The organism is Brachybacterium sp. GPGPB12, assembly GCF_038396325.1.
In the GTDB taxonomy this organism is placed as follows: domain Bacteria; phylum Actinomycetota; class Actinomycetes; order Actinomycetales; family Dermabacteraceae; genus Brachybacterium; species Brachybacterium conglomeratum.
Map to the genome: position 1 here is coordinate 3,875,141 of NZ_CP149573.1, position 95,457 is coordinate 3,970,597.

General features: G+C 69.1%; 86 protein-coding genes, 2 tRNA genes and 26 pseudogenes (1 of these 114 running past the window's edge). 64 read left to right on the forward strand and 50 right to left on the reverse strand.

Going from position 1 to position 95,457, the window contains the following annotated elements; all coding sequences use genetic code 11:
- The 3 genes from WKH84_RS22560 to WKH84_RS22570 form a co-directional block, all read left to right on the forward strand.
- A protein-coding gene (locus WKH84_RS22560) for an alpha/beta fold hydrolase (RefSeq protein WP_341855180.1) crosses the window boundary here: on the forward strand, positions 1-393 show its 3' portion. 609 nt of this gene lie to the left of the window's left edge; 393 of the gene's 1,002 nt are visible here — the last part of the coding sequence; its start codon lies beyond the left edge, outside the window; its stop codon occupies positions 391-393.
- Positions 285-809 (forward strand): LysR family transcriptional regulator, encoded by a 525-nt coding sequence (locus tag WKH84_RS22565; RefSeq protein ID WP_341857015.1) that lies wholly within the window; start codon positions 285-287, stop codon positions 807-809. Before WKH84_RS22560 ends, WKH84_RS22565 begins: the two co-directional genes overlap by 109 nt.
- A 118-nt stretch (positions 810-927) precedes the next feature.
- The gene (locus WKH84_RS22570; protein ID WP_341855181.1) at positions 928-1,401 is read left to right on the forward strand and encodes an S-ribosylhomocysteine lyase; all 474 of its coding nucleotides are present in this window, start codon (positions 928-930) and stop codon (positions 1,399-1,401) included.
- A 248-nt stretch (positions 1,402-1,649) separates the two neighbouring features.
- Here the strand turns inward: WKH84_RS22570 and WKH84_RS22575 are convergent.
- The 8 genes and pseudogenes from WKH84_RS22575 to WKH84_RS22610 form a co-directional block, all read right to left on the reverse strand.
- Positions 1,650-2,030: pseudogene (locus tag WKH84_RS22575) on the reverse strand (4-alpha-glucanotransferase); the annotation flags it as partial.
- Positions 1,925-2,623 carry a 4-alpha-glucanotransferase gene (locus tag WKH84_RS22580; protein ID WP_341857016.1) on the reverse strand — a complete coding sequence of 233 codons (699 nt, stop codon included), beginning with the start codon at positions 2,621-2,623 and terminating at the stop codon, positions 1,925-1,927. The pseudogene WKH84_RS22575 and the gene WKH84_RS22580, both read right to left, overlap by 106 nt.
- Positions 2,624-2,784: 161 nt before the next feature.
- Positions 2,785-3,033: pseudogene (locus WKH84_RS22585) on the reverse strand (4-alpha-glucanotransferase); the annotation flags it as partial.
- On the reverse strand, positions 2,976-3,620 hold the full coding sequence (locus tag WKH84_RS22590; RefSeq protein WP_341855182.1) for a hypothetical protein: 645 nt from the start codon (positions 3,618-3,620) through the stop codon (positions 2,976-2,978). The pseudogene WKH84_RS22585 and the gene WKH84_RS22590, both read right to left, overlap by 58 nt.
- Before the next feature lie 83 nt (positions 3,621-3,703).
- Positions 3,704-4,042, reverse strand: a complete 339-nt coding sequence (locus WKH84_RS22595) for a hypothetical protein (RefSeq protein WP_341855183.1) — start codon at positions 4,040-4,042, stop codon at positions 3,704-3,706.
- Between the two features lie 38 nt (positions 4,043-4,080).
- Positions 4,081-4,551 (reverse strand): hypothetical protein, encoded by a 471-nt coding sequence (locus WKH84_RS22600; protein WP_341855184.1) that lies wholly within the window; start codon positions 4,549-4,551, stop codon positions 4,081-4,083.
- Positions 4,548-5,051, reverse strand: coding sequence for a glycosyltransferase family 39 protein (locus WKH84_RS22605; RefSeq protein WP_341855185.1), 504 nt, complete (start codon positions 5,049-5,051; stop codon positions 4,548-4,550). Before WKH84_RS22605 ends, WKH84_RS22600 begins: the two co-directional genes overlap by 4 nt.
- A complete protein-coding gene (locus WKH84_RS22610) occupies positions 4,993-5,325 on the reverse strand; it encodes a hypothetical protein (protein WP_341855186.1) in 333 nt (110 codons plus the stop codon). The genes WKH84_RS22605 and WKH84_RS22610 overlap by 59 nt, the downstream gene beginning before the upstream one ends.
- A 96-nt stretch (positions 5,326-5,421) precedes the next feature.
- Here WKH84_RS22610 and rsmI point away from each other — a divergent pair, with 96 nt between their 5' ends.
- Entirely contained in the window at positions 5,422-6,267 is an 846-nt protein-coding gene (gene rsmI / locus WKH84_RS22615) for a 16S rRNA (cytidine(1402)-2'-O)-methyltransferase (RefSeq protein ID WP_341855187.1), read from the forward strand.
- 131 nt (positions 6,268-6,398) lie between these two features.
- Here the strand turns inward: rsmI and rpmF are convergent, their stop codons facing one another.
- Positions 6,399-6,569: a 50S ribosomal protein L32 gene (gene rpmF / locus WKH84_RS22620; protein WP_010551080.1), complete on the reverse strand. Its 171-nt coding sequence runs from the start codon at positions 6,567-6,569 to the stop codon at positions 6,399-6,401.
- 326 nt (positions 6,570-6,895) lie between these two features.
- On the opposite strand from rpmF, the gene WKH84_RS22625 reads away from it, so the two are divergent.
- From WKH84_RS22625 to WKH84_RS22640, 4 genes are read left to right on the forward strand one after another with little or no spacing between them, the layout of a single operon-like run.
- Positions 6,896-7,027 (forward strand): hypothetical protein, encoded by a 132-nt coding sequence (locus tag WKH84_RS22625; protein ID WP_341855188.1) that lies wholly within the window; start codon positions 6,896-6,898, stop codon positions 7,025-7,027.
- Positions 7,024-7,866, forward strand: a complete 843-nt coding sequence (locus tag WKH84_RS22630) for a TatD family hydrolase (RefSeq protein ID WP_341855189.1) — start codon at positions 7,024-7,026, stop codon at positions 7,864-7,866. The genes WKH84_RS22625 and WKH84_RS22630 overlap by 4 nt, the downstream gene beginning before the upstream one ends.
- The gene (locus WKH84_RS22635; RefSeq protein ID WP_341855190.1) at positions 7,863-8,321 is read left to right on the forward strand and encodes an rRNA adenine N-6-methyltransferase family protein; all 459 of its coding nucleotides are present in this window, start codon (positions 7,863-7,865) and stop codon (positions 8,319-8,321) included. Before WKH84_RS22630 ends, WKH84_RS22635 begins: the two co-directional genes overlap by 4 nt.
- Positions 8,273-9,766 (forward strand): 4-(cytidine 5'-diphospho)-2-C-methyl-D-erythritol kinase, encoded by a 1,494-nt coding sequence (locus WKH84_RS22640; protein ID WP_341855191.1) that lies wholly within the window; start codon positions 8,273-8,275, stop codon positions 9,764-9,766. Before WKH84_RS22635 ends, WKH84_RS22640 begins: the two co-directional genes overlap by 49 nt.
- 266 nt (positions 9,767-10,032) lie before the next feature.
- Here the strand turns inward: WKH84_RS22640 and WKH84_RS22645 are convergent, their stop codons facing one another.
- Positions 10,033-10,833, reverse strand: a complete 801-nt coding sequence (locus WKH84_RS22645; protein ID WP_341855192.1) for a hypothetical protein — start codon at positions 10,831-10,833, stop codon at positions 10,033-10,035.
- On the opposite strand from WKH84_RS22645, the gene WKH84_RS22650 reads away from it, so the two are divergent.
- The 3 genes from WKH84_RS22650 to WKH84_RS22660 all read left to right on the forward strand — a co-directional run bounded on the left by WKH84_RS22650 (position 10,805) and on the right by WKH84_RS22660 (position 12,095).
- Positions 10,805-11,488, forward strand: a complete 684-nt coding sequence (locus WKH84_RS22650) for a DUF222 domain-containing protein (protein WP_341855193.1) — start codon at positions 10,805-10,807, stop codon at positions 11,486-11,488. The genes WKH84_RS22645 and WKH84_RS22650 overlap by 29 nt on opposite strands.
- Before the next feature lie 74 nt (positions 11,489-11,562).
- Entirely contained in the window at positions 11,563-11,814 is a 252-nt protein-coding gene (locus WKH84_RS22655; RefSeq protein ID WP_341857017.1) for an HNH endonuclease, read from the forward strand.
- A gap of 113 nt (positions 11,815-11,927) precedes the next feature.
- Complete coding sequence (locus tag WKH84_RS22660; RefSeq protein WP_341855194.1) at positions 11,928-12,095, forward strand: hypothetical protein; 168 nt, start codon at positions 11,928-11,930, stop codon at positions 12,093-12,095.
- A 93-nt stretch (positions 12,096-12,188) separates the two neighbouring features.
- Here the strand turns inward: WKH84_RS22660 and WKH84_RS22665 are convergent, their stop codons facing one another.
- The gene (locus WKH84_RS22665) at positions 12,189-12,728 is read right to left on the reverse strand and encodes a hypothetical protein (protein ID WP_341855195.1); all 540 of its coding nucleotides are present in this window, start codon (positions 12,726-12,728) and stop codon (positions 12,189-12,191) included.
- Between WKH84_RS22665 and WKH84_RS22670 the strand changes: the two genes are divergently transcribed.
- Together WKH84_RS22670 and WKH84_RS22675 are read left to right on the forward strand one after the other, a co-directional pair.
- Positions 12,727-13,899 carry a recombinase family protein gene (locus WKH84_RS22670; protein WP_341857018.1) on the forward strand — a complete coding sequence of 391 codons (1,173 nt, stop codon included), beginning with the start codon at positions 12,727-12,729 and terminating at the stop codon, positions 13,897-13,899. The two genes, WKH84_RS22665 and WKH84_RS22670, sit on opposite strands and share 2 nt — an antisense overlap.
- A gap of 130 nt (positions 13,900-14,029) precedes the next feature.
- Positions 14,030-14,329: a hypothetical protein gene (locus WKH84_RS22675; protein ID WP_341855196.1), complete on the forward strand. Its 300-nt coding sequence runs from the start codon at positions 14,030-14,032 to the stop codon at positions 14,327-14,329.
- A 105-nt stretch (positions 14,330-14,434) separates the two neighbouring features.
- Here the strand turns inward: WKH84_RS22675 and WKH84_RS22680 are convergent.
- The 4 genes and pseudogenes from WKH84_RS22680 to WKH84_RS22695 form a co-directional block, all read right to left on the reverse strand.
- Positions 14,435-14,952 (reverse strand): annotated as a pseudogene (locus WKH84_RS22680) (hypothetical protein).
- 106 nt (positions 14,953-15,058) lie between these two features.
- The gene (locus WKH84_RS22685) at positions 15,059-15,628 is read right to left on the reverse strand and encodes a single-stranded DNA-binding protein (RefSeq protein ID WP_341857056.1); all 570 of its coding nucleotides are present in this window, start codon (positions 15,626-15,628) and stop codon (positions 15,059-15,061) included.
- A gap of 109 nt (positions 15,629-15,737) precedes the next feature.
- Positions 15,738-17,499 (reverse strand): annotated as a pseudogene (locus tag WKH84_RS22690) (TraM recognition domain-containing protein); the annotation flags it as partial.
- Positions 17,496-18,008, reverse strand: coding sequence for a hypothetical protein (locus tag WKH84_RS22695; protein ID WP_341855197.1), 513 nt, complete (start codon positions 18,006-18,008; stop codon positions 17,496-17,498). The pseudogene WKH84_RS22690 and the gene WKH84_RS22695, both read right to left, overlap by 4 nt.
- 126 nt (positions 18,009-18,134) lie before the next feature.
- On the opposite strand from WKH84_RS22695, the gene WKH84_RS22700 reads away from it, so the two are divergent.
- A complete protein-coding gene (locus tag WKH84_RS22700) occupies positions 18,135-18,500 on the forward strand; it encodes a metalloregulator ArsR/SmtB family transcription factor (protein WP_197464170.1) in 366 nt (121 codons plus the stop codon).
- A 44-nt stretch (positions 18,501-18,544) separates the two neighbouring features.
- A complete protein-coding gene (locus WKH84_RS22705; protein ID WP_341855198.1) occupies positions 18,545-19,774 on the forward strand; it encodes an MFS transporter in 1,230 nt (409 codons plus the stop codon).
- A gap of 138 nt (positions 19,775-19,912) precedes the next feature.
- On the opposite strand, the pseudogene WKH84_RS22710 reads toward WKH84_RS22705, so the two are convergent.
- From WKH84_RS22710 to WKH84_RS22720, 3 genes and pseudogenes are all read right to left on the reverse strand, one after another.
- Positions 19,913-21,411: pseudogene (locus tag WKH84_RS22710) on the reverse strand (ATP-binding protein).
- Positions 21,408-21,854: a hypothetical protein gene (locus WKH84_RS22715; protein ID WP_341855199.1), complete on the reverse strand. Its 447-nt coding sequence runs from the start codon at positions 21,852-21,854 to the stop codon at positions 21,408-21,410. The pseudogene WKH84_RS22710 and the gene WKH84_RS22715 overlap by 4 nt, the downstream one beginning before the upstream one ends.
- Positions 21,855-21,974: 120 nt before the next feature.
- Complete coding sequence (locus WKH84_RS22720; protein WP_341855200.1) at positions 21,975-22,895, reverse strand: hypothetical protein; 921 nt, start codon at positions 22,893-22,895, stop codon at positions 21,975-21,977.
- 67 nt (positions 22,896-22,962) lie between these two features.
- Here WKH84_RS22720 and WKH84_RS22725 point away from each other — a divergent pair, with 67 nt between their 5' ends.
- On the forward strand, positions 22,963-23,661 hold the full coding sequence (locus tag WKH84_RS22725; protein WP_341855201.1) for a hypothetical protein: 699 nt from the start codon (positions 22,963-22,965) through the stop codon (positions 23,659-23,661).
- Positions 23,662-23,667: 6 nt separating this feature from the next.
- Here WKH84_RS22725 and WKH84_RS22730 read toward each other — a convergent pair whose 3' ends face one another.
- Positions 23,668-23,835 carry a hypothetical protein gene (locus tag WKH84_RS22730; protein ID WP_341855202.1) on the reverse strand — a complete coding sequence of 56 codons (168 nt, stop codon included), beginning with the start codon at positions 23,833-23,835 and terminating at the stop codon, positions 23,668-23,670.
- A 13-nt stretch (positions 23,836-23,848) separates the two neighbouring features.
- On the opposite strand from WKH84_RS22730, the gene WKH84_RS22735 reads away from it, so the two are divergent.
- Positions 23,849-23,995 (forward strand): hypothetical protein, encoded by a 147-nt coding sequence (locus WKH84_RS22735; protein ID WP_341855203.1) that lies wholly within the window; start codon positions 23,849-23,851, stop codon positions 23,993-23,995.
- On the opposite strand, the gene WKH84_RS22740 is transcribed toward WKH84_RS22735, so the two are convergent.
- The 15 genes and pseudogenes from WKH84_RS22740 to WKH84_RS22810 all read right to left on the reverse strand — a co-directional run bounded on the left by WKH84_RS22740 (position 23,981) and on the right by WKH84_RS22810 (position 36,114).
- Positions 23,981-24,730, reverse strand: a complete 750-nt coding sequence (locus WKH84_RS22740; RefSeq protein WP_341855204.1) for an SCO6880 family protein — start codon at positions 24,728-24,730, stop codon at positions 23,981-23,983. The two genes, WKH84_RS22735 and WKH84_RS22740, sit on opposite strands and share 15 nt — an antisense overlap.
- Positions 24,727-25,140, reverse strand: a complete 414-nt coding sequence (locus tag WKH84_RS22745) for an SCO6880 family protein (RefSeq protein ID WP_341855205.1) — start codon at positions 25,138-25,140, stop codon at positions 24,727-24,729. The genes WKH84_RS22740 and WKH84_RS22745 overlap by 4 nt, the downstream gene beginning before the upstream one ends.
- Positions 25,141-25,145: 5 nt before the next feature.
- Positions 25,146-26,578: pseudogene (locus WKH84_RS22750) on the reverse strand (conjugal transfer protein TrbL).
- 30 nt (positions 26,579-26,608) lie between these two features.
- Positions 26,609-26,935, reverse strand: coding sequence for a DUF6112 family protein (locus WKH84_RS22755; RefSeq protein WP_341855206.1), 327 nt, complete (start codon positions 26,933-26,935; stop codon positions 26,609-26,611).
- Positions 26,936-27,064: 129 nt separating this feature from the next.
- Positions 27,065-27,331 carry a DUF6112 family protein gene (locus WKH84_RS22760; protein ID WP_006213369.1) on the reverse strand — a complete coding sequence of 89 codons (267 nt, stop codon included), beginning with the start codon at positions 27,329-27,331 and terminating at the stop codon, positions 27,065-27,067.
- Positions 27,331-28,979: pseudogene (locus tag WKH84_RS22765) on the reverse strand (M23 family metallopeptidase). Before WKH84_RS22765 ends, WKH84_RS22760 begins: the two are co-directional and overlap by 1 nt.
- Before the next feature lie 32 nt (positions 28,980-29,011).
- A pseudogene (locus WKH84_RS22770) lies at positions 29,012-29,691 on the reverse strand (hypothetical protein).
- A 23-nt stretch (positions 29,692-29,714) separates the two neighbouring features.
- Positions 29,715-30,770 carry a ParB N-terminal domain-containing protein gene (locus WKH84_RS22775; protein ID WP_341855207.1) on the reverse strand — a complete coding sequence of 352 codons (1,056 nt, stop codon included), beginning with the start codon at positions 30,768-30,770 and terminating at the stop codon, positions 29,715-29,717.
- Positions 30,771-30,897: 127 nt separating this feature from the next.
- Complete coding sequence (locus WKH84_RS22780) at positions 30,898-31,701, reverse strand: hypothetical protein (RefSeq protein WP_341855208.1); 804 nt, start codon at positions 31,699-31,701, stop codon at positions 30,898-30,900.
- A 98-nt stretch (positions 31,702-31,799) separates the two neighbouring features.
- Positions 31,800-32,204 (reverse strand): hypothetical protein, encoded by a 405-nt coding sequence (locus WKH84_RS22785; RefSeq protein WP_341855209.1) that lies wholly within the window; start codon positions 32,202-32,204, stop codon positions 31,800-31,802.
- Positions 32,201-33,083, reverse strand: a pseudogene (locus WKH84_RS22790) (DUF2637 domain-containing protein). Before WKH84_RS22790 ends, WKH84_RS22785 begins: the two are co-directional and overlap by 4 nt.
- A gap of 258 nt (positions 33,084-33,341) precedes the next feature.
- Complete coding sequence (locus tag WKH84_RS22795; protein WP_341855210.1) at positions 33,342-33,953, reverse strand: bifunctional DNA primase/polymerase; 612 nt, start codon at positions 33,951-33,953, stop codon at positions 33,342-33,344.
- Between the two features lie 35 nt (positions 33,954-33,988).
- Positions 33,989-35,075, reverse strand: a pseudogene (locus WKH84_RS22800) (ArdC-like ssDNA-binding domain-containing protein).
- A 246-nt stretch (positions 35,076-35,321) separates the two neighbouring features.
- Complete coding sequence (locus tag WKH84_RS22805; RefSeq protein WP_341855211.1) at positions 35,322-35,858, reverse strand: helix-turn-helix transcriptional regulator; 537 nt, start codon at positions 35,856-35,858, stop codon at positions 35,322-35,324.
- Between the two features lie 73 nt (positions 35,859-35,931).
- Positions 35,932-36,114, reverse strand: a complete 183-nt coding sequence (locus WKH84_RS22810) for a hypothetical protein (RefSeq protein WP_341855212.1) — start codon at positions 36,112-36,114, stop codon at positions 35,932-35,934.
- Between the two features lie 554 nt (positions 36,115-36,668).
- Between WKH84_RS22810 and WKH84_RS22815 the strand changes: the two genes are divergently transcribed.
- The 11 genes and pseudogenes from WKH84_RS22815 to WKH84_RS22865 all read left to right on the forward strand — a co-directional run bounded on the left by WKH84_RS22815 (position 36,669) and on the right by WKH84_RS22865 (position 44,370).
- The gene (locus WKH84_RS22815; protein WP_006213359.1) at positions 36,669-36,878 is read left to right on the forward strand and encodes a heavy metal-associated domain-containing protein; all 210 of its coding nucleotides are present in this window, start codon (positions 36,669-36,671) and stop codon (positions 36,876-36,878) included.
- Positions 36,878-37,009: a hypothetical protein gene (locus tag WKH84_RS22820; RefSeq protein WP_341855213.1), complete on the forward strand. Its 132-nt coding sequence runs from the start codon at positions 36,878-36,880 to the stop codon at positions 37,007-37,009. Before WKH84_RS22815 ends, WKH84_RS22820 begins: the two co-directional genes overlap by 1 nt.
- Positions 37,010-37,179: 170 nt before the next feature.
- Positions 37,180-37,602, forward strand: a complete 423-nt coding sequence (locus WKH84_RS22825) for a hypothetical protein (protein WP_341855214.1) — start codon at positions 37,180-37,182, stop codon at positions 37,600-37,602.
- A 266-nt stretch (positions 37,603-37,868) separates the two neighbouring features.
- A pseudogene (locus WKH84_RS22830) lies at positions 37,869-40,144 on the forward strand (heavy metal translocating P-type ATPase).
- A 96-nt stretch (positions 40,145-40,240) separates the two neighbouring features.
- Positions 40,241-40,453 carry a hypothetical protein gene (locus tag WKH84_RS22835; RefSeq protein WP_341857057.1) on the forward strand — a complete coding sequence of 71 codons (213 nt, stop codon included), beginning with the start codon at positions 40,241-40,243 and terminating at the stop codon, positions 40,451-40,453.
- 66 nt (positions 40,454-40,519) lie between these two features.
- Positions 40,520-40,873: a metal-sensitive transcriptional regulator gene (locus tag WKH84_RS22840; protein ID WP_006214162.1), complete on the forward strand. Its 354-nt coding sequence runs from the start codon at positions 40,520-40,522 to the stop codon at positions 40,871-40,873.
- A 47-nt stretch (positions 40,874-40,920) separates the two neighbouring features.
- Positions 40,921-41,901, forward strand: a complete 981-nt coding sequence (locus WKH84_RS22845) for an NAD(P)/FAD-dependent oxidoreductase (RefSeq protein WP_341855215.1) — start codon at positions 40,921-40,923, stop codon at positions 41,899-41,901.
- Complete coding sequence (locus WKH84_RS22850; RefSeq protein WP_341855216.1) at positions 41,877-42,065, forward strand: hypothetical protein; 189 nt, start codon at positions 41,877-41,879, stop codon at positions 42,063-42,065. The genes WKH84_RS22845 and WKH84_RS22850 overlap by 25 nt, the downstream gene beginning before the upstream one ends.
- A 466-nt stretch (positions 42,066-42,531) precedes the next feature.
- Positions 42,532-43,347, forward strand: a complete 816-nt coding sequence (locus WKH84_RS22855; RefSeq protein WP_341855217.1) for a hypothetical protein — start codon at positions 42,532-42,534, stop codon at positions 43,345-43,347.
- A complete protein-coding gene (gene fdxA / locus WKH84_RS22860) occupies positions 43,344-43,673 on the forward strand; it encodes a ferredoxin (RefSeq protein ID WP_006214165.1) in 330 nt (109 codons plus the stop codon). Before WKH84_RS22855 ends, fdxA begins: the two co-directional genes overlap by 4 nt.
- Before the next feature lie 97 nt (positions 43,674-43,770).
- Positions 43,771-44,370: a YdhK family protein gene (locus WKH84_RS22865; protein WP_341855218.1), complete on the forward strand. Its 600-nt coding sequence runs from the start codon at positions 43,771-43,773 to the stop codon at positions 44,368-44,370.
- A gap of 85 nt (positions 44,371-44,455) precedes the next feature.
- Here the strand turns inward: WKH84_RS22865 and WKH84_RS22870 are convergent, their stop codons facing one another.
- On the reverse strand, positions 44,456-44,587 hold the full coding sequence (locus tag WKH84_RS22870; RefSeq protein ID WP_259273829.1) for a hypothetical protein: 132 nt from the start codon (positions 44,585-44,587) through the stop codon (positions 44,456-44,458).
- A 3-nt stretch (positions 44,588-44,590) separates the two neighbouring features.
- Here WKH84_RS22870 and WKH84_RS22875 point away from each other — a divergent pair.
- The 11 genes and pseudogenes from WKH84_RS22875 to trxA form a co-directional block, all read left to right on the forward strand.
- Positions 44,591-46,679: pseudogene (locus tag WKH84_RS22875) on the forward strand (heavy metal translocating P-type ATPase).
- Positions 46,680-46,689: 10 nt separating this feature from the next.
- On the forward strand, positions 46,690-46,995 hold the full coding sequence (locus tag WKH84_RS22880; protein WP_006214168.1) for a metal-sensitive transcriptional regulator: 306 nt from the start codon (positions 46,690-46,692) through the stop codon (positions 46,993-46,995).
- Positions 46,996-47,795: 800 nt separating this feature from the next.
- Complete coding sequence (locus tag WKH84_RS22885) at positions 47,796-48,179, forward strand: transcriptional regulator (protein WP_341855219.1); 384 nt, start codon at positions 47,796-47,798, stop codon at positions 48,177-48,179.
- Positions 48,180-48,317: 138 nt separating this feature from the next.
- Entirely contained in the window at positions 48,318-48,677 is a 360-nt protein-coding gene (locus tag WKH84_RS22890) for a carboxymuconolactone decarboxylase family protein (RefSeq protein ID WP_341855220.1), read from the forward strand.
- Positions 48,678-48,692: 15 nt separating this feature from the next.
- Positions 48,693-48,766 (forward strand) — tRNA-Cys (locus tag WKH84_RS22895).
- Positions 48,767-48,810: 44 nt separating this feature from the next.
- On the forward strand, positions 48,811-48,957 hold the full coding sequence (locus tag WKH84_RS22900; RefSeq protein ID WP_156491183.1) for a hypothetical protein: 147 nt from the start codon (positions 48,811-48,813) through the stop codon (positions 48,955-48,957).
- Between the two features lie 322 nt (positions 48,958-49,279).
- A complete protein-coding gene (locus tag WKH84_RS22905) occupies positions 49,280-49,870 on the forward strand; it encodes a LysR substrate-binding domain-containing protein (RefSeq protein ID WP_197464198.1) in 591 nt (196 codons plus the stop codon).
- 290 nt (positions 49,871-50,160) lie between these two features.
- Positions 50,161-50,397: a winged helix-turn-helix domain-containing protein gene (locus WKH84_RS22910; RefSeq protein ID WP_341855221.1), complete on the forward strand. Its 237-nt coding sequence runs from the start codon at positions 50,161-50,163 to the stop codon at positions 50,395-50,397.
- Positions 50,398-50,399: 2 nt separating this feature from the next.
- Entirely contained in the window at positions 50,400-51,341 is a 942-nt protein-coding gene (locus tag WKH84_RS22915) for a cation diffusion facilitator family transporter (protein WP_341855222.1), read from the forward strand.
- A 114-nt stretch (positions 51,342-51,455) separates the two neighbouring features.
- Positions 51,456-52,069 (forward strand): annotated as a pseudogene (locus tag WKH84_RS22920) (CueP family metal-binding protein).
- Positions 52,070-52,163: 94 nt separating this feature from the next.
- Positions 52,164-52,463 (forward strand): annotated as a pseudogene (gene trxA / locus WKH84_RS22925) (thioredoxin); the annotation flags it as partial.
- A gap of 769 nt (positions 52,464-53,232) precedes the next feature.
- Here trxA and WKH84_RS22930 read toward each other — a convergent pair.
- On the reverse strand, positions 53,233-53,568 hold the full coding sequence (locus tag WKH84_RS22930; protein ID WP_341857019.1) for a DNA cytosine methyltransferase: 336 nt from the start codon (positions 53,566-53,568) through the stop codon (positions 53,233-53,235).
- 444 nt (positions 53,569-54,012) lie between these two features.
- Here WKH84_RS22930 and WKH84_RS22935 point away from each other — a divergent pair, with 444 nt between their 5' ends.
- Positions 54,013-54,699, forward strand: coding sequence for a hypothetical protein (locus WKH84_RS22935; protein WP_341855223.1), 687 nt, complete (start codon positions 54,013-54,015; stop codon positions 54,697-54,699).
- Here WKH84_RS22935 and WKH84_RS22940 read toward each other — a convergent pair.
- From WKH84_RS22940 to WKH84_RS22970, 7 genes are all read right to left on the reverse strand, one after another.
- Positions 54,632-54,889: a helix-turn-helix domain-containing protein gene (locus tag WKH84_RS22940; protein WP_341855224.1), complete on the reverse strand. Its 258-nt coding sequence runs from the start codon at positions 54,887-54,889 to the stop codon at positions 54,632-54,634. The genes WKH84_RS22935 and WKH84_RS22940 overlap by 68 nt on opposite strands.
- Complete coding sequence (locus WKH84_RS22945) at positions 54,859-55,260, reverse strand: hypothetical protein (RefSeq protein WP_341855225.1); 402 nt, start codon at positions 55,258-55,260, stop codon at positions 54,859-54,861. Before WKH84_RS22945 ends, WKH84_RS22940 begins: the two co-directional genes overlap by 31 nt.
- Positions 55,244-55,558 (reverse strand): hypothetical protein, encoded by a 315-nt coding sequence (locus tag WKH84_RS22950; RefSeq protein ID WP_341855226.1) that lies wholly within the window; start codon positions 55,556-55,558, stop codon positions 55,244-55,246. Before WKH84_RS22950 ends, WKH84_RS22945 begins: the two co-directional genes overlap by 17 nt.
- 434 nt (positions 55,559-55,992) lie before the next feature.
- A complete protein-coding gene (locus WKH84_RS22955; RefSeq protein WP_341855227.1) occupies positions 55,993-56,643 on the reverse strand; it encodes an ABC transporter permease in 651 nt (216 codons plus the stop codon).
- Complete coding sequence (locus WKH84_RS22960; protein ID WP_341855228.1) at positions 56,610-56,798, reverse strand: hypothetical protein; 189 nt, start codon at positions 56,796-56,798, stop codon at positions 56,610-56,612. Before WKH84_RS22960 ends, WKH84_RS22955 begins: the two co-directional genes overlap by 34 nt.
- Positions 56,795-58,402, reverse strand: a complete 1,608-nt coding sequence (locus WKH84_RS22965; protein WP_341855229.1) for an ATP-binding cassette domain-containing protein — start codon at positions 58,400-58,402, stop codon at positions 56,795-56,797. Before WKH84_RS22965 ends, WKH84_RS22960 begins: the two co-directional genes overlap by 4 nt.
- 64 nt (positions 58,403-58,466) lie before the next feature.
- Positions 58,467-59,522, reverse strand: a complete 1,056-nt coding sequence (locus WKH84_RS22970; protein WP_341855230.1) for a PEP/pyruvate-binding domain-containing protein — start codon at positions 59,520-59,522, stop codon at positions 58,467-58,469.
- A 165-nt stretch (positions 59,523-59,687) separates the two neighbouring features.
- Between WKH84_RS22970 and WKH84_RS22975 the strand changes: the two genes are divergently transcribed.
- The 6 genes and pseudogenes from WKH84_RS22975 to WKH84_RS23000 all read left to right on the forward strand — a co-directional run bounded on the left by WKH84_RS22975 (position 59,688) and on the right by WKH84_RS23000 (position 68,055).
- Positions 59,688-60,083: a DNA-binding protein gene (locus WKH84_RS22975; RefSeq protein ID WP_341855231.1), complete on the forward strand. Its 396-nt coding sequence runs from the start codon at positions 59,688-59,690 to the stop codon at positions 60,081-60,083.
- On the forward strand, positions 60,080-60,715 hold the full coding sequence (locus WKH84_RS22980; RefSeq protein ID WP_341855232.1) for a transcriptional regulator: 636 nt from the start codon (positions 60,080-60,082) through the stop codon (positions 60,713-60,715). Before WKH84_RS22975 ends, WKH84_RS22980 begins: the two co-directional genes overlap by 4 nt.
- Before the next feature lie 10 nt (positions 60,716-60,725).
- Positions 60,726-61,172: a protein-tyrosine phosphatase family protein gene (locus WKH84_RS22985; protein WP_341855233.1), complete on the forward strand. Its 447-nt coding sequence runs from the start codon at positions 60,726-60,728 to the stop codon at positions 61,170-61,172.
- A 158-nt stretch (positions 61,173-61,330) separates the two neighbouring features.
- Positions 61,331-64,943: pseudogene (gene mobF, locus WKH84_RS22990) on the forward strand (MobF family relaxase).
- A gap of 269 nt (positions 64,944-65,212) precedes the next feature.
- Complete coding sequence (locus WKH84_RS22995) at positions 65,213-65,938, forward strand: DUF1837 domain-containing protein (RefSeq protein WP_341857020.1); 726 nt, start codon at positions 65,213-65,215, stop codon at positions 65,936-65,938.
- A complete protein-coding gene (locus WKH84_RS23000; protein ID WP_341855234.1) occupies positions 65,914-68,055 on the forward strand; it encodes a DEAD/DEAH box helicase in 2,142 nt (713 codons plus the stop codon). Before WKH84_RS22995 ends, WKH84_RS23000 begins: the two co-directional genes overlap by 25 nt.
- 112 nt (positions 68,056-68,167) lie before the next feature.
- Here WKH84_RS23000 and WKH84_RS23005 read toward each other — a convergent pair whose 3' ends face one another.
- The gene (locus WKH84_RS23005; protein ID WP_341855235.1) at positions 68,168-69,181 is read right to left on the reverse strand and encodes a DNA-processing protein DprA; all 1,014 of its coding nucleotides are present in this window, start codon (positions 69,179-69,181) and stop codon (positions 68,168-68,170) included.
- A 210-nt stretch (positions 69,182-69,391) separates the two neighbouring features.
- Here WKH84_RS23005 and WKH84_RS23010 point away from each other — a divergent pair, with 210 nt between their 5' ends.
- Complete coding sequence (locus WKH84_RS23010) at positions 69,392-69,757, forward strand: sulfate permease (protein ID WP_341855236.1); 366 nt, start codon at positions 69,392-69,394, stop codon at positions 69,755-69,757.
- A 9-nt stretch (positions 69,758-69,766) separates the two neighbouring features.
- On the forward strand, positions 69,767-70,003 hold the full coding sequence (locus WKH84_RS23015; protein ID WP_341855237.1) for a hypothetical protein: 237 nt from the start codon (positions 69,767-69,769) through the stop codon (positions 70,001-70,003).
- Between the two features lie 90 nt (positions 70,004-70,093).
- On the opposite strand, the pseudogene WKH84_RS23020 reads toward WKH84_RS23015, so the two are convergent.
- The 4 genes and pseudogenes from WKH84_RS23020 to WKH84_RS23035 all read right to left on the reverse strand — a co-directional run bounded on the left by WKH84_RS23020 (position 70,094) and on the right by WKH84_RS23035 (position 74,732).
- A pseudogene (locus WKH84_RS23020) lies at positions 70,094-71,907 on the reverse strand (ABC-F family ATP-binding cassette domain-containing protein).
- A 134-nt stretch (positions 71,908-72,041) separates the two neighbouring features.
- Positions 72,042-73,362 (reverse strand): annotated as a pseudogene (locus tag WKH84_RS23025) (ABC-F family ATP-binding cassette domain-containing protein); the annotation flags it as partial.
- 90 nt (positions 73,363-73,452) lie between these two features.
- Positions 73,453-73,989, reverse strand: a complete 537-nt coding sequence (locus WKH84_RS23030) for a MarR family winged helix-turn-helix transcriptional regulator (protein ID WP_341855238.1) — start codon at positions 73,987-73,989, stop codon at positions 73,453-73,455.
- A 95-nt stretch (positions 73,990-74,084) separates the two neighbouring features.
- On the reverse strand, positions 74,085-74,732 hold the full coding sequence (locus WKH84_RS23035; RefSeq protein WP_341855239.1) for a TetR/AcrR family transcriptional regulator: 648 nt from the start codon (positions 74,730-74,732) through the stop codon (positions 74,085-74,087).
- Positions 74,733-74,910: 178 nt separating this feature from the next.
- Between WKH84_RS23035 and WKH84_RS23040 the strand changes: the two genes are divergently transcribed.
- From WKH84_RS23040 to WKH84_RS23050, 3 genes and pseudogenes are all read left to right on the forward strand, one after another.
- A tRNA-Gln gene (locus WKH84_RS23040) sits at positions 74,911-74,982 on the forward strand.
- Positions 74,983-75,118: 136 nt separating this feature from the next.
- Positions 75,119-76,560 (forward strand): annotated as a pseudogene (glmU, locus tag WKH84_RS23045) (bifunctional UDP-N-acetylglucosamine diphosphorylase/glucosamine-1-phosphate N-acetyltransferase GlmU).
- Complete coding sequence (locus WKH84_RS23050; protein ID WP_341855240.1) at positions 76,557-77,537, forward strand: ribose-phosphate diphosphokinase; 981 nt, start codon at positions 76,557-76,559, stop codon at positions 77,535-77,537. The pseudogene glmU and the gene WKH84_RS23050 overlap by 4 nt, the downstream one beginning before the upstream one ends.
- A gap of 152 nt (positions 77,538-77,689) precedes the next feature.
- Here WKH84_RS23050 and WKH84_RS23055 read toward each other — a convergent pair whose 3' ends face one another.
- On the reverse strand, positions 77,690-78,256 hold the full coding sequence (locus WKH84_RS23055) for a hypothetical protein (RefSeq protein ID WP_308740599.1): 567 nt from the start codon (positions 78,254-78,256) through the stop codon (positions 77,690-77,692).
- Positions 78,257-78,748: 492 nt separating this feature from the next.
- On the opposite strand from WKH84_RS23055, the gene WKH84_RS23060 reads away from it, so the two are divergent.
- From WKH84_RS23060 to WKH84_RS23115, 12 genes and pseudogenes are all read left to right on the forward strand, one after another.
- Positions 78,749-79,306, forward strand: a complete 558-nt coding sequence (locus WKH84_RS23060; RefSeq protein WP_341857021.1) for a 50S ribosomal protein L25 — start codon at positions 78,749-78,751, stop codon at positions 79,304-79,306.
- Between the two features lie 157 nt (positions 79,307-79,463).
- Positions 79,464-80,077 (forward strand): annotated as a pseudogene (gene pth / locus WKH84_RS23065) (aminoacyl-tRNA hydrolase).
- Positions 80,074-83,757, forward strand: a pseudogene (gene mfd / locus WKH84_RS23070) (transcription-repair coupling factor). Before pth ends, mfd begins: the two co-directional pseudogenes overlap by 4 nt.
- 83 nt (positions 83,758-83,840) lie before the next feature.
- The gene (locus tag WKH84_RS23075; protein WP_341857022.1) at positions 83,841-84,626 is read left to right on the forward strand and encodes a MazG nucleotide pyrophosphohydrolase domain-containing protein; all 786 of its coding nucleotides are present in this window, start codon (positions 83,841-83,843) and stop codon (positions 84,624-84,626) included.
- A gap of 67 nt (positions 84,627-84,693) precedes the next feature.
- Positions 84,694-85,978: pseudogene (gene eno, locus WKH84_RS23080) on the forward strand (phosphopyruvate hydratase).
- 68 nt (positions 85,979-86,046) lie between these two features.
- Positions 86,047-86,493: pseudogene (locus tag WKH84_RS23085) on the forward strand (septum formation initiator family protein); the annotation flags it as partial.
- A gap of 327 nt (positions 86,494-86,820) precedes the next feature.
- Positions 86,821-87,338 (forward strand): annotated as a pseudogene (locus tag WKH84_RS23090) (DUF501 domain-containing protein).
- Entirely contained in the window at positions 87,335-88,288 is a 954-nt protein-coding gene (locus WKH84_RS23095; RefSeq protein WP_341855241.1) for an exopolyphosphatase, read from the forward strand. Before WKH84_RS23090 ends, WKH84_RS23095 begins: the two are co-directional and overlap by 4 nt.
- Before the next feature lie 272 nt (positions 88,289-88,560).
- The gene (locus tag WKH84_RS23100; protein ID WP_341855242.1) at positions 88,561-89,742 is read left to right on the forward strand and encodes an FAD-dependent oxidoreductase; all 1,182 of its coding nucleotides are present in this window, start codon (positions 88,561-88,563) and stop codon (positions 89,740-89,742) included.
- A gap of 203 nt (positions 89,743-89,945) precedes the next feature.
- The gene (gene nagB / locus WKH84_RS23105) at positions 89,946-90,743 is read left to right on the forward strand and encodes a glucosamine-6-phosphate deaminase (RefSeq protein WP_341855243.1); all 798 of its coding nucleotides are present in this window, start codon (positions 89,946-89,948) and stop codon (positions 90,741-90,743) included.
- 81 nt (positions 90,744-90,824) lie between these two features.
- Positions 90,825-92,347, forward strand: a pseudogene (locus tag WKH84_RS23110) (NCS2 family permease).
- Positions 92,344-92,796, forward strand: coding sequence for a MarR family transcriptional regulator (locus WKH84_RS23115; protein ID WP_341855244.1), 453 nt, complete (start codon positions 92,344-92,346; stop codon positions 92,794-92,796). Before WKH84_RS23110 ends, WKH84_RS23115 begins: the two are co-directional and overlap by 4 nt.
- 298 nt (positions 92,797-93,094) lie before the next feature.
- Here WKH84_RS23115 and serC read toward each other — a convergent pair.
- Positions 93,095-94,265 (reverse strand): annotated as a pseudogene (gene serC, locus WKH84_RS23120) (phosphoserine transaminase).
- 160 nt (positions 94,266-94,425) lie between these two features.
- Between serC and WKH84_RS23125 the strand changes: the two are divergent.
- A pseudogene (locus WKH84_RS23125) lies at positions 94,426-95,123 on the forward strand (demethylmenaquinone methyltransferase).
- The last annotated feature ends 334 nt before the right edge of the window (positions 95,124-95,457 follow it).

A 95,457-nucleotide genomic window follows, 5' to 3' on the forward strand; every position in this document is an offset into this window, starting at 1 on the left:
CGCGGCGAGCTGTCCCGCATTCCCGCGCCGGTGACCTTCCTCCACGGCCGCTTCGAGCGGCTGCGCCTGCACGAGCGCTCGTTCACCGCCGCCGCCCCGCAGGGCCGGCTCGAGCCGCTGCCCTACGGCAACCACATGCTGAACCTCGTCCGCGCCGAGCGCTTCACCCCGGACCTGCGCGCATCCTCGCCCGCGCCGAGCGACCGACGAGCCCCGGGACGACCTCGGACCGGCACTGGCCCTAGTCTGGTCCCATGCACCACACCACCCTGCGCGTCGGCTTCGTGCCCGGCGTCGAGCCCGACCGCTTCCTGCGCCGCTGGAAGTCCGGCCGCCGCGACGCCTGGCTCGAGCTCGTCCCCGTCCCGCTGTCCTGCCAGACGGAGGCGCTGATCGGCGGCGAGGTCGACATGTGCTTCGTGCGGCTCCCGGCGCCGGAGGAGTCGGGCGAGCGGCTGCACCGGGTGGCGCTGTGGGAGGAGCGCGCCTGCGTGGTCGTCGGCGACGAGGACGTGCTGAGCCTGCACGACGACATCGTCGAGGCCGACCTCGCGGGGCAGACCGAGATCCGGCAGGAGCACCTCGACGATGCCGCCTCGCGGATCGCCGTGGCCGCGAGCGGCGTCGGCTTCACGCGGGTTCCGCTCTCCCTCGCCCGCCTCCACCGTCGCAAGGACGCCGTCGCCCTCCCGGCGCGGGACGGCGAACCGACCCGCATCGCGCTCGCCTGGCCGCGCGCGGCCGACGACGAGATCCGTCAGGAGTTCGTCGGCGTCGTCCGCGGCCGTACCTCCCGCTCGAGCCGCTGACCGCGCCCGAGCCGCGCAGAGCCCCCGCGTCGCGCCTCCGCACCCGCCGACTGCGCGGACCTCGCATCCGCCGCATCGGCCCCTGACCCCTCCGCCCACCCCCGACCAGAGGAGAACCATGACCGATCAGCCCCGTATGAACGTCGAGAGCTTCAACCTCGACCACCGCACCGTCGCCGCGCCCTACCTGCGCATCGCCGACCGCAAGGAGTCGCCCGGCGGCGACGTGCTCACCAAGTTCGACGTCCGCTTCACCCAGCCGAACCTCGCCCATCTCGAGTCCGAGACGGTCCACTCCCTCGAGCACATGATGGCCGAGCACATGCGCAACCACTCCGGGGACGTCCTGGACGTCTCCCCGATGGGTCGCCGCACCGGGTTCTACGTCTTGCTGGTGGGGGACCACGACGCAGACGGCTTCGCCCCGATCCTCGAGGCGACCCTGCGCGACCTGCTCGCGGCCGACGAGGTCCCTGCCGCGAACGAGGTCCAGTGCGGCTGGGGCGCCCACCACAGCCTCGAGGGCGCCCAGGCCGCGGCCCGCGCCTTCCTCGAGGCGCGCGAGGAGTGGGGCACCGTCACCGCCTCCTGAGCCTGCCCCGCCGACGACGCGCCCCGCCTCCCACGATCACGGCAGGCGGGGCGCGTCGTCGAGCGTCCCGGCGGTCGGGGGACAGCGTGCTCAGCGCCCGCCGATCCCTCCCGCACCGCGGCGAGCGACCGTGCGGTGCGGGGATCGGTCGCGATCTCGTCGAGGCCGACGGGCCGGCCGGCCGGGTCCGCGAGCGGGATCCGCCAGTTGGGGTACTCCTCGTCGGTGCCCGGCTGGTTCTGGATCCGCCGCTCGCCCACGCAGTCCACGAGCGAGACGCCGAGCAGCATCGAGGGGGTGCGGGCCAGGTGCCGGTGCAGTGCGATCACCGTCTCCTCGACGTCGCCTGCCGGACCCGGGGCCAGCGGCCCCTCGGCACGCAAGACGTCCAGCACCTCCTCGCGTCCGGCGGCGTCGGTCGCGAGCTCCTCGTCCAGCGGCCGCTCCAGCGGCCCGAGCTCGTGGCGGAGGGTGACGTGGTCGCCGGCGAGATAGCCGGCCGTCGGTGGCAGGTCATGGGTGTTCACAGAGGCCATGCACAGGGTGCGGTAGTCCTCGGCGCGCGGCGGCTTCCCCTCGCCGTCGTACTCGAACCACAGGATCGAGGTGCCCATGATCCCGCGGTCCACCAGGTAGTCGCGCACCCACGGCTCGAAGGTGCCCAGGTCCTCGCCGACGACGAGGGTGCCCGAGCGCGCGCCTCCAGCGCGAGGATTCCGATCATCGCCTCGTGGTCGTAGGAGACGTAGGCGCCGTCGGCCGCCTCGTGCCCCTCGGGGATCCACCACAGCCGGAACAGGCCCAGCACGTGGTCGATGCGCGGCGCACCGGCATGCCGCATGAGTGTGCGCGGCATGTCCCGCCACGGCCGGTAGGACGCCTCGCGCAGACGCTCCGGGTGCCAGGGCGGCTGGGACCAGTTCTGGCCCTGCTGGTTGTACTGGTCGGCGGGGGCGCCGACGGTCGCGCCGCGCGCGAGTACGTCCTGCGGCGCCCAGGAGTCCGCGCCGACCTGCTCCACGCCGACGGCGAGGTCGTGCATGATCCCGATCCGCATCCCGGCCTCGCGCGAGGCGGCCTGGGCGGCGGCCATCTGCTCGTCCAGCCACCACTGCACGCGGACGTGGAACTCGATCCGGTCGGCGAGCTCGGTCCGGGCCCGCTCGAGTGTCGCCTCGTCGAGGTGCTCGCAGCAGTTCCTCGTCGGCCGTGCCGCGCACAGACTCCGCGATCGCGGACCACAGGGCGAAGTCCTCGAGCCCCTGCCCCTCCCGCGCCCGGTAGGCGTCCAGCGGCCGCGGCCCGGCCCGCCGTCAGCGGCACCGCGAACAGCTCCTCGAGCGCCTCGAGCTTCGCCTCCAGCACGGCGTCGCGCTCGAGCCGGTCCCCGCGCGTGTTGCGGTCCTCGACCGTGCCGCGCAGCGGCTCGACCTTCTGACGGGCGACCTCGGTGAGGGAGCGGTGCTCGGGCACGTCCTCGATCCGCAGGTACAGCGGGGCGGTGAAGCGCCGGGTGACCGGGAGATAGGGGGAGGGCTCCACGGGCGGGGTCGGGTAGGAGGCGTGCAGCGGGTTCACCAGCAGGAAGTCCGCGCCGTGGCGGGCTCCGGTGATCGCGGCGAGGTCGCGCATGTCGGCGAGGTCGCCGATGCCCCAGGAGCGTTCCGAGCGCACCGAGTACAGCTGCGCCTGGACGCCGAAGGCGCGCCGGGCCGCGTACTGCTCGTGGACGGTGAGCCGTGCCGGGGTGACCACGAGGTCCGCCTCGGCGGGACCGGCGGCGGTCTCGGCGACCAGCCGGTGCCAGCCCAGCGGCGCCCTCCGGCGACAGGAAGCGGGCGCGGCCGCGCGCGCGTGCCGTCGAGGTCGTGGGCGGGGGTGTGGTCCTCGCCCTGGACGAGGTCGACCCGGCCGCCCTCCTCGAGCAGGACGTGCACGGTGACGGGGGTGCCGTGTTCGACGTGCACGGGGACGCTCGATGAACGGTTCTCGCGCATCACCGTCACGGGCGGGAGGGTGCGCTCCCACGGGGCGCGCTCGCGGCGGGCGCGGACGGCGGCGATGTCCCCGTCGGAGGCGACCGGAGAGCCGAGCGCGGCGAGGATCGCGTGCAGGGTGGAGTCCGCGACATCCTTCTCGGTGCCGTCCCACCCCCAGTACCGGGTGCTGACACCGAGGTCGTGGGCGAGAGCTCGCAGCGCTGAAGAGTCCGAGGCCATGGCGTCATCGTAGCGGCGGTCAGGGGCCGTGATGCACCGGACTGCGGGGTTGCCGCACGGGACGCCGGCGCGCCCGCGGTCCGTCAGGTCCAGGACGGCGACCACATCCGGTACTGCCACTGCTCCACGTCCAGCACCTGCCCGGTCCACACCGGCCAGAAGAACGCCGAGACCATCACGATGAGCACCAGCAGCGAGCCGACGAACAGCCCGCCCGCCAGGCGCCGCTCCCGCTCCGCGCCGGGCGGACCGATCACGAGGCTGAGCATGTAGGTCAGGCACAGGATCAGCCACGGCTCGAAGGCGATCGCGTAGAAGGTGAAGATGGTGCGGTCGGTGTACAGCGACCACGGCAGGTAGCCGGCGACGATCCCCGACAGCGACGCCCACGCCCGCCCGTCGCGATGCACGATCCCGAGCACCACGGCGACGAGGATCGCCAGCGCTCCCAGCCACCAGATCAGCGGATTGCCGACGTCGAGGATGTGCGCGCCGCACTTGGCGACCTCGCAGCCGTTCTCCCCGTAGTCGTAGGAGCGGTAGTAGAAGTTCGTCGGTCGCAGCGCAGCAGCCAGCCCGCCGGGTGCGCCTGATAGGGGTGCTCGGAGTCGAGGCCGACGTGGAAGTCGTAGGCCTGGCGGTGGTACAGCCACAGCGAGATCAGCGCATCGAGCGGACCGAACCCGGTGGCGACGCCCTCGTCGACCGCGAGATGGCGGTTGTACCCGACCGAGGAGGCGAACCAGCCGGCCCAGGAGACGAGGTAGGTCAGCGGCGCCGTGCCGACCACCGCGAAGAACGCGGGGATCGCGTCCTTCACCAGCCCGACGAGGAACCAGCGGGGCTGGGCGATCGTGCGGCGCGCCCACCAGTCCCACAGCACGGTCATGATCCCGAAGACCGCCACGAAGTACAGCCCCGACCACTTCACCGCGCGACCCGCCCCGAGCGGCGCCCCGGCCAGGATCCGCCAGGGCCGCGGCCCGCCCGAGGCCCCGAGCGGCGGCGGCGCCTCGGAGGCCAGCGCATCCGGGCGGCGGTCAGCGCGAGATGCTCCCGGAACCGGTCGCGGTCGATGAGCGGCGCGCCGAAGGCGGCGAGCACGAACACCATCAAGAAGGGGTCCAGCAGGCTCGTGCGCGCATGGACCAGCGCCATCCCGTCCACGGCGAACAGGAGCCCCGCGATGAGGCCCGCGGTGGTGGAGCGGAACAGCCGCCGCGCGATGAAGGTCAGCATCAGCACCGCGAGCGAGCCGAGCACGGCGGAGGAGATCCGCCAGCCCCAGGGGCTGTCCGCCCCCAGCGACGTCATGCCCGCGCCGATCAGCCACTTCCCGAGCGGCGGATGGACCACGTACGAGCCGGTCTCCTCATAGGAGTCGACATCCCCGGCCTCGAAGGCCGCGTCGGGCTCCTCGGGCCAGTCCATCTCCACGCCGGTCTGCGTGAGCGCGTAGCCGTCCTTGACGTAGTAGGTCTCGTCGAAGATCAGCTCCCCGATGGAGCCCAGCCCCCACAGCCGCGGCGACGAGCGCGAGGCCGAACACTGCCATCGCCCCGGCCCAGGCCATCCGCGAGACCGGCAGGTCGACGGCGCGCAGACGCCGACGGTAGGAGGCCAGCGGCGCGCCCGGCTCGTCCTCGACGGCCGCACGACGACGGGCCTCCGCCGCGGACTCCTCCTCGGACAGCTCGGTGCGCACCCGGTCATGCTAGGTGATCGGCAGGCCGCGCCACGGACAGCACGCGGAGCCCTACGGCGTCGTGGGGACCGGCACCGACGGCACTAGCATGGCGGGATGCTCGAGCCCGGAGTCCTCACCCTCGCCGCCACCCCGATCGGGAACCCCCTGGACGCCTCGGTGCGCCTGCTGCGGGCGCTCGGCTCCGCGGACCTCATCGCCGCCGAGGACACCCGGCGCCTGCACCGGCTGATAACCGACCTCGAGGTCTCCACGAGCGCGAGGATCCTCTCCTACCACGAGCACAACGAGGCCGAGCGGACCGCGACGGCGCTCGAGGCGGTCCGCGCCGGGCAGCGGGTCCTCGTGGTCACCGACGCCGGGATGCCGGTGGTCTCCGATCCCGGCTTCGAGGCCGTGCGCGCCGCCGCGGAGGAGGGCCTGCCCGTCACGGTGATCCCCGGCCCGTCGGCCGTGCTCACCGCGCTCGCCGCCTCGGGGATCGCCCCGGACCGCTTCACCTTCGAGGGCTTCCCGCCCCGGCGCGGTGGTCGGCGCGTGAGCGCCCTCGAGCCGCTCGCAGACGAGCGACGCACCATGGTCTTCTTCGAATCGCCGCGGCGCACCGCCGCGACCCTCGCCGCGATGGCGGAGGCCTTCGGCGAGGGCCGACGCGCGGCCGTGGCCCGCGAGCTGACCAAGACGCACGAGGAGATCCTGCGCGGCACCCTCGCCGAGCTGGTCCGTTGGGCGGAGGGCACCGAGGTCCTCGGCGAGATCGTGATCGTCATCGCCGGGGCCGAGCCGGTCCTCGCCTCCGCCGAGGACCTCGTCGACGAGGTGCTCGAGCGGGCGGCGGCGGGGGAGCGGCTCAAGGACGCGGCGAAGGAGATCGCCCGGGCCCACGAGGGCGTCGGCGCGAGCGAGCTGTACGACCTCGCGCTCGCCGCCCGTCGGCGGTGAGGACGCCGGCGATGGGGCGCCGGGGGTGTGAGCGCCCCGTGGCGTGCGGGCCCCGCATGCGAGAACGCCCCCGGCGCCAGGTGCCGGGGGCGTTCTCGAAGGTCCTGCGTGCGGGCCGTGCCCGCGCGAGATCAGTCCTCGATCTGGAGGAGGCCGCGCTGGTAGGCCTTCGCGAGGCGGCGCGGGACGTTGGCGGTGCGGCCGCGGACCGTCACCTGCACGAGGTCGGCGTTGTTCGCCTTCCACTGCGAGCGGCGGGAGTGCGTGCGCGCACGGGACATCTTGAACTTGGGCACTGCCATGGGACGCTCCTTGGACGGTCCGGAGGATGAACGGCGTTGGCGTCCGTCCCGAGCAGCGACCCGAACCCGCTGCAGTGTCCGGGGACACGACGATCGGGGCGCTCGGGTGCACGAAAGGGCGCGCAACGACGACCCATTCTGCCACATCCGCATCGATTCCGCGCCCTCGCGCTCCGTGAGGTAGCACACCGGCGGTGCAGGACACGGCCGGTCGGGCGCCTCTGCGGCACTGCGCGGCGGCGCGATGGCCGTCGGCCACTCAGGCCGCGGGGGCGCTCCTGAGGACACGGTGCGGAGCAGTGCGGCGACCCTCCTACGATGGTCGCATGCCGTCACCGCACGAGAACACCCCCGCCTCCGCGCTCCCGCCGGTGCGCGACCGCGAGGACATCGATCCGCGCGGGAAGAAGCGCGACCGCTCCTGGCCGCCCGCGCCCGAGCCGCGCCGTCCCCGGTGATCGACAACCACTGCCACCTCGACTTCGCCGACGGGGACACGCGGCTCAGCGTCCAGGACCACGTGGACCGCGCCGCCGCCGCCGGCATCGACGCGCAGATCACGATCGGCTCCGACCTCGAGGCGGTGCGCTGGACCGCGGCGCCGCTGGCCGCCCCGGACTGCCCGCCCTCCCTGCGCGGCGGCGTCGCCGTGCACCCCAACGAGGCGGCGCCGCACGCCCGCGGCCACGACCACGAGGGGCGCGGGATCGTCGGCCTCGACGCCGCGATCGCGGAGGTCTCGGAGCCGCTGCGCGGCCCCGGCATGGTCGTGGTGGGGGAGACGGGCCTGGACTGGTTCCGCACCTCCCGCAAGGACGAGCAGGCCCGCGAGGCGCAGATCTCCTCCTTCCGCGCCCACATCGCGCTCGCCAAGGAGCTCGACCTCCCGCTCCAGATCCACGACCGCGACGCGCACCGCGACGTGCTCGAGATCCTCGAGGCCGACGGCGCCCCCGAGCGGACCGTCTTCCACTGCTTCTCCGGCGACGCGGAGTTCGCGCGCCAGTGCGCGGACCGCGGCTGGTACCTCTCCTTCGCCGGCACCCTCACCTTCAAGAACGCGACCGACCTCCGCGCCGCGCTCGCCGAGGTGGGCCTCGGACAGGTCATGGTCGAGACCGACGCGCCCTTCCTCACCCCCGTGCCCTATCGCGGCCGGCCGAACTCCTCCTACCTGATCCCGCTGACCATGGCGACGATCGCGGAGACCACCGGTGCCTCCCTCGAGGAGGCCTGCCGCGCGGTGCGGGTCACCACCCAGGACGTGTACGGCTGGCCCGAGGCGGCCGCGGCATGAGCACGGGGGAGCAGGGGCGCGGGGGCGAGCAGGACGGCGCCGGCCTGCTGCTGACCCACCGCGACATCCGCGAGCTCGCCGAGGCCGCAGGGATCCGCCCCTCGAAGCGGCGCGGCCAGAACTTCGTGATGGACCCCAACACGGTGCGCACCATCGTCGGACGCGCCGGCGTCGAGCCCGGCCAGGCCGTGCTCGAGGTCGGGCCGGGTCTGGGGTCCCTCACGCTCGGCCTGCTCGAGGCGCAGGCGGACGTAGTCGCCGTCGAGCTCGACCGCGGCCTCGCCGAGCCGCTCCCCCTCACCCTGCGCGCCCGCGGCGTCGAGGAGGAGCGCTTCCGCCTCGTCCACGCCGACGCGCTCCAGGTCACCGAGTCGCCCGCGTCGCGCCCGCGCGCGGGGAGCCGACGATGCTGGTCGCGAACCTGCCCTACAACGTCGCCACCCCCATCCTGCTGACCATGCTGGAGCGCTTCGACTCGCTCCGATCGGCGCTGGTCATGGTCCAGTCCGAGGTCGTCGACCGTCTCACCGCCGGACCCGGCTCCCGCACCTACGGCGGTCCGAGCGTGAAGGCCGCCTGGTACGGCCGCGCCGTCCACGCCGGACGGATCTCACGCCAGATCTTCTGGCCCGTCCCCAACGTCGACTCCGCCCTGGTGCGGCTGGTCCGCCACGAGGAGCCGCTCGGCACCGCGGCGGAGCGGGAGCAGGTCTTCGCCGTGATCGATGCGGCCTTCGCCCAGCGCCGCAAGACCCTGCGCGCCGCGCTCGCCGGTTGGGCGGGCGCCGCGGCACGCGCCGAGGAGATCCTCCGCGCCGCCGGGATCGACCCGTCGGCTCGAGGAGAGACCCTCGAGATCGAGCAGTTCCGCGCCATCGCGCACGCCGCCGCCGAGCAGGCCGAGGGCGACGCCGAGGCGGGCGAGAGGGACGGGGCGCTCCGCGCCCGAGGACGACGCGACGGGAGCCGAAGGGTGAGCGGCGCCCTCGAACGGGTGGTCGTGCGCGCCCCCGGCAAGATCAACCTGTCCCTGCACGTCGGCGGCGTGGACGGCCGCGGCTACCACGCGCTCGCGACGGTGTTCCAGGCGGTCGACCTCTACGAGACCGTCACGGCGACCCGCGCCGACGAGATGAGCCTCGAGATCACCTCCGAGGTGCCCGGGGAGGTGCCGCTGGACGGCACCAACCTCGCCCTGCGCGCCGCCGAGCCGCTGCGCACCGAGTGCGGCGTGCGGGACGCGGCGGCGCTCCACGTCCGCAAGCAGGTCCCCGTCGCCGGCGGCATGGCGGGCGGCTCGGCCGATGCGGCGGCGGTGCTCGTGGCGCTGGACCGGCTGTGGGGGCTGGGTCTCGGCGCCGAGGGCGCGCGCACGCTCGGGGCACGGCTCGGCGCCGACGTGCCTTTCTCGATGCTCGGCCACACCGCGCTCGGGCGCGGCAACGGTGCGGACCTCACCACGGTGCTCACCCACGGCGAATGGACCTGGTCGCTCGCCGTCCCCGGCGGGCACCTCTCCACCCCGGAGGTCTTCCGGCGCTTCGACGAGCTCGTGCTCGCGGGCGGCCGTGTGCCGCCGGAGCGACCCGAGATCGACGAGCGACAGCTCCAGGCGCTCAGCGGCGGCAACCTCGAGCCGCTCGCCGACACCCTCCACAACGACCTCCAGGCCGCGGCGTTCGCCCTGCATCCCCGGCTCGAGGAGGTCGTCGAGGCCGCCGAGCGGCTCGGCGCGATCGGCGCGATCGTCAGCGGCTCCGGACCGACGGTCGCCGCGCTGGTCGAGGACGAGGCCGCCGCGCGCACCATCGCGGCAGGCCTGACGGAGGGCGGGCTGGTGGAGTCCTGCCTGATCGCGCGGGGCTCGGCGCCCGGCGCGAGCGTGCTCGAGGAGAGCTGAGCGGGACTGCGGCCCGTCCTGTTCCGAGTGTGCTCGAGGAGAGCTGAGTGGGGTCGCGGTCCGCTCTGCTCCGATCGTGCCCGAGGAGTGCTGAGCCGGGCTGCAACCCACCACTCCGCGTGCGTCCCCGTCCCGGTGCGGGACGGACGGTTCCTCCACGAAGCGGAGTCATCCACCGCGTCGTGTCGAGGGGTCCTCCCCACGTATTGGTCCTCCACAGTGCGCTGTCCACAATTCGGCGCGGCAGATCGTCGAAGAAATTCGAATTATCCACAAAAATTGGTGGTGCTTGACATTCCGCCTCGGATCAGAGCGCGCAGTTGAGCGCCCGAGGCGCCTATGGACCTGCAGTTCGGCGGGTAGGCATTGGTGCTCGCTGTCTGCCGTGATCGCCAACCTTCCCTCCCCGCGACCCGGTTATCCACACCGTGAAGTTCCTGGTCGGTAGTTCTACTGCGACCCTTCTCCTCGTCGAATAATCGTGCGAAAATAGCGGCATGTCGGAAGAATCCTCGAACGAGCGCGAGATCCCCGAAGGCACCGCCGGCGCCTCCGGGGATCACGGCTTCCCGTCCGAGGATCACGGCCGCCCGTCCGAGTCTCACGGCCGTCCGTCCGAGTCTCACGGTCGCCCTCCCGGGGGTCCGGTCGGCGAGCTCCCTTCTCGTGCGGACCGGCCGATCCGGGTCGACGCCGAGCAGCTGACCATCGGCGAGCTCGACCTCCTCGCCGCCCGCGAGGTCCTCGGCGAGCTCGGAGCGCGGGGCTCCGCGCCCCTGGACTCGCTGGACATCGACGGGACGATGACGCTCCTCGAGGCCATCGTCGGCCTGGAAGGAGCGCTCGAGTCGCTGCGGGCGCGGACCGTGGTGCACCTCGAGGACGCGGTGAAGGCGGACTGCCTCCGACGGGAGGAGAGTCCCAGGCAGGCCGCGCTGGTGGCCCGCGCCGAAGCGTCGCGAACGCTGAAGTCCTCCCGCTCTGTCGCGGGGCGCACGCTCGCCACCTCCCGTCGGCTCGTCCGCGAGCATGCCCGGGATGATCTCGGCGCTGTCCTCCGCGCGCATGCTCCCGCAGTCCGCCCACAAGGTCGGCTCGGTCCTCGGCCCGGCGACCCCGGAGCGGCGTCGACAGGTCGATATGATCCTCACCTCCCGGCTCGCCGAGCTCGAAGGGTGCGGGCCTCAGCAGTGGGGCGACGAGGCGGCGAGGATCCTCCACGCCCTTGACCCTGCCGGTGCCGCCGCGCGCCACCAGGCCGCGAAGCGGGAGCGGCACGTGACGGTGCGGCGCACCGACCACGGGATGGCGCGGATCACCGCCCTCGTCCCCGGCATCGACGGCGCTCGGATCCGCAAGGGACTCGACGTCGCGGCCGAGAGCGCCCGCGCCCAGGGCGACCGGCGCGGCCACCAGCAGATCATGGCCGACCTCTTCGCCGATGCGCTGATCGGCCGCGGCGACGGCATCGACCCCACGACGCTCGACGTCGGGATCGTCATCACCGACCGCTCCCTCCTCGCCCCTGCGCACGCCGATGCCGCCCTGGTCGAAGGATTCGGGACCGTCCCCTACGACCACGTGCGCGAGGAGATGCTCCGCGCGGCCCAGGCCGAGGAGGACACCGACCTCGCCCTCACGATCCGTCAGCTCTACGCCGATCTCGACCACGGAGACCTGGTCGCGGTGGAGTCACGATCGAGGGCGTTCCCCGCGCGCTGACCAGGTTCCTCACCCTCGCCCACCAGACCTGCCGCGGCCCCCACTGTGACGCCCCGATACGGCAGATCGACCACATCACGCCCTGGTCCAAGGGCGGTGCGACGTCTCTGGACAACGGCAACGGCCTCTGCGCCGCATGCAATCAGAAGGAGCTCGCCGGGGAGACGGCACGCGTGGTCCGCGACGAGGACGGCGAACGCCGCACCGTACGCTGGACCACCCGCCACGGCCGCGCGCGACCCGGGGCGCGATCAACCTCGATCCGCTCGGCACCTACCGACGACGATGCGCGAGAGAGGCCCCGGACCCCGGAGAAGCCCCGCTGAGCAGCGACGCGACGGCAGAGCGCCCGGCGGACGACCGGGCCGCGCATCACGGCGCGCCCCTCTACTCGACGACGAGAGAGCATGTGGGCGAAGGCCGTCAGACGAGCAGTCCCATGACGACCGGGCAGGGGGACGGACCGGCCGGCGACGGCATGACCCTGCACCGCGCTCTCACCGCTCTGCGGCTCCGGCTCACGGACATCCCCGAGCCCCATCGGTCCCGCCGCTGCCCGGGCCGCCCCGGCGACTGGATCGTGCGGCGCGGCAGTCGCGGACGATGACGCGCCGCAGGCGCTGAGCGATGCCCTGCTCAGCTGGACCGCGCCAGGCCCACGGCCGACGAGCTGTTCAACCGAGCCGCTCAGCCCAGTCGCTCAGCCCAGCCGCTCGGACAGCTCCAGCCAGCGTTCCTCGAGCTCCTCGTTCTCCCGCTCGACCTCCTGCAGGCGCGCGGTGATCTCCTGCGGCCCCTGGTAGTCCGACTGGTCGTGCGCGGCGAGCTTCGCGTGCAGGGACTCCGTCTGCTTCTCGAGCTTCTGCATCCGCCGCTCGATCGCGCCGAGCTCCTTCTGCGCCGCATGCGCCTCGGCGCCGGAGAGCGCAGGAGCACCCGAGGCGGACCCGCCGGCCCCGGAGGACCCTGCGCCGCCCGCTCCGGAACCGGAGCCGGCGCGACTGCCACCGCCCGAACCGGTGCCGCCGGACGTCCCGCCCGTCGCGGCCTCCTCGCTCGCAGCCCGCGGCTCCAGGTACTGCTCCACTCCGCCCGGCACGTGCCGCACCCCGCCGTCCAGCACCGCGTACTGCGTGTCCGTGATGCGCTCGAGCAGGTAGCGGTCGTGCGAGACCACCAGCAGCGGACCGGGCCAGGTGTCCAGCAGGTCCTCCATCGCCGCCAGCATGTCCGTGTCCATGTCGTTGGTCGGCTCACCCAGCAGCCTAGATGGCAGATGCAAGAGGAGCACCTGTCTGTCATGGAGACTCGACTACCCACCCGACCACCGGCTTCCGAGATCAAGGCTCTCATATACACGCGAGCCTCGATGGATCGTCACTACCTCATGCGCTCGACCGACGATCAGGAGACGGACTGCCGCGCCTGGTGCGCGCGACGAGACGTGGAATGTCGGCAGGGTCATCACCGATGCCAATCGATCTGCATCGAAGTGGCGCACCCGCGAGCGTGAGGGGTTCGAGGAGGCTCTCCACCTGATCGCCTCCAAGAAGTATGACGCGTTCGTGACGTGGGAGCCCTCCCGCGCCGGACGTGAGCTACTGGCGTACGTGCAACTGCGTGCGGCTTGTCAGGAAGCCGGTGTGCTCTACCTGACGAAGGGCCGGGTCTATGACTTTTCCCGCCATGACGACAGCTTCATGATGGGGCTGGAGTTCCTCACTGCGGAGAAGGACGCCGCGGTGATCCGGGACCGGCGACTGCGCACTGTGCGGCTCAACGCGCAGAAGGGTCGCCCACACGGTCGGCTCCCCTACGGGTACCGCAGGGTGTATGACGAGCAGACGCGTGCGCTGGTTCGTCAGGAGATCGACCCGGGAAAGGCCTCGATCATCATCACGGCCGTCGATGAGATTCTGGACGGGGTCTCGATCAACAACATCGTGACTCGCCTGAATCGCGCGGGGGTGCCGACCCCGATGAAGCCGACGTCCGACCAGTCGCGAGGTTGGATGAGCTCAACCCTGCGCCAACTCATCAAGAGTCCAACGATTGCGGGCCTGCGCATGTATCAGGGCGAGGTCATCGGTGAAGCGGACTGGCCGGCGATCGTTCCGGTCGAAAAGTGGGAGAAGGTCAACCAGATCCTTGCGGACCGGGCTCGCCGTACTCGGTACGTGGAGGAAGGCAACCATAGTCACCCCAGGTGGGCCGCTGTCATTCATTGCCAGGTGCGGCTTCTGTTCGCACCCCTTGGTGCGCATTCATGGTGCCGTGGATCGCAAGCGGACTGGGATGCCTCGAGACAACTACATCTGCGGGAAAGTGGGGTGCCGGAAGGTCAGTATCGACATTCCCTACACGGACGCTTACGTCACCGGCGCACTACTTGGTTGGCTGTCCAAGCCTGAGAGCCTAGCGGTCATTCTGGGCCCGGACGACAACTGGAACGAGCGGGTCCGCGAAGCCCAGGACCATGTCGCAGCACTGCGCAGGCGCCTCGCCGACGCGGCGGGCGAGTATGCACAGGGCCGGATCAGCATGACGATGCTGGCCGATGTCGAGGAACGCCTCAAGCCCGAGATCGAACGTGCCGCGAAAGCCGCCGTTCCCCCGGTCGCCGACAGGCAACTCCTCGCACTGATCCAGACGAAGGATCTGGATGCCGCATGGGAAGCTCTCGACCTGGTCGAGAAGCGCCGCATGCTCAAGATCTTGCTCGACATCCGGATCGAGAAGGCCAAGACCATGGGCGGCCGCTTTGATCCGGCACGGATCAAGATCACTCCTCGGTTCTCGGTTCCCGAGACATATCAATGGAGGCGACCAGAATCGTCCTGACCGCCGCGCCCTGACGGTCAGTCGGCGGTAGGAACGACGCGCCGAGCTCTCGCCCCAGCTCCTGGAGCCGCGAGAGCTCGGCGCTCGTCTGCTGAGCTGCGGTACTCATCGCAGTTCCCCGGTGCGCGGATCGGCGCCTGCGAAGAAGGCGTCCTCGGCGGCGCGGCGTTCGGCGACTCGTGCGGCGACGTACTCGACGAAGTCGGCATCGCGGTCGGCGACGAACACGTCCTCGACCGGGTCGGCGGGGTCCTCGCCGGGCCAGGTCGTCTGCCTGGTTGGCCGGTCGCGGTCCAGGCGGGTACCGGAGGCGGCGACCCATTCGCGCGGCCTGGCGCGGGCGTCGGCGAAGTCGCGATGCCACCCGAACGGGGCACTGCCGTTCTGCTCGGGGTGGTAGGCACACAGCCAGTGCAGATGCAGCGCTGAGAGCTCCCAGACGAGTTCGTCGTGGCGGTGCCAGAACGGTGGGATGACGCTGGCGGGCGGCCGTAGGTGCGGCGTGTCGTCTCGACCCACCGGTTCAGGGCGTACCACTCCTTTTCGAGTTCGTCGGCGCGCAGCAGGTACCAGTTCACTGGGTGCGGCGGGCCGGGGTCCTCCTCGTCCTCGTCTTCGAGCATCCCCTCGTCGTCGAGGTCGAGCTCGTCCTCGGGCGACTCCTCCACGGCGGGCTCACCGGGGGTCTCGTGGTCGCGGTCGTCGGTCATGATCGGGACTCCTCGGTGCTCACAGGCCCATGTCCGGCGACTGCCGGTCGGGCCGGTACTCGGGCGCGGCGAACGCGGCAGGCGTCTGCTGCTGCGCCACCTGCCGTTCCGGTCGCTCGGGAACACCGGAACCGGCGGACTGCTGGGCCGCGTCACGTTCGACGGTGGGTCGCTGGGCCTGTTCGCGGCGCGGGGTGCGGTCGACCTCGTAGGTGGTGCGGGCCATGTCGTGACCGAGCGCGGTCGCGACGAACCGCTGCTTCGTCTCGCCGGTGCTCTTGGACTGGTAGTCCTCCATGCGCCCCTCGGCGATGAAGAAGTCGTTCTTGGCGAGTTGCTTGTAGGCGCGCACGGCGACGCCCTTGTAGGCGACGAGGTCGTGGTAGGTGTTCGGCAGACGGGTGTAGGTGCCGTCGTCCTCGTAGTCCCAATGACGCCGCTCGACCTTCGCGTAGAACGCCGCTTTGCCCTTCTGAGTGGTGCCCAGCGTCGGCTCGGACTTGATGCGTCCCTTGAAGGACTCGCGGACATCCGCGCCCTGCTCGGGCTGGGTCTCGGGGCCGGTTCCTGGGTTCTCGTGCTCGGCCATCGTCCGCTCCTGTCTTCCTGATGCGGCCACCTGTCGTGGCGGCCGTCGTGACAGGCAGGTGCACACGAGCTGTCCCGGACCTACCGAGGCGGGTCGGGGCGGCGCAGCGCGCCTCGATCTCGGCCCGGTCGGTCTTGAGCTGGTCGGCGTCGGCGCGAGCGGGCCAGGCGCGCAGATCGGTGACGATCGGCGGGGCCGCACGCAGCAGGGTCACCGCGGTGCCGAACGGGAGGGTCCGCAACCGGTCGGGCGGGAAGATCGCGACCCTGCGCACGGAGCGCTGGTTCTGGCGAGTGCCGTGATCACCGAGGGTGATCGAGTCGGTGTACTCATCACGTTCACCGATCAACGTGGACAGGTCTTGAAGGTCTTTGCTGTTCGAAGCCCCGCCGAGAAGAATCTTCACGATGGAGGCGTCCCAGATCGCGCCGGCCTGGTTCTCCGACCACTTGTCGCGCGCCTGCGCGAGAGACTGGAGCACGGGCAAACAGGTGATTCCGGTGCCACCGCCCTCGGCCATCAGCGTCGGCAACGACGGCGGCGGGGCGAGGTTGCCGATCTCATCCAACGCCAGCAAGCAGTGGCGGGTCGAGACGGGCTCCGGGTGAGCGTGCCGCGATCCGCCGGGCGGTCTCCACGAGATCCTCCACCAACGCGGCGACCAGTGCTGCGGAGGCTCCGGCTCCAGCACCGGTCGCGAGGAGGAACAGGGTGCCCCGATCACGGATGAACGCTTCGGGGTCGAACTCCTCCCCGGGGCCGGGGCTGACGGCATCGAGCACCCGCGGGTCAGCGAGAGCACCGAGGGCCAGAGAGACGCCCTGCCAGATCGAATCGCGGGTCCTGGGGTCGGCGTCGATCATGGATTCCAGCGAGTCCGCCCACCCCGTGGCCGCGTCCGGGCTGTTGGTGAGGATCGCGACGGCCTCCGCCGCGACCGAGGGGTCCAGGGTCCAGCGGAACAGCTCCGCCGGGGAACGCCCATCAAGAGAGCGGCGTGCGTGCAGCAGAGCCTGCGGCGCAGTCCTCGTCTTGCCTTCCCAGAATCCGCCAGACTCCACCCCGCCGGCAGACAGGCCGGTGGCCGAGGCGAGGCCGGTAGCGCGGATCATCGCGGTGAGAGGGTCGGCGCGACCACGCACGGGCGACCAGCGCATCCCCGCCGGGACGCCCTCGGCCAGGTGCTGGGGGTCGAACACTGCGACCGGGCCGTGCTTCTCTCTCGCGCGCAGGGTCGCGGTGAGGTTGTCCGGGCGGGTGCTGGTGGCGATCACCGCCCCCGGCGCGTCGAGGATCGCGGGGATTACCACGTGCAGGCCCTTGCCGGAGCGGGGTGGTCCGATGAGCAGGATCGAGTCCTCGACGCTGGCCCACACCTCCCGGCCCCGGCACATCCCGAGTCGGTAGCCGACATCCGCCGGGGTCGGCTTGGAGAGAGAGGGTCGCAAGTTCCCGGCGCGGGTGAGCGGCGCCGTAGGTGAGGCGACCGTGGCCACCTCGTGGCGGGTCGCGACTCCGGCGGTTGTGTGCGGGTCGACCTCGGTCTTGCGGGCGTGACGGCGCGCCCGCGTCCACACCCAGCGACCGCCGGCGACCAGCCCGGCCAGCAAGACGACGGTCACGGCCCAGTAGGCGACCGCGCTCATCCCTGGCGCGTCGAGCGCGGCGGCAGGATCACCGGGCCGGAACAGCACCGAGATGCCGGAGGCGGGCCCAGCGGCGGGCTGGTCGGTGCCGGTGAGGAACGCGGCCACCGATCCGGCGCCGCGCAGGATCAGGGCGAGGCCGAACAGTCCGACCAGCCCGATCATCGCGGCGTTGGTCAGCTCGTCGCCGAAGTCGCCGCTCTGGCGGCCCTGCGGGACGCTCATCGCAGCCTGCGCGCCACGACCGTGCCGGAGACGCGCCCGACCAGCAAGCACCTCTCCGGCATCCCCGACCCGTCGCGGATCGAGCGACCCCGTGCAGTGCCGTCGCCGGCCGCGTCGGTGTCGGAGACGAGCACGGTGCAGGCGATGTCCTCCCCGGCGACGAACCCCTCCCCGGTGACCTCGATCAGCGCCGGCACCGCCTTGGGCCGTCTCGTCTTTGGGGCCGGCTCGGGTGCAGGGTCGGCGCGGCGTGGTTGTGCGGCGACGAGTTCGGTGAAGCTCGTGCCGTCGGCCTCGTGCACCTCCACCCGCACCGGCACCGCACGCTCCTGGCTGGCGTGGTCGATGATCTGCGGGAACGCGGCCCGCGACCACGGCCGCTGGTCGTCGTCGGGCGGATACACGGTGCCGTCGATCATCACGGTCATCGACCCGTCGGCGTGGATATCGAGGATCACGGTGCGCATCGACACCGGCACCGGCTCAGGGAGATTCGCATGTCGTCTCATGCCGGCCAGGTGCACAATCCCGTACCCGCACCGTTCATCCTGGTCGCTGCTGGCGCAGCCGCCGGGCCTCGTCCAGCACACGACGGCAGGGTTCCCTCACCCATACGCCGCTGTTAGTATCTGCGTATGGATGCAGATAAGCAGATGTGCGGCATGGATCCCGCGTCGGAATACGTCGATCTCGCCGCGGAGGTCTTGGGACTGTTGTCCGATCCGACGCGGATCAGGATCGTGCTGGCCCTGCGCCAGGCCGACGAGTTGCCGGTGAACGCGCTGGCGGAACTGGTCGGGAAGAAGCCCTCGGGGGTGTCGCAGCATCTGGCCCGACTACGGATGGCGCGGATGGTCACGACCCGGCAGGAGGGCACGAGCGTGCTCTACCGCCTCACCGACGAACACGCGGTCGCCCTGGTGGTCGAGGCGATCAAGCAGGCCGAGCACGCGGTCGCGAACGGGCAGATCCCGCCCCACCACCACGCACCCCGGCAGTAGTAGCCCGTTCGTCGCACAAACTCTCGTTCGTTAGGCCTCGTCTCATGCTTGCTGTCCTGCGCAATCCCACCTACGCGAAACTGTTCAGCGCGCAGGTCATCGCGCCGCTGGGCACGGGCCTGCTCACCGTCGCGCTCGGACTGCTCGCCTTCGAAATCGCCGGCGGCGACGCCGGCGTGGTGATGGGTGTGGCGATGACGATCAAGATGGTGGCCTACGTCGCCGTCTCCCCCCTCACGACGGCACTCACCACCCGTCTCAAGAGAAAGCCACTACTCATCGGGACCGATCTCATCCGGGCTGGGGTCGCGCTCTCGGCGCCGTTCGTGACCGAGGTGTGGCAGATCTATGTGCTGATCTTCCTGTTGCAGTCCGCATCGGCGACGTTCACGCCCGCGTTTCAGGCCGTGATCCCGTCCGTGCTCCCGGACGAGGGACAGTACACACGTGCCCTGTCGCTGTCGCGGCTCGCCTACGACTTGGAGTCGCTGGTGAGCCCGATGCTCGCCGCCGCCTTACTGACGGTCGTCAGCTTCCACAATCTCTTCGCTGGCACCGTGGTCGGGTTCCTTGCCTCTGCGACCCTGGTGCTTGTCTCCCGCTTTCCTCGCTTCGAGGCTCCCGCTCCGGCGCCGTTCTTCGATCGCCTCACCCGCGGCGCCCGTGCGTTCTGGGCCAGCCGGGAGCCGCAGGGCCTGATGGCGCTGAACCTCGTCGTGGCGACGACCACGGCGATGGTGATCGTCAACACCACTGTCCTCGTCCTGGGCGATCTGGGCCGCACCCAGTCCGATGCTGCGCTCCTGCTCGCCGCCTACGGAGGCGGCTCCATGATCGTGGCCCTGACCATGCCCAAGCTCTTGGAAGCCGTCTCGGACCGGCGAGTCATGCTCACCGGCGGCATCGCCCTGCCCGTCCTTCTCCTGGCCGGAGCCGGGGTGCTCGCCTGGACCGATGGCACGCCCCAGTGGGTCGGGCCGCTGAGCGTGTGGGCGCTGATGGGGGCGGCAACCTCCACGATCCTCACCCCCTCCGCCAGGCCGCTGCGGCGAGGCGGCACGGAAGAGAATCGGGCCGCGGTGTTCGCCGCGCAGTTCTCCCTGTCCCACGCCTGCTTCCTCATCACGTACCCCCTCGCCGGTGTTCTCGGCGCCGCTATCGGCCTTCCCGCCGTGGCTCTCGTCCTCGTCGGTATCGGCATTCTCGGCGCGGTCCTCGCCACCACTGCTTGGAGCGCTACGTCCCGCACTCTCGTGCAAGCTCACAAGCGATGAGCACAGGGAGCGCTCATGCCCTCCACGACCGCTTCGACAAAGATCGATCCGATCGCTCGTACGGTTGCATCTGTAACGAACATGCGACCCCACAGTCAAGGTCAGAACGTCTGGAGATCCGCGGAATCACGCGGATTCTTACCCTACGCGGGGTTGGTTTTTTCCGGGATCGGACATGCGGCTGGTGGTGTCGAAGAGCTCGTACTCGGCCGGGTGGAGCTGGTGCTGGACGACGAAGGAGCGTTCCTTGATCCGCCACAGCCCTTGTCCGGTGCCCAGCGTCGGCAGCAGCTCGCGCTCGGTGCCGGTCAGTCCAAGGGTCTTCGCGGTCGTGCCCAGCTGGTCGGATTCCTGCCGGTAGATGATGCGGGACTCCGCATTGGCGAGCAGGGAGTTCGCGAGCGAGCGCATGGCCGAGCCCTGGTCGCCGACGTTTTCCAGGTCGGTGAGCTTGTGGAAGATGAGCATGTTGCTGATCCCGTACGCCCTCGCCAGCCGCCAGTGCGCATCCATGCGCTTGAGCAACGCGGGTTCGGACATGAGGCGCCAGGCTTCGTCGTAGATGCACCAGCGGCGCCCGCCGTTCGGGTCCAGCGGCGCCGATTCCATCCACGCGCTGGAGCACGTCATCAACACCGACACCAGCGTGGAGTTCTCGGTGACTCGCGACAGGTCCAGGGACACCATCGGCAGGGTCGGGTCGAACACCTCCGTCGACGGGCCGTCGAACAGGCCGGAGAGGTCCCCAGCCACCAGTCGTCGCAGCGCGTGTCCGACCATGCGGCCGTCCTCGGCCAGCCGCCCGTCAGGGTCGTGGGAGGGAGACAGGAGGTGGTCGACGATCATCGGCAGGATCGGCACCTCGTTCTCCCGTACCGTTTCGGCGAGGGCGGTGTCGATCGCGGTGTGCTCCAGCGGCGACATGGGCCTGGCCAGCACGGTCTCGGTGAGCGCGCCGATCAGGTCGCGGCGGCGGGAGGCGACCGTCGTCTCCCACTCCGCATCGCTGAGCCCGGAGGGGCGGTAGCCCTCGTCGAGGGGGTTGAGGCGGGTGGGCAGGCCGTGGCCGAGCTGGATCGCCCGCCCGCCGACGGCGCGGGCGATCTCAGTGTGCTCGCCTTTCGGGTCACCGGGAACGTAGACCCGCCGCCCGAACGGCAGGTCGCGCGTGTACAGGCTCTTGGCGAGGGAGGATTTGCCGGCGCCGACGATCCCTGCGACCACGACGTTCGGGGCGGTGATGACCCCGGTCTGATACAGCACCCACGGGTCGTAGACGAACGAGCCCCCGGAGTAGAGGTCCTGGCCGACGAACACGCCCGCCGAGCCCAGGCCGCCCTCGGCGAGGAACGGGTACTGGGCCGACAGGGTCGCGGAGGTGTCCTGGTGGCGGGGCGACCGGAACCGGCCCGGCGTCCGCAACGTTTGCTTGCCGGGCTCCCCGGCGGCGGGCAAATACCGAGTGGCCTTGCGCTCGGCCCGCTCGACCTCGGCCTTGGCTTTCGCTTCCGCGACCTCGCGGCGACGCCGCTCGGCCTGCAACCGGGCCGCGGCCTGGCGGCGTCGCTTGCGCGCCGTCGCCGCTCGGTGGCCGGGGCGACCAGCACGGAGGTATGTAGGCGTTCCTTCTCGCTCACAGTCCCAACCCCCGCCCCTGACCTCTGCTGGACCCGGCGGGGTGCGGGTCGAACCACGACCCTGCCGGTCGCGCGACCCGCGCCTGCCTCCCCGCGCGCAGGGAACGCCGCGTCGTGTGCTTCGGAACGGTGGTGGGGTGTTCGATGGCGGTGACGGCACCGGTCAGGCGGGTCGTGGTCTCCTCCAGTGCGGTGCCGGCCTGATGGAGCTCGTCACCGATCTGCGACCCGGTATCCCGTGCGAGGGCCGGGGCGCCGGGGAGGGTGTGGGCGACGGCGATCCGGTCGATCGCCTCCCGCATCGCCGTGGCCGCATCGCGCAGGTCGCCCAGCAGTGTGGCGGTGCCGGGACCCGTGGCCTGCAGTTCACTGTCCGCGGCGAGGTGGCGCAGGTTGCGGGCGGCCTCGGTGGCGAACGCGGCGGGATAGTAGACGGCGGACATGATGGCCTCCCAGGCACGAGAACGACGGGGATGTGGTGCAGGTGCACCCCACCCGCCCGGTCACGGACATGCCGGTGCCGCCGACCCCACAGGGCGGCGGCACCACGGGAGGTAGTCGGGTCAGAGGCCGAGGCCGCGGTCACGCTTGACCGCCGCGACGCCCGGATGCTCGAACCAGGACCCCTCGCTCACCGGCCCACGCCCGGCGGCACTGCCCGCTTCTCGTCCGGTGGCGCGTACCCCGCGATCAGAGAGCGCCGCAGCGGCGACACCCGCCGCGCCCATCGCAGTCCCGGCCGAGGCGGCACCGCCGGCACTGCCCATGTCGGGGTCCATGGTCGGTGCGGGGGTGTCGGTGTCGAGGCTGTCCTCGGGCGCGATCTGGTGGTGGCGGTAGAGGGCGACGTGGCCGAGGTCCGGGTTGTAGGTCAGCGTGTACTCTCCCGTGCGTGCTTCCTTGTCCAGCGCCCCGATCGGTGGGGTGTCGTAGACGTAGCCGTTGAGCATGGCCGCGTCCGTGGTCTCCTCGCCGTAGTCGAAGCCGGCCAGGTGCTCGATCGCGGCGTCCGGGCCGTCACAGTCGATCAGCCACAGCACCGCATCGGCTTCACCGCCCTGGAGGAAGACGATGTTCACCCACCGCGACACCGGCCCCTGAACCCTGGTCATCTCCGTCTCGGCGGGTGCGGGCGGGGCGGGGTGCCAGGCGATGCGACCGGCGACCTGCGAGGCACGGTTAAGCCCCTCCTCGACACGGTCCAGGGCGGCGGCGGCCTCGGAGAGCTCCCCGGCGGCCAGGCGGGCATCACGGATACCGGCGGCGGGGTCTCCGGCATCGTCGAAGGCGCGCCCGTCATGGCGGGCGTGGCGGGTGGCGAGTCGCTGGATCGACTGCTGCATCGAGCGCACCCCGGCCAGCAGGTCCCCAATCACCCCGTAGGCGTCCTCGGGGTGGGTGAAGTCGCGGCTGGCGTGCGCCAGGCCGCGCGGCGCCTGCGATGCCTCCTCGGCGTCGGCGACGGGATCGTAGAATGTAGGCACGGTTCCTCCCCTTGACTGTGGTGATCGAGAGGTACGCATTCAGAGCACGAACCAGCCGGAGGAGCACATGAGCGGTGAGGATAGGGCCAGCGATCAGCTCGCAGCGAGGCACACTCAGACCCTGCGACTGTTCAAACGCCGAGCGGAAGAGCTCTTCTCGTGCGAGCTCGCACGTCGTGACGATGCGATGAACCTGGGGCAACAGCCGCACATGAACTTCGTTGTCGATCAAGCCACAGGCCAGTCGTCTCTGGCAGGCATTCGCCAGGTCATTCCTCCCAAAGAGCAGGTGGCTTACGCACTCACACTGATCCGTCCACTCACGCTCACGAAGAAGGGCGACCGGCTCGCATGGGTAACGGTTCTTGCCGCGTTGGAGTACTTTCGGCCGGCGGACGCCACCAATGTCTCTGAGCATTTGACACAGTTGCGTGAGAACTGGGCGCAGTACCCGCCTCGCCGAATGCGGATTATGCAGGCCCCGATCGACCCAGAAGCGGCCGGGGTTCGTGTCAATGCCTGGGACAACGAGATCGCACGTATGTTCCTCTACGGTGACCTCGTCCATGGCGATGACAACGCCGAATTGCTGGACGCGCTCGGAGATGATCAGGTTGTCTTCTCCGCCGGTGCGATGGCGTCGGACGGCTTCATGTTGGTGAACAACACGTATCAGGTCATGCACTGGCTCCGACCAGATATCGCCCCAAACGACGCGCACTTCTCCCAACTCCTAGCACAGGAGAAGCCCCCGAAGGACAACTGAGCCGGCTCATACGGGCCGGGTCAGGGGCAAGGCCGCGGCTGTGAACGCGGCGGCCTGCTGGCCGACGAGGCGGCGGGTTTCGCAGGAGGCCTGGATGGCGGCCTGCTCGACCGCGGCGACCGCGGCGTCCAGTTCCTCGATGGTGGGCGCCGAGACGGCGACCAGACCGGTCACGCGCAAGCACGCCGTGCCCGGCGGTGAGGTCAGCTTCCTGCTGGAGCACGTCGGTGTATTCGGCGGTCTGGGCGGCGTCCTCGATCTGTCCGATCCGGCGGCGCGCGCGGCATCGGAGATGTGCTCGACCTTCTTCTTGCGGATGTCACGGGCGACCTGATCGGTGCGGCGGGGTGTAGAGCAGCGACAGGGATCGCCCGATCCCTGAGGAGAGCACCAGCGGGGCGAGGAACCCCGGATACACCATCGAGCGGGGCCACTCGCTGATCCAGAGCACGACGTGGTAGCCGGTATCGGTGCGCGACCTCGTCCAGGTCTCGGTCACCGCGACCGGGCCGGCGGTGGCCAGCGACTGGCCGATCTCCCCGTGCCGCTCCAGGGTCGCGGCGACGGCCGGGTCGTAGGCGCCGCGCAGGATCACGGCGATCTGCCCCGGGCTCAGCCACCCGGCAGGGGTCAGGTCCGCCGAGCGCGGCGCCGCGGTCAGTGTGCTCATCTCCTGGCGCGACACCGCGGCCGCGCCCCGCGACCCGCCGCCGGCGGTCCGGATCTGCCGGGCCGCCGTCTTCATATCCAGGCTGAGGCTGATCGTGGTGGCGTGACGCTCCCCGGCGGGCCCGGCGCGCTCGATCAGCTCGGCATACGTCCTCGATGCGAAGGAGTCGTCCTGGTCGCCGTGGGCGGCCCACCATTCGGCCAGGCCCGTGCCCGAGTCCGGCAGGGTGCGCTCCAGCACCTGCACGGTCGCGATCCGCCCGGACCGGCAGACGCTGGCCAGCACCCGCCCCCAGGAGGAGACCCGGCGGGCCTGCTCGCCGGGATCGAGGAGCACGAACGCGGGATGGCGGATCTCGCACACCACCGTCAGCGTCGCCTGGTGAGGGTCGTGGATCATGCCCGCCCCGCTCTGCGGGTCGACGTGCTCGCGCGCGGCCGCGCCATGTCACCGGGCGCCGCGAGCGTGCCCGCCGGCCTCGGAGCGACGATGCGGCGCCGGTAGGCCAACTGTCCGCCGGTGGTCCGCCACAGCCACCAGGCGGCCACGGGCACCCATTCCACGACCGGGCGCCCGGCGACGGGCATCCAGGTCAGCACGATCGAGGACACCCAGATCGGGGCGGTGTAGGCGATGAGCATCCCGCCGGCGTAGAACGCGCCCACCAGGGACAGCACTCCGACGGCGAGGGTCGCCAGCTGGGTCGCGGACAATCCCAGCAAGATGCCGCGGCGAGTCAATCTGCTGAATTTCACCGGCACCAGGTCGGTGCCCGTACGCGCTTCTTCGGCGCTGTGCTTGTTGCTCACGAGGATCACTCCTTCCCACCGGTCGGCGGCTTACTGGGCCCGTCGTCGGGCTTCGGGCCGGTCGGCAGGTTCGGTCGCGGGGTCTCGCGCGGCGGTGCCTGCGCGCCCGGCCCACTCCCACCGCTCTCACCGTTCCCGCTGGTGTTGGTGTTGCCGGTGTTCTGGTTGGCGCCGTCGGTGGCGGCCTCGGCCTGGGCGCCGATCTGCTTGCCGGCCTCGGGGCCGGCCGTCGCGGCCTTCTTCGCGACCTCCGCGCCGATGACCACCGCCGCGACCGGTCCCGCGGCGGCTCCCGCACCGGCCGCCGAACCGCCGGCGCCCGCACCGCCCGCACCTGCTCCGGCATCTGCTCCGCCGCCTGGTGGTGGCGGCGTGCCCCCACCGCCGCCGCCACCGCCGGGTGGGTTTCCGCCTCCGGGTGGGGGCGGTTCGTCACCCCCGCCCCCACCTCCTCCGCCGCCGTTGCCGTTGGTGTCGAGGATCTTCTTCGGGCCTTCGCCTTGCGGTGTGCCGGGCACCGGGACGGGTCGGTTCATGGCGTTCTTGGCTTCTTGTTCCGATCCCATGGTGTTGTAGAGGTCGAAGCCGAGGAACGCGATGACCCGGTAGACCATGTAGGGGGCGAAGGCGGCGATCGCGAGCATGACGATGCCGGTGATTGGCTCGGTGATCGCCGTCAGGTCCGCCTCGATGGGGGTTGCCATCTGGGTGATCGCGATGAGGAACACCACCACGAGCACCAGCTTGGAGATGATGAGGGCGAGTACGAACGCCGCCCACTTCCCGATCCACCCGCGGGTGGCATCCCACGCCGCACCAGCGAACGCGAGCGGGGCGAGCACGATCGCGATCAGCGCAGAGCCTTGCGGATCAGCAGCGAGAACCACACGATCGCGACCGCGGCGACCATGAGCCCGCCGAGGAAGATCGTCACGATCGCCCCGACACCGGGGGCGGAGATGTTGATGGCGGTCAGTCCGGCGGCCAGCAGGATGATCTTGTCGCCCATCGTGGCCGTGGTCTCGCCGGCGGCTTGGATGATCCCGATGGTCAACTGGTCGGTGATCTCCAGCGCGAGCGCGGCCAGGGTGATGACCACGAAGGAGCCGAGCACGGCCTTGCCGGCCCCGAGGGCGGCGCGGGACAGCGCGGTGGGGTCGCGGCGGATCAGGCCGAGGATGAGCTGGAAGCAGAAGAAGATCAGCACGATGAACACGCCGATCCCGAACAGCAGGTTGTACACCGACACGTACCCCTCTTGGGTGACGTCGACCAGCGTGGTCGTGTCAAACACTGTCCACATGGCCTCGATCAGCCAGCCCGCCGCCCCGCCGACGGCCTGCGCGAACCAGTCGAACGGGGCGGCGATCAGCGACGCGGCCGCTTCACCGGCGGAGTCGCAGACCGTGGAGATGACGGGAACATCGCACAGCGCCATCACAGACCTCCCTCACACAGATAGGCGGGTTCAGACGGCCTGGCCGACGCCCCAGAAGAAATTGATCAGCGTGACCGCGGCACCGCAGATCACCGCCGCACCGCAGGAGATCAAGACGCCGATCTTGCCGCGGCCGGCCAGGTGGGGGTTGCTGGAGTTGGAGCCGAAGCCCCACACGATCGCCGAGACGATCAGCGCGAGGACGGACAGGATGAGGCCGACGGTCATGACGGCACCGACGATGGTGCGCGGCTGGTCGATGCCGGGCGACCCCGAGTCGTTGGGGTCGATGTCGATCTGCATCGGGAGCATCGCCAAGCGGGCGAGGGTCCAGGTGGCGAGGGTCGTGATGGTCATGGCAGGGCGCTCCTTCGACAGATGAGACAGAGGTGTTCTCTCGACCAGGTGCACCCGACCCCGCCAGACACGCAGCAGCGCCCGCCCCCACAAGACCGGGGGCGGGCGCAGCGGCTTCAGCGCAGGGGTTCAGAGTTGTTGGCCGATGCCGATCAACCAGTTCATCCACGTGACCCCGGCGCCGGCGAGGATCGCCGCCCCGAGGGCGACGAGCACGCCGGTGCGGGCCTTGCCGGCGGCGGCGTAGTTCCCGGACGCAGACGCGATCGCCCAGACGATGCCGGAAATAATGAGCATCAGCACCGCGATGATGAGCACGAACGTCAACAGGGCGCCGATGACCTCTTCCAGGTCGCCGATGCCGCCCAGGCCCTCGAAATCGGGGAACACGTCCATCAGGCCCCACCACCCGAATCGGCGAGGGTGACGTGGAGGTGGTCTTGATGCCTCGTGGTGATATCGGTGCCGCGCGTGTAGTCGCGCCAGCCCTCGTCGTCACGGGCGAGGGACCAGATCTTGTCCTGCCAGATGAGGTAGTCGACTCCGAGGGTCTCGGCGTGGTCTTTCATCCAGTTCGTGACTTCCCAGCCCGCCTCGATCTGCGCGGGCGTGGGCATCTGCCCGATGGCGTTGCCGAACGCGATATCGCAGGCCCGACCCAGCGGGTGCTCCGAGACCGTGCCCGGCCGTGGCGAGTAGCACGACCAGGTCGTCTCGGGGAACGCCGCGATCGTCTGCTGATACAGGTGCAGGGTGCGGCGGGTGATCTGCCCGTTACTGGTCGGGTCGTCGACCAGCTCATCCGGGTCACCGGCCGGGGCAGGGTCAGGCTCCCCACCAGGCCCATTGCTGTCGGGGTCGCAGTCGCCGGCCGGTGGGCCGGTCTCGGCCTCGGGCAGGTCCGCGGCGTCGTGGGCGTTCAGCCAGGCGGCGGGGTCGGTGTGCTCACCGCCGGTGCCCCCGACATAGACCTCAAGGTGCAGGTGCGGGCCGGTGGACTGGCCCGAGGAGCCGACGTCGGCGATGTCTTCGCCCGGCCCGCACCCTATCGCCGGCCTCGACGTGGATGCCGTCGGCCCAGGAATGGATGTACCCGGTGGCGACCTGCTCGCCGCCGACCTGATGTTCGATGACGACCTTCCCGCCCCACGCATCGGTGTACTCGGCGACGGTGACCGTGCCGTCGGCGGCGGCGAGGATGGGCGTGCCGTCCGGGGCGGCGAAGTCGCCGCCGGTGTGGAAGGACTGCTCCCCGGTGATCGGGTGGGTGCGCGGCCCGTACGGGTCGGTCGCCGTCCACGTGCCCTCGGGCAGAGGGAACACCACCCGCGAAGACTCCGCCGCCCCGGCCACAGCAGGCACCACACCAGGGTCAGTTTCGACGTTCGTGCCTGTGGTGCCGAGGAGGGTGTCGAGGATCGTGACGGCGACGGGGCTGTAGTTCTCGTACCGGTCGGGGAACGCCGAGACCTCCACGGCTTGGGCGGCCTCGCCTTTGCCCATGTCTTGCCAGCCGGGGATGTCCAGCGCGCCCGCGCGGCGAGGGATGGTTCGGGCCGTCCGGGCCGCCGAAGAACGCTCGCGCCTGATACTCGGGGGCCATCAGCTCTGGGACCGACCCCCACCCGGCCTGCGGGCGCATCTGGAACAACCCCAGGCTGTCGTTGTCGCTGCCATCGCCATCGTTCGGGTAGTCCGCTGACTCCGGGTAGACGCTCGTGTTCGACAGCCGCCGCAGGGTCGACTCGGTCAGTGCGGCCATCAGCGCGATCTGGAGTCCGTCACGGTTCACGCCCTCGACGCCGGAGCCGGTCTCGATGATCGTGGCCGCGTGCGTGAGTTGCTTCTTGTTCAGCGTGAACGACTCCCCATCGCGCGTTTCGACGGCGAGCTCGTCGGGCACCTCGCCGACTTGCAGTCCGCCGCCGGGCACGGTGCAGGCCCAGGTCGCGGCGGGGTTCATCAGCGACCCGATCCCGACCATCGACAGGAACGGTGCTACCAGCGCCAGTGCGAGCAGTCCGATAGCGAGCTTCTTGAGCACCACGCCCCTCCTTTCTCCCCAGACCTCTCGGGTCAGCGCAGGGGGTTGTCCAGCTCGGACAGCCGCGGCAGATGACAGGTGTCGTAGGCGGGCTCGCAGACCACGAACACGGTGAACGCCACCTCGTGCGCGGAGTCGACGGGTTCGTCGTTCAACACCCCGGCACGGTGGCGGACGCCTTCGATCGTGATCGCCGTCGTCCCCTCCACCAGTCGCCCCGGCGCGCCTGCTCCTGCGCGGTCGCCCACGCTCCGGGCACGAACGCATCGGTGATCTCCAGGTGCTGGGTGGTGGCGTACTGGCGCAGCTCGACCCATGCCTCCCGCGTGGGCAGATAGGCGGCGATATCGGAGGCGAGGCCGGCCTGCTCGGTGCCGGTCGGGTCGGCGACCTCCATCAGCACGCTCGTGTAGTCCAGCGGCATCAGCCCCGACCCGGTATCCCAGGCGAACACCGCCGTCGCGACGTTGCGGGCGAACTCCTCCGGGTCCCCGGACCCGACCACCGCAGCGATCCGCCCCGGCCGTGGCGTGCCGGACTCGACCGGACTCGACGACGCGCCCGGCTCGGGGTCACGGTCGTGGGGTGGGCTGGTGTCGGGGCCGAGGATCAGGCCGTAGATCCCGATGCCGGCCAGGAGCACGATCACCAGGCCGGCGGCGAGCAGGACGATCAGGCGGGTGCGCGGGCGGGAGTCAGCGAAAGTCTTCATGCCGCCCAGGTGCACGCACCCGGTCACAGAGCACGCAGATGTCGCCGAGAGACGCTCTCGCCTGATTCGGCATCAGCGCCGGGGCCGGTGTCCTCGTCGGTGCGGGGCTCCTCGGTTGTCGTCTCGACGTCGTGGCCGGTGGTGTCGAGGGAGATGCGCAGGCGGGCGGCGAAGGCGCTGGTGCCGTCGGCGACGTCGAGGAAGATGCCGGCCTGCTCCTCGGTGAGGTCGCGGGCGAGCTCGTCCACGTCGTAGTGGGTCCACCATTCCGCCAGGGAGGTCCAGGTCTGCACGAACGCCGTCACCGGCCACCGCCCCGGCACCACCGCCGGCCGGGCCGAGGTGTGCGTGCGGGGCTTGGTGCGTCCAGCGGCGGTGACACGGGCGACGGCCTCTTGGGCCATCGCGCGCAGCGACGCCTGGCGAGAGGCGTCCGCTTGCTCGACCTGGCCGCGCAGGCGCTGATAGGCGGGGTCGACCGGCCCGCCGGCCTCGATCCCCGCCAGCTCCGTCGTCGCCTGCTCGCGCGCCTCGGGATTCTCGGGGTTCTCGGCCATGGCCTGGATCGCCGAGATCTTCTCCAGCGTCGTGTACGAGGCGCGGCCGGTGACCATCCGCGCGGCCTGCGCGCGGCTCCTCCCACCGACACCCCCTGACGGGGGTGCCAATTTGGCACCCCCGTCAGCACCGGGCTGATTCTCCGCCGAGAAGCGGGTTACGACATCGCGGCGCTGGGCGTCCTCGGTCATGAGCCGCTTGAGCTCGCGGTACAGGGCGGCGGCCTCCAGCTGGTTGAGCGGCTTGCGGTGCGCATTCTCGTCCTGCTCGGCCAGCAGATGCCCCAACCGGGTCGAGACACCCGATCGCACCCACACGCTGACCGTGCGCCAGTGCAGCGACCGGATCGCTCCCAGCCGGCGTCGCCCGCACACCAGCACCCCTTCGGGGGTGACCGTGATCGGTTGCAACAGGCCGTGCTCGCGGATCGAGTCAGCCAGAGCCTGGATATCGCCGAGGTCGGCGCGATGACGGGCACCGACCTGAATCGACTCCACGGTGCGTTGCAGTTCGATACTCATCACCACTCACCCCTCTCAGTCCTCTCTTCGTGGTCCCCGGTTACTTCCGGGCCTGTCGTGGGGCGGCCAGGCAGATGGTGAGCACGAGATCGTCATCGCGCAGCGAGCATCGGGATCGTCTCGCCGATCAGCGGCCCGCAGCGAGCACCCCGCGGCCCGCGCTGGTCGCCGCCAGCGCCGGGTGCGGGTTGCCCAGCGGCGCCTTGAGCGACCCGGTCCAGGACCGGCCCGGCAGATCCAGCGGCGCGCGGGCGTGCTGGTCACGTCGCAGGGTCTCGAACGCGGTATGCCGCGCCCCGGCCTTCGCCAGCGCCCCGCAGATGTGCTCCACCGACGCCCGCGCGGTCGCGGGCTCCCAGCCGAGCATCGTCACCAGCGCGATCGCGTCCTCAGCCGCCGACGACGCCGACATCGCCACCCCCACCACACCACCACCGCCACCGTCACCGTCTCCGGCGTCTCCGGTGCCGTCGGGATCGGGTTCGGGGTCGGTGACCTGGAACGCGGGGTGATACTCCGACAGCGGCGTCTCCCTGTCGGAGATTCGCTCGGCGTCGTGGAACGCGGAGATGTGCGGGCGGCGGGCCTGATGGGTCGAGCACAGCGGCCCCTGGGCGCGCTCCTCGGCGATGCAGGTGATCCGCACCGCGTGCGTGACCACGCCCCACGGGTCGATCGCCTCCCGGGCGGAGCGGGTGCGCATCACATCGAACGCGGCGCTGGCGGCCTCCCACGGGTCCAACGAGTGCTTGCGCGCCAGCGCGGCGTACTTCTGCGCCGCATACTGCATCAGCTCGCCGGCGACCGGGTCCCGCGCCCATGCCCCGGGCCCGGCCGCGTGGAGCCGGGCCAGCAGGGCACGCGACCCGGCGCTGGTCGTGTAGTTCTCAGGCCCCCGCCGCGGGGAACCTGTGTGAGTCGTGGTCGTCATGGGTTCGGCACCTCCTGGCAGGCAGGTGCACTCGCCTTCTCCGACACCTGGTGCTCGGCGTTCGGCGCCGGGCATGGTCGTGGTCATGGCCGGTCACCTCAGTTCATTCCGACCGGGCCGCGCCCGGCCCCGTCACGGCTCGTACTGCGGCCGAACGCCGAGATCGGGGGCGACTCACGCTCCTTTGCACCCAGGCGCGTGACGCCGCGGGCGAGGCCGTCGTGGGCCTTGTGTGCGAGGTTCGCCTCGAAGTCGATCGCCAGGCGTGAGATCTGCCCGGTGCCTCTCGCCATCAGGTCCGAGGTGCGTACCCAGTCAACCCCGCGCGCCTTGCGCAGTGCCGGATCAACATCCGCAGTCTCAGTCTTGGCACCGGTTGTGCGGGTGACGTCGGCGGCTTGGATCGCCTCCGGAGCACCCGGTGTCTCCGCCCGGTCAGGGCGGGTCGTCTCCGGCGGGGGCGTGTCCTGCCTGCCGGGGTTGTTCTGCTCGTAGGGGTTCATGATTTCTGCTCCTTCTCCTCATCTGATTCGTTGTGGTGCTCGGGCACTGCCGAGGTCTCCTGGTCTGCGGCGGGCGCGGGATCGGTGCGGGGGAACCAGCGGCCGACGGTCGAGGCGTGCACGCCGAGTTCGCGCGCGATCGCCTTGTTCGACCAGCCCCGCCCCCGCAGCACTGCCGCCCGTTCCCGCCGCCCAGCACCTGCCAACGTTGGCGGGTCGGGCTCAGCCGATGGGGTTTCGGCCACCGCCTCCAGCACGGGCACATCCGATCGGTCAGGCTCTGTCTGCTCGCCCAGCACCTTGGCGGCCGGGGCCGGCGGTGTCGCTACCGCGATGCCCGTGGCCGAACGTGGCCGCTCGGGAAGCTCCGGCAGAAGGAGCGGTGCGGCCTGTGCCTGCGCGCCAGCGGTCTCGGAGACCTCCAGCGCCGATCCTGACTCCGGGGTGGGGGTGATCGGCGTGGGGACCGGGGTTCTGGTGGAGCGGGTCAGGACCGTCGTCAGATGCGTGGAGGCCAGCAAGACGAGCGGCGGGACCGCGGCGACGATGGCCGCGAGCAGGCCCGGCACGGAGGCGTCAGCGGCGACGAGGGCGTGCGCGGCGTTCGCGCTCACCGACATCAGCGCCCCGGCGATCAGCAAGCACCCACGGGTACCAGGCCGCCCGATGCCCGTCGAGGGCGACGACCGCGACGGTCGCGACCACGATCAGCCCGTCCACCAAGAGCGGCCAGATCCACGCCTGGTTCCTGGTGATGCCCGAGCGCACCGCGAGATCGGCCAGAGCGACGAAGCTCAGCCAGAACGCGCCGCCGCCGATCAGCACCGTCCCCGACGCGGCCGCGACCACCGCCCATCGCCGCCCCGACAGCCCGCCCATCACAGCCCCCGGCCCGCCCGCGTCGCAGCCGGCACCGGCCCGAATCTCTCCGGCACGGACTCGGCCCGGGTCGAGGTGCCGACACCGGTGGTGATGGTGCGGTAGGCGGACTCGACGGTGCGAGTGATCTCCCGCGCCCGAAATCCGGTCGCTCCACGCTCGCAAACGCATCCAGCGCCTCGGAGACCGGCACATTGCCCTCGGCGAGGCGGCAGGCGGCCCAGAACAGCTTGAGATTGCGATCCGTGGACTGCCCGCTCAGCCAGGACGCCATCCGACCCGCATCCACCATCGCCCCTGCATCCGAGATCGGGCCGGTCTTCGGGCGGGGCCGGGGCGGGGTGAGAAACTCCCGCAGGCGCGCGCATCCAGCGCCCGCCCGTCGGTGGGGGCGAACGAGGTGGGGCGGTAGAGCACGCTCTCGCCGTCGATCTGGCGGCGCGAGGGCGGGACGATGATGTAGCCGCGATCCCCACGGAAATCCACCCCGGCACGGCCGGCCTGCCACGACGGCTGTTCACTGTCGGCGGCCGGGAAGTAGATGTGCAGGCCGCCGGTCGGTGAGCGCACCATCGTCTCCCAGCCATGCACCAGCCCCTCCCGCCGCGCGGCGCGGATCGCGTCGAAGCCGTTGACGCCGTGCACATCGACATCCACCACGGAGACGCCCGAGGCTCGGCCGGTGGGCATGCCGATGTTCGCCGCCGGGAACCTGCGCCACCAGGCCTCCACCTGCGCCGGGTCGGTGGTGGCGTCGTGGAAGCCGCGTCGGGTGATCGGTCGCTTGCCCTCCGGCGCGCACGGGAACACCGGCACCCCGGACTGCGCGAACACCATCGCGGCCCGCCCCAGCGGCCAGGACGCATCCATCTGCCGGACCGCCCGAGTAAACCTGCTCTCGGACATCACAGCCCCCGCCCCAACACGACCGCAGCGGCCCGCTCCGGCGCCGGCAACGGCGCCACTTGCCGACCGGGCGTGTCCTGCCGTGGGCTCTTCGGGGCCGGGCCGTCGCGTTCCAGCCCGGGCGGTGTGCCGTCGGGCACCTGGTTCGTGTCGAGGCCGTCGAGGATGCTGAGCGCGGTCTTGCGGATGCGCTCACCGGCGGCCTGCACGACCTCGACCGGGTTCTTCCCGTCGACGTTCGCCGCCCACCCGGCCACGTACGGGATCGTGTAGCCCGTGGTGTCCATGCCGTGGGCGGCGCCGATCATCAGCGCCACCGATTCGGCCTCGACCTCACCGATCCCGCGATGCTCGCCGCGCCTCCTCCTGGTCCGGCCCATGCATCAGCACATGCCCGAGCTCGTGGGCGAGAGTCTTCACCTGCGCGGCGTCGTCCATGTTCGTGCGCACGGCGACTTGCCGGGTCGAGTAGTTCGTCAGCCCGTTCGCGCCGCCGATCATGCCCTCGTGCGGCACCCACAGCGGCTCGAACCCCTCCGCCGTGACCTGCTCCGCCAGACCCTCGCGCAGACCTTCGGGGGCTTCGCCAGCGAGCGACCGTGGCGCTGGCCGTTCGGGGATCGGATCGCCGCTGGTCTGGGAGGCGTCCCAGACGTAGGCCGGGCGCACGCCGACCATGCGGGAGCGCACGACCTCACCGGGCTTCGGCTTCTCACCCCGGTTCAGACGCCGCCAGGAGTCCGGATCGGCCGGGTTCGTCGAGGCGAACCTGCCAGTGACCGGGGCGAGGATCTGATACCCGGCCTGGCCCTTCTCGACCTGTCGGCCCAGCTGCTGCCACTGCTTGTATCCCGCGACCAGGGTGGGGAACGGTTCGGGCACCCCGCCGGCCTCGAATGCGGCCTGGTCTCGCTCCCAGATCAGGCAGACGTTGTTGAAGCTCCGCGACCGGAACCGGGCAGCGAACCGCATCGCATCGGCCCAGTCCTCACCGGTGACCAGCCGTTCGACGGCACCGGTGAGCTTCTCGTGGAGCTCGTCGAGCTTCGCTTCCCGCTGTTGGCGGGCTTCCTCCCTCGTCGCCATCGTCGGCCTCCTCTCGGCAGGCCAGCCGCGAGGTCGCGGCTGGCCTTGCACCAGCGAGGTGAGCCAGGAGCTTCCGGCGAGTCAGACGGTCAGCGAACGGAACAGTCGGTAGGTTGGCCGTCAGGACACGGGCGGCACCTGACGTGGACCTACTGGCGTATCAGCCTCAGAGCCTGCGTAGGGCTGGAAGCGGCTGAGTCCGGTCGGACGCCGGACGAAGTGATGATTTCCCGGACGACTCTGTCGCTATCTATCCGCGACAACCGGGCGCATGGAGCGGTAGCGACTCGGGCTGAGCCCGACGTGCTCGATGAATGCCTCCGTCGCCCGTGAACGGCTGGACCAGCCGACGCAACGACCTACTGCTGCGACAGAAAGATCGGACTCGCGCAGCGGCCTGGCCATCTCCTGCACGCGAAGCATCGTCAGATACGCGATCGGGGTCTTCCCGAAGGCATCGACGAACACACGGGTCAATTGCTGCGGGGAGAGCCGCACCCTCTCGGACAGCTCGTGGAGTGTCCACCTATAGGCGACGTTTTCATGCAGTGCCTCCCGTGCCAGCGGCGCCTCCGGACGGAGAGGGGCTAACCTGCGACTGCGCGGCGGCACTGGACGCGCGCGTGCACGCTGCAATGGTGTCAGCCTCGCAGGCGAGACCCGGATGAATGGTCCGAGCACATCCATGACAGCGAACCAGAGTGCCTGGAGTCGGTTGAATCTCTCTCGGAACCGTCTCTCAACGCTGAGCGCGACCATCTCATCAATCCACGGCACAACCATCCCGGCCCGATCTCTGCCGAGTCGCAGGATCTGCGCTGGTTCAGAGTAGATCTTCTCCGCGAAACCGGGGGCGTCAAGCCGATCGTGCAAAGACCGCAGAGTGCCGCCAGAAGAACTGATCGAGAGCGAAATCGGTATCGACACGGATCGACGTCACCGACACTTGGCACTCGGGCTCACGACTGAACAATACGTTCGGGCCGAGAAGGATCGCATCGCCCACGCTGACCGGCTGACGACCGAACTCGCTGAACATGATTGCCGAGCCCGACCTAATGAACAAGATGTTGAGGCAGTCGTAAACCACCGGGCCGACAGGCCGGTGGACGGCAAGCGTCTGGGCGACCAGCGGGCTACGCCAATGTGCATCACAGGAGTGCCTCGTCGCCTCTGGCGTGGCCGCGCACTCTTGCTGGCTCTTGTCTGATCCGCTCACTAATCTCGAACGCCTGTGGAGCCGGACGAGCTCGCCAGTTCCGAACCAACAGCAATAGCGCATGATCGCTGTGGGGCGGGAGTCGGTTTCGTACCAGTCTTCGCCGCCTTCGTCGATGCGGCAAGGCAGTCCACGGTTCTGATGAGCCGAGGGGTCACTACTCTCCGACGCGCATCGACAAAACCCAGCGGATCGCCCCGCAAAGCATCGGTGCACCACAAGGCACACCTCGGACGCTCCAACCATCGTTTGCAGCACTTGCGCGATGCGCTCACACGATCGCCTCCCTCCTTGCGGAATACCTGACAGGGGTATAGCGTTGACTTGTACACGTACCCGGTAGGGGTACTACCGACATACAAGGAGGATACCTGATGGCTTCGAACGATTACCAGGTGACGGGCATGACCTGCGGCCACTGCGAGATGTCGATCCGCGAGGAGGTCAGCGAGATCCCCGGCGTCCAGGACATCCAAGTCAGCGCGCAGACCGGCAAGCTCAACGTCACCGCCGAGGGTGAGATCGACGACGCCAAGGTCCTCGCGGCGGTCGAGGAGGCCGGCTACTCGGCGGTGCGCGTCTGATGAAGGCCGGAGGACGGCTCGCGCTCTACGGGGCCGGGTTGGTGGTGGCGTTCGGCGGGGCCTTCGGCCTCGCCGGCGCCGTCATTCCCGATAGCTTCGCAGCAAAGCATGGGCAGAAGGAAGTAACGTGAACGCACACGGTGAAGGGCACGGCGACGGCGCGCAGGAAACCGCGGAGCCCGCTCTGAACGGGGTCTCCGCAAGCGCGGACGGCTTCGTGCTCTCTCCGGTCCAGGCCCCCACGGCCGCAGGCGAGGATGGAGACCTGAGCTTCCAGATCCTCGACGAGTCCGGCGAACCGGTGACCGAGTACACCACCGCGCACGAGAAGGACCTGCATCTGATCGCCGTGCGCACCGACGGCGCCGGTTTCCAGCACGTGCACCCCGAACTCGACACGAGCACAGGCACCTGGTCGGTGCCGTGGACCTGGGACGAGGCGGGCACCTACCGCGTGTACGCCGACTTCACACCCGCGGGCGAGGAAGCCGAAGGCATCACTCTCACCCGCGCAATCGAGGTCGCGGGCGACTTCACCCCTGTCGAGACCGAGGCGCAGACCACCGACGAGGTCGACGGATACACCGTCTCCCTCAACGGCGACCTCACTGCGGGCACCTCAAGCGAGCTCACCATCTCGGTCGAGCGTGACGGTCAGCCGGTGACCACGCTGGAGCCTTACCTGGGCGCGTTCGGCCACCTGGTGGCGCGCGCGCGAGGGTGACCTCGCCTACCTGCACGTCCACGCCGAGGGCGACGAGCCCCAGGCCGGGGACACGGCCGGACCCGAGATCCGATTCGCAGCGGAGGCCCCGACCGCCGACCGTTACCTGCTCTACCTGGACTTCCAGGTCGACGGGCAGGTGCACACCGCCGAGTTCGTGATCGACGCCGAGCACGGTGACGGCTCGAAGACAGACGATTCGCATTCCGACGGCCACTGACCCGCAGGGCCTGGCGTCGCACGAGAGCTGAGAAAGAAGGAAGAGGATGAGCACATCAGCGCCCCCAACGGGTGGGCCGGACATCGAGTTGGAGATCGGCGGGATGACCTGCGCCTCCTGCGCGAACCGGATCGAGAAGAAGCTGAACAAGCTCGATGGCGTCGCGGCCACCGTCAACTACGCCACTGAGAAGGCTAAGGTCACCGTGCCTGCCGGCTACGATCCGTCACTGCTGGTCGCCGAGGTCGAGAAGACCGGGTACACGGCCGCACTCCCGCCCAAGCCCAAGGACACTACGGCGAACATGTCGGAGACCGAGGCCGGGGAGGAGGAAGACAGTGAGCTCACCTCGCTGCGGCATCGGCTGATCGGCGCGATCGTGCTCACTGTTCCCGTGATCGCGATGGCGATGATCCCCGCGCCGCAGTTCACGTATTGGCAGTGGGCCTCACTCGCCCTGGCCGCACCGGTGATCATCTGGGGAGCTTGGCCGTTCCACAAGGCGGCGTGGACGAACCTCAAGCACGGTGCGGCGACGATGGACACGCTCATCTCGATGGGTACCTCCGTCGCGCCGCTGTGGTCGCTCTATGCGCTCTTCCTCGGCACTGCCGGCACTCCCGGCATGACGCACCCCTTCGAGTTCACGATCGCTCCGTCGGATGGCGCGGCGAACATTTATCTCGAAGTCGGCGCGGGCGTGACGATGTTCATCCTCGCCGGCCGCTACTTCGAGAAGCGATCCAAGCGCCAGGCCGGGGCCGCGGCGCGCGCCCTCCTGGAGTTGGGCGCGAAGGAAGTCGCCGTACTCCGCGACGGCGTAGAGGTGAAGATCCCCACCTCTGAGCTGGCGGTCGGCGACGAGTTCATCGTCCGTCCAGGCGAGAAGATCGCCACCGACGGTCTCGTGACCTCCGGCTCCTCCGCGGTGGACGCCTCGATGCTCACCGGCGAGTCCGTGCCGGTCGAGGTCCGCGAGGGCGACTCGGTCACCGGTGCCACCGTCAACGCCGGCGGCCGCCTGGTCGTGCGGGCGACTCGTGTGGGTTCGGACACACAGCTCGCACAGATGGCGAAGCTCGTCGAGGACGCGCAGACCGGCAAGGCCGAGGTGTGCGGCGTCTGGCCGATCGTATCTCCGGCATCTTCGTGCCGATCGTCATCGTCGTCGCGTTCATCACCCTCGGCGCCTGGCTGGGAGGCGGGTTCCCCGTCGCCGCCGCGTTCACCGCAGCGGTCGCTGTGCTCGTCATCGCCTGCCCCTGCGCGCTGGGTCTGGCGACCCCGACCGCGTTGCTCGTCGGCACCGGGCGCGGTGCGCAGATGGGCGTCCTCATCAAGGGCCCGGAGGTGCTGGAGTCCACTCGCAAGGTCGACACCGTCGTGCTCGATAAGACCGGCACCGTCACCAGCGGCAAGATGACTCTGACCGACGTGATCACTGAGCCCGGTGTGGATCGTACGGAGTCGCTGCGTTTCGCCGGTGCACTGGAAGACTCTTCGGAGCATCCGATTGCGCAGGCGATCGCCAAGGGCGCGACCCAGGAAGTCGGCCAGTCGCCTACTCCAGAGGACTTCGCCAATGTCGAGGGCAAGGGCGTGCAGGGCATCGTCGAGGGGACCCCGGTCGTCGTCGGCCGCGAGTCTCTGCTGGCGGACTGGTCGCAGAAGCTCTCTCCGGAGGTCGCACAGGCGAAGGCCCAGGCCGAGGGCGAGGGCAAGACGGTCGTCGCGATCGGCTGGGACGGTGCCGCGCGCGGCATCCTCGTCGTCGCCGACACCGTCAAGCCCACGAGCGCCGAGGCGATCCGCGGGCTCAAGGAGATCGGCCTGACCCCGGTGCCGCTCACCGGTGACAACGAGGCCGTGGCCCGCCAGATCGCGTCCGAGGTCGGCATCGACGAGGTCATCGCCGAAGTGCTACCCAAGGACAAGGTCGACGTCGTCACTCGCCTCCAGGAAGAGGGCAAGATCGTCGCGATGGTCGGCGACGGCGTCAACGACGCCCCCGCGCTCGCGCAGGCTGATCTGGGCCTGGCGATGGGCACCGGCACGGACGTCGCGATCGAGGCCTCCGACATCACGCTCGTGCGCGGTGACCTGCGGGCCGCCGTCGACGCGATCCGCCTGTCCAGGAAGACCCTGTCGACGATCAAGACCAACCTGTTCTGGGCATTCGCCTACAACACCGCCGCGATCCCGGTCGCTGCGCTCGGCATGCTCAACCCCATGCTCGCAGGTGCGGCGATGGCGTTCTCCAGCGTCTTCGTCGTCGGCAACAGCCTCCGCCTGCGCGGGTTCACGAGCGTCGCCTCGAAGTGACGTACGAGAACCCACCCATCCACACGAATCCAATAACGAAGGAACACCAGAGAATGAGCAGCTGCTGCTGCAAAGACGAACGAGACCAACCCGGCCGTGGAGAACGGTGGACGCGAGAACCTTCTTGGCGGGGGCGCCGATGACATGACCACCTGCCCGGTCATGGTCGGCACCCCGGTCAGCAAGAAGACCGCCGAGGCCGCCGGCCTCTACCGCGACTTCGAGGATGAGCGCTACTACTTCTCTTGCGCTGGTTGTGGGCCTGCGTTCGATTCGGACCCGGCCAAGTACGCCGCCAACATGGCGTAATCCACCAGCGTGCGGGGTGCCGCGGCACCGCTGCGGCACCCCGCCACCTGATCGGAGCGAACCGACATGACCACTACGACTCCCACCACCGAAACCCACCTCGACACCTGCCCCGCAGGAGGCGACGGCGACGCGTCCGTCCACGGATACATCAGCGATAAGACGAAGTACCGCAATCGTCTGCGGCGCCTCGAAGGCCAAATCCGCGGCATCGATCGGATGGTCGACGAGGACCGCTACTGCATCGACATCCTCACCCAGATCTCCGCAGTCACCAGGGCACTCGAAAATGTCGCCCTCGGCCTGCTCGACGATCACCTCAAGCATTGTGTCCTCGACGCCGCACTCGCCGGCGGACCAGTGAGCGAGCAGAGGCTCGGCGAGGCGTCCGAGGCCATCGCCCGCCTCGTGCGCTCCTGACGCCGGCGCATCAGTTCGATCACGACCAGCAGTTCAGGAGTTCTTCTATGACCCCACAGCACGTTCTCATCCTCGGCTCGGGAGCGGCCGGGGGCCGCGCCGCCCGCACTCTCGCCTCACGCGACGATGTCCGGGTGACGCTGGTGACCCGCACCGGGGAGACGCCCTATACGCGGATGCTCATCAAGGGAATCGCGTTCGGTCCGACACCGCCGGAGATGATCAAGCTCCCGGCGCCTCAGATCGAGGTCATCGCCGACACCGTGCTCAAAGTCGATACCTCGGCGAAGCAGGTCCAGCTGACCTCCGGCGCACAGGTCTCCTACGACGCGCTCATCGTCGCGACCGGGAGTATGCCTCGCTCCCTGCCCGCTGACGTGTTCGGCGGCGAAGACGCCGGACAAGGGCGGGTCACCGCTCTTCACTCCGTGGAGGATGCCCTGGGCATCCGAAAGCCGCTGACCGGACTGGGGCGACCCGCGCGGGTAGCGATCTACGGCGGTGGAATCATCGCAGCCGAGACAGCCTCGTCTCTGCAAGCCGACGGACGCATGGTCACGCTGGTCTCCCGCAGTTCAGTTCCCGGCGTCGGAGCGTTTGGGGCGCCCGTGGCTGAGCGCCTCGCCGCCGACCATGCCGCCAAGGTGCAGGCCCGATTCGGTCGCACTCTCCAGCATGTCGACGAAACAGAATCCGGTGTCACCATCACCCTCAACGACGGAAATCCCGTCGAGGCTGACTTCCTTCTCCTCGCGCTCGGCACGACGCCCGCGGCCCCGTCACCGTGGACGAACGGTATCGACGTCGACGATCACCTCCGCGCCGCGGCAGAACACGTCTACGCGCCGGAGGTGTGGCCACGCACCACGACGAGGCACTGGGCGCCTGGCGCATCGACCATTGGGAAGACGCCGCCGCACAGGGTGCGCATGCCGCGCAGGCCGCATTGCACGACCTCGGCATTAGCGACGATCCGGGCGCCTACCTGCCACGCGGCCCTTACATGGCAATGGTCTACGGTCAGATGATCTCCGGAGTCGGGTACACAGCCGGCGCAGACGCCCACCTGGAAGCCGGTGAGGAGTTCATCGTCCGCCACGAGACCGACGGCATCGTCGTCGGCGTCACTGGCATCGACGCAGTCGGCACCGTCTACCAGTGGGGGCAGCAGCTCCACGGCGTGCGGGCATAGGCGATGGCGGGAGACTGTATTAGGCAGATCCCACGGCGGGGCTTCGTGCTCTCGCTGGCAGCGACCATTCTCATGATGGCCGCCGCCAGCGCGCCGTCCTTGTTCTACCCCCAGATCGCCGAACGGCTCGGACTCATCCCCGTCGCCACCACACTCGTGTTCGCGGTCTACACCTTCACCCTCCTGGCCGCGTCGCTCTACCTCGGACCACTCTCCGACCACGTCGGCCGACGTCCGGTCGTGGCCGCCGGTTCTTTGGCGCTGGCGCTGAGCGTGGCCATGTTCTGGTTCGCCGGTAGCCTCGCGGCGCTCCTGGTCGCCCGAGCCTTGCAAGGGCTCGCAGCGGGTCTGCTGATCCCGGCGCTGTCGGCGATGATGATCGACTTCGAGTCCCCGTCGCATCGGAACATCGCAGCCCTGTGGAACACGATCGGCCCGATGATTGGCCTTGGGGCCGGGGCTCTCGGTGCTCGCGCTTCTCCTCGATCTCACCTCCGAACCGACAACTGCCGTCTTCGGGTCGCTCGTGCTTGCCTTCCTCATCGTGGCAACGGTCGTGTGGAGCACACCGGAACTGGCCCCGAAGACCCGGATACGACGTGGCGACCTCCGTCCGCGGTTCACCGTGCCACCGCACCTGCGCCGCATGTTCACCGCCGGAGTGCCCGTGATCATCGCCGGGTGGGCGACCAACGGGCTTTTCCTCGCGCTCGGAGCCGACCTCGTCGGCAGTGAGCTTGGGGGCTCCACGCACACCCAAGCTGGGATCGTCATCTTCGCACTGGCGATCTCCGGAGTCACCGCCTCGTCCGTCCTACAGCGGCGTTCCGCCCGCACCATCAGCCTGTATGCGACCAGTGCCCTGGCGTTCGGCACCGCAGTGAGCATCGGCGCCCTCGCACTCGGTTCCTACTCAGCCTATGTCGCCTCGGTCGCGATCGTCGGTTCCGGGTTCGGCACAGCGTTCCTCGGGGTACTGCGCACACTCATGCCCCACACGGCATCGTCGGAACGCGCCGCCGTGATGGCTGTGATCTACACAGTTGCCTACCTGGCATTCGGCGTGCCCACCATCGTCGCCGGATTGCTCGTGCCGGTGCTCACCCTGTCGGGGACGATGACGATCCTCGGTGCGATCATCATCGCCCTCAGCCTCGTCGCCACCGTCCTGCGCCTGCGCATCCCGCACCCGGCCGCAGGCCCGGCAGAGACTGACGACTTCCCCGAGCCTCCCACCGGCTCTCACCGCCGATCCGCACCCGACCGAGAGGAGCGACCATGACCTACGTGATCGCGCTTCCCTGCGTGGACGTCAAGGACCGCGCCTGCATCGACGAATGTCCTGTCGACTGCATCTACGAGGGCGAACGCTCGCTCTACATCCACCCCGACGAATGCGTCGACTGCGGAGCCTGCGAACCGGTCTGCCCCGTCGAGGCCATCTACTACGAAGACGACCTGCCCGACGAATGGTCTGACTACTACAAGGCCAACGTCGAGTTCTTCGACGAGTTGGGTTCTCCCGGAGGAGCCGCGAAGATCGGACCGACGGGCTTCGACCATCCCCTCATCGCCGCATTGCCCATCCAACACGAGCAGACCCTCTGAGAAGGGGCTTCCGATTGATCCATACCGACACAACACACAAGCCTTGACTAGTACCCCCTAGGGGTATATGGTAGGCATATTGATGAAAGGAAATGACATGCAGAGGAGACTGCGAACAGGACTGGCGGCGGGAGCGCTCGGAGTGGCGCTCGTGCTCGCCGGTTGCGCCAGCGGAGCAGACGACGACCAGCAGACCGACCCTTCGGCTACTGAGGAGCATCAGGGCCACGGCGGCAACAACGCAGAAAGCGGTGATGAGGAGATGGAGCACCCGATGGACGGCGGACCGGCACCCGAGGGTATCGCCGAAGCCAGTGAGCCCACCTACCCTGTCGGTACCGAGGTGCGACTCACGGCCGACCACATGGAAGGCATGGAAGGGGCTACAGCAACGATTTCCGGCGCATTCGACACGTACACGTACTCCGTGAACTACACGCCCGCAGGTGGCGGCGACCCCGTCACTGATCACAAGTGGGTCGTGCAGGAAGAAATTGAGGATGCCGGCGACGAGCTTCTGGCCGACGGCACAGAGGTGACTCTGCTCGCCGAGCACATGGAAGGCATGGAAGGCGTAAAGGCCACCATCGCTTCGTCCACCGATGAGACGGTCTACATGGTCGACTACGAGACGGACGGCATGAAGATGACGAACCACAAGTGGGTCGTCGAGAGCGAGATCCAACCAGCGTCCTGAGCCGACGTTCGCTTGCCCGGCCACCGGGTGAGCGGCAATCGGCCTGGCTCGATGACGGAGGAGAGGAATCATGACGGACCCGAACTCACACCAGCACCACGGCCACGAAACCGATACACCCGCCCACGGCGAGCATCACCACGGGTCTGTGTCCGCGCACGCCTCGGCGGATGCGCACGGCACGCGCGAGGGTCAGCACACCGGGCATCAGGGCCACGCCATGGACCACGGGCGAGCACTCAGGCCACACGGGCCTCGACGAGCACGGCGGCCACGATGAGCATGCCCAGCACGGTGGGCACGGAGATCACAGCGGCCATGGCGGGCACGGGGACCACGTTGGCCAGTTCCGCCGGCTGTTTTGGATCAACCTCGTCATCGCCATCCCCGCGGTTGCCCTCTCACCGATGTTCGCCATCTTTGCTGGGCTACGAGGTCCCCGGCTGGGCGGGCTGGGTCGCCGCGGCACTGGGCACCGTCATGTACGTCTGGGGCGGCAGGCCCTTCCTCACCGGTGCCGTCAGCGAGTTGAAGTCCCGCAAGCCCGGGATGATCTGCTCATCGCTCTGGCGATCACGGTGGCCTTCTTCGCCTCCTGGGCCGCCACGCTCGGGCTCGTCCATCACGAGCTCGAATTCTGGTGGGAACTGGCGCCGCTGATCGTCATCATCTTCGCTGGGCCATTGGATCGAGATGCGCTCCCTGGCCCAGACCACCTCGGCGCTCGACTCGTTGGCGGCACTGCCGCCAGACGAGGCCGAGCGCGTCGAGGGCGAGAACGTCGTCAAGGTGGCCCCAGCCGACCTCGACGTGGGCGACGTGGTCATCGTGCGCCCCGGCGGCGCGTCCCGGCCGACGGAACCATCGTCGACGGCCGCGCCGACATGGACGAGTCCATGATCACCGGCGAGTCCCGCCCGGTCTCTCGCGGCGAGGGCCAGACCGTCACCGCCGGCACCGTCGCCACCGACTCCGGCCTGCGGGTGGAGATTACCGCCACCGGTGACGACACCGCCCTGGCCGGCATCAACCGGCTCGTCGCCGAGGCGCAGAACTCATCCTCCCGCGCCCAGCGGATCGCCGACAAGGCCGCGGCCTGGCTGTTCTGGTTCGCTCTTGGCGCGGCGCTGGTCACTGCGGTCGTCTGGACGCTCATCGGCATGCCCGACGAGGCCGTCGTGCGCACCATCACCGTGCTCGTCATCGCCTGCCCCCACGCCCTCGGCCTGGCGATCCCGCTGGTCGTCTCCATCGCCACCGAGCGAGCCGCCCGCGGAGGCGTCCTAGTGAAGGACCGCCTGGCGCTGGAGTCCATGCGGCAGGTCGACGCGGTGCTGTTCGACAAGACCGGCACGCTGACCAAGGGCGAGCCCACCGTCACCGGCGTCGAGCCGACCGGCGAACTCGACGCCGACCAGGTCCTCGCCCTCGCTGCCTCGGCCGAGGCCGACAGCGAGCACCCGCTCGCCAAGGCCATCGTCACCGCCGCCAAGGACAAGGGCCTTGCCCTCCAGCAGGCCAGCGGCTTCTCATCCTCGCCCGCCGTCGGCGTCACCGCGACCGTCTCCGGCCAGAAGGTCCGCGTCGGCGGGCCCCGGCCGCTCGAGGAGACCGGTCAGCACGAGGTCGGCACGGCCGAGGCATGGCGCTCCGAGGGCGCGATCATTCTGCACGTTCTCCGCGGCGGCCAGGTGGTCGGCGGGCTGAGGCTCGCCGACGAGGTCCGGCCAGAATCCCGCGACGCCGTCGACGCCCTCCACGCCCTCGGTGTCGAGGTCGTCATGATCACCGGCGATGCCGAGGCGGTCGCGAACGAGGTCGGACTGGAGCTCGGCATCGACCGCGTCTTCGCCGGCGTGCGCCCGGAGGACAAGTCCGCGAAGGTCTCCCAGCCGCAGGAAGAGGGCAAGAGGGTCGCGATGGTCGGCGACGGCGTCAACGACGCCCCGGCTCTGGCGCAGGCCGATGTCGGCATCGCGATCGGCGCGGGCACCGATGTCGCCATCGCCTCGGCCGGGGTGATCCTGGCCAGTTCCGACCCACGCGGCGTGCTCTCGATCATCCAGCTGTCGCGACGCGCATACGGCAAGATGAAGCAGAACCTGTGGTGGGCCGCCGGCTACAACCTTCTTTCGGTGCCGTTGGCGGCCGGTATCCTGGCACCGGTGGGATTCGTCCTGCCAATGTCGATCGGCGCGATCCTGATGTCAGCCTCCACCGTGGTTGTCGCGCTCAACGCCCAGCCGCTGCGGCGCATCGACCTCACACCCGAAGCCAGCACGCGTTCCGTCCTGGAGCGCCAGAAGTAAGGACATGCCCATGTCTGTCGATACCGATTCCCACCAGCACGGCTACATCAGCGACAAGGAGCGCTATCTCGGCCGCATGAAGCGCATCGAAGGACAGGCGCGTGGGATCGCGAAGATGATCGATGAGGAGAAGTACTGCATCGACATCCTCACCCAGGTCTCCGCTCTGACCCGTGCCCTCCAGGGGGTTGCGACTGGTCTGCTCGACGACCATCTCAAGCACTGCGTGCTTGATGCCGCCAAGCTCAGCGACGAGGCGGCCGTCGAGAAGATCCAGGAAGCCACCGACGCCATCAACCGGCTCGTTCGCTCCTGAACCCGGACCCCGATCACCGCGTTCCAGGACACGGCGGGCACAAACCCTCAGGATGCCAGCGCGCTTGATCCTTGCCGACGCGCCGTCCGCCCGCGACGCGCTCACCTTCGCTAAGCGGGCCGCGCAGGCCGGTGCCCATGGCGTGCGCTTGCAGGCCGCGGCCGGGTCGCTGCGCATGAGCGCGACCGCGCTAACGCCCCGTGGTCCGCTCGACCGCACTCCTACGATCCTCGTCCTTCGCACGCTCCGCTCCGACCCTCAGTCGCAGTGCGACGTCACCGTGGAAACGTTGACCGCGACCGCCGTCCCTCTTACCCTGGCGTTGCCGGAAACCGCGCTGGCACCCGCCTGGACCAGCGTCGAACCCCCGCAACACGGGTGGAGACTTATTGCGGATGTGTCCAGCCTGACGCTGATGCGCGCGCCCGTGCCGGCATCGAGGCCGTCGCCCAAGCACTTCCCGACAAACCCGGCGACGATGTCGTCCGCAAGATCCGGGGCACGGTTTGGGGCACCCCGGACACGGCACTCGCATCGCTGCCACAAGGCGTTGCGTTCGCCGCCTACGTCTTCGGGTTCCTCAGCCGAGGAAACGGGGCCACGATCTCAACCGCCGGCCGTTGGACGCGGTTGACCCTCCCGACTGGACACGTGCTCCTGCGCGGACCCGTCGCCTCTGGCCTCACCCCGATCCGCCGCACCCGGCCACGCGTTTCCGAGTCCGTCACATCGATTGAATAACCCTTGATACCCTATAGGGGTATGGGGTAGTATTGATGACTATGAAAAAGGTTGAGCACGTGCACGCCACGTATGACACACCGCATCTGAATGCGGCGGTCGGAGTCTTCGCGTTGCTGGCGAATCCGGTGAGTGTGAAGATGATCCTCGCCATTCGCGACATCGAGGTCTCTGCCAATCACCTGGCGGACATCGTCGACCTTCCCGTCGACCAGACCTCCCACGAGCTTCACCGCCTGGAGTCGGCCGGGATCGTGAGTCGGCAGCGACGCGAGTCCGGCGACTTCTACCTATTGAACGGTGTGCATGCCGGGGCGCTGGCTGAGGTCGCGATCTTCCATGCCGAACATCAGCAAGCAGGAACGCACTCGTGCGGGTTCTCCCACCTCGAACTCGCGACCGAACTGACAGAGGAGGCATCATGCCCCGTTTTTCCCGATTGACCCCTGAGACCGCAGTGGGGGCCTCACGAGACTTGCTCGGCGATCTCGTCGAGCGGCACGGCCAGGTCGGAGACATGGTCTCGACGATGGCGCACTCCCCGGCGGTGCTCGGCGGCTATCTGCGCGCTGAGCAAAGCCATGCGTCGCGCCAAGCTCGACCGTAAGGTCAGCGAGCTCGTTTCGATCGCCGTGCAGTCGAAGCAGGGATGCGGAATGTGCCTGGCCTCGCACATCAGCGCGGCACGATCGCTCGGGGTCAGCGATGACGAGATCGCACTCGCCCAGCAGGGTACGGCGATGACCGGCCCGGTCGCGGCGATGATCGCGCTCGGCCTCCAGGTCTACCGTGAGCCTACGTCGATCACCGACGAGCAGATTGACGAGCTTCGGGGATACGGGTACAGCGACCGTGAGATCTCTGATGTCGTCGGGGTCGTGTCGCTGAACATTCTCACCGGCGCCTTCAACCTGGTTGCTGGCCTCACGCCGGGCGACTGACTTCGCCGGCGACTTGGTGCCTTGGCCGAGAGGATAGGCGGCGGTCTGCAAAACCGTTTACACGGGTTCGAATCCCGTAGGCACCTCCACTTCCCGCTGAGCCCAATAGGACACACGTCGTTGGAGGCGAGTGATGGAGAGCCAGCACATCTTCAACGGTGACATGACACGCGCCGCGCGCATCCTCGTGAAGGTGAGCGCCCAATATATCGCCCGTGAAGCCAACGTGACCAAGGAAGAGTTGCGCGACTTCGAGAAGGGGCGACACGACTTGTCGTAGAAGAAGCAGGAGCGTGTGCGGGCCGCCCTCGAAGAATTGGGGCAGAGTTTCTGCCTGACGGACCCAACGGCGGCTACGGCATCCGTCTGAAGTTCGGCCGTTCCAGGATCTACTCACTTGAACGTTGCGAGGGCGAGGGCGGGCCGCGGCTCACAACAGAGTCTGATCGTCGGACCCAGGCCCATGTGCCCTTCTCGGAACCGGATTCAAACCTACCTTTTCACCTGGAAGATCGCACCACGGCCTCACTGCGCATCCTGGTGCCGTTGCGCCTGGGCCGGCTTTGGCCGTCACACCTTGCCTCTGTTCCAGGAATGGAAGCGTGGGCACGCTGAGCTCATCGAATACAGTCGCCCGACGGACCCGATCTGGGCCCTGCGCGACGGGGGCGATCGATGCCGCACTCATCCGCTCTTCTTCACCCAAACGTGCCATTGGTCCGGGTTTGGAGCGGTTACCGCTGTTCACCGAACGCCTGGTTGCATCGGTGACGAGTACCGACTCGCGTGCCCGGCAGGAGTCGGTGACCCTAGCCGATCTCGCTGACGGGCCGGTGGCGGTCTGCGCGACCGCTCCGACGGCCACCGGGGAGCTGTGGAGTACGACTGCTCGCATGCCGCGCACGATCTCGGTGGCGAACACGGACGAGTGGTTAACCCGCATCGCTGTCGGCGACGCCATCGGCATCACTGCAGAGGCGACAACGCACAATCACCGCGCGCCGGAGGTGGTCTATCTGCCCATCGAGGATGCCCCACGGGTGACCGTGGCGCTGACCTGGCCAGGGCAGAGGAGGAGCCACCCGCAGGTAGGGGTCTTCGCCACCTGCGCACAGGACTACTTCACCCGACTCATCGACATCGGCTCCCCACCCCGCCTGCTCTCCACCGGGGCCGATGGTCAGCTGACGTAGCTCCCCACTGCAGCTATGCGACCGACCATCCCCCAGGTAGCCCATCCTCGGGTGCGACGGGACCCCTGAGTTTCATTCCGTGTCGGAGCAACAGATCACACTCGACAATATCGCTCTAGCGCGATATGATCGCCCTATGACGATGATTCAAGAGGAGGGGGCAACCCTCGACGAAGTGGCGACAGTAGCGTACGCCCACCTGTTCCAGGCATTTGCGGAGCCGACGAGGTTAGCGATCGTGCAAAGACCTCGCCTCCGGGGAGCACCGGGTCCGGGACCTGGTCGAGCACATGGGCCTGGCCCAGTCCACGGTGAGCAAGCATGTCGGCTTCCTCGTCGAGTGCGGCCTGGCGACGATGCGCCCGGAAGGGCGCTCCACCTGGTACTCGCTGGCACAGTCCGAGCTCCTGCGTACCCTCATCGCCGCCGCCGAACGCCTCCTCGATGCCACCGGCACGCAGGCCCTGCTCTGCACGCACCTGCGACTCCCACATACCCACCACGCGACAGATACGGACAAGAAGTAGACATGGGCGCAGGACACAATCACGGCCCCGCCGCCAGCGAGACCGGTCACCCCGGAGATTTCCGCAAGAAACTCTGGATCGCATTCTCGATCACCGCGACGATCGTCGTCGCCCAGGCCATCGGCTCGATCATCACCGGCGACCTCGCACTGCTGACCGACACCGCCCATGCCATTACCGATGCCTCCGGGTCGCTGGTCGCACTGATCGCCGCGACGCTGATGCTCAAGCCCGCCAACTCCAAGCGCACCTGGGGGTTCCGGCGTATCGAAGTGATCGCAGCCCTCGGACAGTCGGCACTGTCGCTGGCGGTGGGCACCTACGCCGCCATCGAAGGCATCCGGCGACTGTTCGAGCCGCCGGAGGTGCCCGCAAGCGAACTGCTGATATTCGGCATCATCGGCCTGGTCGCGAACATCATCGCCATCACCATCCTCGCCTCCAGCCGCGGTTCGAACTTCAACATGCGTGCCGCGTTCCTCGAAGTTCTCAATGATGCCCTCGGGTCGCTCGGAGTGATCATCGCGGCGATCGTCATCGCCACGACCGGGTTCATGCAGGCCGATGCCATCGCCGGACTGCTTATCGCCACATTGATCGTGCCTCGCGCGTTCAAGCTCATGCGCGAGACCACCGGCGTCCTTATGGAGTTCACTCCCAAGGGCCTCGACCTCGACAAGGTGCGTTCGCACATCCTCGAACTTGACCATGTCAAAGATGTCCATGACCTGCACGCCTCCACTGTGGCGACCGGCCTGCCGACCCTGACCGCCCACGTCGTCGTCGACGACGAGTGTTTCACCGACGGTCATGCCGCGCAGACGCTCCACGAGATCAAAGATTGCGTCGCAGGACACTTCGAGGTCTCCATCCATCACTCGACCTTCCAGATCGAGACCGAGCACATTGCCGAACATGAACCGGAAATCAGCAAGCACGACTGAACGCAGTGCCCCCTCCCGGGCTCGTTCCGGGGGCTTCCGCGTCACGCAGGTAGGCACTACCCCTATGGGGTAGTATGGCCAATTGGCACCACGGCAGACACGGCAAGGAATCCCATGAAAAACTTCAGGCCATTCCCGAAGTACGGCGGAACGAAAACCGCTGCAATCACCGTCGTGGTCGGCGCTTTCCTGCTCACCGGATGCACGGCCGCCAACGACTCACCCTCAGCCTCCTCGGCCAGCGGAGCCGAGATCCTTGCCGAGAACGGTCTCGATGGCCTCGACGTGCGTGAGCTGGTCGAAACGCTCGATGCGATCCCGCTGGACGAACGCACGGAGACCTTGACCACGTCGATCACTGCGGAGGCGGTCACGCTCACCGATCAGCACGAACACACGGCAGAGGTGCGGTTGCCAAGTAACGAGATCTACGTATCCGTCGCCCCGTATCGGTCGCAGACCCATGATTGCTACTACCACAGCCCGACCGGATGCCTGGGTGAGCGCGCAACGCAGACGTGGCCGTCACGGTGACGGATGCGACGACCGGCGAGACGATCGTCGACGAGGAGATGAGAACCCTCGACAACGGCTTCGTCGGGATCTGGTCGCCCCGAGGCATCGAGACGTCGATCTCGATCACCCACGACGGCCAGACCGCCACCTCCAAACTTTCGAGCGTCGACGACGATGCGCAAACCTGCTTGACCACGATGCGACTGGCCTGAAACCAGCACCACGGGAATACCCCCAGGGGGTAGGGTGTTGTGGTGTGCGTGCGGTCTATCGCACGCAACGTGTAACAGGAAGGAAATCAGTCCCATGAGCGAAGTCACCACCGTCGACACCCAGACCTTCGATGAGGTTGTGCTCCAGAGCGACGTTCCCGTTCTCGTGGACTTCTGGGCGACCTGGTGCGGCCCGTGCCGTGCAATCGCGCCGGTCCTGGACCAGATTGCTGCCGAGCAGGATGGAAAGCTTCTCATCGCCAAGCTCAATGTCGACGAGAACCCCGACATCGCCTCGCGCTACAACATCAGTTCGATCCCTGCGATGAAGGTCTTCGACAAGGGTGAGATCGTGCGCGAGATCATCGGGGCGATGCCGAAGCCGCAGATCGAGCAAGCCGCCTCGACGGTATTATCTGAGGCTCGGCCGTCGAACTGTTCCCGAACTCCGCCGATCGTTGCGCGGCAGTTGACGATCGCCCAAATCAGCGTGGTTCCATACGTAGTCCAAGACTGCGCAGGGCAAGGAGCGCTTGAAGTGGCAGGACCCCGTTACCCAACGCGGTGTTCTGCTGATTTGCAGTCAGATCACCCATCGGGTCGGTGATCCATCCGACTGGCAGACCTATAAGCCATTCCACGAACTCCGGCGACGAACGTGGCCCTCTGTCCTCGTTCAGAACTGCGGGGGCAGGGGCGCCGCGTCGGGTGATGTGCTCCCATCGTGCGACGGCGTCGGCGTATCGCCCCCAGCGACGAAGATGCTGTCGACTAGCGCGAACAGGGTCTCCGCGCGTTCGAGTTGATGGTCGAGCCGCCCGGTCCGTTAAGTGCGAGGTCGATTATCTGATGACTCAGTGCGATAGTGCCGCCGCGGGCTCTGACCGTCTCCATCGTCTCTCCGCCCCGAGAGGAGTCCGTTGCTAGCGGCGTCCGGAACAGCGCCCCTGCGGTAGGCGACGATGAAGATACGGAAGCGATGGTGATCAGCGCCGGAAAGTGAAGCCGGTAGGCCGATCCATCGTGCGTCATACCGCAAGTCGGCCAGGTCTCCGAGTACGGCGCCTGCCGTCCGAAGAGGTCGGGCTGATGCGTCCCCCAGACCGCACGGGTCGGATGCCAAGTCGCAAACGGTTGCATGGCCAGCGGCTGTAGGATCACGGTCAACGGGTCCACTTGATACCCCTTCGCGGGTCGGGTAGCGGGGGCCGAGAGCAACCCCTTACGTTCTCGATCACGACGCACGCGGGTTGCGGCTCCTCGATTGCGCGTGCCATGCACGACCAGAGCCCCGAGCGAGTACCTGGCGCGATGCCTGCACCCTTGCCGACGATTGAGACGCCCTGGCAGGGGAAGCCGCTTATCACGATTTCGACCGGCGGTACGGTACTCCAGTCTATGACGGAGATGTCGCCGAGGTTTGGGGCATCCGACCAATTGTGAGAGAAGACTTGCGCGACCGAGGTGTTGATCTCGGAGAACCAGACCGTATCCCCCACCAGTGGCGTGTTCGACGGCAAGGTCGAGCCCTCCGTACCCGCTGAAGGTCGAGCCAATTCGCGGCGAGGAAACGGGGGGAAGTGCGACGTGCAGACACAAGTTGCTCCGGGTGATTGGCTTTCCCGGTGCTGAGCGGTTGCCTGCCCTACCGGTCTGGTTGTCGCCAGGTAAGCGAGTCCGTCTCCGGCGCCGAACTTCTCCAGCGCTTCCCACTCACCTCCCTGTCACCTGCGCGACCCTTACCGGGCTTCCCACGGCATAATTTTTGGCTCGGCGTTCTCTCGTCGCCAGCCTGATCACCTACCGCTCAGAGTTGGTCCACACCTCTTGCAAATCGCGGGAAACCTAGGTTGACACGGTGCAGTCTGGTCGGGAGGGAGCCGATCACCTGGGTGTCGAAGGGTCGTGCCGGCACGCGTCGTGCGGGCGTAGAGGAGACCGTCATGGCGGAGCAGATGATGCTCGTGTTGGCCGAGGACGAGCGGAGCGCGGTGGCTCAGGAGCCGCGCCGTTACGGGAACTACCGCGAGGACATCGGCGCCGACCTCTGGGACTCGCACGTCCTCCCCGAGCCGGGCGAACCCGACCCAGCGGGCATCACGCCGCAGGTGGAGAAGATGATCGACGGTCACATCACTGTCGGCGAGGACTGCGCATCTCTCGCCGCCGCGTTCGAGAGCACCGCTCCGGTTCTGCTGACCCTTCCGAGCATCCAGCTCATCGAAGACGCCCTGTCAGAGGCTTACCCCGATGGCCTTTCCCCTGAGGTCGCGCGCACGGCGATGTTCTGCCGCATCGCGCACCGCCGCCTGACCCAGGCTTCTGCCGCGGATGCGCTGGACGAGGCCGTTGCGGTCAATGCGGAGATGCAACCCGTCGCAACCGCGCCGGCTGAAGCGGCGCTTGCGCAACGACTGGAAGAAGTGAACGCCACACTCAGCCAGCGGCTCGTGCAACTGCACGGCGACCAGGAGAGCTTGAACGAGCGCGTTACGGCGCAGCAGCGTCAAATCGAGCAGTTGCGCAACCAGGGCGGGAAGCGCAGACGGCTCCCGAACCCGTTCAGCTCGACCTTCGATTCTGGACAGTCTCGACGCCCGAGTGGGACAGGCCTGGGACGCACGCTGTAGTCGAACCGGCGATGCCGCGGGGCTGGTCGTGATGGCGGCGGTACTGCGTAGCCAGCATGATCCGGTAGCGGCTCGGGGTCAGGCCGGTCGCCTGTCGGAAGGCTTCGGAGGCGCGGTTGCGTGACTGCCATCCGACTTTGCGGCCCGCCTGCTCGATCGTCAGATCGGTCTCCCGCAGCGACCGCGCCATCTCCTCAACCCGCAAAGCATCGTCAGATACGCCAGCGGTGTCTTCCCGTAGGCGTCGGCGAACACCCGTGCGACCTGCTTGGTGGATAGATGCACCATCTCGGAGAGATCATCCAGCGTCCAGGGGTTGGCGATCGCGCCGCTGAGCGCGGCACGCACCATGTCGGCCTCCGCCCGTGTCGGGGCGAAGCGCCGCACTCGCGGATGCACCGGCAGGCTCCGCGCCCGCTGCGAGGGCGAGACCCGATGGTCGGTCACTCGGATGTGCGGGGCGATGCGATCCATCACGTTGAACCAGAGTGCCTGCATCCGATGGAACCGGGCGTGCGCGTCATCGAGGCTGAGCCCGACAAGCTCATCCAGCCACGGCATGAGTAGCCCCGCGTCTTCGCTCGCCGAGGCGGATGATCTGCGCCGGCTCGGTGAAGGTCTCCTTGACGAACACCGGCGCATCCAGCCGGTCGTAGACGATGCCGGCGTACTGCCAGAACGCCTGATCGATCACATAGTCCGTGTCCGCGTAGATCGTGGTGACCGTGATGTGACCTTCGGGCTCGGAACCGCAGAGGACGTTCGGTCCGAGCAGGATCACGTCGCCGGGGCGCACCGGCTTCTGCCCGAACTCACTGAACAAGATCGCTGATCCATCTCTGACGATGATGACCTTCACGCAGTCATACGCCAGCGGCCCGATAGGGCGATGGATCGTGTGAGTGCGCGCCAGCAGAGGCTGGAAGCCGTTACCTCCGGCTTTCATCCGACTGCCTGTAAGTCATGCAGACCTCTGTCAACGGCGTCTCTCCGATGGCAGATCGCGTAGCTGAGCCAGAAAGCACGAGATGGTGTCGGACAGTTCTCGCTCAGCATCGGTGGTCACCAAAGGCGGCACGGGTCCAACGATCGCTGTGGACTTCTTCCTCTTGTCCATAATCAAGGAAGTCGCCAGTCAAGAGTCGCTGGCTTTGTGACTCCGCAGAACCCCGTACATCCAGAAGTTTGAGATCGGTGACGAGTCTGGCGCGGCGGTGGGTCGGGCGACTGGTAAGGGTGAGTGCTTGTCGGCTATGGCCCGCGCCGCGCCCGGGTGAGGTAACGGTGCGACTATCAACGTTTGCGGTTGTAAGCGGCGATCGCCAGCGGGCAGAAAACGATCAAGATTCCAGCCGACCAGAGGATGGTCTGGATGATCGAGTTTCCAGTCGGCGCACCGGCCAGCAGTGCTCGGGCAGAGTCCATCGCGTGAGTAACGGGGTTGACGTTCGCCCAGGCTTGGAGCCATTCAGGGAGCGTGTCAATGGGGGCCGCGAGACTGGAACCGAGCATGAGTGGGATGAAGACGATGAACGCGAACGCCATGACTGCGCCCTCGTCTTTGACCAGCACCCCGAGGAACACCGTCACCCAACTCAGGCAGAATCCGAACGCGAGCACGAGCGCGACTGCGGCCAAGGCTGATCCGGTATCCGTCTGGACGCGGAAGCCCATGAGGTAGCCGATACCGAACAGCAAAGCGATGGCGATGACGTAGCGCACCATGTCCGCCATGATCGACCCGAGCAGTGGTGCTGATCGTCCAATGGGCAGGTCGCGGAATCGGTCGAAGACGCCTTTCTTCATGTCGATGTTGATGCTCAGGCCGCTGGAAAGCATCCCTGAGAGTCCTGCGCCCATGACCACGATTCCGGGGAAGAGATAGAGCAGGTAGTCGTCGGTGGAGCCTGCTACTGAGCCGCCGAACAGGTAGACGAACAGCAAAGCAGGAAGATCGCTGGTGTGACGACTCCGTTGACCAGTGCGCCGGGGTTCCTGGCGGACTTGGCCAGGCTCCGGCGGGCCAGGATCAGGCTGTGCCGTAGTAGCCCCGCTGGGCGTCTCTCAGAACTGGTGGCTGTGATGGAGACGGTGCTCATGCGTGGCTCCTTTCGGCCTCGTCGGTCTTGCCGCTGGTGGCGGGTGCGCCGGTCAGGGTGAAGAACACTTCGTCAAGGCTGGGGAGCCGTAACGCGAACTCGGCAACCTCGATGCTCTCCGCTTCGAAGCGGCGGGCGATGTCGAACATCGCCCGGTCACTGTCAACTGGCGCGACCAACTCTTGTTGAGCGGCGTGCTCGACCGGGTGGCCGGAAACAGCGGCGAGGATGGCGGCGGCTTTCTCCACGTCTACGGGATTCTTGGGGCGAATGGCGATGGCCTGCCCACCGACGATCTGCTTGAGTTCAGGCGGGGTGCCGTGGGCGATAACGCGCCCGTGGTCGATCACGCTTATCTCGTCGGCCAGCGCGTCGGCTTCTTCGAGGTACTGCGTCGTCAGGAGGACGCTGACGCCATCCGTGGTGAGTTCGCGGATGATCCGCCACAGTTCTTCGCGTTTGCCGGGGTCGAGGCCGACCGAGGGTTCATCGAGGAACACGACGCGAGGATGACCGACCAGGCTTGCCGCCAGATCGAGGCGTCGGCGCATCCCACCGGAGTAGGTAGCCACGGGCTTTCCCGCGGCCTCCGTCAGGCCGAAACGATCCAACAGCGCGTCTGCTCGGCGGGCGGCCTCGGGTTTCCGCAGGTCGAGCAGACGCCCGATCAGGATCAGGTTGCCTACTCCTGTGAGTTCTTCGTCCAGCGTCGCGTACTGGCCGGTCAAACCGATGATCCGTCGCACCTTGGCCGCGTCGCGGGTTACGTCCATGCCGCCGACTCTGGCGGTTCCGGCATCGAGGCCGGTCAGGGTCGCCAAGATGCGGATCGCCGTTGTTTTCCCGGCCCCGTTCGGGCCGAGGACGCCGAGAACGGTTCCAGGGCGGGCACGCAGATCCACGCCGTCCAGCGCAGTGTGCTTGCCATACCGCTTCACCAGCCCCTCGGCCTCGATTACATAGTCACTCACTCGAATCTCCTTGTCTTTCTCGCGGCGTTCAGGGGCGCGCGGCGTCTTGGGGAAACCCGTCCATTGCAGTTCGGGGCGAAGGTGGCTCATGTCGTTGAACATGGTGATGCTCGGCGGCGGCTCGGGCCGGTTCTCGATCACGGTCAGAGCGGCGTTGGCGCCGCTGAGGCCGAGCCACCGCACCGCCGGTGCGTCCAGGGCATGACGGATGAGCCACGCGATCGGGTAGGCATGGGTGATGAGCACTTCGTGCGCATCGTCGTCGCCCTCGGGCGGTGTGGCGAATCTCGCGGTGAGGCTCCGGGCGATCTTGTGCCCGGCCTCGGCCTCGTTGGTGTCGTAGCCGTCGAAGAACGGCACCCACGACGGTGGAGTCTCTTCCGGTGTGGGCACGTAGGGTACGTGGTCGATCAGCTCGGGTGCTCCGCTGACGGGCGCAGTGCCAGTGAGGAAGATGTTGAGTTGTTGGGCGCTATCGGCGGCTCGTGGCAAAGGCGAGTGGTACACGGCGTCGATGGGAAGATGCGCCAATCGCTGACCCAGCAGGCGGGCCTGTTCGTGCCCGGTGTCGGTGAGGTTGCCGAACGCGTCGGCGTCACCGTGCCGGGCAATGTAGAGATACCTGGTTGCCATGAGTGGGTCGGGAGCATCATGACGATGCTCCCGCTCTCCTTTCAGTCGGGGGTAGGGTTTGAGGTCAAAGAACGGTCACAGTTCCGGCTGTCCCGTCAAGCGTGATTCGGTCACCGTTCTCGATATGGGCAGTGGCGCCGTCGATGCCGAGCACGGCAGGGATGCCGTACTCGCGGGCGACGATCGCGGCGTGCGAGAGCGCGCCGCCGGTCTCGGTGACGACCCCGGCGGCGACAGTGAACAGCGGCGTCCAAGCGGGACCGGTGTACGGGCAGATCACGATGTCACCCGCGCGGACAGTCGGGAAGTCCGAAGGCCCGCGCACGACACGAGCCGCCGCGGTGACGGTTCCGTGAGAACCCGGAGTGCCGCTCAGCACCCCGGCCTGATCGGACGAATCATGAACCTTGCGGGCCGGAAGCGCGGCGGTGATCGGACGTGCTTGAAGAATCCAGACAGTGCCGTCAGCAACCGCCCATTCAACGTCTTGCGGCCCGCCAAGCGCAGTCGCGATCCAGCCTCCCAGGTCGGCCAAGGCTGTGACCGTGGCGTCGTCCAGGGTGCGCGCGGATTGCCGGTCGGGGGCGACGGCACTGGTCGCGACACCGCCGTGCTCGTGATCCAGGTCGACACGGGTCTGCTTGCTTCCCGCCGAGAAGCCGACGATCCCGTCCGGGGTGACCTCGTAGGCGTCGGGGGCGACGGTACCGCCCACGACTGGCAGACCCAGCCCCCAAGACGCTTCGATCCGCGTCGGCTCATCGGCGTGCTGAGGGGTGAACATGACTCCTGAGACATCGGCCTCGATGACCGGCCGCACGAGCACTGACATGCCCGAAGCCTGCGGCGACGTGTCACCTGAGCGAGTCCAGTAGTCGCCCACTCGCGTGGCGCGGGCCGAAGCCCAGCAGGTCGCGACCGCCTGGCACACATCGTCTGCGCCGCGCACGCCGAGGACGGTCTCGTACTGGCCCGCGGCCGACGCCTCTGCGCTGTCCTCGTCCGTCGCCGATGACCTCACGGCCACCACAGGGTCGCCCATCCGCGCCAGTTCACGGGCAACCGCATCGCGCAACGAGCGCCCGACCTCGATGCCGGTCTGCTGGATGCCGCTCGGCACGACGAACCCATCGGGTACCGGCGCCCCGCGCGCAGCAAAGCACTCCGAGCGTCGCCGCTTTCCCGCCCGTGTCCGTCCGGCTCGCCTCGGAGAGCGTTGTGAGCATCACACCACCAATCAATGAAGTATTGACAACATTGTGTTGATCGTAGCAGGATGGGTGGCATGGAACGCAAGCACGACCTCGAACGACCCGGCCCCGCCGACCATGCGCAGGCCGAGCGTGAGCGCAACGCCCAAGGCATGCTTCTCGACAAAGGTGCAGACCAGTTGGAGCCGCGGCCGTGGCGACCTGAACCGGCTCCGCCGTCAGCGGTCGAGCTGACGCAGTACGCCCTGTGGCGTTCATCCGAACTGACCCCGGATGAACTCCTGGGAGCGCTCTCGTTGCTCCCGGCCGCTCGCGCCGAGGTCGAGAGCGTGGAGGTCGGTCTGCTCTTCGCCGCTCGCAACGAGGGGTTGACGTGGGCGCAGATCGCCGAGGCGATGGGGTTCCGCTCGCCACAGGCTTGCCAGCAGTACGTCAACCGTCTCAGCGCCAGGCAGGACAAGCGAGTATGACCCATCATTCCGCGGCGTCACTCCTCGTGCCGCACGCCGTGCGCCTCGTGGGGTTCGCCGACAGTGAAACGGTTGCCGAGCGTGCCGGAACGAGCCACACCGACACACTGCGCCTGTTGAGCGCCGCGGAACATGCGGGGTGGGTGCAAGACGTCGCGTTCGCTGACCTCGATGGCTGGTCGCTCACCGACTCTGGCAAGGCAGAGAACGAGCGCCAACTCATGGCAGAACGCGGGAGCGCCGACCCCGACGGCGTAGTTGCGGCCACCTATCGGGTCTTCCTCCCACTCAACGCTCGTTTGTTGCGAGCCGTCACGGACTGGCAGATCAAACCGACCGAAGCGGATCAATTCGCCCCCAATGATCATTTCGATCGCGCATGGGACGGGCGCGTTCTCGAAGAACTCGCAACCCTCGGAACGGAACTTGCTCCTTTGATCGAGAATCTATCTGCCGTTCTCGCAAGGTTCGACGGCTACGTCGCGCGGTACGAGTCGGCGTTACGCAGGGCCATGAGCGGGGAACTTGACTGGATCGACAAGACCGACATCGACTCCTGCCACCGCGTCTGGTTCCAACTCCACGAAGACCTCGTCGCAACCCTCTGTATCGACCGACGAAATGAAGCATAGGCACCGCGACATGAACGCGATCGAGACATGGGAAACCGGTAACGGCGTGGTTGAGTTTCCCGATGGCCGCCGGGTTCGAGGGCGTGGCCTACTCGCGCCGCTTCCCAACGGACTCGATCCTCAGTTCGGGTTCTATCTCCTGGGACGCGCCCCGCGTATCGATCTCTGGCCACACCGCTGGGTTCTATGGCAGGACTTCTCCCTCCCGACCTCCACGGCTGACGCCGTCGCAAGACTCCATGAGGCGTACGAACGAGCCGCAATCGAACGGGTCGAGATCGCCTGCGACGGCGGCATAGGCCGAACGGGAACGGCCTTAGCCGCGCTCGCCATCATCGGTGGGGTACCCGCCAATGCCGCCGTGGCCTGGGTAAGAAAGAACTACCATCCGCAAGCGGTGGAAACCCCGGAACAACGACGCTGGATCGGCAACGTCTCCTCGCAATTGAGAACATAATCACTACTCATTTCTGCTTTCATCATGGCGACAGCAAAGGCGAACGACCCCGATTAACATAATGCGATCGATACTGAACCGTCTATACACAGAGAAAGACACGCCGCTCGGACATTGTCACCGTTCTGCATGGTGACTGCGCGGTTCACCTGATCTGCATGACGGTCTCGATGCGGGTGATGAGTGCGGGTGACGGGTACAAGTACCTGCTTCGCACGATCGCGCCGCCGACGGCGATCGCTCCCTCTCGACCCCGCTGACCAGGTACTACACGGAGGAGGGAACACCACCGGGCACTTGGATGGGGTCGGCTCTGCACGGCCTCGGCGACGGGCAGATCGTTCACGGCGATGAGGTCTCAGAGTCGCAGTTGCAGTTGCTGATCGGCATGGGCCGCGACCCCGTCAGCGGCGACCCGCTCGGGCGGGCCTTCCCACGGTACGTCTCGGTCGCGGAACGGATCGAGCGGCGCGTCGCGGACCTCGACCCTGGCCTGGGGATGGGTGAGCGTGCCGAGCAGATCAGCCAGATCGAGGCCGAGGAGATCGAGCGGGGCAACCGCCGTTCGGTTGCGGGCTTCGACTACACGTTTTCGGTGCCGAAGTCCGTTTCGGTGCTGTGGGGCGTGGCCGACGCCGGCACGCAGGCCCTGATCGCTCAGGCGCATCACGACGCGGTCGCCGAGGTCGTGGACTTCATGGAGCGCGAGGTCGCCGCGACCCGCACCGGCTACACCGCCGCCGATGGCGCGGTCGCCCAGGTCGACGTGACCGGCCTGATCGCCACGGCCTTCGATCACTACGACAGCCGCTCCGGGGACCCGCAGTCGCACACCCACGTCGTGATCTCCAACAAGGTCCAGACCGCGTTGGACGGACGCTGGCGGTCGCTGGACGGGCGGCCCATGCATGCGGCGGTGGTCGCGCTCTCGGAGCATTACAACGCGGTTCTGGCCGACCGCCTCACCGGCACGCTCGGCGTGGAGTGGGAGGCGCGGGATCGGGGCCGGGACCGTAACCCGGCGTGGGAGATCACCGGGGTCAGCGAGGAGCTGATCGAGGAGTTCTCCTCCCGCGCCCGCGATATCGATGCCGAGGCCGACCGGCTCATCGCCGCCTACACCGCCGAGCACGGTCGCCGGCCCTCGGCGCGGACGATCGTGCGCCTGCGCGCCCAGGCCACCCTCGCCACCCGCCCCGAGAAGCAGGTCCACTCCCTGGCCGACCTGACGAGCGGCTGGCGCGAGCGGGCCGGCCGTCTACTGGGTGAGGACGCGACCGGCTGGGCCGGTGGTCTCCTCGCCACGGCGCAAGAGGTGCGGCCGTTGCGGACTGATGATGTGCCGTTAGAGGTGATCGCCGAGCTCGGCGCCTCGGTGGTCGAGGTTGTGGGCGAGAAGCGCTCGACCTGGCGGCGATGGAACCTCCACGCCGAGGCAAGCCGACAGTCGATAGAATGGCGGTTCGCGACCGCGAGCGACCGGGAGGCCACCGTGGGGATGATCGCCGATGCCGCCGAGCAGGCCTCACTGCGGCTGACGCCGCCCGAGCTCGCTACCAGCCCGGCCGCTTTCCGCCGCCCAGACGGCACCAGCGTGTTCCGGCGCCGCCACTCGACCGTGTTCTCCTCCACGGTGCCGCTGAAGGCCGAAGACCGTCTCCTGGAACGCTCCCGCACCCTGACCGGCCCGATGGTCGAGGTCGAGACGGTCGAGAAGATCACCGCGAAGCCCGACCGGGAAGGGCACCTGCTCGGCGACGACCAAGCGGCGGCGCTCACCCAGATCGCAGTCTCCGGCCGGGTTCTCGACGTGTTGGTCGGCCCGGCCGGTGCCGGGAAGACCACCGCCATGGCGGCGCGGCGCGCCAGGCATGGGAGAAGCGAGACGGGAAGGGCTCGGTGGTCGGGCTTGCGCCGTCGGCGGTGGCCGCGCAAGTTCTCGGTGAGGATCTCGGGATCGCGACCGAGAACACGGCGAAATGGTGGCAGAACCATCTGACCCAGGGCACCACGTTCGAGGAAGGTCAGCTCGTCATCATCGACGAGGCTTCCCTTGCCGGCACCCTGTCGCTGGATCGCATCACCGCCCTGGCGGCCGGCGCGGGTGCGAAGGTGCCGCTGGTCGGCGACTACGGGCGACTCCAGTCGGTCGATGCGGGCGGGAGTTTCGGGATGCTCGTGGCCGACCGCGACGACGCTCCCGAGCTCGTGGACGTGCACCGCTTCGTCCACGAATGGGAGAAGACCGCCTCCTCGATCTGCGCCACGGCCGCACCCGCGTGATCGACACCTACGCAGGTCACGGCCGCATCAGCGATGGTGACGCCGAGGACATGATCGACGCCGCCTACACCGCCTGGCGTGCCGACCGCGACGCCGGACGGGCGTCGGTGCTGATCGCCGAGACCCGCGAGGACGTGACCGCGCTGAACGCGAGGGCCCGTGCCGACCTGATCCTGGACGGCACGATCCGCCCCACCAGAGAGGTCGCGCTGGCCGAGCGCACGTCCGCAGGGGTCGGGGACACGATCATCACCCGCCGCAACGACCGGCGCCTGCGCACCGGCACAGGCCGGGGGTGGGTGCGCAACGGCGAACGGTGGCAGGTCACTGACGTGCGCGATGATGGGTCGATCACGATCCGCAAGCCCGGCCGAAGGTTCGGGTCGATCGTCGCCGCCGGCCGACTACGTGGCCGAGCACGTCGATCTGGGATACGCCGTCACTGCGCATAGGGCGCAGGGCATCACGGTCGATGCCGCACATGTGCTGGTCGAGCCGTCCTCGACCCGTGAGAACGTCTACGTCGCGATGACCCGCGGCCGCGAGTCCAACCACGCCTACGTCGTCCTCGACCGCCCCGACGACCACGCCGCACCGCACCCCTCGGACAACGAGGAAGCCACCGGCCGCTCGGTCCTCTACGGAGTGCTGCAGCACTCGGGAGCCGAGCTCTCCGCGCACGAGACGATCACCGCCGAGCAGGACCAGTGGGGCTCGATCGCTCAGCTCGCCGCCGAGTACGAAACCATCGCCGCGACCGCCCAACACGACCGCTGGGCCGCCCTCATCCGCGACTCAGGCCTGACCGAAGAGCAGGCCGACGCCACGCTGGGCTCGGTCGCGTTCGGAGCGCTGACTGCCGAGCCGCGCCGCGCCGAGGCCAACCACCACGACGTCGATACACTCTTCCCGCGCCTGGTGGTCGCTCGCGGCTTCGATGACGCCGAGGACATCGCCAAGGTCATGCACTACCGTCTCGCACGCGCCACCGCCCAGCCGGCCGGGTCGGGGCGCACGAGGAAGACCCCGCGGCTGATCGCCGGCCTCATCCCGCACGTGCAGGGCCCGATCGCGGCAGACATGCTCCAGGCCTTGACCGAGCGACGAGAGCTGATCGAGACCCGCGCCGACGCGATCCTCGACACCGCCCGCCAGACCGGCGAACCGTGGACCCAGCCGCTCGGTGACCCGCCGTCCAGTGACCGCGAACAGGCACGCTGGCGACGTGACGCCCGGACCATCGCGGCCTACCGCGACCGCTACCAAATCAGCGACGACACCCCACTCGGCCCGGCACCCCAGAGCGCGGCGCAGAAGATTGACCGCGCCCGCGCGGCCGGGCGCCATACGTCGGGTAGCTGCGGATACTCCTCAGACCGGAGACTCTGTCGCCCAACGTTCTGTCAGCGTCAGGAGGCAAGAACGATCCCTGTGACATCTGGTGACACTCACGCCAGAGGACCTCTTGGCTACAGCCGAAGAGGATAGGATGTGACTCAACCGCATGGTCGCGGCACGCGTAGCTATGACAGCAACTTCGACCTCATGGGCACCTCCGTTGAGCGTCTTCAGCTATCCACGGAGGTAACTGTCGGCAATGGCTACGAAGCTCCCAGTTCCTGAGACGATCCTTGAACTCGTCGTAGATCACACCGACAGTCTCTTACCATCTGCAACGTTTTGCGCCGGTTTCGAAGATGGAACATGGCGCTCCGATGACCTCAGCGTCGACCTGATCAATTGGGCAAAGAGATTGGATTCTTCCTACGCAAGAACTGGAAGGGTACAACCACGCTACTGGCACAGCACTGCTCGGGAAGGCTCTCAGTCGTGTCTACGCCACCATCGACTTTGAGAGAAGAGGAGAAATTGGTGAACTCCTCCTTCACATGATTCTGCGCAAGTTCTATGGAAGTTCGCGACTTATATCCCGGATCTACTTCAAAGACGCCGCCAACGACACTGTCAAAGGTTTCGACTGTGCCCACATTGTCGATACAGGAGCCTCCGGGGAACTAGAACTCTGGCTTGGCGAATCGAAGCTCTATAAGGACAGCTACGGTGCGCCCAGCGCAATATATGATGAGCTGAAGCTACATCTCAGTCGCGACTACCTGCGGTACGAATTTGCCGCCATAACCGACAAGATTCCTGACGACTATCCTCACCGGGACAAGATCACCGCGCTGTTGTCTCGAAAGACCTCGTTGGACAGAACATTCAAGAGTGTCGTAGTTCCTATCTTCATTTCCTATGACAGCGAAGTCGCGGGCAGGCACAAGGAGAGCACTGAGGAGTACCTCGCTGATCTACGAACCGAGGTCATGAACAACTGGAAGAGCCTGCGAGACAGGTACGAGAACTGGACACTTCCTCGTCAGATCAGGGCACACGTGTTTTTCTTCCCAATGGACACCAAGGCCGAACTCACGTCCGCTTTCGATGGGAGGTTGAAAGCATGGCAGGCTCTCACGCAGAACTGACATCTCTGCTACGCGGTGAGGTTGACGACGAGTTTGAGATCCTATCCGATATTGTCGCTTTCACTTCAATTAATGGCATCGGATCTGAAAGCACGGATCTTGTAATTCGAGCGCTTGAGAAAATCAGTAGGACGGGACCCGAGGGCGAAATCCTTCGAAGTCTAGCAATGATGCACGGACTGTACCCCTATGCCGTTCAAGGTGCAGACCATGACTCTCTTCGGGATGCGGTCATCATGGAAATGAACCGACCCAACCCAGCCTCTGAGACCGTCTTCCACCGCATTCAGTCTCAAGTATTTCACCGCCTGGTTGAAGGAGAGAATGTAATTCTCTCGGCGCCAACCAGCTTTGGAAAGAGCGTGGTTATAGATGCACTAGTTCAAACTGGCAGGTACAAGAACCTGGTACTCGTGGTTCCTACCATCGCACTTCTGGATGAGACCCGCCGACGCCTCTCCCAATTTCGTGAGTACAAGATTGTCACCCACCCGAACCAGGAGTTGAGTGAACGCAACATCCTGGTCATGACACAGGAGCGGTTGCTCGCGGTTCCTCAACTCCCTGCGGTTGATTTGTTCTTCATTGACGAGTTCTACAAGCTTGCGGAGGAGAGCGAAGGCACTCTAGAACAACGCGCATCAATGTTGAATCAGGCATTCTTGCGACTCGCTAAGACTGGCGCCCAGTTTTACTTTGCGGGTCCAGTCGTGGAGGGCCTCGCATCGGTCCTCCCTTCTAACCTTCGTGCTTCTTTCATCAGAACTGATTTCTCCACCGTTGTCGCTGACACCAGAAAAATCAAGGCTTCAAACGACGAAGAACGCCTCGCGATAGTAGCCGAATTGATTGGTTCGTCCTGTGACCCCACGTTGGTATATTGCCAAAGCCCAGCAAAGACGCGAAAGGTTTTGGAAGCGCTGATCGAACAGCGGTCAAGTGGCGCGACCGTTAGTCGGGGCTTACCGGAAGTAGCCGAGTGGATCGAAGAGAACTACCATCCGGATTGGATTGTCTCAAGAGCGCTGCGACGTGGTGTGGGTGTGCATCATGGACGCCTTCCTCGTTGGCTCGCACAAAAGATGGTACAGGGATTCGAAGACGGTGATCTTGACACGCTTGTCTGCACGAACTCTCTGATCGAAGGAGTCAATACCCGAGCAAAACGCATCATAATTCTTGATCGCAAAGTTGCTAATAGGGCATACAACTACTTCACATTCGCTAACATACGTGGCCGTGTTGGCAGAATGTTTAAGCATTTCGTGGGTGAGATCGTACTCTTTCATGATGCCCCGACGAGAGAGTTTCCCGAGATTGACATTCCTGGTGTCAGCCAAAGCGATATTGCCCCGAGTTCACTACTCGTGCAGATCGACGAAGGAGATTGGAGCGACGAGACCAGGGAGCGGGTGTCACCTGTATTAGAAGAGTCGGGCCTTAGCCTGAAGGTTCTGCGCTCGATAAAGGGGGTGGAACCGGAAGCCGCAACCGAGCTTGCGAAGCATATTCGCACGTCGCCCACGTCACGGCTTCAGCCGCCGCAGTGGTCTACTTCCTACCCAAAATGGGCGGAGCTTCGGGCAGTCTGCGAACTGATATGGAACTACATTCCTCCTTCGTATCATCGTGGGCACGGCGCATACAGCGCGCGACAACTCGCTTATCAAGTCAATCAAGCGTCTCTCGTTGAAGGCCGAATGAAGGACATTATCGCGGGGTTTGTTGAGAACGAGCATGACCAATCTTCCAGCGTTGACGAGAAGATTGAGGCGGCGTTCGATTTCGTGCGGTACTGGCTAGACCACAATTTTCCCACTGCGTTGAGGGCGCTCGATGTAGTCGTGAGTGAGATTCTTGAGGAGCGCGGATTGGAATCTGGGTCATTCGACGGTTTCGCGGCCCGAGTTGAGAGCATGTTCTCCGCTCCGCATCTCACTACGTTGGAGGAGTACGGCCTGCCTCTTGAGATATCGCGACAGTTGGTACGCGGACTTGGGAACTTCCGAAGTCTCGATGAGATGCTTGAAGCAATTCAGGTGTTGCGTGGCACAGAGAGAATACCGCTTACTAGTTTTGAACGTTCGCTTCTCGGAGAAGTAGTGGCAACGATTTAGTTTCCGCGCACTCAACCCATCAACCGAGTGAAGGGCACCTCTGCCGGGATGACTGCGCTCCACAGAGACGGCTTCTCGCACGTGTGGTCTCGACGTTTTCAGCGTGGCGATCCTAGAACTGACGAATTGTCGGCAACCCGAAAGAAGCGGGCTCCTGAGTCTCGAACGGCCGATAGGTCGCCTGGCGGTTCAGCGGCCGGCCCGGATCATCCAGCGAATCCAGCAGGACGGTCACGTCCGCGGTATCGGTGATGATCTCGGCGCGTCCGCGCTTGATGAGCTCATGCGGCCCCACGCTCGCCGCCGACGTGACCGGGCCGGGGACCGCTCCGACGGCGCGGCTATGCCGGTGGGCTTCTGTTGCCACCAGCAGCGATCCCGACCGGAAGCCTGCCTCTGGGATCACCGTCGCGCCCGAGAGCGCACCCAGCAGACGGGCGCGGGCCATGAACCGCCACCGGGTCGGCGTCGCCCCCGGAGGAGCCTCGCTGGCCAGCATCCCCAGATCGCCGATCCGGGCCAGCAGGTCCGAGTTCCCGCGCGGGTAGGGACGGTCAATGCCGCCGGCCAGTACCGCGATCGTGCCTCCACCGCCGGCGAGTGCCGACCGGTGTCTTGCGGCGTCTCTGCCGTAGCCGCCGCCGGCGACGATGGTGCGCTCCTGTTGGGCCAGGTCTCCGGCGAGATGCCCGGCGACCTGGACGCCGTACTCGCTGGCCGCCCGGGAGCCGGTCATCGTGACCCGATCCGTGAGAGCGCCTGCGAGGAAGGAGGTCGCCCCGTGTGTCCACAGCAGGTACGGGGCGCGGGAGCCGAGGTCGTTGAGCGCGTGCGGCCAGTCCGTATCGGTCGGGATGAGCGTGGACATACCGGCTCGTTCCGCCTCCGCGACCCGTGAGGGGATGTCGCCCTCAATGCGCGGGGCGACGCGGTTGCGCCAGGCGATCGCATCGGCGCGGTTCATCTCCGGCACCGCGGCCTGGTCGTCTTCGAGCGACCGGAGCGTCTCGACCCCACCGAGTCGGTGCAGGATGCGGCCGGTGGCCGCGTCGTCAGGCTCGGCGATCATCGACAGCATCATCCGTGCCTGCCGCTCACCCTTCGCCTGCTCTGCCAGCTTCGCCATGATCTGTGTCCCTTCCCAGACGGTCACCGGCAAGGTGCACCGCCAGCGGCCGAGCACGGCCCGCGGGGGCTACCGCGCGTCGTACGCGCGGCGTAGAGTGAGAAGCACAGAGGCAGATTCGCCCCTCACCATGTAGGCCCCCTTTTTGGGGCCGTCCTTCGGGACACTCCACACGTACTGCCTCACCACAGTTACGTGCTTGGAGGCATCATGTTCCGACTCATCTGGTTCGCCAGCATCCATATCCGCGTCTTCATGCGCCGCCGGATGCCGACCAACATCGTGCTCGACAAGGTCCGCACCCGTCGCGGCCTCAAGTGGGGCATCCCGGCGATCTTGCTCGCGATCCCCTACCTCTACGCCGCGAGCCTACTGACCGTCATCATCCGTGACGGCGGGCCGGGCTGGCTCAACCTCATCGTGCTGGTCGCGATCTGGTCGGCGCTCAAGTTGCTCTGGATCGGCCCCGTCAGCCTGGTTCTGCTCGCCCGCGTGCGCATCCACGAGCACACCGAGCGGCGCACGGAGCGTAACTCTCGGGAGCACGTTATCGCCGAACCGACGGTCTCGGCGTAGGAGTGCACGATGGGCAAGTACGTGAAGAAGACCTCGCGGCGTCGGTACGACGAACGACATTTCTCTATCAGGGCGGTGCATCGCGAACCACCCGATCTGCACAAGCTGTCGGAGATGCTGATCCGTCTCACGTTGCAGGAGATCGGAGAATCACGAGCCAGTCGTCGCGCCGGAGAGGTTCCCGAGACCTACCGAGAACCCACCCCCGCCGAAACAGGAAACGAGCACAGACCGCCGCAGGCCTGATCACCCCGGTCATCGGGATCAGCATTCGCGCCTGTCGCTCACGAAGCGGCAGGCGCGAACCTCTGTCTGCGGGACGTGAGTTCTGGTCCGTCAGGTGATCGACTCGGACAGCTCCAGCCACCGCTCTTCGAGCTCGGCGACCTCGTCCTCTGCCTGGCGCGGCTCATCGGTATGGCTTTGCAGGCCCTCGTAGTCGCTTTGATCGTGGTCGGCGAGACGCTGGTGGATGCGGTCGATGCTTCTCGACAGCTTCTCCAGGCGGCGCTCGATCGCACCGATCTCCTTCTGCACCGCCCGGCGCTCCGCACCCGACAACTCCGAAGACGAAGACGACGACGCCGTCTTCTCCTCGCTGCTCTGAGCGCTCATCGGCGACGGTGTCACGGCCTCTTGCTCCTGTGCGGCTCGCGCCGCAGATACTCGTCCACCCCGCCGGGCACATGCCGTGACCCGCCATCGAGGATCGCGTACTGCTGGTCGGTGACCCGCTCCAGCAGGTAGCGGTCGTGGGAGACCACAATCAGCGTGCCCGGCCAGGAGTCCAGCAGGTCCTCCAGCGCGGCGAGCATATCCGCGTCAACATCGTTCGTCGGCTCATCGAGAGGAGCAACAGATTCGGCTCGCTGAGCAGCAGCATCAGCAACTGGAGCCGCCGCTTCTGCCCGCCGGAGAGGTCATCGACCCGCGCCGACAGATGCTCGCGGGCGAACCCCAGGCGTTCCAGCAGCTGCGCCGGGGTGAGGTCCTTGCCGTCGATCTGGAACGTCGTCTTGGTGCGGGCCAGCACCTCGCGCACCCGGTCCCCGCCGATGTCGGCGAGCTGGGAGAACTGCTGATCGAGGGTGCCGACCTGCACCGTCTTACCCCGCTTGACCCGGCCCTCGGTCGGCTCCAGAGTGCCGCAGATCAGCCCGAGCGGCGTGGACTTGCCCGCGCCGTTCGCGCCCAGGATGCCGGTGCGCTCACCCGGAGCGATACGCCAGGTCACCTCATCGAGAACCGTCCGACCCCCGAAGCTCACGCTCACGTCCTCCAGGTCCACCACCTGCTTGCCCAGCCGAGCGACCGCGACCCGCTGCTGCTCGATGGGATTGCGCACCGGCGGCACGTCAGCGATCAGCTCGTTGGCCGCGTCGATCCGGAACTTCGGCTTCGACGTCCGCGCCGGAGCGCCCCGGCGCGACCAGGCCAACTCCTTGCGCATCAGGTTCTGCCGCTTGCTCTCGGCCGCGGCCGCCATTCGATCCCGCTCCACCCGCTGGAGCACGTACGCGGCATAGCCGCCCTCGAACGGCTCGACCATGCCGTCGTGCACCTCCCAGGTCTCGGTGCAGACCTCATCGAGGAACCAGCGATCGTGCGTAATGACCAGCGACCCCACCGGAGTTCTTGGGCCACCGTCGTTTCATATGGTCGGCCAGCCAGGCGATGCCCTCCACATCAAGATGGTTCGTAGGCTCGTCGAGAGCGATGAGCTCATAGTCACCCACCAGCAGGGCCGCGAGAGCAACGCGTCGTCGCTGCCCGCCGCTGAGCCGGCCGATCATCGCATCCCAGGAGATGTCCGCGACCAGACCGCCGATCACATCGCGGATGCGCGCATCGCTGGCCCACTCATGTTCCGGAGCGTCGCCGACGATCGAGTACCCGACCGTGGCCTCCGGGTCCAGATCATCGCTCTGACCCAGGACCCCGAATCGCACGCCGCCCCGTCGGGTGACCCGACCCGCCTGCGGCTCGATCTGCCCCGAGAGCATCCCCAGCAGACTCGACTTGCCATCACCGTTGCGGCCGACGATCCCGATCCGGTCGCCTTCCTCGATCCCGACCGAGAGCGAGTCGAAGACCACCCGCGTCGGGTACTCCAAGTGCGACCCTTCGGCCCCCAGAAGCGGTGTAGCCATCAGCGACCACCCCTCCCGACCGGCGCGGTGCGACACGGCACGCCATACCGCCTCCCAAGGAGCCGGCGTCGAGCATCAGGGCGTGACGTCGCCCTGCCACGACGGTAGAATCGAGGTGTCCGGAACGAACAACCCATCGAATTGTTGGGTTCGTCCAGCACCAGCACGTTCGGCTCCTCGAGCGGCGTCAGCAGCAGGTCGAGCCGACGCTGCTGACCACCCGAGAGCGCCTTGACCTGCACCTTCTGATGCGCGGCGGTGAAGCCCAGACGCTCGAGCAGCTGACCGGGGGAGACCTCGTCCTTGCCGGCCGTGAACGTGGTGCGGTATCGCCCCACGACATCGCTGACCCGGGAGTCCAGATGCTCCTGCGGCCCCTCGAGCCGCTGGGACACCTGCCGCACCGTCACCGTCTTGCCTCGCTTGACCCGCCCGGCGAGCGGCTCGAGGTCCCCGGTGATCAGCGCCAGCAGAGTCGACTTCCCGGCGCCGTTCGGGCCGAGGATCCCGATCCGATCCGCCGGGCCGATGTGCAGGGTCACGTCCTCCAGCACGGTCGTGCCGCCGTAGCCGGCGTCGACGTCGAGCACGTCGATCACGTCGCGGCCCAGCCGCGAGGTCGCCAGCTGGGTCAGCGCGACCGTGTCGCGCACGGGCGGCTCGCCGGCGATGAGCTCGTTCGCCGCGTCGATGCGGAACTTCGGCTTCGAGGTCCGCGCCGGCGCGCCGCGACGCGACCACGCGAGCTCCTTGCGCATCAGGTTCTGCCGCTTCGACTCGATCGCGGCGGCCTGTCGGTCTCGCTCGACCCGCTGGAGGACGTAGGCGGCGTACCCGCCCTCGAAGGGCTCGACGATCCCGTCGTGCACCTCCCACATCCGGGTGCACACCGCGTCGAGGAACCAGCGGTCGTGGGTGATGACCACGAGCCCGCCGTCCTTCGCGCTCCAGCGCCGCCGCAGGTGCTCGGCGAGCCAGGCGATGCCCTCGACGTCGAGATGGTTCGTCGGCTCGTCCAGCAGCAAGCACGTCCCAGTCGCCGACCAGCGGCTCCGCCAGATGCACGCGGCGCAGCTGCCCGCCCGAGAGGTCCGTCAGCGGTGCGTCGAGAGCGATGCCGCCGAGCAGACCCGCGAGCACGTCGCGGATCCGCGCGTCGGAGGCCCATTCGTACTCGGGCCGGTCGCCCACCACGCGGTCGCGGACGCTCGCCCCGACCGTCGCCTCGTCCTGCTGGGTCAGGACACCGACGCGCACCCCGCCCCGCACCGTGACGCGTCCCTCGTCGGGCGCCTGCGCGCGGGCGAGCAGGCGCAGCAGCGTCGACTTGCCGTCGCCGTTGCGGCCGACGACGCCGATGCGGTCGCCCTCGTCGATGCCGACGGTGACGTCGTCGAGCGCGACGCGATCGGGCAGTGCGACATGGAGGGACTGGGTGCCGAGCAGATGAGCCATGGGGTTGGGGTCCTTTTGGGAACGGGGAGCGGGGTCGGAGGGTGCCGGGCGGCGCGGGCGCGGACGCTCACCGGGCGCCGCACGCCGGCTTCAGCCTCCGAGGGGGTCGTCGGACTCGAAGGTGAGCAGCAGTGTGCGGAGCATGCCCGCGAGCTCCGCCTGCTCGGCCGCGGCGAGCGGGCCGAGCGGCTCCCGCTCCGCCTCGAGCAGGCGCTCCATCGCGGCGTCGACACGGGCCACGCCGTCGGGACGCAGGCGCACCTCGACCGCGCGGCCGTCGTGCGGGTCGCGGTTCTTCGAGACCAGGCCGCGGGTGACCAGCTTGTCGATGCGGGTGGTCATGGTGCCGCTGGTCACGAGGGTCTCGTGCATGAGCGCGCCGGGGGATAGGGCGTCCTCGCCGGCGCGGCGCAGGGCGGAGAGCATGTCGAACTCCCAGCCCTCGAGCCCCGCCTCGGAGAAGGCCTCGCGCCGGGCGATCTCGAGATAGCGGGTCAGGCGCGAGACGCGGGAGAGGACCGCCAGCGGCGAGACGTCGAGGTCCTCGCGCGCCAGCTCCCAGCCCGCGAGGACCCGGTCGACCTCGTCATGGGGCGGCGCGGAGTCGTCCGCAGGCGTCGTGGGCATGGGGCGAGTCTAGGTTCTCGGTCCGGGCCGCGGTCGCCACGGGTGACGCGGGCGACGCGGGCGACGCGGAGGACGTGCCGCTCCGACCGAGACGCTCAGCCCTTCGTCTCCCCGCGCGGCTCGGGCTTCTTCTCCAGCGAGCTCAGCCCGAACCAGGAGAGGTTCACCATCCGCGCGGCGACGACCTCCTTCGAGGGCTTGCGGGTCTCGAGCCACCACTGGCCGGTGTAGGCGACCATGCCCACCAGCATCTGCGCGTACAGCGCGGCGTCCTTGATCGGGTACGAGTGCGGCCGCAGTCGCCTCGCCAGGATCACCTCGACGCGGCGCGAGACGTCCGTGAGCAGGGAGGAGAAGGTCCCCACGGAATGGCTGACGGGGGAGTCGCGCACGAGGATCCGGAAGCCGTCCTCGTTCTCGTCGATGTAGGCGAGGAAGGCCAGCGCCGCGCGCTCCATCAGCATCCGCGGATGCGCGCGCTGATCGGAGAGGGACTCCTCGAGCGCGGCGAGCAGGGTGGAGACCTCGCGGTCCACGACCACCGCGTACAGCCCCTCCTTGCCGCCGAAGTGCTCGTAGACGATCGGCTTGGAGACCTTCGCGCGCGAGGCGATCTCCTCGACCGAGGTCATGTCGAAGCCCTTCTCGGCGAACACCCGTCGGCCGACGAGCACGAGCCGCTCCCGCCGCTCCTTGCCCGTCATCCGGGTCGACCGGCCGCGAGGGGCCCCGTTCTCCGCCATGCGGCGAGTCTCCCATACGGCGACCGCACGGTGACCGGCGGGTCAGCGGAGCCCCCGGCGCGTCGACGGGCGCTGGTCGGGGCCGCCCGGGCGGTAGGATCGCCCCGCGTCCGTGCGCCCGTCGGCCCCGTCCGGCGGTGCCCCGCGCCTGCTCGCAGGCGCTCCGCGACGGGCGCGCTCCGCCATGGTGTAATCGGCAACACCTCAGATTTTGGTTCTGAAGTTTCAGGTTCGAGTCCTGATGGCGGAACGCTCACCGTCCTCCGGGCGGCGCGGCCGACACCCGTCGATCCCACCCTCGATCTCTAGGAGGCGCCGACGTGGCCACTGCCGAGACCACCGCACCCGTCGCCGTCATCGTCCTGGCCGCCGGCGCCGGGACCCGCATGAAGTCCCGCACCCCCAAGGTGCTCCACGAGATCGGCGGTCGCTCGCTCCTCGTGCATGCGCTCACCGCCGCCGAGGGCACCGGCCCCGGCGAGCTCGTCGTCGTCGTCGCGCCACGAGCGCGAGCGCGTCGCCGCGCACCTCGCCGAGCACGCCTCCGAGGTGCGGGTCGCCGACCAGGACGAGATCCCCGGCACCGGCCGCGCCGTCCAGTGCGGCCTCGAGCAGGTCGCCGCAGGCGAGGGAACCGTGCTGGTGACCTACGGCGACGTGCCGCCGCTGGACCCCGCGACGCGCGCGAGCTGGTCACCGCCCACGAGGCCGAGGGCGCCGCCGTCACCGTGCTCAGCGCCCGCGTCCCGGATCCCGCCGGCTACGGCCGGATCCTGCGCAGCGAGGACGGCTCCGAGGTGCTCGGCATCGTCGAGCACAAGGACGCGACCGACGAGCGCGCGCGATCGACGAGATCAACTCCGGCATCTACGCCTTCGACCTCGCCGTGTCGCGCGACGCGCTCGGCCGCACCACGACCGACAACGCCCAGGGCGAGATGTACCTCACCGACGTCCTCTCGATCGCGCGGGCCGACGGCCGCTCCGTGCGGGCCGTGGTGACCGAGGACGTGATGATGGTCGAGGGCGTCAACGACCGCGTCCAGCTCGCCCAGCTCGGCGCCGAGATGAACCGTCGCATCCTCGAGCGCCACATGCGCGCCGGCGTCACGATCGTGGACCCCGCCACCACCTGGATCGACGCCGACGTCACCATCGGCCAGGACGCGACGATCCTCCCCGGCGTCCAGCCGCACGGCGCCAGCGACATCGGCGCCGAGGCCGTGATCGGCCCGGACACCACCCTGCGCGACACCGAGGTCGGCGCAGGGGCCGAGGTGGTCCGCTCCCATGCGCCGCTCGCCGTGATCGGCGAGGGCGCGACCGTCGGCCCCTTCTCCTACCTGCGCGCCGGCACGGACCTCGGCGCGAAGGGCAAGATCGGCGGCTTCGTCGAGACGAAGAACGCGGTGATCGGCGAGGGCGCGAAGGTTCCCCACCTCAGCTACATCGGCGACGCTGAGATCGGCGAGGGCACCAACATCGGCGCCGGCACGATCGTGGCGAACTACGACGGGGTGAACAAGCACCGCACCACCGTCGGCCGCCACGCGCGCGTGGGCTCGGACAACGTGCTCGTCGCCCCGGTCACGATCGGCGACGGCGCCGCGACCGGCGCCGGCACCACCGTGCGCAAGGACGTCCCCGCCGGAGCGCTGGGCGTGAACGCTGTCTCGCAGCGGAACATGGAAGGATGGACCCTGCGACGCCGTGCGGGGACCCCGGCCGAGAGCGCGGCCCGGGCCGCCCTCGACGCCGAGCAGGGGTCCGCGGCACAGACGCCCGCAGGAACTGCCGCCGAGGAGCACAAGGAGCACGAGCAGCGATGAGCGGAATCGTCACCACCGGGGAGAAGCGACTGGTCCTCGCCTCAGGACGGGCCCACCCGGTGCTCGCACAGGAGGTCGCCGAGGAGCTCGGCGTCGAGGTCCTCCCCATGGACGCCTGGGACTTCGCCAACGGGGAGATCTACGTGCGATACGGCGAGTCCGTGCGCGGCACCGACGTCTTCGTGCTCCAGTCCCACCCCGCTCCGATCAACACCTGGGTGATGGAGCACCTGATCATGATCGACGCGCTCAAGCGCGCCTCCGCAAAGCGCATCACCGCCATCGCGCCGAGCTTCCCCTACGCCCGCCAGGACAAGAAGCACCGCGGCCGCGAGCCGATCTCCGCCCGCCTCATGGCGGATCTGTACGAGACCGCGGGCGTGGACCGCATGATCTCCGTGGACCTCCACGCCCCGCAGGTGCAGGGCTACTTCAACCGGCCGCTGGACCACCTGATGGCGCCGCCGATCCTCGCCGACTACGTGCAGAGGAAGTACGGCGAGGAGGACATCGCCGTGGTCTCCCCGGACGCCGGCCGGATCCGCGTCGCGGAGCAGTGGTCCAAGCGGCTCGGCGGCGTGAACCTCGCCTTCATCCACAAGACCCGCGACACGACGCGCCCCAACCAGGCCGTCGCCAAGCGCGTGATCGGCGACGTCACGGGCAAGACCTGCATCCTCGTCGACGACATGATCGACACCGCCGGCACCATCGTCCAGGCCTCCGACGCGCTGATCGCCAACGGCGCCGCCTCCGTCGTCATCGCCACCACCCACCCGATCCTCTCGGACCCTGCGACCGAGCGGCTGAAGAACTCCCAGGTGCGCGAGGTCGTGTGCACGAACACCCTCCCGGTCCCGCCGGAGAAGCAGTTCGACCGCCTCACCCAGCTCTCCATCGCGCCGCTCCTGGCGCGGGCGATCCGCGCCGTGTTCGACGACGGCTCGGTGACGAGCCTCTTCGACGGCGAGGTCTGAGCCGACGGCTCCTCCCGGCCCGGAAGCTTGTTCTGGCCCGGAGGCTCCTCTCGGCGCGGTGCCCGGCGGCGGGCTCCCGACGCGGAAGCGGCCCCGTCCCCCAGGTGGGGACGGGGCCGCTCCGCCGAGCGGTCAGTGGCGCCGAGCGGGGCTCAGATCAGGAACCGGTTGCCCTTGACGAGCCGGCTCCACTGCTTCCCGAGGCCGACGTGGTCACCGGCGGCCAGGCCCGCCATCGCGAGGACGGCGACCGCGAGCAGCAGGTGGGTGTCGTAGAGCGGGTTGGTCGACATCGGGAACGCGGCCAGGTACATGAGCGTGTACATCGCGGCGGCCGAGACGGCGGCGACGCGAGTGCCGATGCCGAGCATGAACGCCAGGCCCACGCCGAGCAGGCCGAGCATGAACAGCACGTCCGTGAGCGGGTTGATCGAGAGGAAGAAGCTCCACACGCCCGCGAAGGGGTTGCCGCCCTCGATCGAGCCGCCGAGGAAGCCGGCGGTGGGGGAGCCGCCGTTCAGCCAGGCGCCCTCGGGCGGGGTCGCGAAGCCGAGGCCGAAGGTCTTGTCCAGGAAGGCCCACAGGAAGGTGAAGCCGACCATCAGGCGCGTCACGCCCAGGAGCGTGTAGCCCCAGCCGGCCTTCCGCGTGGCGGTGACCTCGGAGGCGGCGGGGCGGGCGGGAGTCGCAGCGGCGGGGGTGGCGGCGGTGGCGCTCACGGGAGGGGCCTTTCGGTGTCGACCCGGTCGATGATCGGATCTCGGGGTGTCTGTCTGACAAGAACAACGGTAGGCCCGATCGACGGGTCCACGCGGGGACCAAGGTCGCTGATTTCTGCTCCTGACCTGCAGGGACGTTGGTTCCGGGGTGTTGGGCGAGGGGGTAGGGCGAGGGGAGGAGTGAGAGGGCGGGAGGCACTGCGCCATGCGGCGCCGCTCACCTCCGAGCCTCCATCGGGCGACGTGCGGAGGCCTGCGTGGTAATGTCTGCGCGTCACTTCGGCGAGGGAGGGGTCCTGCCCCTCCGTGATCGACGCGGTGCGGATCTCCGGGAGGAGTACCCTCCCTGTGCCCCGTGGCGTCGATCATCGTCGAGCCCCGCATCCACGAGGAGCACCACCATGGCTGAGAAGCTGAACGTCGAACTGCGCGAGGACTTCGGCAAGGGCGCGCGCCCGCCGTCTGCGCGCCGAGAGCCGCGTCCCCGCCGTCCTGTACGGCCACGGCGAGGACCCCCTGCACCTGTCGCTGCCCGGTCACGAGACCGCGCTCGCGGCCCGCAACCCCAACGCCCTCATCGAGCTGCAGCTCGCCGACGGCACCTCCCACCTCGCCCTGATCAAGGACATCCAGCGCCACCCGCTCAAGCGCACCCTGAACCACCTCGACCTGATCATCGTCAGGAAGGGCGAGAAGGTCGAGGTCGACATCCCCGTCGTCCTGACCGGCGAGGCCGTGTCCCCCGCGGTCGCGATGGTCGACCTGCAGTCGCTGACCCTCTCGGTCGACGCGCTGAAGGTCCCCGAGCAGATCGAGATCGACGTCGAGGGCCAGGAGGAGGGCTACCAGCTCTTCGCCGGCGACGTCGTCCTGCCGGGCGACGCCGAGCTCCTCACCGACGCCGAGATCCTCGTGGTCTCCGTGATGGTGCCGCGCGTGGACGAGGCCGACCTCGAGACCCCGGGTGAGGACGAGGACGCCGAGGGTGCCGAGGGCGAGTCCGCCGAGGGCGAGGACGCCGAGTCCTCCGAGGGCTCCGAGGAGGAGTGACCCCTCCGGGCCGGGGAGCGCGGGCACGACGCCCGTCGGCTCCCCGTCCCGCTCCGTTGCTCACACACCGCCTGCCGGGGCGTCGCGCATCGCGCGGCGCCCCGGTACGGTGTCCGGGGTCGTGCGCCGCCGCGCACCGGTGAGAACGAGGAGCATCATGACCGTGAGCGAGCGCCGCCCCGGGCCGTACCTGGTGGTGGGCCTGGGCAACCCCGGCCCGAAGTACGCCGCGACCAGGCACAACATCGGCCAGATGGTCCTGGACCACATCGCCGACGCCGCCGGCGGGCGATTCGCCGCCGCCAAGCGGGCGCAGGCCGTCGTGCTGGAGGGTCGTCTCGGCGCCCCCGGCGCCGGCGAGCGGGTGATCCTCGCGAAGACCACCACCTACATGAACGTCTCCGGCGGTCCGGTGAAGGCGCTGGCCGCCTACTACGGCATCGACCCCGAGCAGATCGTCGTCGTCCACGACGAGGTCGACATCCCCTTCGACGCGGTGCGCCTCAAGCGCGGCGGCGGCGAGGGCGGCCACAACGGCCTGCGTGACATCTCCAAGGCGCTGGGCACCAAGGACTACCTGCGCGTCCGCGTCGGGGTGGGCCGGCCCCGGGCGACCGCGACACCGCCGACCACGTGCTCGCCCCCTTCACCTCCACCGAGCGCCGCACGCTCGAGTCGCTGATCTCGGACGCCGCCGACGCCGTCGAGGCCGTCGTCCTCGAGGGCCTCACCGCCGCCCAGCGGCGCTTCCACTCCCGGGAGGACCGATGACCGCACCGACCGACCTGCCCCGCACCGACCGGGCCGCCGGCGCAGGCCCTGATGCCGTGAGCGCCGAGCGGTCCGCCGCGCCGCTCGCCCCGTCGCTCGCGCGCCTCGCCGAGGGCGCCGACCTCACCGCGATCCGCGAGCTCGTCGAGTCCGCCGGCGCGGACGAGGACCGTGGCCCGGGCGGGGACATCGTCGCCGCGACCGCGCTGTTTCCCTTCGTCGTCGCCGATCTCGCGCGACGCGCGAGCGCCGAGTCACCGCTGGTCGTGGTCACCTCCACCACCCGCGCCGCCGAGGACCTCCGGGCGGCGCTGAGCTCCCTCGTCGGCACCGCGCACGTCGCCGAACTGCCCGCCTGGGAGACCCTGCCCCATGAGCGGCTCTCCCCGCGCGCCGACACCGTCGCGAAGCGCCTGAAGACCCTGCGCCGCATCGCCCATCCGGAGACCGAGGACCCGGTGCACGTGCCGCTGATGCCCGTGCGCTCCCTGCTCCAGCCGATCGCGACCGGCCTCGGCGACCTCCGTCCCGTCCGGGCCCTGGTGGGGGAGGAGCACCCCCTCGAGGAGCTCGAGCAGGAGCTCGTCGACGCCGCTTACGTGCGCGTGGACATGGTCGAGAAGCGCGGCGAGTTCGCGGTGCGCGGCGGGATCCTGGACGTCTTCCCGCCCACGGAGCCGCATCCCGTGCGCGTGGACCTCTTCGGGGACGAGATCGACGACGTGCGGTACTTCGCCGTCGCCGACCAGCGCTCGCTCGATCCCGTCCCGCACGGGCTCGACGCCCCGCCCTGCCGCGAGATCCTGCTGACCCCCTCGGTGCGCGAGCGTGCCCGCGCCCGCGCCGAGGAGCGCCCGGTGTGCGCGACCTGCTGCTGCGCATCGCCGACGGCATCGCCGCCGACGGCATGGAGTCCCTCAGCCCCGTCCTCGTGGACGGCATGGAACAGGTCGCCGACGTGCTCCCCGCCGGTGCCCGCTTCCTCGTCGTCGACCCGGAGAAGGCCCGCGCCCGCTCCGAGGAGCTCGTCGCCACGACCGACGAGTTCCTCGCCGCCGCCTGGTCCAGCGCCGCGGCCGGCGGCGGACTCCCGATCGACGTGGGGGCGGCGAGCTTCGTGCCCCTGTCGGAGGCGAAGGGCCACGCCCGCGAGGGCGGCCGCGCCTGGTTCACCCTGGCCGCCTTCGGCCTCGACGCCGACCTCGACCTGACCACCTCTGGCACGTCCACCCACCCCGGCTACTCCGGCAAGCCCGCCGACGCGGCGAAGGACCTCGAGCGCCGTCGCGCCGACGGCTGGTCCGTCGTCGCGACCATGGCCGGCACGGGCGGGGCCCGCCACGCGGCCGAGAACCTCCGCGGCGAGGGCATGGCGGCCGTCTTCGCCGAGCGGCTCGAGGGGCCCGTATCCCCGGGAGAGGCCGTCGTCACCGTCGGCCCCTTCGCCGAGGGTCTCGTCGCCGAGGACCTGAAGCTGGTCCTCGCCTCCGAGCGCGACCTCACCGGCAAGTCCGGGGCGCGCCGCGGCGAGGAGCGGAGGATGCCCTCCCGCCGCCGCAACGTCGTCGACCCGCTCCAGCCGCGGCCCGGCGACCACGTCGTCCACGCCCACCACGGCGTGGGCCGCTTCGTCGAGATGACCAGCCGCACCGTCGGCACCGGCGCGAAGCGCACCACCCGCGAGTATCTCGTGATCGAGTACGCGGCCTCGAAAAGGGGCCAGCCCGGCGACCGGCTCTACGTCCCCTCCGACCAGCTCGACCAGGTCACCAAGTACGTCGGCGGCGAGGAGCCGTCCGTCAACCGCATGGGCGGCGCCGACTGGGCGAAGACCAAGTCGAAGGCCCGCAAGGCGATCCGCGAGATCGCCGACGAGCTGGTGCGCCTGTACTCCGCCCGGCAGTCCGCGCCCGGCCACGCCTTCGGCCCCGACACCCCCTGGCGGCGGGAGCTCGAGGACTCCTTCGAGTTCGTCGAGACCCCGGACCAGCTCTCCACCATCGAGGACGTCAAGAAGGACATGGAGAAGCCGGTCCCGATGGACCGCCTGATCCTCGGCGACGTCGGCTACGGGAAGACGGAGATCGCGGTGCGCGCCGCCTTCAAGGCCGTCCAGGACGGCAAGCAGGTCGCCGTGCTAGCCCCGACGACAGCCGCTGGCCCAGCAAGACATCTCGACACCTTCTCCGAGCGGTACACGGGCTTCCCCGTGACCGTGAAGGGGCTCAGCCGCTTCCAGTCCGCCGCCGACTCCGAGGCGACGGTCGAGGGGGCGCGCGAGGGCGACGTCGACGTCGTGATCGGCACCCACCGCCTGCTCACGGGCAACGTGCGCTTCAAGGACCTGGGGTCGCTGATCATCGACGAGGAGCGACGCTTCGGCGTCGAGCACAAGGAGACGCTCAAGGCGCCGCGAACGAACGTGGACGTGCTGTCCATGTCGGCGACACCCATCCCGCGCACCCTCGAGATGGCCGTGACAGGCATCCGGGAGATGTCCATTCTCGCGACCCCGCCCGAGGAGCGCCATCCGGTGCTGACCTACGTCGGCGCCGACGAGGACCGCCAGATCGCCGCCGCGATCCGGCGCGAGCCGCTGCGCGAGGGGCAGGTCTTCTACATCCACAACCGGGTCGAGGACATCGACCGCGTCGCCGCGCACCTGCGCGAGCTGGTGCCGGACGCCCGCGTCGCCGTCGCCCACGGCAAGATGAACGAGCACCAGCTCGAGCGCGTGATCGTCGACTTCTGGGAGCGGGACTTCGACGTGCTCGTATGCACCACGATCGTCGAGACCGGCCTGGACATCGCCAACGCCAACACCCTGATCGTCGAGAACGCGGACCGCTTCGGGCTCTCGCAGCCGCACCAGCGCGCGGGCGCGTGGGCCGTTCGAGCGAGCGCGCCTACGCCTACTTCCTCTACAACGCGGGCAAGCCGCTCACGGAGACCGCCCACGACCGCCTCACCACCCTCGCCACCAACACCGACCTCGGCGCCGGCATGCAGGTGGCGATGAAGGACCTCGAGATCCGCGGCGCCGGCAACCTGCTCGGCGGCGAGCAGTCCGGGCACATCGCCGGCGTGGGCTTCGACCTCTACGTGCGCATGGTCGGGGAGGCCGTCGCGGCCTTCCGCGGCGAGGCGAGCGCGCCGGAGAAGGAGATCCGGGTCGAGGCGCCGCTGGACGCGCACGTCCCGCACGACTACATCGGCTCCGAGCGCCTGCGGCTCGAGGCCTACGCGAAGCTCTCCGCGGTGCGCGAGATCTCCGAGATCGAGCAGGTCCGCGCCGAGCTCGCCGACCGCTACGGCCCGCTGCCCGCGCCGGTGGAGGTGCTCGCTGGACGTGGCCCGCTTCCGGATCGACGCGCGTGCCGCGGGGGTCGACGAGGTCCAGGCGCAGGGGAAGATGATCCGCTTCGCCCATCTCGAGCCCGCCGACTCCGTCGCGATGCGGATGAAGCGCCTGTACCCGGGCACGCCGCTCAAGCCGGCCCTGCGCCAGGTGCTCGTGCCCCGCCCGATGACCTCCCGCTTCGGCGGCACCGAGCCGCGCGACCACGCGCTGCTCGAGTGGGCGCGCGAGGTCTTTGCGCGAGCTCGTGCCCTCCGCGGCCGAGCAGATCTCCGCGCCCGTCGTGCAGGCGGAGGCGGGGTCGGGGCCGGCGAGGAAGTAGCCTCGCCCCCGTGAGCACCGCGCGCCGCCCCGTCCCGTCCGATCCCGCCCCGCGCGGCGCGCCCTGCGCGGGCCGTGGAGGTGATGGAGGCGGCGCGGGCGCCGAGCGGCGACGCCTGGACCCACCGGCAGACCCACGCCTCGCTCGCCCGCTACCTCCTCGAGGAGGCCTATGAGGTGCTCGAGGTGATCGACGACCCCGCCGGCCACGGCCCCGGGGCGCCGCCCGACGAACTCGGCGACCTGCTGTTCCAGATCCTCTTCCATGCGCGCGTGGGCCAGGAGGAGGAGCCGGCCTGGGACGTGGACGACGTGGCCCGCTCCTTCGTCGCGAAGATGGAGCGGCGCAACCCGCACGTCTTCGGCGACGCGCCCGAGCAGGCGCTCGAGGACCCCGCCGACGTCGAGCAGATCATCGCGCAGTGGCACGCCGTCAAGGCGCAGGAGAAGCGAGCAGGAGCGAAGAGGGCCGGCAGGAGCAGGGCGGCTCCGGGGCGGCTCCGACGCGCCCCCTCGGCTGGGCCGAGGGGATCCCCGCCGAGTCGCCCGCCCTGCAGACCGCGGCGAAGATCGTCCACCGCGCCCGGTCGGCGGGCGGGCTCGAGCGGCTGCTCGAGGCGGCCGACGCCGCGGCCTCGGCCGAGGACGCCGACGACTGGGGCGGCGACCTCGGCCGGGCGGCGCTCGACCTGGTCGTGGCCGCCGAGGGCCGCGACGACGATCCCGAGACCGCGCGCGCGCCCTGCTCGCGAGGACCTTCCGCGAGCTCGAGCAGGGCGCCGGCGCCTGACCGGGGCACTCGTCCGCCGTCGGCCCCCTCCGGCCGCAACCGCGGGCACGGGGGCGCGTGGCGGGCGTCGCTCGGCCTAGACTGTCGGGCGGACGGTCAGCGCCGACCGGACGATTCGAACTTCATCACCGAAGGAAGGAACAGCCCATGGCGACCCTGATCGAAGCACTCCTCGCCCGAGAGATCCTCGACTCCCGCGGCAACCCCACCGTCGAGGTCGAGATCCTGCTCGACGACGGCACGTTCGAGCGCGCGGCGGTCCCCTCCGGCGCCTCCACCGGCCAGTTCGAGGCCGTCGAGCGCCGCGACGGCGACAAGGACCGCTACCTCGGCAAGGGCACGCTCGACGCCGTCAACGCCGTGATCACCGAGATCCTGCCGGCGATCCACGGCATGGACGTCCAGGAGCGACGCGCGATCGATCAGGCGATGCTCGATCTCGACGGCACCAAGAACAAGGGCACCCTCGGCGCGAACGCCATCCTCGGCGTCTCCCTCGCCGTGGCGCGCGCCGCCGCGGCCTCCGCGGGCGTGCCGCTGTACCAGTACGTCGGCGGCCCGAACGCGCACATCCTGCCCGTCCCGATGATGAACATCCTCAACGGCGGCTCCCACGCGGACTCCAACGTCGACATCCAGGAGTTCATGATCGCGCCGATCGGCGCGGAGACCTTCTCCGAGGCCATGCGCGTCGGCGCCGAGGTCTACCACGCGCTGAAGGCCGTGCTCAAGGAGCGGGGCCTGGCGACCGGTCTCGGCGACGAGGGCGGCTTCGCCCCGAACCTCGACTCCAACCGCGCCGCGCTCGATCTGATCGTCGAGGCCATCGGCAAGGCCGGCTTCGAGGCCGGCAAGGACGTCGCGCTCGCGCTCGACGTCGCGGCCTCCGAGTTCTTCGAGGACGGCGCCTACACCTTCGAGGGCGCGAAGAAGTCTTCCGCCGAGATGGTGGACTACTACGCCGAGCTCGTCGACGCCTACCCGCTGGTCTCCATCGAGGACCCGCTGGACGAAGAGGACTGGGACGGCTGGAAGGCCATCACCGAGCGCCTCGGCACCAAGACGCGGCTCGTGGGCGACGACCTCTTCGTCACCAACCCCGAGCGCCTCGGCCGCGGCATCGACGAGGGCGCCGGCAACGCGGCCGCTGGTCAAGGTCAACCAGATCGGCTCGCTCTCCGAGACCCTCGACGCCGTGGACCTCGCGCACCGCGCGGGCTTCAAGGCCATGATGTCCCACCGCTCCGGCGAGACCGAGGACACCACCATCGCCGACCTGTCCGTCGCGACCAACTGCGGTCAGATCAAGTCGGGCGCCCCCGCCCGCGGCGAGCGCGTGGCCAAGTACAACCAGTCGCTCCGCATCGAGGAGGAGCTCGGCGAGGCCGCCCGCTACGCCGGCGCCTCCGCCTTCCCGCGCTACACGGCGTGATCGTCGCCGCCCGGGCGCACCGCGTTTCCCGCGCGGCGCGTCCAGGCGGAGGCCGTATCCTCTAGCGCATGAGCGACAGACGACCGGGCGCCCCGCGATCGACGAGGCGCCCGGTCGCCGCGTCCGGGGCCCGTCGCACCGGTGCGCGCTCGACCTCGCGCCCGTCGGCCGCCCCCGGCCGCGGCGGCGCCGCCCGCCCCGGCGGGACCAGGCAGTCCGCCTCCGGAGGCGGCGGCGGCGACCGCGGCCGGGGCCCCGCCGCCGCCTCCCGCCCCGCCACCGCCCAGTCCCGCACGGACGGGCCGGACGGGCCCGGCATCACGATCACGCGCCGCACCCTGGTGCTGGTCGCCCTTGTCGTAGTGGCGCTGGCGGCCCTCGTGCCGACGGTGAACTCCTACGTGGCCCAGCGGCAGAAGCTCTCCGACCTGCAGGGCCAGGTCGCCCAGCAGGAGGCGGAGGTCGAGGACCTGCGCGAGCAGGTCGCGCAGTGGGAGGACCCCACCTACGTCGCCGCCCGCGCCCGCGAGCGCCTCCTGTTCGCGATGCCGGGGGAGACCCAGTACCGCCTCACCGACACCTCCGGCCAGGACGTCCCCCTCACCGAGGCGCGACGAGGCCGAGGAGGCCGCGAAGGAGGGCGAGTGGTTCTCGACCCTCTGGGAGAGCGTCGAGGGCTCGAGCCGCCTGACCCCCGAGGACATCCCCGACGAGACCGGCTCGACCGACGAGGACGTCCCGGCCGAGGACCCCGCCGACACCACCGATCAGGACGACGACCAGTGACCGCACTCGCCCCTCTTCCCCACGAGACGCCCGCCTCGCCGCGCGACCTCGAGATCATGCGCCTCCAGCTCGGCCGCGACATGCGCGGCGTCGTCTCGATCGCCAGGCGCGCGCCTGCGGGCGCCCCGCCGTGGTGCGCACCGCTCCCCGTCTCGAGGACGGCACCCCGTTCCCGACCTCGCTGTACCTCACCCTTCCCTGGCTCACCCTCGAGCTCTCCCGGCTCGAGGCGACCGGGCTGATGGCCGAGCTCACCGAGCGCCTCGAGAGCGACGAGCGGCTCGCCGCCCCGTACCGGGCGGCGCACGAGCGCTACCTGGCGCGCCGTGCCGAGATCGGCGAGGCGGAGGAGGTCGCGCACGTCAGCGCCGGCGGGATGCCGACGCGCGTCAAGTGCCTCCACGCCCTCGCGGGCCAGTCCCTGGCCGAGGGTCCGGGCGTCAACCCGGTCGGCGACGAGGTGCTCGCGATGATCGACGGCGCCGTGCCCGAGCTCGTCTGCCGCCGCCAGGACGAGGAGCCCGGGACCGACGTCGACGAGCACGGCACCGACGAGGGCGAGGAGGGACGATGAGCGCGCCCGTCGCCGCGATCGACTGCGGCACCAACTCGATCCGCCTGCTGATCGCCCGGCGTGACGAGGGCACCGGGCGCCTCGTCGACCTCGAGCGGCACCTGGAGATGGTCCGCCTCGGGCTCGGCGTGGACCGCACCGGACGCTTCGACCCCGTCGCCGTCGAGCGCACGCTGGAGGCCGCCCGCCGCTACCAGGCGCTGGTGGAGCACTACGGCGTGCGCCGCGAGGACGTCCGCTTCGTGGCCACCTCCGCGACCCGCGACGCCTCCAACCGCGAGGACTTCATCTCCGGCATCCGCGCGATCCTCGGCATCGACCCCGAGGTCATCTCCGGCCAGGAGGAGGCGGAGCTGTCCTACCGCGGCGCGGTCAGCACCGTCGAGGGCCTGCCCGCAGGGCCCGCGCTGGTGGTCGACATCGGCGGTGGCTCCACCGAGCTGGTGCTCGGCACCACCGCCCCCACCCACCGCATCAGCCTGGACATGGGATCGGTCCGCCTCACCGAGCGCCACCTGCGCTCCGACCCGCCCGCCGACGCCGAGATCGCCGCCGCCGCGGCGGACATCGACGCCCTGCTGGACGAGGCCGCGGCGGCGATCCCGCTGGAGCAGGTCGCCTCGCTCGTCGGCGTCGCCGGGACGGTGACCACGGTCACCGCGGTCGCCACCGGGATCCGGGACTATCGTCCCGATGTCACCCACGGCGCCGCCCTTCCCGTCGACGAGGTCCGCGCGCTGTGCGGGACGCCGCTGCGGGAGACCCGTGAGGAACGGGCGCGCCACCAGGTGATCCACCCCGGGCGCATCGACGTCATCGGGGCGGGCGCGCTGATCTGGTCGCGCATCGTCGAGCGCGTCGCCGCCGCCTCCGGCATCGTCGAGACCCGCACGAGCGAGCACGACATCCTCGACGGGATGGCGCTGGATCTGCTGGACCACGCGCCCTGAGACCCTCAGCGCGTCAGGCGGTGACCATCTGACGAGGTGCTTTTGTCTCAGCGACCATACGGTCCTAGGCTGGGGTCCATGACGAACACCCTCGGCGGCAAGCCCCATGTCCTCATCCTCGGCGGCGGTTCCGTCGGCATGACCACCGCGTCCGAGCCGCGCAAGACGCTCGGAGCGGAGGTCGCGATCACCGTCGTGGACCCGCGCCCGTACATGACCTACGCGCCCTTCCTCCCCGAGGTCGGCGCCGGCGGCAGATCGATCCCCGCAACGTGCTTGCGCCGCTGCGCAAGGTCCTCACCGGCGCCAAGGTCGTCACCGGCTCCGTCGCGGCGATCCGCGGCGCCGAGCACACCGTGGTGGTGGACACCGAGGAGGGCGAGCGGCTCGAGATCTCCTACGATTACCTCGTGGTGGGCCTCGGCGCCGTCCCGCGCCTGCTCCCGATCCCCGGCCTCGCCGAGAACGCGATCGGCTTCAAGCAGGTCGAGGAGGCCACGGCCGTCCGCGACCGCATCCTCGCCAACCTCGCCGAGGCGGCGACCACGAAGGATCCCAAGCTCCGCAAGCGCCTGCTCACCTTCACCTTCATCGGCGGCGGCTTCGCCGGCGGCGAGGCCGTGTCCGAGGCCGAGGACATGGTGCGCGATGCCCTGCGCTACTACCCCGACCTCCACGCCTCCGACATCCGCTTCGTGCTCGTCGACGGCGCTCCCTTCATCTTCCCGGAGCTCACCGAGGACCAGCGCGCCTACGTGCTGAACCAGTCGCGCGAGCGCGGCATCGAGGTCAAGCTCGAGACCTTCCTGAACTCCGCCGAGAACGGAGTGATCAAGACCAGCGACGGCGACGAGTTCGAGACCGACCTGCTCGTGTGGAACGCGGGCGTGAAGCCCAACCCGGTACTCTTCGACGAGGAGACCTCCGACCTCCCGATCGTCACCGAGCGCGGCCCGCTCATGGGCAAGGTCCAGGTCCTGCCCGACCTGCGCGTCAACGGCGAGGACGGCCCCTTCGACGACGTCTTCGCCGCCGGCGACTGCGCCGCCGTGCCGGATCTCGCCTCGGGCGAGGGCAAGTTCTGCCCGCCCAATGCCCAGCACGCGGTGCGCCAGGCCAAGCGCCTGGCCGACAACATCGCGCGCTCCGTCCAGGGCCGCCCGCTGGTGGACTACTACCACAAGAACCTCGGCGTCTTCGCGACCCTCGGCATGTACAAGGGCGTCGGCCGCCTGATGCTCGGCGAGAAGGAGCTGGACATCCGCGGCCTCCCGGCCTGGGCGATGGCCCGCTCGTACCACCTGTACGCGATGCCGACGATCGGCCGCAAGGTGTCCGTCGCCGCAGGCTGGGTGGGCAACCTCGTCTCCCGCCGCGACATCATCGGCATCCCCCAGGCGGAGACCCCGCGCGCCGCCTTCGAGCTCGCCGCGAGCTCCGGCAAGAAGAAGTGAGCCGCGCGGGACGACGCTGAGCGTCCCCCGACACGACGCCGTCGCCCCTCAGGGGGCGGCGGCGTCGTCGCGTCCGGAACCTCTGTGGGCTCGGACCCTCCGTGAGCGAGTATCCTCGGATGGTCACGCAAACGAGCACGTTCGCGCACGCGGCAGAGTCGCGGCACTGAGCATCCGGCGCACGGCCAGAGAGGGGCAGGACCATGCAGATCCATATCGTGGAGGACGCCGCGGCCGGAGGCGTCGTCGTCGCCGACGAGATCCAGCGCGTCCTCGAGCGGACGGGCGACCGGGGCCCGGTGCTGGGCCTGGCGACCGGCTCCTCGCCGCCGCCCGCGTACCAGGAGCTGATCCGCCGCCACCGCGAGGAGGGGCTCTCCTTCGCCGATGCCCGCGCCTTCCTCCTCGACGAGTACGTGGGCCTGCCCCACGAGCACGAGCAGAGCTACCACCGCTTCATCCGCGAGAACCTCGTCTCCCACATCGACCTGCCGGGGGAGAGGGTCTGCTCCCCGGACGGCACCGCCGAGGACCCGCACGCCGAGGCCGTGGCCTATGACGGACGCATCCGTGACGCCGGGGGAGTGGACGTGCAGGTGCTCGGCATCGGCTCGAACGGCCACATCGCCTTCAACGAGCCCGGCGGCTCCCTCGGCTCCCGCACCCGCGTGGTGGGCCTGAGCCGCTCGACCATCGCCGACAACTCGCGCTACTTCGCCAGCCGCGAGGACGTCCCGATCCAGGCCCTCAGCCAGGGGCTCGGGACCATCCTCGAGGCGCGGCGGATCGTGCTGGTCGCCTCCGGGGAGAACAAGGCCGCGGCCATCGCGCGACTCGTCGAGGGCGGGATCAGCGCGCGCTGGCCCGCGACCGTGCCGCAGATGCACCCCGAGGTCGTCGTCGTCGCCGACGAGGCCGCCGCCTCCCGCCTCGAGTCGCACGAGGACTACCGCCACGAGCGCCGCCTCGAGGAGGCCGAGCGCGCCGCGCGCTCCCACTGAGACCGAGACCACCGGGTCCCGGGCGGGACCACCCTCCCCGGCAGAGCCCCGGTGGGCGCAGGGGCCGATACGATCGCCCTCATGCAGCAGGCCGATCCCTCCCCCTCCTCCTCCTCGCGCACCGCCCCCGACGCCGCGACCCCGACCCCCGAGCCGCGCGGCGCCCTGGACCGCTGGTTCCGCATCACCGCACGCGGCTCGACGATCCCTCGGGAGATCCGCGGCGGCATCGTCACCTTCTTCTCGATGTGCTACATCGTGGTGCTGAACCCCCTGATCATCGGCACGGTCCCGGACTCGACCGGGATGTACCTCGGCGGCGGCACCGAGCCGAACCTCCCCGCCGTCGCCGCCGGCACCGCGCTCATCGCAGGACTGCTGAGCATCTTCATGGGGGCGTGGGCGAAGTTCCCGCTGGCTCTGGCCGCCGGGCTCGGGCTGAACGCCTATCTCGCCTACTCCGTCGTCCCGCCGCCGGGCATGACCTGGGGCGGCGCCATGGGCCTCGTCGTCATCGAGGGCGTGGTCATCCTGTCGCTGGTGCTCAGCGGCTTCCGCAAGGCCGTCTTCGACGCCGTCCCGGCCTTCCTCAAGACCGCGATCGCCGTCGGCATCGGGCTGTTCATCGCCTTCCTGGGCCTGTACAACGCGAAGTTCGTGACGACCGCGAACGGCACCCCGGTCCAGCTCGGCAACGACGGGTCCCTCACCGGCTGGCCCACCTTCGTGTTCGTCGCCGGGTCGCTGCTCATGTTCGTGCTGTGGGTGCGCAAGGTCCCCGGCGCGATCCTCATCGCCATCGTCACCGCGACCGCGCTGTCGATCGTGATCGAGCGCGTGCTCCACCTGGGCGCCTTCGCCCCGGACGGCGCCGACGGCCCCGGCAATCCGGGCGGGTGGGCGATGAACGTCCCGGCCGTCTCCGAGTTCCCGGTCCAGCTCCCCGACTTCTCCACGCTCTTCACCGTCGACCCGATCGGCGGGATCACCGCCGCGGGAGCGGTCGGCGCCAGCGTCATCGTGTTCTCGCTGCTGCTGGCCGACTTCTTCGACACCATGGGCACCATGGTCGGGGTCGCCGCGGGGGCGGATCTCGTCGACGAGCAGGGCGACATCCCGCACTCCCAGCGGATCCTCGTGGTCGACTCCGCCGCGGCGATCGCCGGCGGCATGGGCGGAGTCTCCTCGAACACGAGCTTCGTCGAGTCCACCTCCGGTGTCGCCGAGGGCGCGCGCACCGGGCTGTCCGCCGTGGTCGTCGGCGTGCTGTTCCTGCTCTCGACCCTCCTCTCGCCGCTCGTGGGCATGGTGCCCTACGAGGCGGCGACCCCGGCGCTGGTGATGGTCGGCTTCCTGATGATGACCCAGATCACCGACATCGACTTCACCGACGTCGAGATCGCGATCCCCGCCTTCCTCACGATCATCCTGATGCCCTTCGCGTACTCGATCACCGTGGGCATGGGCGCCGGCTTCATCATGTATGTCTTTCGCTGAAGCTGGTGCGGGGCAAGGCACGCTCGATCCATTGGCTGATGTACGTGATCGCCCTGATGTTCGTCGCGTACTTCCTGCGCGGCGCGGTCGAGGGCCTGCTGCTGTGACCGATCCCGGGGCGGAGACCGAGATCGCCGAGCTCGCCGCCGAGCTCGCGCAGCGCCTGTCGCTGGTCTCCTCGCGGATCCTGCGCTCGCATACCGCCTCGCATGCGGTCTCCGCCTCGCAGTTCTCGGTGCTCGCGCACCTGGACCGGGCGGGGGAGTCCACCCCGGGGGCGCTGGCCGACTTCGAGCACGTGAGCCCTCCGGTGATGACCCGCGTGCTCGGCCGCCTCGAGGAGGCGGGGCTCGTCCGCCGCTCCGCCCACCCCGAGGACGGTCGGCAGGTGCGGGTGACCCTCACCGACCGGGGCAGGGAGCTCGTGCGGGCCGGCCGCGCGGAGCGGGACGCCTGGTCGCGCTCCCGTCTCGACGGGATCAGCGCCGCGGAGCGGGAGAGCCTGGGCGAGGCGACCGCCCTGTCGCGGCGCACGCTGGTCCCGCCGCGGGACTGACGGGGCGCGGAGGGACGCAGAGACGGTGGCGCCGGGATGCCGTCGCGGGCGAGCGGGGCGCCGCCCCGGGACCACGGCGACGCAGAAGCTCGGCGACGCAGAAGCGCGGCACCGCCCCCGCCCGCACCGCGAAGTGCCTCGCCGCGGCGCCGCAACGACTCCTCGCACGCGCGTGCGGCACGCACGAAGGGTCCCGTCCGCGGATGGGGCCCTTCGTGGTCTGTGGGACGCGTGATCCCCGCGGGCGGGCCGACGCGCAGCGGTCCGCGCGCGGGAGCCGCCCGGCCCGGCGAGGTGCTCAGGAGACGGCGTCGGCCGAGCGGTCGAGCACGTGGTCCAGGACTGCGATCAGCGCGGCGACGTCCTGCTCGTCCACGGCCGGGAAGGTCGCGATGCGCGACTGGTTGCGTCCGAGCTTGCGGTAGGGCTCGATGTCGACGATCCCGTGGGCCCGCAAGCACGGAGGTGATGGCCGTGGCATCGATCGAGTCGTCGACGTCGAGGGTGGTCACGACCTGCGAGCGCGCCGCCGGATCCGTCACGAAGGGGGTGATCTCCTCGCGCCGCTCCGCCCAGGCCTGGAGCATGCCGCTGGTGGTGCGGGTGCGGGAGTCGGCCCAGGCGAGACCGCCCTGGGCGAGCATCCATTCGATCTGCTCGGCCATCAGCACAAGGGTCGCCACCGCCGGGGTGTTGAGCGTCTGGTCCTTGCGGGAGTTGTCGATCGCGGCGGTGAGGGAGAGGAAGGACGGGATCCAGCGGTCCGCCGCCGTGCCGAGGCGCTCCGCACGCTCGATCGCGGCGGGGGAGAGGAGCGCGAGCCACAGCCCGCCGTCGGAGGCGAAGGCCTTCTGCGGCGCGAAGTAGTACGCGTCCGTCGCCGAGACGTCCACCTGCGCGGCGCCGGCCACGGAGGTCGCGTCCACGAGCACGAGCTGGTCCTCGCGCGCACCCTCGGGACGGGCGACCGGGACCATCACGCCGGTCGAGGTCTCGTTGTGCGGCCAGGCATAGGCGTCCACGTCCTCGGAGACGCGCGGGGCGGGGCGACTCCCCGGCTCAGCACGGATGACCTCGGGCTCCGCGAGATGCGGTGCGCCGGAGGACTCCGCGGCGAACTTCTGCGAGAACTCGCCGAGCACGAGGTGCTGGGAGCGCTTCTCGATCAGCCCGTAGGCGGCCACGTCCCAGAACGCGGTGGAGCCTCCGTTGCCGAGCACCACCTCGTACCCCTCGGGAAGGGAGAAGAGCTCGGCCAGGCCCTGACGGACACGAGCGACGACCTGCTTGACCGGCGCCTGACGGTGGGACGTGCCCATCACCGTGCGGGATACCGAGGAGAGCGCGTCCATCTGCGCATCGCGCACCCGGGAAGGACCGGAGCCGAAGCGTCCGTCGGAGGGAAGCGACTCCGAGGGGATGGTCAGGGCGCGCAGGGCGTCGGTGCGAGCGGTGCTGGCAGCGGTCATTCGAGCTCTCCTCACGAGGACGGTCCGGGCCGCCCGGTCACGAGGCGGCCCGGGGGCATTCTTCCAGGAACGTCTTCCGACGCCTCGGTCGGTCCGGGGAGCGTCGGGGGTGCGGGCCGGCGTGCGCTCCCCGGGGCACGGTCCGTGCGAGGATCAGGGCATGAGCCGTGCCGATCTCGAGAAGCGGCCGTACGACGTCGCGACGATGTTCGACGGCATCGCCCGCCGCTACGACCTGATGAACGACGTCGCCGCGATGGGGCAGGTCGGGATGTGGCGAGAGAAGATGGTCGAGTCCCTCGACATCGCTGCGGGGGACCAGGTCCTGGACCTCGCCGCCGGCACCGGCACCTCGAGCGCCGCCATCGCCCGCGCCGGCGCGCAGGTGGTCGCCGCCGACTTCTCGCTCGGGATGATGACCGAGGGCCGCCGACGAGGTGCGCCGGTCCCGTTCGTGGGCGCCGACGCCCAGCACCTCCCCTTCGCGGACGACTCCTTCGAGGCCGCGGTGATCTCCTTCGGCCTGCGCAACGTCCATGAGCCGCGGCGGGCGCTCGCCGAGATGTCCCGGGTGGTGCGCCCGGGCGGCCGTGTCGTGGTGTGCGAGTTCTCGACCCCGACGTGGCGTCCCTTCCGGGCGGTCTACGAGAACTACCTGCTGCGTGCGGCGCCCGCCGTGGCACGACGCGTCGCCACGAGCGCCGACGCCTACGACTACCTCGCCGAGTCGATCCTGGACTGGCCGGACCAGGAGGCGCGCGCGGATGGTTCGCACAGGCCGGCCTCGAGCAGGTCCAGTATCGGAACCTCAGCGGGGGCATCGTCGCCCTGCACCGTGGAGTGGTGCCCGCTCGCTGACCTCCTCGATCCTCGCCCTGACCTGCACGGACAGGCGAGACGAGGATCGGCGACGGGGCCGATGCGCGCCTCGACGGGGAGCGATGTGGTCGAGGCCACCTCGAAAAGAGCCGTTCTGGCTTGACGGGGTCTCGGAACCCCCGTAATGTTCTTCCTCGTGCCCAGGAGATCGGGACAGCGGATCGGCCCATGGTCGAGAGGTTGGAACTGGTCCTGACCTGGGGCGGAAGGTTCTCGGAAGAGGATCGCGGCGCGGATCACACCGCAGCGATTTGACTCGGGGGAGCGGAAGTCCTAAGTTAGACGGGTTGCCTCAGGGCGAAGAACTTGAAAA

What these genes read in the sequence shown, in the direction of transcription:
- WKH84_RS22570 (WP_341855181.1), top strand. Translation starts at nt 928, where the DNA reads ATGACCGATCAGCCCCGTATGAACGTCGAGAGCTTCAACCTCGACCAC.
- WKH84_RS22590 (WP_341855182.1), bottom strand. Translation starts at nt 3,620, where the DNA reads ATGGCCTCGGACTCTTCAGCGCTGCGAGCTCTCGCCCACGACCTCGGT.
- WKH84_RS22605 (WP_341855185.1), bottom strand. Translation starts at nt 5,051, where the DNA reads ATGGACTGGCCCGAGGAGCCCGACGCGGCCTTCGAGGCCGGGGATGTC.
- rsmI (WP_341855187.1), top strand. Translation starts at nt 5,422, where the DNA reads ATGCTCGAGCCCGGAGTCCTCACCCTCGCCGCCACCCCGATCGGGAAC.
- rpmF (WP_010551080.1), bottom strand. Translation starts at nt 6,569, where the DNA reads ATGGCAGTGCCCAAGTTCAAGATGTCCCGTGCGCGCACGCACTCCCGC.
- WKH84_RS22625 (WP_341855188.1), top strand. Translation starts at nt 6,896, where the DNA reads ATGCCGTCACCGCACGAGAACACCCCCGCCTCCGCGCTCCCGCCGGTG.
- WKH84_RS22635 (WP_341855190.1), top strand. Translation starts at nt 7,863, where the DNA reads ATGAGCACGGGGGAGCAGGGGCGCGGGGGCGAGCAGGACGGCGCCGGC.
- WKH84_RS22640 (WP_341855191.1), top strand. Translation starts at nt 8,273, where the DNA reads ATGCTGGTCGCGAACCTGCCCTACAACGTCGCCACCCCCATCCTGCTG.
- WKH84_RS22650 (WP_341855193.1), top strand. Translation starts at nt 10,805, where the DNA reads ATGATCTCGGCGCTGTCCTCCGCGCGCATGCTCCCGCAGTCCGCCCAC.
- WKH84_RS22645 (WP_341855192.1), bottom strand. Translation starts at nt 10,833, where the DNA reads ATGCGCGCGGAGGACAGCGCCGAGATCATCCCGGGCATGCTCGCGGAC.
- WKH84_RS22660 (WP_341855194.1), top strand. Translation starts at nt 11,928, where the DNA reads ATGACGACCGGGCAGGGGGACGGACCGGCCGGCGACGGCATGACCCTG.
- WKH84_RS22670 (WP_341857018.1), top strand. Translation starts at nt 12,727, where the DNA reads ATGTCGTTGGTCGGCTCACCCAGCAGCCTAGATGGCAGATGCAAGAGG.
- WKH84_RS22665 (WP_341855195.1), bottom strand. Translation starts at nt 12,728, where the DNA reads ATGGACACGGACATGCTGGCGGCGATGGAGGACCTGCTGGACACCTGG.
- WKH84_RS22675 (WP_341855196.1), top strand. Translation starts at nt 14,030, where the DNA reads ATGACGATGCTGGCCGATGTCGAGGAACGCCTCAAGCCCGAGATCGAA.
- WKH84_RS22685 (WP_341857056.1), bottom strand. Translation starts at nt 15,628, where the DNA reads ATGGCCGAGCACGAGAACCCAGGAACCGGCCCCGAGACCCAGCCCGAG.
- WKH84_RS22695 (WP_341855197.1), bottom strand. Translation starts at nt 18,008, where the DNA reads ATGAGACGACATGCGAATCTCCCTGAGCCGGTGCCGGTGTCGATGCGC.
- WKH84_RS22700 (WP_197464170.1), top strand. Translation starts at nt 18,135, where the DNA reads ATGGATGCAGATAAGCAGATGTGCGGCATGGATCCCGCGTCGGAATAC.
- WKH84_RS22705 (WP_341855198.1), top strand. Translation starts at nt 18,545, where the DNA reads ATGCTTGCTGTCCTGCGCAATCCCACCTACGCGAAACTGTTCAGCGCG.
- WKH84_RS22715 (WP_341855199.1), bottom strand. Translation starts at nt 21,854, where the DNA reads ATGTCCGCCGTCTACTATCCCGCCGCGTTCGCCACCGAGGCCGCCCGC.
- WKH84_RS22725 (WP_341855201.1), top strand. Translation starts at nt 22,963, where the DNA reads ATGAGCGGTGAGGATAGGGCCAGCGATCAGCTCGCAGCGAGGCACACT.
- WKH84_RS22740 (WP_341855204.1), bottom strand. Translation starts at nt 24,730, where the DNA reads ATGATCCACGACCCTCACCAGGCGACGCTGACGGTGGTGTGCGAGATC.
- WKH84_RS22755 (WP_341855206.1), bottom strand. Translation starts at nt 26,935, where the DNA reads ATGACCATCACGACCCTCGCCACCTGGACCCTCGCCCGCTTGGCGATG.
- WKH84_RS22760 (WP_006213369.1), bottom strand. Translation starts at nt 27,331, where the DNA reads ATGGACGTGTTCCCCGATTTCGAGGGCCTGGGCGGCATCGGCGACCTG.
- WKH84_RS22775 (WP_341855207.1), bottom strand. Translation starts at nt 30,770, where the DNA reads ATGAGTATCGAACTGCAACGCACCGTGGAGTCGATTCAGGTCGGTGCC.
- WKH84_RS22780 (WP_341855208.1), bottom strand. Translation starts at nt 31,701, where the DNA reads ATGACGACCACGACTCACACAGGTTCCCCGCGGCGGGGGCCTGAGAAC.
- WKH84_RS22785 (WP_341855209.1), bottom strand. Translation starts at nt 32,204, where the DNA reads ATGAACCCCTACGAGCAGAACAACCCCGGCAGGCAGGACACGCCCCCG.
- WKH84_RS22795 (WP_341855210.1), bottom strand. Translation starts at nt 33,953, where the DNA reads ATGGATGCGTCCTGGCCGCTGGGGCGGGCCGCGATGGTGTTCGCGCAG.
- WKH84_RS22805 (WP_341855211.1), bottom strand. Translation starts at nt 35,858, where the DNA reads ATGGTTGTGCCGTGGATTGATGAGATGGTCGCGCTCAGCGTTGAGAGA.
- WKH84_RS22810 (WP_341855212.1), bottom strand. Translation starts at nt 36,114, where the DNA reads ATGTTCAGCGAGTTCGGTCGTCAGCCGGTCAGCGTGGGCGATGCGATC.
- WKH84_RS22815 (WP_006213359.1), top strand. Translation starts at nt 36,669, where the DNA reads ATGGCTTCGAACGATTACCAGGTGACGGGCATGACCTGCGGCCACTGC.
- WKH84_RS22820 (WP_341855213.1), top strand. Translation starts at nt 36,878, where the DNA reads ATGAAGGCCGGAGGACGGCTCGCGCTCTACGGGGCCGGGTTGGTGGTG.
- WKH84_RS22840 (WP_006214162.1), top strand. Translation starts at nt 40,520, where the DNA reads ATGACCACTACGACTCCCACCACCGAAACCCACCTCGACACCTGCCCC.
- WKH84_RS22845 (WP_341855215.1), top strand. Translation starts at nt 40,921, where the DNA reads ATGACCCCACAGCACGTTCTCATCCTCGGCTCGGGAGCGGCCGGGGGC.
- WKH84_RS22850 (WP_341855216.1), top strand. Translation starts at nt 41,877, where the DNA reads ATGGCAATGGTCTACGGTCAGATGATCTCCGGAGTCGGGTACACAGCC.
- fdxA (WP_006214165.1), top strand. Translation starts at nt 43,344, where the DNA reads ATGACCTACGTGATCGCGCTTCCCTGCGTGGACGTCAAGGACCGCGCC.
- WKH84_RS22865 (WP_341855218.1), top strand. Translation starts at nt 43,771, where the DNA reads ATGCAGAGGAGACTGCGAACAGGACTGGCGGCGGGAGCGCTCGGAGTG.
- WKH84_RS22880 (WP_006214168.1), top strand. Translation starts at nt 46,690, where the DNA reads ATGTCTGTCGATACCGATTCCCACCAGCACGGCTACATCAGCGACAAG.
- WKH84_RS22890 (WP_341855220.1), top strand. Translation starts at nt 48,318, where the DNA reads ATGCGTCGCGCCAAGCTCGACCGTAAGGTCAGCGAGCTCGTTTCGATC.
- WKH84_RS22900 (WP_156491183.1), top strand. Translation starts at nt 48,811, where the DNA reads ATGGAGAGCCAGCACATCTTCAACGGTGACATGACACGCGCCGCGCGC.
- WKH84_RS22910 (WP_341855221.1), top strand. Translation starts at nt 50,161, where the DNA reads ATGGGCCTGGCCCAGTCCACGGTGAGCAAGCATGTCGGCTTCCTCGTC.
- WKH84_RS22915 (WP_341855222.1), top strand. Translation starts at nt 50,400, where the DNA reads ATGGGCGCAGGACACAATCACGGCCCCGCCGCCAGCGAGACCGGTCAC.
- WKH84_RS22935 (WP_341855223.1), top strand. Translation starts at nt 54,013, where the DNA reads ATGGCGGAGCAGATGATGCTCGTGTTGGCCGAGGACGAGCGGAGCGCG.
- WKH84_RS22940 (WP_341855224.1), bottom strand. Translation starts at nt 54,889, where the DNA reads ATGGCGCGGTCGCTGCGGGAGACCGATCTGACGATCGAGCAGGCGGGC.
- WKH84_RS22945 (WP_341855225.1), bottom strand. Translation starts at nt 55,260, where the DNA reads ATGCCGTGGCTGGATGAGCTTGTCGGGCTCAGCCTCGATGACGCGCAC.
- WKH84_RS22960 (WP_341855228.1), bottom strand. Translation starts at nt 56,798, where the DNA reads ATGAGCACCGTCTCCATCACAGCCACCAGTTCTGAGAGACGCCCAGCG.
- WKH84_RS22965 (WP_341855229.1), bottom strand. Translation starts at nt 58,402, where the DNA reads ATGGCAACCAGGTATCTCTACATTGCCCGGCACGGTGACGCCGACGCG.
- WKH84_RS22975 (WP_341855231.1), top strand. Translation starts at nt 59,688, where the DNA reads ATGGAACGCAAGCACGACCTCGAACGACCCGGCCCCGCCGACCATGCG.
- WKH84_RS22980 (WP_341855232.1), top strand. Translation starts at nt 60,080, where the DNA reads ATGACCCATCATTCCGCGGCGTCACTCCTCGTGCCGCACGCCGTGCGC.
- WKH84_RS22985 (WP_341855233.1), top strand. Translation starts at nt 60,726, where the DNA reads ATGAACGCGATCGAGACATGGGAAACCGGTAACGGCGTGGTTGAGTTT.
- WKH84_RS23000 (WP_341855234.1), top strand. Translation starts at nt 65,914, where the DNA reads ATGGCAGGCTCTCACGCAGAACTGACATCTCTGCTACGCGGTGAGGTT.
- WKH84_RS23005 (WP_341855235.1), bottom strand. Translation starts at nt 69,181, where the DNA reads ATGGCGAAGCTGGCAGAGCAGGCGAAGGGTGAGCGGCAGGCACGGATG.
- WKH84_RS23010 (WP_341855236.1), top strand. Translation starts at nt 69,392, where the DNA reads ATGTTCCGACTCATCTGGTTCGCCAGCATCCATATCCGCGTCTTCATG.
- WKH84_RS23015 (WP_341855237.1), top strand. Translation starts at nt 69,767, where the DNA reads ATGGGCAAGTACGTGAAGAAGACCTCGCGGCGTCGGTACGACGAACGA.
- WKH84_RS23030 (WP_341855238.1), bottom strand. Translation starts at nt 73,989, where the DNA reads ATGCCCACGACGCCTGCGGACGACTCCGCGCCGCCCCATGACGAGGTC.
- WKH84_RS23035 (WP_341855239.1), bottom strand. Translation starts at nt 74,732, where the DNA reads ATGGCGGAGAACGGGGCCCCTCGCGGCCGGTCGACCCGGATGACGGGC.
- WKH84_RS23050 (WP_341855240.1), top strand. Translation starts at nt 76,557, where the DNA reads ATGAGCGGAATCGTCACCACCGGGGAGAAGCGACTGGTCCTCGCCTCA.
- WKH84_RS23075 (WP_341857022.1), top strand. Translation starts at nt 83,841, where the DNA reads ATGGAGGCGGCGCGGGCGCCGAGCGGCGACGCCTGGACCCACCGGCAG.
- WKH84_RS23095 (WP_341855241.1), top strand. Translation starts at nt 87,335, where the DNA reads ATGAGCGCGCCCGTCGCCGCGATCGACTGCGGCACCAACTCGATCCGC.
- nagB (WP_341855243.1), top strand. Translation starts at nt 89,946, where the DNA reads ATGCAGATCCATATCGTGGAGGACGCCGCGGCCGGAGGCGTCGTCGTC.